This is a genomic window from Micromonospora sp. NPDC049102, from assembly GCF_043197485.1.
Taxonomy (GTDB): domain Bacteria; phylum Actinomycetota; class Actinomycetes; order Mycobacteriales; family Micromonosporaceae; genus Micromonospora.
This window is the reverse complement of the sequence record NZ_JBICTE010000006.1, coordinates 1-115343: the sequence shown is the minus strand read 5'-3', so window position 1 is coordinate 115343 and position 115343 is coordinate 1. Positions and strand designations below refer to the sequence as shown.

The 115343-nt window shown below is 72.4% G+C and carries 91 protein-coding genes and 1 pseudogene (1 of these 92 running past the window's edge); 50 read left to right on the top strand and 42 right to left on the bottom strand.

Going from position 1 to position 115343, the window contains the following annotated elements; genetic code table 11:
• A protein-coding gene (locus tag ACGFH9_RS09215) for an ATP-binding protein (RefSeq protein WP_393217179.1) crosses the window boundary here: on the top strand, positions 1-3100 show its 3' portion. 476 nt of this gene lie to the left of the window's left edge; the window shows 3100 of its 3576 coding nt (coding positions 477-3576); the start codon falls outside the window, past its left edge; it ends in the stop codon at positions 3098-3100.
• Positions 3101-3108: 8 nt separating this feature from the next.
• Here the strand turns inward: ACGFH9_RS09215 and ACGFH9_RS09210 are convergent, their stop codons facing one another.
• On the bottom strand, positions 3109-3789 hold the full coding sequence (locus ACGFH9_RS09210; RefSeq protein ID WP_393217087.1) for a lysophospholipid acyltransferase family protein: 681 nt from the start codon (positions 3787-3789) through the stop codon (positions 3109-3111).
• Positions 3790-4181: 392 nt separating this feature from the next.
• Between ACGFH9_RS09210 and ACGFH9_RS09205 the strand changes: the two genes are divergently transcribed.
• Together ACGFH9_RS09205 and ACGFH9_RS09200 are read left to right on the top strand one after the other, a co-directional pair.
• Positions 4182-5042: a DUF308 domain-containing protein gene (locus tag ACGFH9_RS09205; RefSeq protein ID WP_355236508.1), complete on the top strand. Its 861-nt coding sequence runs from the start codon at positions 4182-4184 to the stop codon at positions 5040-5042.
• Between the two features lie 158 nt (positions 5043-5200).
• Positions 5201-6682, top strand: a complete 1482-nt coding sequence (locus tag ACGFH9_RS09200) for a trehalose-6-phosphate synthase (protein ID WP_393217086.1) — start codon at positions 5201-5203, stop codon at positions 6680-6682.
• Positions 6683-6689: 7 nt separating this feature from the next.
• Here the strand turns inward: ACGFH9_RS09200 and ACGFH9_RS09195 are convergent, their stop codons facing one another.
• The 6 genes from ACGFH9_RS09195 to ACGFH9_RS09170 form a co-directional block, all read right to left on the bottom strand.
• Positions 6690-7502 (bottom strand): alpha/beta fold hydrolase, encoded by an 813-nt coding sequence (locus ACGFH9_RS09195; protein ID WP_355622586.1) that lies wholly within the window; start codon positions 7500-7502, stop codon positions 6690-6692.
• 108 nt (positions 7503-7610) lie between these two features.
• Positions 7611-9017: a flavin-containing monooxygenase gene (locus ACGFH9_RS09190; protein ID WP_393217085.1), complete on the bottom strand. Its 1407-nt coding sequence runs from the start codon at positions 9015-9017 to the stop codon at positions 7611-7613.
• Positions 9018-9129: 112 nt separating this feature from the next.
• A complete protein-coding gene (locus ACGFH9_RS09185; RefSeq protein ID WP_393217084.1) occupies positions 9130-9822 on the bottom strand; it encodes an endonuclease/exonuclease/phosphatase family protein in 693 nt (230 codons plus the stop codon).
• Between the two features lie 13 nt (positions 9823-9835).
• On the bottom strand, positions 9836-10783 hold the full coding sequence (locus tag ACGFH9_RS09180; RefSeq protein WP_393217083.1) for an ROK family glucokinase: 948 nt from the start codon (positions 10781-10783) through the stop codon (positions 9836-9838).
• Positions 10784-10862: 79 nt separating this feature from the next.
• Positions 10863-11555 carry a hypothetical protein gene (locus ACGFH9_RS09175; protein WP_393217082.1) on the bottom strand — a complete coding sequence of 231 codons (693 nt, stop codon included), beginning with the start codon at positions 11553-11555 and terminating at the stop codon, positions 10863-10865.
• Positions 11556-11586: 31 nt separating this feature from the next.
• Entirely contained in the window at positions 11587-12042 is a 456-nt protein-coding gene (locus ACGFH9_RS09170; protein ID WP_355236487.1) for an SRPBCC family protein, read from the bottom strand.
• A gap of 150 nt (positions 12043-12192) precedes the next feature.
• On the opposite strand from ACGFH9_RS09170, the gene ACGFH9_RS09165 reads away from it, so the two are divergent.
• The 7 genes from ACGFH9_RS09165 to ACGFH9_RS09135 all read left to right on the top strand — a co-directional run bounded on the left by ACGFH9_RS09165 (position 12193) and on the right by ACGFH9_RS09135 (position 20455).
• Positions 12193-14007 carry an AMP-dependent synthetase/ligase gene (locus ACGFH9_RS09165; protein ID WP_393217081.1) on the top strand — a complete coding sequence of 605 codons (1815 nt, stop codon included), beginning with the start codon at positions 12193-12195 and terminating at the stop codon, positions 14005-14007.
• Positions 14008-14021: 14 nt separating this feature from the next.
• Positions 14022-15713 carry a GAF domain-containing sensor histidine kinase gene (locus ACGFH9_RS09160; protein ID WP_393217080.1) on the top strand — a complete coding sequence of 564 codons (1692 nt, stop codon included), beginning with the start codon at positions 14022-14024 and terminating at the stop codon, positions 15711-15713.
• A gap of 7 nt (positions 15714-15720) precedes the next feature.
• Complete coding sequence (locus ACGFH9_RS09155; RefSeq protein WP_007072219.1) at positions 15721-16389, top strand: response regulator transcription factor; 669 nt, start codon at positions 15721-15723, stop codon at positions 16387-16389.
• 173 nt (positions 16390-16562) lie between these two features.
• Positions 16563-17372: an SAM-dependent methyltransferase gene (locus ACGFH9_RS09150; RefSeq protein WP_393217079.1), complete on the top strand. Its 810-nt coding sequence runs from the start codon at positions 16563-16565 to the stop codon at positions 17370-17372.
• Positions 17373-17451: 79 nt separating this feature from the next.
• On the top strand, positions 17452-19110 hold the full coding sequence (locus ACGFH9_RS09145; RefSeq protein ID WP_393217178.1) for a putative bifunctional diguanylate cyclase/phosphodiesterase: 1659 nt from the start codon (positions 17452-17454) through the stop codon (positions 19108-19110).
• Between the two features lie 95 nt (positions 19111-19205).
• A complete protein-coding gene (locus ACGFH9_RS09140) occupies positions 19206-19787 on the top strand; it encodes a TetR/AcrR family transcriptional regulator (protein ID WP_393217078.1) in 582 nt (193 codons plus the stop codon).
• An 11-nt stretch (positions 19788-19798) separates the two neighbouring features.
• Positions 19799-20455: a lysophospholipid acyltransferase family protein gene (locus tag ACGFH9_RS09135; protein WP_393217077.1), complete on the top strand. Its 657-nt coding sequence runs from the start codon at positions 19799-19801 to the stop codon at positions 20453-20455.
• 13 nt (positions 20456-20468) lie between these two features.
• On the opposite strand, the gene ACGFH9_RS09130 is transcribed toward ACGFH9_RS09135, so the two are convergent.
• The 4 genes from ACGFH9_RS09130 to ACGFH9_RS09115 form a co-directional block, all read right to left on the bottom strand.
• The gene (locus ACGFH9_RS09130; RefSeq protein WP_355236469.1) at positions 20469-21593 is read right to left on the bottom strand and encodes a glycosyltransferase family 4 protein; all 1125 of its coding nucleotides are present in this window, start codon (positions 21591-21593) and stop codon (positions 20469-20471) included.
• Complete coding sequence (locus ACGFH9_RS09125; RefSeq protein WP_393217076.1) at positions 21590-22849, bottom strand: M48 family metallopeptidase; 1260 nt, start codon at positions 22847-22849, stop codon at positions 21590-21592. The genes ACGFH9_RS09130 and ACGFH9_RS09125 overlap by 4 nt, the downstream gene beginning before the upstream one ends.
• Positions 22850-23087: 238 nt before the next feature.
• The gene (locus ACGFH9_RS09120) at positions 23088-23357 is read right to left on the bottom strand and encodes a hypothetical protein (RefSeq protein WP_393217075.1); all 270 of its coding nucleotides are present in this window, start codon (positions 23355-23357) and stop codon (positions 23088-23090) included.
• A gap of 633 nt (positions 23358-23990) precedes the next feature.
• Entirely contained in the window at positions 23991-25409 is a 1419-nt protein-coding gene (locus tag ACGFH9_RS09115; RefSeq protein WP_393217074.1) for an NYN domain-containing protein, read from the bottom strand.
• Positions 25410-25536: 127 nt separating this feature from the next.
• Here ACGFH9_RS09115 and ACGFH9_RS09110 point away from each other — a divergent pair, with 127 nt between their 5' ends.
• The 5 genes from ACGFH9_RS09110 (at position 25537) to ACGFH9_RS09090 (ending at position 31038) form a co-directional block, all read left to right on the top strand.
• Complete coding sequence (locus ACGFH9_RS09110) at positions 25537-27291, top strand: DEDD exonuclease domain-containing protein (protein ID WP_393217073.1); 1755 nt, start codon at positions 25537-25539, stop codon at positions 27289-27291.
• A gap of 128 nt (positions 27292-27419) precedes the next feature.
• Positions 27420-29213: a RelA/SpoT family protein gene (locus tag ACGFH9_RS09105; RefSeq protein WP_393217177.1), complete on the top strand. Its 1794-nt coding sequence runs from the start codon at positions 27420-27422 to the stop codon at positions 29211-29213.
• Between the two features lie 54 nt (positions 29214-29267).
• On the top strand, positions 29268-29810 hold the full coding sequence (locus tag ACGFH9_RS09100; protein ID WP_393217072.1) for an NUDIX hydrolase: 543 nt from the start codon (positions 29268-29270) through the stop codon (positions 29808-29810).
• The gene (locus tag ACGFH9_RS09095) at positions 29807-30673 is read left to right on the top strand and encodes an NDP-sugar synthase (RefSeq protein ID WP_393217071.1); all 867 of its coding nucleotides are present in this window, start codon (positions 29807-29809) and stop codon (positions 30671-30673) included. Before ACGFH9_RS09100 ends, ACGFH9_RS09095 begins: the two co-directional genes overlap by 4 nt.
• Positions 30674-30750: 77 nt before the next feature.
• Positions 30751-31038 carry an Lrp/AsnC ligand binding domain-containing protein gene (locus tag ACGFH9_RS09090; RefSeq protein WP_355236440.1) on the top strand — a complete coding sequence of 96 codons (288 nt, stop codon included), beginning with the start codon at positions 30751-30753 and terminating at the stop codon, positions 31036-31038.
• Between the two features lie 86 nt (positions 31039-31124).
• On the opposite strand, the gene ACGFH9_RS09085 is transcribed toward ACGFH9_RS09090, so the two are convergent.
• The 5 genes from ACGFH9_RS09085 to ACGFH9_RS09065 form a co-directional block, all read right to left on the bottom strand.
• Positions 31125-31805, bottom strand: a complete 681-nt coding sequence (locus ACGFH9_RS09085; RefSeq protein WP_355236438.1) for a DUF4142 domain-containing protein — start codon at positions 31803-31805, stop codon at positions 31125-31127.
• Between the two features lie 195 nt (positions 31806-32000).
• Positions 32001-33632 (bottom strand): cytochrome b N-terminal domain-containing protein, encoded by a 1632-nt coding sequence (locus ACGFH9_RS09080; RefSeq protein WP_393217070.1) that lies wholly within the window; start codon positions 33630-33632, stop codon positions 32001-32003.
• Positions 33629-34723: a ubiquinol-cytochrome c reductase iron-sulfur subunit gene (locus ACGFH9_RS09075; protein WP_393217069.1), complete on the bottom strand. Its 1095-nt coding sequence runs from the start codon at positions 34721-34723 to the stop codon at positions 33629-33631. Before ACGFH9_RS09075 ends, ACGFH9_RS09080 begins: the two co-directional genes overlap by 4 nt.
• A 64-nt stretch (positions 34724-34787) precedes the next feature.
• Positions 34788-35627, bottom strand: a complete 840-nt coding sequence (locus ACGFH9_RS09070) for a cytochrome c (RefSeq protein ID WP_355236429.1) — start codon at positions 35625-35627, stop codon at positions 34788-34790.
• A gap of 72 nt (positions 35628-35699) precedes the next feature.
• Entirely contained in the window at positions 35700-36299 is a 600-nt protein-coding gene (locus tag ACGFH9_RS09065) for a heme-copper oxidase subunit III (RefSeq protein ID WP_355236426.1), read from the bottom strand.
• 108 nt (positions 36300-36407) lie between these two features.
• Between ACGFH9_RS09065 and ACGFH9_RS09060 the strand changes: the two genes are divergently transcribed.
• The 3 genes from ACGFH9_RS09060 (at position 36408) to trpD (ending at position 39058) form a co-directional block, all read left to right on the top strand.
• A complete protein-coding gene (locus ACGFH9_RS09060; protein ID WP_393217068.1) occupies positions 36408-37397 on the top strand; it encodes a cytochrome c oxidase assembly protein in 990 nt (329 codons plus the stop codon).
• A 109-nt stretch (positions 37398-37506) separates the two neighbouring features.
• Positions 37507-37902, top strand: a complete 396-nt coding sequence (locus ACGFH9_RS09055; protein WP_355236420.1) for a hypothetical protein — start codon at positions 37507-37509, stop codon at positions 37900-37902.
• A 91-nt stretch (positions 37903-37993) separates the two neighbouring features.
• On the top strand, positions 37994-39058 hold the full coding sequence (gene trpD / locus ACGFH9_RS09050) for an anthranilate phosphoribosyltransferase (RefSeq protein WP_393217067.1): 1065 nt from the start codon (positions 37994-37996) through the stop codon (positions 39056-39058).
• Between the two features lie 216 nt (positions 39059-39274).
• Here trpD and ACGFH9_RS09045 read toward each other — a convergent pair whose 3' ends face one another.
• The 3 genes from ACGFH9_RS09045 to coxB all read right to left on the bottom strand — a co-directional run bounded on the left by ACGFH9_RS09045 (position 39275) and on the right by coxB (position 41170).
• Positions 39275-39481, bottom strand: a complete 207-nt coding sequence (locus ACGFH9_RS09045; protein ID WP_393217066.1) for a hypothetical protein — start codon at positions 39479-39481, stop codon at positions 39275-39277.
• A 282-nt stretch (positions 39482-39763) separates the two neighbouring features.
• On the bottom strand, positions 39764-40189 hold the full coding sequence (locus ACGFH9_RS09040; RefSeq protein WP_355236411.1) for a cytochrome c oxidase subunit 4: 426 nt from the start codon (positions 40187-40189) through the stop codon (positions 39764-39766).
• 9 nt (positions 40190-40198) lie between these two features.
• Positions 40199-41170 carry a cytochrome c oxidase subunit II gene (gene coxB / locus ACGFH9_RS09035; protein ID WP_393217065.1) on the bottom strand — a complete coding sequence of 324 codons (972 nt, stop codon included), beginning with the start codon at positions 41168-41170 and terminating at the stop codon, positions 40199-40201.
• A gap of 170 nt (positions 41171-41340) precedes the next feature.
• Between coxB and ACGFH9_RS09030 the strand changes: the two genes are divergently transcribed.
• Both ACGFH9_RS09030 and ACGFH9_RS09025 read left to right on the top strand, forming a co-directional pair.
• Positions 41341-42483, top strand: coding sequence for a cysteine desulfurase family protein (locus ACGFH9_RS09030; RefSeq protein WP_393217064.1), 1143 nt, complete (start codon positions 41341-41343; stop codon positions 42481-42483).
• On the top strand, positions 42480-42713 hold the full coding sequence (locus ACGFH9_RS09025; protein WP_393217063.1) for a sulfurtransferase TusA family protein: 234 nt from the start codon (positions 42480-42482) through the stop codon (positions 42711-42713). The genes ACGFH9_RS09030 and ACGFH9_RS09025 overlap by 4 nt, the downstream gene beginning before the upstream one ends.
• A 104-nt stretch (positions 42714-42817) precedes the next feature.
• Here ACGFH9_RS09025 and ACGFH9_RS09020 read toward each other — a convergent pair whose 3' ends face one another.
• From ACGFH9_RS09020 to ACGFH9_RS09000, 5 genes are all read right to left on the bottom strand, one after another.
• Positions 42818-45715: a S8 family serine peptidase gene (locus tag ACGFH9_RS09020; protein ID WP_393217062.1), complete on the bottom strand. Its 2898-nt coding sequence runs from the start codon at positions 45713-45715 to the stop codon at positions 42818-42820.
• 501 nt (positions 45716-46216) lie between these two features.
• On the bottom strand, positions 46217-53701 hold the full coding sequence (locus ACGFH9_RS09015) for a hypothetical protein (protein ID WP_393217061.1): 7485 nt from the start codon (positions 53699-53701) through the stop codon (positions 46217-46219).
• A gap of 136 nt (positions 53702-53837) precedes the next feature.
• Positions 53838-54815 carry a carbohydrate kinase family protein gene (locus ACGFH9_RS09010; protein ID WP_393217060.1) on the bottom strand — a complete coding sequence of 326 codons (978 nt, stop codon included), beginning with the start codon at positions 54813-54815 and terminating at the stop codon, positions 53838-53840.
• Positions 54816-54990: 175 nt separating this feature from the next.
• The gene (erpA, locus tag ACGFH9_RS09005; protein ID WP_007463211.1) at positions 54991-55359 is read right to left on the bottom strand and encodes an iron-sulfur cluster insertion protein ErpA; all 369 of its coding nucleotides are present in this window, start codon (positions 55357-55359) and stop codon (positions 54991-54993) included.
• A 159-nt stretch (positions 55360-55518) separates the two neighbouring features.
• The gene (locus tag ACGFH9_RS09000) at positions 55519-56658 is read right to left on the bottom strand and encodes a glycerate kinase (RefSeq protein ID WP_393217059.1); all 1140 of its coding nucleotides are present in this window, start codon (positions 56656-56658) and stop codon (positions 55519-55521) included.
• A gap of 68 nt (positions 56659-56726) precedes the next feature.
• Here ACGFH9_RS09000 and nadA point away from each other — a divergent pair, with 68 nt between their 5' ends.
• From nadA to ACGFH9_RS08970, 6 genes are all read left to right on the top strand, one after another.
• Positions 56727-57902 (top strand): quinolinate synthase NadA, encoded by a 1176-nt coding sequence (nadA, locus tag ACGFH9_RS08995; RefSeq protein WP_393217058.1) that lies wholly within the window; start codon positions 56727-56729, stop codon positions 57900-57902.
• A 212-nt stretch (positions 57903-58114) separates the two neighbouring features.
• On the top strand, positions 58115-59470 hold the full coding sequence (gene murA, locus ACGFH9_RS08990; protein WP_124820727.1) for a UDP-N-acetylglucosamine 1-carboxyvinyltransferase: 1356 nt from the start codon (positions 58115-58117) through the stop codon (positions 59468-59470).
• A 66-nt stretch (positions 59471-59536) separates the two neighbouring features.
• On the top strand, positions 59537-60181 hold the full coding sequence (locus ACGFH9_RS08985) for a DUF3043 domain-containing protein (RefSeq protein ID WP_393217057.1): 645 nt from the start codon (positions 59537-59539) through the stop codon (positions 60179-60181).
• 159 nt (positions 60182-60340) lie between these two features.
• Positions 60341-60901, top strand: coding sequence for a helix-turn-helix domain-containing protein (locus tag ACGFH9_RS08980; protein ID WP_393217056.1), 561 nt, complete (start codon positions 60341-60343; stop codon positions 60899-60901).
• A gap of 374 nt (positions 60902-61275) precedes the next feature.
• Entirely contained in the window at positions 61276-66027 is a 4752-nt protein-coding gene (locus ACGFH9_RS08975) for a WG repeat-containing protein (protein ID WP_393217055.1), read from the top strand.
• A 44-nt stretch (positions 66028-66071) separates the two neighbouring features.
• Positions 66072-67070 (top strand): aldo/keto reductase family protein, encoded by a 999-nt coding sequence (locus tag ACGFH9_RS08970; RefSeq protein WP_393217054.1) that lies wholly within the window; start codon positions 66072-66074, stop codon positions 67068-67070.
• Between the two features lie 63 nt (positions 67071-67133).
• Here the strand turns inward: ACGFH9_RS08970 and ACGFH9_RS08965 are convergent, their stop codons facing one another.
• On the bottom strand, positions 67134-67931 hold the full coding sequence (locus ACGFH9_RS08965) for a site-2 protease family protein (protein ID WP_393217053.1): 798 nt from the start codon (positions 67929-67931) through the stop codon (positions 67134-67136).
• A complete protein-coding gene (locus ACGFH9_RS08960) occupies positions 67931-68131 on the bottom strand; it encodes a hypothetical protein (RefSeq protein ID WP_196918986.1) in 201 nt (66 codons plus the stop codon). The genes ACGFH9_RS08965 and ACGFH9_RS08960 overlap by 1 nt, the downstream gene beginning before the upstream one ends.
• Positions 68132-68320: 189 nt before the next feature.
• Here ACGFH9_RS08960 and ACGFH9_RS08955 point away from each other — a divergent pair, with 189 nt between their 5' ends.
• The 3 genes from ACGFH9_RS08955 (at position 68321) to ACGFH9_RS08945 (ending at position 72402) form a co-directional block, all read left to right on the top strand.
• Positions 68321-70276, top strand: coding sequence for a bifunctional adenosylcobinamide kinase/adenosylcobinamide-phosphate guanylyltransferase (locus ACGFH9_RS08955; RefSeq protein WP_393217052.1), 1956 nt, complete (start codon positions 68321-68323; stop codon positions 70274-70276).
• Entirely contained in the window at positions 70266-71039 is a 774-nt protein-coding gene (gene cobS, locus ACGFH9_RS08950; protein ID WP_393217051.1) for an adenosylcobinamide-GDP ribazoletransferase, read from the top strand. Before ACGFH9_RS08955 ends, cobS begins: the two co-directional genes overlap by 11 nt.
• Positions 71040-71106: 67 nt before the next feature.
• Positions 71107-72402 carry a DUF2314 domain-containing protein gene (locus ACGFH9_RS08945; protein ID WP_393217050.1) on the top strand — a complete coding sequence of 432 codons (1296 nt, stop codon included), beginning with the start codon at positions 71107-71109 and terminating at the stop codon, positions 72400-72402.
• Positions 72403-72559: 157 nt separating this feature from the next.
• Here the strand turns inward: ACGFH9_RS08945 and gcvT are convergent, their stop codons facing one another.
• Complete coding sequence (gene gcvT / locus ACGFH9_RS08940; protein WP_393217049.1) at positions 72560-73702, bottom strand: glycine cleavage system aminomethyltransferase GcvT; 1143 nt, start codon at positions 73700-73702, stop codon at positions 72560-72562.
• 162 nt (positions 73703-73864) lie between these two features.
• On the opposite strand from gcvT, the gene ACGFH9_RS08935 reads away from it, so the two are divergent.
• Positions 73865-75439, top strand: a complete 1575-nt coding sequence (locus ACGFH9_RS08935) for a leucyl aminopeptidase (RefSeq protein ID WP_393217048.1) — start codon at positions 73865-73867, stop codon at positions 75437-75439.
• Between the two features lie 45 nt (positions 75440-75484).
• Here the strand turns inward: ACGFH9_RS08935 and ACGFH9_RS08930 are convergent, their stop codons facing one another.
• Positions 75485-75814: a hypothetical protein gene (locus ACGFH9_RS08930; RefSeq protein ID WP_393217047.1), complete on the bottom strand. Its 330-nt coding sequence runs from the start codon at positions 75812-75814 to the stop codon at positions 75485-75487.
• A 178-nt stretch (positions 75815-75992) separates the two neighbouring features.
• Between ACGFH9_RS08930 and lpdA the strand changes: the two genes are divergently transcribed.
• Positions 75993-77384: a dihydrolipoyl dehydrogenase gene (lpdA, locus tag ACGFH9_RS08925; RefSeq protein ID WP_393217046.1), complete on the top strand. Its 1392-nt coding sequence runs from the start codon at positions 75993-75995 to the stop codon at positions 77382-77384.
• Positions 77385-77450: 66 nt separating this feature from the next.
• Positions 77451-79283: a 2-oxoglutarate dehydrogenase, E2 component, dihydrolipoamide succinyltransferase gene (gene sucB / locus ACGFH9_RS08920; RefSeq protein WP_393217045.1), complete on the top strand. Its 1833-nt coding sequence runs from the start codon at positions 77451-77453 to the stop codon at positions 79281-79283.
• A 67-nt stretch (positions 79284-79350) separates the two neighbouring features.
• Here the strand turns inward: sucB and ACGFH9_RS08915 are convergent, their stop codons facing one another.
• Complete coding sequence (locus ACGFH9_RS08915; protein ID WP_393217044.1) at positions 79351-80286, bottom strand: SDR family NAD(P)-dependent oxidoreductase; 936 nt, start codon at positions 80284-80286, stop codon at positions 79351-79353.
• A 106-nt stretch (positions 80287-80392) separates the two neighbouring features.
• Between ACGFH9_RS08915 and ACGFH9_RS08910 the strand changes: the two genes are divergently transcribed.
• From ACGFH9_RS08910 to ACGFH9_RS08900, 3 genes are all read left to right on the top strand, one after another.
• The gene (locus ACGFH9_RS08910) at positions 80393-81001 is read left to right on the top strand and encodes a TetR/AcrR family transcriptional regulator (protein ID WP_393217043.1); all 609 of its coding nucleotides are present in this window, start codon (positions 80393-80395) and stop codon (positions 80999-81001) included.
• Between the two features lie 45 nt (positions 81002-81046).
• The gene (locus ACGFH9_RS08905; RefSeq protein ID WP_393217042.1) at positions 81047-82384 is read left to right on the top strand and encodes a low temperature requirement protein A; all 1338 of its coding nucleotides are present in this window, start codon (positions 81047-81049) and stop codon (positions 82382-82384) included.
• A gap of 84 nt (positions 82385-82468) precedes the next feature.
• Positions 82469-82954: a hemerythrin domain-containing protein gene (locus ACGFH9_RS08900; protein WP_393217041.1), complete on the top strand. Its 486-nt coding sequence runs from the start codon at positions 82469-82471 to the stop codon at positions 82952-82954.
• A 100-nt stretch (positions 82955-83054) separates the two neighbouring features.
• Here the strand turns inward: ACGFH9_RS08900 and ACGFH9_RS08895 are convergent, their stop codons facing one another.
• Complete coding sequence (locus ACGFH9_RS08895; RefSeq protein WP_355241512.1) at positions 83055-83441, bottom strand: MerR family transcriptional regulator; 387 nt, start codon at positions 83439-83441, stop codon at positions 83055-83057.
• Positions 83442-83500: 59 nt separating this feature from the next.
• Between ACGFH9_RS08895 and ACGFH9_RS08890 the strand changes: the two genes are divergently transcribed.
• The 5 genes from ACGFH9_RS08890 to lipB all read left to right on the top strand — a co-directional run bounded on the left by ACGFH9_RS08890 (position 83501) and on the right by lipB (position 89740).
• On the top strand, positions 83501-84487 hold the full coding sequence (locus tag ACGFH9_RS08890; RefSeq protein ID WP_393217040.1) for an aldo/keto reductase: 987 nt from the start codon (positions 83501-83503) through the stop codon (positions 84485-84487).
• 155 nt (positions 84488-84642) lie between these two features.
• A complete protein-coding gene (locus tag ACGFH9_RS08885; RefSeq protein WP_393217039.1) occupies positions 84643-85542 on the top strand; it encodes a TIGR01777 family oxidoreductase in 900 nt (299 codons plus the stop codon).
• A gap of 306 nt (positions 85543-85848) precedes the next feature.
• The gene (locus tag ACGFH9_RS08880) at positions 85849-87681 is read left to right on the top strand and encodes a DUF3488 domain-containing protein (protein ID WP_393217038.1); all 1833 of its coding nucleotides are present in this window, start codon (positions 85849-85851) and stop codon (positions 87679-87681) included.
• 57 nt (positions 87682-87738) lie between these two features.
• Entirely contained in the window at positions 87739-88995 is a 1257-nt protein-coding gene (locus ACGFH9_RS08875; protein ID WP_393217037.1) for a TolB family protein, read from the top strand.
• Positions 88996-89098: 103 nt separating this feature from the next.
• On the top strand, positions 89099-89740 hold the full coding sequence (gene lipB, locus ACGFH9_RS08870) for a lipoyl(octanoyl) transferase LipB (RefSeq protein WP_393217036.1): 642 nt from the start codon (positions 89099-89101) through the stop codon (positions 89738-89740).
• Between the two features lie 306 nt (positions 89741-90046).
• Here the strand turns inward: lipB and ACGFH9_RS08865 are convergent, their stop codons facing one another.
• A complete protein-coding gene (locus tag ACGFH9_RS08865; protein WP_393217176.1) occupies positions 90047-90160 on the bottom strand; it encodes a hypothetical protein in 114 nt (37 codons plus the stop codon).
• Positions 90161-90321: 161 nt separating this feature from the next.
• A pseudogene (locus tag ACGFH9_RS08860) lies at positions 90322-90915 on the bottom strand (amino acid--tRNA ligase-related protein); the annotation flags it as partial.
• Positions 90916-91068: 153 nt separating this feature from the next.
• Between ACGFH9_RS08860 and lipA the strand changes: the two are divergent.
• The 3 genes from lipA (at position 91069) to ACGFH9_RS08845 (ending at position 94501) form a co-directional block, all read left to right on the top strand.
• The gene (lipA, locus tag ACGFH9_RS08855) at positions 91069-92064 is read left to right on the top strand and encodes a lipoyl synthase (protein ID WP_393217035.1); all 996 of its coding nucleotides are present in this window, start codon (positions 91069-91071) and stop codon (positions 92062-92064) included.
• Between the two features lie 53 nt (positions 92065-92117).
• Positions 92118-93728, top strand: a complete 1611-nt coding sequence (locus tag ACGFH9_RS08850; protein ID WP_393217034.1) for a hypothetical protein — start codon at positions 92118-92120, stop codon at positions 93726-93728.
• A gap of 89 nt (positions 93729-93817) precedes the next feature.
• A complete protein-coding gene (locus tag ACGFH9_RS08845) occupies positions 93818-94501 on the top strand; it encodes a DUF4191 domain-containing protein (protein WP_393217033.1) in 684 nt (227 codons plus the stop codon).
• A gap of 61 nt (positions 94502-94562) precedes the next feature.
• On the opposite strand, the gene ACGFH9_RS08840 is transcribed toward ACGFH9_RS08845, so the two are convergent.
• Positions 94563-94961, bottom strand: a complete 399-nt coding sequence (locus tag ACGFH9_RS08840; protein WP_355624690.1) for an RDD family protein — start codon at positions 94959-94961, stop codon at positions 94563-94565.
• Between the two features lie 260 nt (positions 94962-95221).
• Here ACGFH9_RS08840 and glnA (ACGFH9_RS08835) point away from each other — a divergent pair, with 260 nt between their 5' ends.
• Positions 95222-96646, top strand: a complete 1425-nt coding sequence (gene glnA, locus ACGFH9_RS08835) for a type I glutamate--ammonia ligase (RefSeq protein WP_393217032.1) — start codon at positions 95222-95224, stop codon at positions 96644-96646.
• A 341-nt stretch (positions 96647-96987) separates the two neighbouring features.
• Here the strand turns inward: glnA (ACGFH9_RS08835) and mptB (ACGFH9_RS08830) are convergent, their stop codons facing one another.
• From mptB (ACGFH9_RS08830) to ACGFH9_RS08810, 5 genes are all read right to left on the bottom strand, one after another.
• Entirely contained in the window at positions 96988-98469 is a 1482-nt protein-coding gene (mptB, locus tag ACGFH9_RS08830; protein ID WP_393217031.1) for a polyprenol phosphomannose-dependent alpha 1,6 mannosyltransferase MptB, read from the bottom strand.
• Positions 98470-98483: 14 nt separating this feature from the next.
• Positions 98484-99884, bottom strand: a complete 1401-nt coding sequence (mptB, locus tag ACGFH9_RS08825) for a polyprenol phosphomannose-dependent alpha 1,6 mannosyltransferase MptB (protein ID WP_393217030.1) — start codon at positions 99882-99884, stop codon at positions 98484-98486.
• Between the two features lie 1074 nt (positions 99885-100958).
• A complete protein-coding gene (locus ACGFH9_RS08820) occupies positions 100959-102584 on the bottom strand; it encodes a hypothetical protein (protein WP_393217029.1) in 1626 nt (541 codons plus the stop codon).
• The gene (locus tag ACGFH9_RS08815; RefSeq protein ID WP_393217028.1) at positions 102577-105597 is read right to left on the bottom strand and encodes a bifunctional [glutamine synthetase] adenylyltransferase/[glutamine synthetase]-adenylyl-L-tyrosine phosphorylase; all 3021 of its coding nucleotides are present in this window, start codon (positions 105595-105597) and stop codon (positions 102577-102579) included. Before ACGFH9_RS08815 ends, ACGFH9_RS08820 begins: the two co-directional genes overlap by 8 nt.
• Entirely contained in the window at positions 105597-106364 is a 768-nt protein-coding gene (locus ACGFH9_RS08810; RefSeq protein ID WP_393217027.1) for a type 1 glutamine amidotransferase, read from the bottom strand. The genes ACGFH9_RS08815 and ACGFH9_RS08810 overlap by 1 nt, the downstream gene beginning before the upstream one ends.
• 102 nt (positions 106365-106466) lie before the next feature.
• Here ACGFH9_RS08810 and ACGFH9_RS08805 point away from each other — a divergent pair, with 102 nt between their 5' ends.
• From ACGFH9_RS08805 to ACGFH9_RS08795, 3 genes are all read left to right on the top strand, one after another.
• Positions 106467-107402: an LD-carboxypeptidase gene (locus tag ACGFH9_RS08805; protein ID WP_393217026.1), complete on the top strand. Its 936-nt coding sequence runs from the start codon at positions 106467-106469 to the stop codon at positions 107400-107402.
• Positions 107403-107565: 163 nt separating this feature from the next.
• Positions 107566-108033 carry a hypothetical protein gene (locus ACGFH9_RS08800; RefSeq protein ID WP_393217025.1) on the top strand — a complete coding sequence of 156 codons (468 nt, stop codon included), beginning with the start codon at positions 107566-107568 and terminating at the stop codon, positions 108031-108033.
• A 144-nt stretch (positions 108034-108177) separates the two neighbouring features.
• Positions 108178-108672: a hypothetical protein gene (locus tag ACGFH9_RS08795; RefSeq protein ID WP_393217024.1), complete on the top strand. Its 495-nt coding sequence runs from the start codon at positions 108178-108180 to the stop codon at positions 108670-108672.
• Between the two features lie 265 nt (positions 108673-108937).
• On the opposite strand, the gene ACGFH9_RS08790 is transcribed toward ACGFH9_RS08795, so the two are convergent.
• The 4 genes from ACGFH9_RS08790 to glnA (ACGFH9_RS08775) all read right to left on the bottom strand — a co-directional run bounded on the left by ACGFH9_RS08790 (position 108938) and on the right by glnA (ACGFH9_RS08775) (position 112085).
• A complete protein-coding gene (locus ACGFH9_RS08790; RefSeq protein WP_355241449.1) occupies positions 108938-109312 on the bottom strand; it encodes a VOC family protein in 375 nt (124 codons plus the stop codon).
• A 169-nt stretch (positions 109313-109481) separates the two neighbouring features.
• The gene (locus ACGFH9_RS08785; protein ID WP_355241446.1) at positions 109482-110174 is read right to left on the bottom strand and encodes a WYL domain-containing protein; all 693 of its coding nucleotides are present in this window, start codon (positions 110172-110174) and stop codon (positions 109482-109484) included.
• Between the two features lie 48 nt (positions 110175-110222).
• Positions 110223-110648, bottom strand: coding sequence for a DUF350 domain-containing protein (locus tag ACGFH9_RS08780; protein ID WP_393217023.1), 426 nt, complete (start codon positions 110646-110648; stop codon positions 110223-110225).
• Positions 110649-110735: 87 nt separating this feature from the next.
• Positions 110736-112085 (bottom strand): type I glutamate--ammonia ligase, encoded by a 1350-nt coding sequence (glnA, locus tag ACGFH9_RS08775; RefSeq protein WP_355241440.1) that lies wholly within the window; start codon positions 112083-112085, stop codon positions 110736-110738.
• A 237-nt stretch (positions 112086-112322) separates the two neighbouring features.
• Here glnA (ACGFH9_RS08775) and ACGFH9_RS08770 point away from each other — a divergent pair, with 237 nt between their 5' ends.
• The 3 genes from ACGFH9_RS08770 (at position 112323) to ACGFH9_RS08760 (ending at position 115270) form a co-directional block, all read left to right on the top strand.
• Positions 112323-114080, top strand: a complete 1758-nt coding sequence (locus ACGFH9_RS08770; RefSeq protein WP_393217022.1) for an NAD+ synthase — start codon at positions 112323-112325, stop codon at positions 114078-114080.
• Positions 114081-114197: 117 nt separating this feature from the next.
• Positions 114198-115043, top strand: coding sequence for a 3-methyl-2-oxobutanoate hydroxymethyltransferase (panB, locus tag ACGFH9_RS08765; protein ID WP_355241435.1), 846 nt, complete (start codon positions 114198-114200; stop codon positions 115041-115043).
• Positions 115044-115114: 71 nt separating this feature from the next.
• Positions 115115-115270: a hypothetical protein gene (locus ACGFH9_RS08760; RefSeq protein ID WP_393217021.1), complete on the top strand. Its 156-nt coding sequence runs from the start codon at positions 115115-115117 to the stop codon at positions 115268-115270.
• Positions 115271-115343: the final 73 nt, after the last annotated feature.

Sequence of the window (115343 nt, the reverse complement as noted above, 5' to 3'; positions counted from 1 at the left end):
TGTCCGGGCGGGGCTGGAGCTGCAACGGGTGCTCACCCGCTTCGCGCCGACCGGCAGCACCGAGATGCGGTTCCGGGTGGGCGTGGCCACCGGCGAGGCCCTCGTCGACGTGGCCGCCGCCCGCGACGGCGGGCAGGCGATCGTCGCCGGCGACGTGGTGAACACCGCCTCGCGGATGCAGTCGGTCGCGCCGCCGGGAGGCGTGCTGGTCTGCGGCACCACGCACGCCCTGACCAAGGACGCGATCCGCTACGAGGAGCAGCCCCCGGTCACCCTGCGCGGCCGGTCGACGCCGACCGAGGTGTGGCTCGCCCTGTCTCCGGTGCGCCGCCAGCCCACCGACCGGGAGCCGGACACCACGCCCCTGGTGGACCGCGAGCACGAGCTGGGCATGCTGGTCAACGCCCTGCACCGGTCTCTGCGTGACCAACTGCCCCAGGTGGTGACGATCTTCGGCCGGGCCGGGATCGGCAAGAGCCGGCTGCTGCGCGAGCTGTACCGGCACACCGGCCGGCTGGTCGACGAGCCGCTGACGTGGCGGACGGGGCGCTGTCCGCCGTTCGGGGAGAACGTCACGTTCGCCGCGCTCGCCGACATCGTCAAGTCCGAGGCCGGCATCCTCGACACCGACCCGGCCGCGAGCGCGGCCCAGCGACTGGGTGCCGCGGTCGGCGAGCTGATCGGGCCGGGCGAACGCGACCGGGTGGTCGACGCGCTGCGCCCACTGGTCGGGCTGCCCGGTACGCCGTTGCCGGCGGAGGAGGCGGAGTCGGCGTGGCGGCGTTTCCTGCTGGCGTTGGCGGCCCGCCGCCCCACCGTGCTGGTCTTCGAGGACCTGCACTGGGCCGACGACGCGATGCTGCGCTTCGTGGAGCTGCTCGGCGCGGCCGCCCGCGACGTGCCGCTGCTGCTGCTCTGCACCGCCCGCCCCGAGCTTGTCGACCGGGACCCGAGCTGGGCCGGGACGATCACGGGTTCGGTGACCATCACCCTGCCGCCGCTGCGGGACACCGGCATCGCCGCCCTGTACGCGCACCTGTTCGGCCAGGCGGCGTTCTCCGCCGACATGCTGACGCCGCTCATCGAGGTGGCCGGCGGCAACCCGCTCTACGCGCACGAGTACGTCCGGATGCTGATCGAGCAGGGCGCGTTGCGCCAGTCCGGGCGGGGCTGGTCGCTGGACAAGCAGCTCGAACTGACCATGCCGGACAGCGTGCACGCGGTGATCGCCAACCGCGTCGACCTGCTGGACGCCAAGGACCGGGCGGTGCTGCTCGCCGCCTCGGTGGTCGGGGTGCAGTTCTGGCCGGGCGCGGTGGCCGCCGCGCTGGGCCAGCCGGTCGAGTCGGTCGAGCGCGCGCTGCGCCGCCTCGAACAGCGCGACTTCGTGCACGAGCAGGCCGCGTCGACCATGGCCGGGCAGGCCGAGTTCCGGTTCCGGCACGTTCTGGTGCGCGACGTCTGCTATCAGCGGCTGCCGAGAACCGAGCGGGTGGCGCGGCACGAGCGGGCGGCGGACTGGCTCGACGCGCTGTCGCAGAGCCGCGACACCGACCTGGCCGAGGTCCTCGCCCACCACCGCTGGGCGGCCCACGAGATCGCGCGGTCCCTCGGCATGGCGATCCGGCGGTACGCGGGGCCCGCGCGGCAGGCGCTGCACCGGGCGGCCCGCCGGGCGTACGCCCTGCACGGGCTGGATGCGGCGGCGAGCCACGCGGGCCGGGCGCTGGGTCTGGCCGACGACAGCGATCCGGTGGGCCGGCTGCAACTGGAGCTGCTGAGTACGGAGATCTCGTTCTACCGGGACGGCAACGCGTTCCTCTCCGGCGGTGGGACCGAGCAGGTGCACGCGCTGGCCGACCGGCTGGCGGCGCACGGCGACGACGCGTGCGCCGCACGGGCCTGGACGCTGCTCGGCCAGGCGGCGTGGCTGCGCGCCGAGCGGGGCGAGGCGCTGGCCTGCCTGGACCGGGCGGTGCAGCTCTTCGAGCCGCTGCCGGACAGCCCGCAGAAGGCCGACGCGTACGCCGAGCTGGGCCGCCTGCACATGCTCAACTACGAGCGCGACCCGGCCGTGTCGGCGGCGGACACGGCGGCGGAGATCGCGGAGCGGCTGGGCCTGACCGAGACGCGCACCAACGCGCGGATCACCGCGGCCACCGCCCGCTACCAGGCCGGCGACCGGGTCGGCCTGGACGAGTTGCACGCGATCGTCGAGTTCAGCCGGGCCGGTCAGCTGCTCGCACTGCCCCGGGCCACCCAGAACCTGGCCTGGGCCATCCGCGAGGAGGGCGACTGGCTGCGCTCGAACGCCCTGCTCTCGGCCGCGCCGGCGCGTACGGCCAGCGGGCAGACGTTGACCACCAGCTATTCGGCCGAGGCGATGCGCGCCTGGTTCGAGGGTGACTTCGGCCGGCTGCTCGCCGCGGCGGAGGCGTTCGTGGACACGCCGACCGGCAGTTGGGACATGCAGGTGCGGGGTTTGCGCTGCTGCCTGCTCGTGCTGCGCGACGACGAGGACCCGGCCGACCTGGTCGACGCGCTGACCACCGCCCGGCGCAGCGGCTTCCACCGCCTGCGCTGGACGATGCTGGGCATGGCGGCACTGTGCCGGGCGTTGCAGGAGCGCCACGCCGAGGCGGCGGAGTTGATCGACGAGCTGGAGCGCTCCTGGTCGGAGGTGCCGGCGCTCGCCAGCGGCGAGTGGATCGCCGCGGCCGCGTACGCCGGTGCCCTGGCCGGCCGGGACGCCGCGGTGCGGGTCCGGGCGATGCTCGACCGGGTCGGACATCGGACACCGTGGTCGGAGGCGGCGCTGCGCACGGTGACGGCTGCGGTGGCGGCGGCGGACGGCGACCACCGACGGGCGGCCGAGCTGCACCTGGCCGCCGCCGAGACGTACGGACGGATCCCGGACGCGAGCGACCGCGTGCTGGCGCTGGCGCTGGCGGCCGCGGAGCTGATCCGTGCGGGCGACCCGGCCGGCGCGCGAGCGCCGCGCGCCGAGGTCCGCACCTTCGCGCTGCGCAACGACGCCCCGGGCCTGCTGGCGCTGGCCGGGAGGCCGGTCAGCCCGACCGGGCCGGCCGTCGCCTGCTGACACACGCTCTAGGCGGCCACCGGCGTCTTGAGCTTCTGCGCGTAGATGTCGACGTACTCACGGCCGGTGAGCTCCATCAACTCGTACATGATCTCGTCGGTGACCGCGCGCTCGACGAACCGGTCGCCGGCCGTTCCCGCGTAGCGGGAGAAGCCCAGGGGTACGCCGAGGCGGACCCGCACCCGGCCGATCCGCGGGATGAGCCTGCCGGGCGGCTGGAGTTCGTCGGCGTTGAGCATCGCCACCGGCACCACCACCGCGCCGCTCTCCAGGGCGAGCCGGGCCACGCCGGTCTTGCCCCGGTAGAGCCGCCCGTCCGGGGAGCGGGTGCCCTCGGGGTAGATGCCGGCCACCCCCTGAGCGCGCAGCACCCGCAACTGGGTGTCCAGAGCGGCGCGGGCGGCCTCGCCGCCGGAGCGGTCCACGGGGATCGTGCCGGTGCCGACGAAGAACATCTTCATGAACCAGCCCTTGATTCCCTTGCCGGTGAAGTACTCCGCCTTGGCAACGAAGGTGACCCGCCGCGAGACGATCAACGGAATGAAGATCGAGTCGAAGAAGGAGAGGTGGTTGCTGGCCAGGATCACCGGGCCGGTCGCCGGCACGTGGTGCAGCCCCTCCACCTGCGGCCGGAAGATCAGCTTGAGCAGCGGACCGAGGAGAACGTACTTCAACAGCCAGTAGAGCACCGGCATCCTTTCCGAGGGGGCCCACGACAGCGCCGGGCGCGTCGCCGACGAGCCTACGAAGCGAGCGCTCGCACCACAACGGACGGACGCCCACCTCGGCACGCCGCGCCTCCTGCCGACGACCAGCGGACCGGACAGGCGCGCGGAGATCCCCGCAACATCAGGGTCGTTGCTGCTCGGTCGAAGACGATCATCGAGATCGCACGTCTCGCGCAACAACGGACAAAGAGCCACCGCCGTGACCAGCGGGAGCGCCCCTGAGTTTCCAAGACGCGACACAACGCACTCCCGGAACCGGCCCCTGACGTGTCACGATTCAGAGCACGGCGTGCGGACGGGCGTCGAGGGGGCAGGGTGGCCGCGCCGCAGGGCGCGTTGAGGAGGATTGCCGGGTGTCAGCGGGTGGGGCCCGCCGGGGACGGCGGGACAACGGGCTCGACGCGAGCGAGTACGCCGTGGTCGGCGACGTCGATCCGCGCGTCGGCGAGCACCTGCTCGACGTCCTGGCCGCCGGGGGGATCGCCGCCTACCTGCAACCGTCGGCCGACCTCAACCCGGTCACCCGCACCACCACCGTCCCGGCCCGCCCGGTCGACCGGCTCTACGTCGACCGTTCGCACCTGAGGACCGCTCGCGACTACCTCACCCAGCTCGCCGACGAGAGCGCCCCGGAGCAGCCACCGGCCCGCGACGAGCCGGACATCGACGCCGAGTGGGCCCGGATCGTGGCCGGCTTCCACAGCACCTCCCCCAGCACCGACGAGCGGCCGTGGCCGGCCGCGGAGGACGTGGACGAGCGCGACGACCAGGACACCCGGGACGAGCCGACCGCCGGACCACTCGCCCGCTCCGGCGCCGACGAGGCCGGGCCGACCGCGACCGACGTCCGTCGGCTGCCGTCGGCGACGGACTTCTCCGGCATCTCGGTCGGCCGCAACACCCGGGACGACGAGCCGTCGCTGCTCGACGGTCTGGACACCTTCGGCGCCGACCTGCCGGACGACGACGAGGACACCTACCACCCGCCACCGCCGCCACCGCTACCCCGCGTCTCCAAGTACGCGGTCGTCGGCGCGCTCGCGGTGGTCGTCGGGTTCGTGCTCTTCCTCTTTCCGTCGCTGCTCCCGGTGGACCGCTCGGCCGTCACCCTGTTCGGGTTCACCGGCATCCTGGCCGGTTTCGTCACGCTCATCTGGCGGCTGCGGCCCGGCGACGAGGAAGACGACGACCCGGACAACGGCGCGGTGGTCTGACCCGGCCCGTATCGCGGGACACGACCGCCCTCACTTCGGGCGTAACAGTGGTGTAACTTACTGTCAGTAGGAATACCGCTGTACGTCACTTCCCCCGCTGACCGACCGGTTTTTCCTTGCTCGTGGCGGTCAGTCCTCTGCTGATCGGAATGCCCGAGATGCGAAAGAGCTCTCTCGTGGTGGTGGCCAACCGCCTCCCCATCGACGACAACCAGGCCCCCGACGGGGCCTGCGAGTGGCGGCGCAGCCCCGGTGGGCTGGTCAGCGCGCTACACCCGCTCCTGCGGCACACCCCGGCGATCTGGGTCGGTTGGGCCGGCGGCACCGGCCCCGCGCCCGCCCTGCCGGACGTGGACGGCGTCCACATGCACACCGTCGCCCTCAGCCAGGAGGACCTGCGCGACCACTACGAGGGGTTCGCCAACGCGACCCTCTGGCCGCTCTACCACGACGCCGTCGAGCAACCCGAGCACCACCGCCGGTGGTGGGAGGCCTACCAACGGGTCAACCAGCGGTTCGCGGAGGCGACGGCCGAGGTGGCCGAGCCGGGTGGCGTGGTCTGGGTGCAGGACTACCACCTCCAACTCGTACCCGGGCTGCTGCGCGCGCTGCGCCCCGACCTGCGTATCGGCTTCTTCCTGCACGTGCCGTTCCCGCCGCCGGAGCTGTTCATGCAGCTACCACGCCGGGCCGAGCTGCTGCGCGGCATGCTCGGCGCCGACCTGGTCGGCTTCCAGCGCGCCCAGGCGGCGCACAACTTCGCCCAACTGGTCACCCGCGTACTGGAGTTGCCGGCCACCGACCGTCGGATCGGGATCGACGACCGGGTGGTCCGCATCGGCGCGTTCCCCGTCTCGATCGACACCGCCGAGATGGCCGCCCTCGCCGCCCGCCCCGACGTGGCCGCCCGCGCCCGCCGCCTCCGCCAGGACCTCGGCGACCCTCGGCAGGTCATCCTCAGCGTGGACCGGATGGACTACACCAAGGGCATCGAGCAGCGACTCAAGGCGTACAGCGAGCTGATCGCCAGCGGCGACGTCAAGGTCCGCGACACGGTGCTCGTCCAGGTCGCCATGCCGAGCCGGGAACGTGTCGGTCAGTACCAGATCCTGCGCGAACGCATCGAGCGCGAGGTGGGCCGGATCAACGGCGAGTTCGGGCGGGTCGGCGAGCCCGCCATCCACTACCTCACCCAGCCCTTCGACCGGGCCGAGTTGGCGGCGCTCTACCGGGTCGCCGACGTGATGGCGGTGACCCCGCTGCGCGACGGGATGAACCTGGTCGCCAAGGAGTACGTCGCCGCCCGGGTGGACGACAGCGGGGCGCTGCTGCTCAGCGAGTTCGCCGGCACCGCCGCCGAGCTGTCCCAGGCGTACCTGGTGAACCCGCACGACCTGGAAGGGCTCAAGCAGGCGCTGCGGACGGCGCTGCGGGCCGACCCAGCGGACGCCACCGCCCGGATGCGGGCGATGCGCGCCCACCTGCACGAGCACGACATCCGCGCCTGGGCCCGCTCCTACCTGAGCGCGCTGGACGAGACCGGCGCGCTGGTCGGCCGCCTCACCAGCACCGACGGCACCGCCCGGGTGCCTCGTCCGGCGACCCGGGCGACAATCGCCACCCAACACACCGGCGGCTGACCGGCGCTCACCGCCCGGTGGGCTCCTTCTCCAGCCAGTCCAGGATCGCGTCGATCGGCTCGGCCCAGCGCGCGTCGAGCATCAGGTCGTGCCCCATGCCGGGGAAGAGCAGCGGCGCCGACCCGTACCGGCGGGCGATCCGCGTCAACGCCGACGCCGGCACCACCCGGTCGTCCGGGCTGCCCAGTACCAGGACCGGAGGCTCACCCACGGCAGGCTCGGCCTGCGGCTCACCCAGCAGCGCCCACTGCGCGCGCCGACCGGCCCGGCCCAGTCGCGCCACGTGCCGTCGGGCATCCTCGTCGGGCAACTCCCGGCTGAACAACTGCGCGCGGCTGAGCCGCAGCGGTCCGCCGAACACCGCCGGCAGCGTCCCGGCCGGGTTGCGGCGCACCGCCGCCCCGAGCACCCCCCAGCCGCCGAAGACCGGCGCCACCAGCACCGCGCCGCGCGCCGGGTAGCGCGCCAGCGCGTGCGCCACGACGAGCGCCCCGGCGCCGTGCCCCACCAGCACCGCCTGGCGCGGCAGGCCCGCCGCCACCTGGGTCACATCGTGCGCGTACGCCCGCAGCGTCGCCTCCGGCGCCGGCTCGCTGCCGCCGTGCCCCCGCAGGCTCAGCGCGTACGCCGGGAAGCCCCGCGACGCGGCGTGGCCCAGCCAGTGCTCCGCGAACGCCCACGCGCCATGGCCGAACCCGGGAACGAAGAGCAGCGGCGGACGCCCCTCCTCGACCTCGGGTACGGCGCTGAGCACCTCACGCCGCGCCGGCCGGACCGGACGAGCCCACTCCCGGCCCCGCATGATCCGCAGCTCGGTCATTGATCCAGCCTTTCGTTCGCGACTGCGGGGCTCGCAAGCTCACTCCTCGCGCTCACCGGGTCGACCTTTCGTTCGCGACTGCGGGGCTCGCAAGCTCACTCCTCGCGCTCACTTGCCCTCCAGGTCGACCAGGGCGCGCTGGACGGCGCGCAGGTAGTCGGCGTGCCCGACCTCGAACCAGTGCCGGCTGCTGTCCTTGACCTGCCCCGCGTACCGCTCCCCGGCCCGGTCCCGTACCCGCTGCGCGAACGCCGTGGCACGCTCGGGTCGCTCCTGTCGCGCCCGGAGCAGGCGCGCGAAGAGCACCGTCTGCCAGTGCGACAGCGCGAAGAGGCCGGAGTCCGGCTGCACCAGGCCGGCGACCGCCAGCGTGGGGTGCCCTGGCGTGAAGGCGTTGAGCCAGAGCGTGGGACGGCCGGTGCCGGCGCTGTCGCCGAACACCGACGCGTCGAGGAACTCGAATCGCGGCAGGTAGCCGGTGGCGAAGATGACCAGCTCGGGGTCGATCTCTCGGCCGTCGGCCAGCTCCACGGCGTACGGGTGGAACCGGGCGATGTCAGGCACCGGGCCGATCCCGCCGTGGCCCACGTAGTAGACGAGCTGGCTGTTGGCGATGGGATGCGTCTCGTACACCCGATGGTCGGGCTTGGGCAGCCCGAAGCGGGTGAGGTCGCCGACGGTCAGCCGCATCGTCCAGTGGTAGAGCCACTGCCGGATTCGCAGCGGCACCCGCAGCGCCAGCAGCGCGTCGTTGATCTGGTCGGCCGGACGACCGAGGACGTACTTCGGGGCGTACCAGTAGCCACGCCGGGTGGAGTGCCAGCAGCGCGACGACTGCTGGGCGGCCTCGACGGCGATGTCACAGCCGGTGTTGCCGGCACCGACCACCAGCACCCGCTTGCCGCGCAGCTGCGCCGGGTCCTTGTAGGACGACGCGTGCATGATCTCGCCGCGGAACTCCTCCAGGCCCTCGTAGCGGGGCAGCTTCGGCGACCAGTTGTGCCCGTTGGCGATCACCACTGCGGCGTACCGGGACGTGCGCTCGGGGCCGTACCCGCCAGTGGAGCGGGTGGTCACGTCCCACCGCTCCCCCGGCGCGGGCTCGACCCGGACGACCTCGGTGCCGAACCAGATGTGCGAGCGCAGGTCGAAGTGGTCGGCGTACCGCTCGAAGTACGACAGGAGCTGGCTGTGGTGCGGGTAGTCGGGCCAGGAGTCCGGCATCGGGAAGTCGGGGAACTGGGTGAACGGCTTGGACGAGATCAGGTGGGTGCTCGCGTACACGGGGCTGCGGTCGTGCCGCCAGTTCCAGGCGCCGCCGACGCCGGTCTCCCGTTCGTAGCAGTCGACCCCGAACCCGTGCTCGCGCAGGTTCTTGATGGCCGTCAGGCCGCTGGCCCCGGCCCCGATGACGCAGACCGTGTCGCCCCGGTCGGAGAGCGCGCGGCCGTCAGCGCTCTGCGCGGACGGGATCGCATCCGGGTCGGGCCGGCCCTGGTCGGTGGAGGTGGACACCGGGACATCTCCTTATGTGCGGCACGGGTGCCGGTCGCCGCGAAATCCTCTCCACATCGGAGCCGGATGTCCAGCCCTGGCGCGGACCGATCGGCGGCCTCGACGGGTGGGGTCAGGCCGTGGTGGGCAGCAGCAGGTCGACGAGGACCGGGAAGTGGTCGCTGGCCCGGCGGGTCTGCGGGGTGTCCACCACGTCGTAGTCGACCACGCTGATCCGAGGGTCGACGAAGAGGGCGTCGATCCGGCGGCGCGGGTCCGCGCACGAGTAGGTGAGCCGTTCCGCCCGGTCGGCCGCGATCGCCGTGTCGGTCAGGCCACGCGCCACCGTGGCCCACGCGGGCCCGTCCGGGCCCTCGTTCAGGTCGGCGCCGGCCACCACCGGACTGCTCGCCGCGTCCAGCCCGCGCCGGAACTCGGCGGCCTGCGCCGGCCGCTCGGCCGGGTCGGTGGACAGGTGCGAGCCGGCGAGGGTGAAGCGGGCGTCGCCGACCCGGCAGTCGGCGTACGCGGCACCGCGCAGGTGCCGGCCCGGGGTCAGCGGGAAGCGCTGGCAGCGGGTGCCGCGCACCTGCACCCGGAGGCTGGTCAACAGCAGATTGCCCAGGGCGGGCAGACCTCCGGCGGCCACCACCAGACCGAACGACTCCGCCAACGTGGCCGACTTCTGCCGCCACCGGAACCGGCGCGGCCCCTCCTGCACGATCACCACGTCCGGCTTCGCGGCCCGCACCACCTCGGCCAGCGCGGCGGTGTCGTCGCGCTGGCTGTGGATGTTGTACGACACCACGCGCAGCGGTACGCCCATCTCCTGGCCGCCCTCAGATCCGGCGGGCCAGGTCGGCGGCGCCGATCACCCCGGCGCTGTTGCCCAGCTCGGCGGGGAGCACCTCGGCCACCGGCAGGCGTCCCCGCTGGGCCAGCGCGTCGAGGTACGACCGCCGGGTCGGGCCGAGCAGCAGGTCACCTGCGTCGATCACGCCGCCGCCGACGACCAGGGTCTGCGGGTCGAGGATCTGCGCCATGTCGGCGAGGCTGGTGCCCAACCACCTGCCGATCTGCGCGAAGGCCTCGGTGGAGACCGGGTCGCCGCCCTGCGCGGCAGCGGTCACCATGTGGCCGGTGATGGCCTCGACCTCCCCACCGGCGAGTTCCAGCAGCGCGGTGGCCCGGTTCGGCTCCTGTCGCGCGCCGGCGCGGGCGAAGCGGACCAGGGCGCTGCCGCTGGCGTACTGCTCGATGCAGCCCAGCCGCCCGCACCCGCACTGGTGTCCGTCCGGCACGGCCAGCATGTGGCCCAGCTCCGCGGCGATGCCGTGTGCGCCGCGCATCAGCTCGCCGCCGAGGACGATGCCGCCGCCGACGCCGGTGCCGATGGTGAACATGATCATGGAGTCGTCGGCGGCCCGGGCGGCGCCGTAACGGAACTCGGCCCACGCGGCCACGTTGGCGTCGTTCTCCACGATCACCGGCAGGCCGACGGCGGCGCTGACGTACTCGCGCAGCGGCTCGTCGCGCCAGGCCAGGTTGGGGGCGAAGAGCACGGTCGAGCGGGTGGCGTCGATCCAGCCGGCCGCGCCGATGCCGACCCCCCCGACCGTCCGCCCGGCAGCCAACTCGTCGACCAGCTCGATGATGACGTCGCGGGTCTTGGCGACGTCGTCGGCAGGGGTGTCCCGTCGGCTCTGCACGAGGACCTTGCCGGTGTCGTCCACGACACCGCCGGCCACCTTCGTGCCACCAACGTCGACTCCGATGGTCAGCGTCACCGCCGCCGCTCCCCTCTGCTGTGCTGTCCGGCCCGCGCGTGCCACGAGGCACGCCGGTCCGGATCGCGATGTCCCGCGCTCAGGCGCCGCCGCCCGGCGCGTCCGCGCCGGAGTCGTCGGACGCCCGCGACGCGGGCACCACGGGTCGGCTGGTCGGCACCGGCGCGGCCACCGCCCCGGCGTCGTCGACGGGTGGCGCGGTGGCCGGGGCGGATGTGTCCGCCGTCCGGGTGGCGACCGACCAGACATCCCGCTCCGGCGCCGGCTGAGAATCATGCCCGGTGCGGGTGGCATCGCGCCACACGTGCTCGTCGACGGCCTCCGCCGACCGGGCGGTCCGAGCGGATTCCGGTGCCTCCTCCGCGCCGCCCGCAGCGGGCGTCGCCTGCGACGACGTGGACGCCCCCGGCGCGGTCGCGGCCGAGGAGTCCGGCGGCGCGAACGCCCGGAGCAGGCTGGCCACACCGGCGGCGAGGTCTCCCGCGCCGGTGGCGAGACGTTCGGCAAATTCCGGACTCGGATCGCGCAACGCGGCGATGCCACGACAGACCGGGCAGACGCAGCATTCGGCCGAACCGGTGGCGAAACCACCAGTTGCCCGTGCGTCACCACCCGGAGCGGCACTGTGACCGAGGACACCCGCCAGCACCCCGCCCAGCGGGCCGAACGCGCCGCCCGCCGCCCCCGCTGACGCCAGTCGCGCCCCCGCGAGCAGGGTGGCCACCAGACGCTCCGCCTCTTCCCGGGCCGAACCCGGATCCGTTCCGCCCACCCTCGGCTCCTCTACCGTGCCGCCGGACGCGTCACTGCGCCGCACCGGATGCTTCTACCCGGCGCTTGAGCTGCTTCAACGCGGTGTCCATGATCATCTTTTCGGCCTTGCGTCGGAACATGCCCAGCATCCCCACGGACAGCTCGACCTCCAGCGTGTACGTCACCGTGGTGCTCCCGTCCGGGTTACCCACCAGGTCGTACGAGCCACGCTGACTCTTCTGCATCTTCGAGGGGGCGACCAGGTGCCACTCGACGCGGGACAGGTCCTCGGCGTACTCGTAGGCGAGCACGTACTCGTCGGCCATCACGCCGGCGTCGATGGTGAAACGCACCTGGCTGGCGTAGCCGTCCTCGTACTCCTCGATCACCTCGGCGCCGCGGACCGCCTCGGTCCACTCGGGGTAACTCGGGAAGTCACAGATGACCGCCGCCACCCGCTCGGGTGACGCGCCGATGATGATCGACTGGGTGGAGGAGTCCGCCATGGGGGGAGGCTACCCGGCTGGCGCCGCCCACACGCCGCGCCGCCCCCGCCGCGCCCTGCCTACACCACCCGAACCGCCCGCCGGGTAGGTTTCGACACAGCCGACGCCCTCGGCGGCCGAACCGGCCAGTGCGAGCACGAAGGAGTGCAGGTGCGCGAGTTCTCCGTCCCGCCGATCGTCACCGTTGGCGACGCGGCCAACCTCACCGATCCAATCTGGGACAACGCCGAGGTCGCGCCGGACACCGTCCAGTTCGCCCGCGCCACCCCCTCCCCCGACGGCAACGGCACCACCTGGGCCGAGGTGACCTGCCGGCAGTTCCGCGACGAGGTGACGGCCGTGGCCCGGGGCCTGATCGCCGCCGGCATCCAGCCGGGCGACCGCGTGGCCCTGATGAGCCGGACCCGCTACGAGTGGACGCTGATCGACTACGCGATCTGGGCGGCCGGCGCGGTCACCGTACCGATCTACGAGACCTCCAGCGCCGAGCAGGCCGCCTGGGTCATCGCCGACTCCGGTGCGGTCGCCGCCGTGGTGGAGTCCGGCACCCACGCCGACCTGATCGCCGGCGTCCACAACCGTCTGCCCGAGCTGACGAACGTCTGGCAGATCGAGCAGGGCGCGGTCGACGAGCTGACCACCGCGGGCGCGGCCGTCGAGCCGACCGAGGTGCAGCAGCGCCGCAAGGCCGTCCGCGCCGATGACCTGGCCACCATCATCTACACCAGCGGCACCACCGGCCGCCCCAAGGGTTGCATGCTGACCCACCGCAACATGTACGCCGACGTCGCCAACGCGGCAAAGGCCCTACCGAACTTGTTCCACCCCGGTGCAGCGACCATGCTCTTCCTGCCGTTGGCGCACGCCTTCGCCCGATTGGTCCAGATCGGCGTAGTGCAGCTTCGAGCCACGATGGCGCACTCCACCGACCCCAAGAATCTGGTCGCCGAGTTGCAGGAGTTCCGGCCGACCTTCCTGCTCGCCGTGCCCAGGGTGTTCGAGAAGGTCTACAACGGGGCCATGCAGAAGGCCGAGAAGGACGGAAAGGGATCGATCTTCGCCCGCGCCGAGAAGGTCGCCATCGCGTACAGCGAGGCACTGGAAACCCAGCGCGGCCCCGGCCTGGCACTACGCGCCGAGCACGCGCTCTTCGAGCGGCTGGTCTACCGCAAACTGCGCGCCGCGCTCGGCGGACGCTGCCGCGATGCATTCTCGGGCGGCGGTCCGCTCGGCACGCGACTCGGTCACTTCTTCCGCGGCGTCGGCCTGACGGTGCTGGAGGGGTACGGGTTGACCGAGACGTCGCCCGCCGCCACCGCGAACCTGCCCACCGGCACCCGCATGGGCAGCGTCGGTCGGCCGCTGCCCGGCGTGGCCGTCCGGATCGAGGACGACGGCGAGATCCTGATCGCCGGCGAGCTGGTCTTCCAGGGTTACTGGCACAACGAGGCCGCCACCGCGGAGGTGCTCAGCCCCGACGGCTGGTTCCGCACCGGTGACCTGGGCCAGCTCGACGCCGACGGCTACCTGAGCATCACCGGCCGCAAGAAGGAGCTGATCGTGACCGCCGGCGGTAAGAACGTCGCCCCGGCGGTGCTGGAGGACCAGGTCCGGGCGCACCCGCTGATCAGTCAGTGCGTCGTCGTCGGGGACGCGAAGCCGTTCATCGCGGCGCTGGTCACCATCGACGAGGAGGCGCTGCCGACCTTCCTGTCGAGCGCCGGACTGCCCTCGGACACCACTGTCGAGGCGCTGCGCGACCACGAGGGCCTGCGCGCCGAGGTGCAGTCCGCCATCGACACCGCCAACCAGGCCGTGTCCAAGGCCGAGGCGATCAAGGTCTTCCGGATCCTGCCCCGGGACTTCGCCGAGGCCACCGGTGAGCTGACCCCGTCGCTCAAGGTCAAACGCCAGGTCGTGCACAAGACGTACGCGGCGGAGATCGCCGACATCTACCGCGGCTGACTACGATCCGTCACGTGCCCGCATCCACAACCGCCGCCCCACACCCGCATCCTCTCGCCGCGGCCGCCCGCCTGGTGATGCTGGCGCTGGTCGCGATCCTGACCCTGTTCGCCACCCGCGACGTCACCCAGCTGTGGTGGATCGCGCTGTTGGCGGTCGCCGGGCTGCCCTCCCTGCTCGCTCCGCAGCACCGGCTGATCGGGCCGCTGAGCCGGGTGGCCGAGGTGGTGGTGCTGGGGCTGGCCGCGAGCCAGATCGCCGCGGTCGCGTCGATCGGCGGCACCGTCGACGGGCTGGGCGCCTCCGCCGTGCTGCCCTACCTGGCGGTGCCGGTGACCGTCACCGCTCTGCGCCGCCGCTTCCGCGAGGGCACGGCGCTGCTCGCGGTGACCGCCGCCACGCTGCTGGTCAGCGGCGCGGTGACCGAGGTCGACGGCGCACGCCAACTCGGCCAGGTGGGCTACCTCGCGGTCTGCGCCCAGTGGCTGATCCTCGCCGCGCTCGGGCTCTACGCCGCCGGCACCCTACACCGGGTGATGGCCGTACGCGCCGACGGCAAGCCCCAGCCGTACGCCGAGGCCACCCGCCTGCTGACCCAACTGCGGACGGTGGCCCGGCAACTGCCCGGGGCGACCCTGGACCCGGGCGGCATCTCCGAGCACCTGATCGAGGAGCTGCGCACGGTGGCCCGGGCGGACCGGGGGGCGGTGCTGTCGGCCAGCGGCGGGGGCCGGCTCGTGGTGCTCGCCCAGGCCGGGGCGGACCGGGTCGACTGGGAGACGACGCTGGACGCGGACTCGGCGATCGCCGACGCCTGGGCCAGCCAGCAGGCCACCACCGCGGCCCGCTCGCAGGCCCGCTCGCACCGGCGGGGGGACGTGTCCGCGCTGATTGTCCCGCTGGTCGCCGGGGTCCGCACGGTGGGTCTGGTGGTGCTGGAGGCCGACGTCGCGCAGGCGTACCCGCCGCCGGTGGTGTCCCGGGTGACCGCGCTGACCCGGCCGGCGGCGCTGCGGTTGGAGGCGGCGCTGCTCTTCGACGAGGTCCGCTCGCTGGCCACCAACGAGGAGCGCCAGCGACTGGCCCGGGAGATCCACGACGGGGTGGCGCAGGAACTGGTGATGGTCGGCTACGGCATCGACAACGCCATGGCCACCGTCTTCGACGACGCGGACGAGACCGCCGAGGCGCTGCGGACGCTGCGCGCCGAGGTGACCCGGGTGATCCAGGAGCTGCGGCTGAGCCTCTTCGAGCTGCGCAGCGAGGTGGACCGGCAGGGCGGGCTGGCCGCGGCGATCGCCGAGTACGCCCGCACCGTCGGCGCGTCCGGTGGGTTGCGGGTCCACCTGTCGCTGGACGAGTCCACGGCCCGCCTGCCGGCCGCCACCGAGGCCGAGCTGTTGCGCATCGCGCAGGAGGCGGTGACCAACGCTCGAAAGCACGCCGGGGCGTCGAATTTGTGGGTCACGTGCGAGGTCGACCCCCCGTACGCGCAAATTGAAGTGTCGGATGACGGTCAGGGGATGGCTGACCAGCGCCCCGACGGGCGGTACGGTCTTGCGATCATGGCCGAGAGGGCGGAACGTATCCGGGGCCGGTTGGAGATCAGGCCGCGGCAACCCAGCGGCACGACCGTGGCGGTGGTTCTCGGCACCTCGTCCCGGCGCGATAACGTGCGTGACAGCGCAGCACCAGAAGGGAAGTAACCCGAGGATGACCACAAGTCCGACACCGGCCACCCGCACCAAGGTCCTCCTTGTCGACGATCATGACCTGATTCGTAAGGGCCTGCGGCACGCCTTCGAGCGCGACCGCCAGTTCGAGGTTGTCGGCGAGGCCGCGACCGCGGCAGAGGGGGTACGTCAGGCCGGCGCCCTCCAGCCGGACGTGGTGATCATGGATCTGCGGCTGCCCGACGGCAGCGGCCTGGAGGCCACCCGCGCGCTGCGCAAGTCCAGCGCGTCCATGGGCATCGTGGTGTTGACCATGTACGCCGGCGACGACCAGCTCTTCGGTGCCCTGGAGGCCGGCGCGAGCGCGTTCGTGCCGAAGACCGCCCCGGCCGACGAGGTCGTGGCCGCCGCACGGCACGCCGCCTCGTCGCCCAGCGCGTTCACCGCCGCCGACCTGGCCGAGGCGATGAAGCGTCGGCTCGCCCCCTCCGGCCCGCAGCTCTCCCCCCGCGAGGGGCAGGTCCTGCGGCTGCTCGCCGACGGCATGAGCGTGGCGGGCATCGCCAAGCAGCTCTTCGTCAGCGAGTCCACGGCGAAGACGCACATCTCCAAGCTCTACGAGAAGCTCGGTGCCGCCAACCGGGCACAGGCCCTGATGACCGCGCTGCGGCTCGGCCTGCTCGAAGCGCCGGACGCCCCGAAGTTCTAACCCGCGCCCGCTCGTCGAGCGGGATTCCGTGACCGAAGGTCCGCGCCGCCGCACCGCTGGCGCGGACCTTCGCGTATCGACCGACGTCGGCGGCTAGTGCGCGACACGCTATGGTCTGCCGGGTAGTACCGCGGGGGCAGAATACCCGCGTCGTGGACTCAAGGGGTGAGCGCATGCAGCGGCCGGACTGGGCACCCGACACCATCGACATCGAACGCCCGAGCGTCGCCCGGATGTACGACTACTACCTCGGCGGATCGCACAACTTCGCCGCGGACCGGGCCGCCGCGCAGGCGATCGTGGCGGCCGTACCGGAGGCGCCGCTGGCGGCGCAGGCCAACCGGGCGTTCCTGCGCCGGGCGGTCCACCACCTCGCCGAGGCCGGCATTCGCCAGTTCCTGGACATCGGCTCGGGCATTCCCACGGTCGGCAACGTCCACGAAATCGCCCAGCGGATCGACCCGGCGTCGCGGGTGGTCTACGTGGACGTCGACCCGGTCGCGGTGGCGCACAGCCGGGAGATCCTGGACGGCAACGACCGCGCGGCCATCGTCCAGGAGGACCTGCGGCACCCGGACCGGATCCTGGCGCACCCCGACATGTGCTCACTGCTCGACCTGGGTCAGCCGGTGGCCGTGATGATCGTGGCCGTCCTGCACTTCGTCCCCGACGACGACCGGCCGGCGGAGCTGCTGGCGACGTTGCGCGACGCGTTGGCGCCCGGCAGCTACCTGGTGCTGTCGCAGGCCAGCGACGACGGCCGCGCCGGGGAGGAGCGCGCCGAGGCCGAGCGGGTCTACCGGCGTACCGACAGTCCGCTCACGATTCGCAGCCAGGCCGAGCTGGCCGCGCTCTTCGACGGGTTCGAGCTGGTCGACCCGGGCGTCGTCTGGGTGCCGCAGTGGCGACCCGACAGCCCGGAGAGCGCGGAGGCCGCCGAGCGGGCGGTGTTCATGGGCGGCGTCGGGCGACTCGGTGACTGAGTCGGCCGCGGCGGCCACCCGCCCCGGCACCTTCGCCCGCGCCTGGGCCAAGGCGGTCTCCGGTACGAGCTACCTGCCGATGACACAGGCCCAGCTCGAGGCCCTGCTGCACCGGCTCACCGGCCAGCTGGCCCAGGCGCTGCTCGCCGAGCCGTTCGACCTGCGCGCCGGGCACCGGGTCGGCGCGGAGTTGGTCGCCGCGCACATCGCGTCCGCCGAAGCGCTGGGTCGTACGGTCGAGGTGATCCAGCTCCGGCTCGTGCGGGACCTGGGCCTGGTGGCCGAGGACGTCGAGGACCGGATGGCGCGACTGCTGGCCGCCGTGGCGACCGGCTACGCCCGCGCGCTGCGGGACCGCACGCTCGACGAGCAGGAGTCCATCCGCCGGGCCGCCATGATGGCCCGGACGCAGGCCGAACGGGCGCTGCGGGCCAGCGAGGCGCGGTTCCGCCACCAGGCCACCCACGACCCGCTCACCGGCCTGCCCAACCGGACGCTGTTCACCGAGCGGCTCACCGCCGCGCTCAACGAGCCGGGCCGGGGTGCCCAGCGCGTCGGGGTGTGTTTCCTCGACCTGGACCGGTTCAAGGTCGTCAACGACAGCCTGGGGCACCAGGTCGGCGACCAGTTGCTGACCACGGTGGCGGAACGGCTGCGCCATACCCTCGGCGCGCACCTGGTGGCCCGCCTCGGTGGGGACGAGTTCGTCATCCTGGTGGAGGGCACCGGCGGCACCGAGGCGGCCGTGGAGGTCGCCGAGGCCGCTCTGGTCGCGGTCCGGACACCGGTGGTGGTCGACGGGCACGAGCTCCAGGTCACCGCGAGCATCGGCATCGTGGAGCGGCAGGTGGCCGGTGCCAGCCCCAGCGATCTGATGCGGGCCGCCGACAGCACCCTGCACTGGGCGAAGTCGGCCGGTGGGGCGCGCTGGGCGCTCTACGACGCCGAGCGCAACCGCCGTGAGCTGGCCCGGTACGCCCTCTCGGCAGCCATTCCGGCCGCCCTGGAGCGGGGCGAGTTCTACCTCGACTACCAGCCCCTGACGTCGCTGCGCGACGGCCGGCTGCTCGGTGTGGAGGCGCTGGTCCGCTGGCGACACCCGGAGTTGGGCGTCCTGCGGCCGGACAGCTTCATCGCGCTGGCCGAGGAGACCGGTCTGATCGTGCAACTGGGCGGGTGGGTGCTCGCCGAGGCGTGCCGCGAGGCGGAGGCGTGGTCGACGGGCGGTGCCCACGCGCCGTTCGTGAGCGTCAACCTTGCCGTGCGGCAGGTGCACCGGCCCGGCCTGGTGCAGGAGGTCCGTACGCTGCTGAGCCAGACCGGTCTGCCGCCCGAACGACTCCAGTTGGAGATCACCGAGAGCACGATGATGAGCAGCGCCAAGGAGCCCGTTCGGGCCCTGCGGGTGCTGGCCGATCTGGGCGTACGCATCGCCATCGACGACTTCGGCACCGGCTACAGCAACCTCGCGTACCTACGGGACCTGCCGGTCACCGAGCTGAAGGTGGCCGGGGAGTTCGTGGCCGGCCTGCGTTCGCCGGCGGTGGGGCGTACCGACGAACGGATTCTCGCCTCGCTGGTGTCGCTGGCGCACGCGCTCGACCTCACGGTGACCGCCGAGGGGGTGGAGACCGCCGGGCAGGCGGAGCGACTGCGGGCGATCGGCTGCGACGCCGCACAGGGCTGGCACTTCGGCCGCCCGGCCCCCGCCGACCGCATCCTGGCCCGCATCCGCTGAGCGCCCGCGATCGTCGACACGGGGTCAAGCTGTCGAGCGGTGGTGTACGCCGCAGGGCGTAGACAACGTCTACGGCGAACTGGTAGACAGTGTCTATGAACCAGGAGGCGGGAGTTCGGGCCCGACTGGTGGCGGCCGGGGTGGACCTGGTGCTGCGGGAGGGCCAGTCCGGCGTGTCCCTGCGGGAGATCGCCCGTCGGGCGGGCGTGTCACACGGCGCGCCACGCCGCTACTTCCCCACCCACGTCGACCTGCTCTCGGCCATCGCCCGCGAGGGCTTCGCCGACCTCACCACCCGCATCGAGCAGACGATGCGCGCGGCCGACCCCCAGCCGCGTACCCGATTGGTCGCGCTGGCCCGGACGTACCTGGACTTCGCCGCGGCGCACCGCGGCATGTTCGAGCTGATGTTCCGCCACGACCTGCTGTCCAGCGGTCGTCTGCGGCTACGCGAGACGAGCCTGCCGCTGTTCACCCTCCTGACCGACCTGGTGGCACAGGCGCGCCGGCCGACCGACGCGCCCGCGGCGGTGGTCGCCGGCGCGCTCTGGGCCAACCTGCACGGCATCGCCCAGCTCTGGGCCTGGGGAAGCCTGCCGCTGGCGACCGGCGACAGCGACGACGACAGCGTGCTGCGGGCCACCCTCGACGCGCACCTCGGCCCCGCACCGAACTGAACGGAGACGACGTGCCCCTGCTCTACGACCTCAGCAAACTGACCGTCGGATCGGCCCTGCGACTGGGCTGGCGACCCCGCGTGCAGGGACTGGAACACCTGCCCCGCCAGGGTGGCGCGATTCTCGCCAGCAACCACCTGTCCGTCGCCGACCAGGTGTTCCTCGGCTGCCTGACGCCCCGACACGTCACCTTCTGGGCCAAGGCCGAGTACTTCACCGGCAGTTGGCTCAGCCGGCAGGTCGTCGCCGGCATGGGAGCCATCCGTGTCGAACGCGCCGGCGGCCGGGCCGCCCTCACGGCCCTCGACGCGGCCGTGCCGGTGCTGCGCGCCGGCGGGCTCGTCGCCATCTTCCCGGAGGGCACCCGCTCCCCCGACGGGCGGCTCTACCGGGGCCGGGTCGGCATGACCCGGCTGGCCCGCGACGCCGAGGTGCCGATCATCCCGATCGGTGTGCTCGGCACCGCCGAGGTGCTGCCGGTCGACGCGCGAGTCCCCCGTCGGCACCCGGTCACCCTGCGGTTCGGGCCGGCGATCCCGGTCGCCGGGCGTATCACCGGGCCGCGCGACGTCCGGACGGTCACCGACGAGGTGATGGCCGCGATCCAACAGCTCACCAACCAGGAGTACGTCCCCCGCTACGCCCCGCCCCGGCAGACCGGCCCCTGAGCAGGGGCGACGGTCAACCGGCCAGCAGAGACGCCATCCGCTGCGCCTGCGCCTCCCAGCGCCACTCCCGCTCCACCCACGCTCGACCGGCCGCGCCGAGCTGGCGGGCCAGGTCACGGTCGGCGAGCAGCCGCGCGACCCGGTCGGCGAGCTGCGCGACGTCCCGGCCCCGCACCACGTACCCGGTCTCGGCCTCCCGGACCGCGTCCGGCGCGCCGCCGGAGTCCCCGGCCACCACCGGCAGGCCGGTCGCGGACGCTTCCAGGTAGACGATGCCCAGCCCCTCCACGTCCAGGCCGCGGTTGCGGGTGCGGCACGGCATCGCGTAGACGTCACCCGCCGCGTAGTGCGCTGGCAGCTCGGCCGCCGGCACCGAGCCGGTGAAGACCACATCCTGCTCGACGCCCGCCTGGCGGGCCAGCTTTTCCAGGGTCGCCCGGTACGGGCCGCCGCCGACGATCAGCAGCGCCGCGTCGGGCACCCGACGGCGGATCTCCGGCAGTGCCCGGATCAGCATGTCCTGACCCTTACGCGGCACGAGCCGGGACACGCAGACCACCACCGGACGGTCGGTCAGCCCCAACCGGGCGCGGACCGGCTCGCCGTCCACCGTCGGGTGGTAGGTGTCCACGTCCACCCCCGGCGCGAGCCGACGCAGGTCGGTCACTCCGCCCAGCACCCGAGCGAGCCGGGTGCGGGTGTACTCGCCCAGGTAGGTGGTCACGTCGACACCACGCCCGATGCGCCGCAGCGCCGGCCGGGCGGCCGGCAACGCCGCCCAACCGACCTCGTGGCCGTGGGTCTGCGCCACCACCCGCCGTACGCCCGCACGCCTGCGTAGACCGGCGGCGAGCAGCCCCAGCGGGGCCGCCGCGCCGAACCACACCGTGTCGCAGTCGTACTCGCGGGCGAGCCGGGCCGCCCGACGGGCGATCAGCGGGGTGGGCAGCAGCACCCGCGTGCGTTCACGGATCACCTCGAACGGCTGGTCGGCGTCGAACTTCTCCGCGCCGCGCCAGCTCGACGCGTAGACGACCACCGACCCGGCCGGCTGACGCACGGCGAGGTTGTGCACGAAGGACTGGATGCCACCCGGGCGGGGTGGGAAGTCGTTGGTGATCAGCAACGTGCGGCTCATCGGCGGGCCTCCCGGGCGTACGCGCGGGCGGCGGCCATCCGCTCCACGGTGGACGGATGCGAGGCCGAGTAGAGGTATTCCCACCGCGGCGGGTCGGGGTCACCGAGGTTGACCGAGCCGAGGCGGCGCTGCATCGACTCGAAGGCCACCGGGTCGCCGGTGAGCGCGAGCGCGTGTGCGTCGGCCCGCGCCTCCACCCGCCGCGACACCAGCGCCTGCACGGGGGTGGCGACCAGGCCGGCCACCGTGACCAGGGCGACCAGCAGCGGAAACGCGCGCGGATGGGCGATCGAGTCGACGCCGGCCAACCGCAACAGCAGGCCCCAGGAACCGAGCAGGTAGAGGGCGACCACCGTGGCGGCGGCGCCCAGCGCCCCGGTCAGCGTGCCCACCGTCACGTCGGAGTCCTTCGCGTGGCCCAGCTCGTGCGCCACCACGGCCGCCACCTCGTCAGGGGTGGCCTCGCGCAGGAGGGTGTCGTAGACGACCACCCGGCGGGTCGGGCCGAGGCCGGAGACGTACGCGTTGACCGCCCTGGTGCGCCGCGAGGCGTCGGCGACGAGCACGTCGCGCACCGGCACCCCGTCACGGGCCGCCATGCTCATCAACTCGGTGCGCAACGGGCCCTGCTCCATCGGGGTGAACTTGTTGAAGACCGGCTCGACGAGCACGGGCAGCACGAACGACAGCAGCACCACCAGCAGGGCCGCGCCCGCCGCGCCGAGAGCCCACCACCAGCGCGGCGCGAGCCGGATGACCAGATAGAACCCGAGAAGCGCCACCGCACCGATCACGGCGCTCACCGCGTACGACTTGAGCAGGTCGACGGCCCAGCCGCTCCACCCGTTGGTGCTCAGCCCGTAGCGGGTCAGCACGCTCTGCCGCCAGGCGGCGATCGGGAGGGTGAGCAGGTCGGCGACGAGCACCACGGCGAGGCCGCCGAGCACCGCCTGGGCGATCCAGTGCCCACCGAACGGCCGGCCCACCAGCTCGACCAGGCGACTGCCCAGCGGGGTGAGGCCGAGCGCGACGGCGATCAGCAGCCCCACGGCCAGCGCGGCGTAGCTTCCGGGGCGCAGGGCAGCACGGAACTCACGTCCCGTGGCCACCTGGTCGGCCGGGAGATCCCGTAGCGCGGCGAGCTGGTCGGCACGGGGCGCCGGGGGCCGGTGCCAGGGGATGAACACCGCGACGGTCACCAGCAGGGCCACCGTCAACGCGGCCAACGTCAGCACCGCCCAGCCGCGCGGGCTCACCGGGACACCGCCTGCCGCGGGTCGTCGGCGTGTGTCGCACCGACGGGCGCGCCGCGCTCGCGTCGTACCCCACTCATGCCGTCGCTCCTCCCGCCGTGACCGCCCATCCTATGGCCCGCGAAAAGTCCGCTTCGGGCGCGGTGTCGCGCTCCGTAGCCCCGGACGGCGGGCGGCCGGGCGAGGGCCCGTGCCACCGGGCGCGGGTGGCCCGTACCGGCGGCTCAGGCCACGCGACGGCTCAGGCCACCCGGCGGACGCGGCGCACGGGGGCACCGGACCGGGCGGGAACGTCGGGTCGGACGGGAGCGTCGGGCCGGACGGGCACGTCGGGCCGGACGGGCACGGCCAGCACCTCGACGTCGAAGCCGGCCCGGGCGAGCACCTCGATCGCCTCGACCTCGGCGGCGACCAGCCCGGCCGCCGGGGACGTCTCGTCGAACAGGGCGGTCAGCGGGCAACCGGAACAGCCGTCGGCCCGCTTCGCGCACCCGTCGCAGTCGATGAGCATCACGCCTCCTGATCGCTCGCGGTGCGCGGTCGACACGCTGTCGTCGCCACCCGAGCACCGTCGGTCACATCGACGCTATCCACCCGGTACGACAGAACCGCCCGTTGAGGGCTAGATCGACTCCAGATCAGCGAAATCGGGGTATCCCTACCGGCCGGCCACCACGACATCACCGCACCTCGTGTCGATCGAGCGCGCCCCGTCGGGCGCACCCGCCGCGCCCGGTCGAATCGCCGGTCAACTGCCGGTCAAGCGCCTGTTCCGTCGACAGTGGCCGCTGCGATCGTTGCCCTACGGCCGATCCACCGCCGCCCGAAGGTCCAACGACGCCCCGCCGGGCCGAGTGCAACCGGCCGTCCCACCCTGACCCACGGAGGTTGTCGAATGCGCGGACCATCCTCGACCACACGCTCCCGTCTCTCGGCCGTCGCGCTCCTCGCGGCCGCCGCGACCGCCTCGGGCGGACTCGTCGCCACGCCGGCGCAGGCCACCTCGGCGCTCGGCTGCAACTACCCCCGCGTCTGCTTCTGGGGTACACCGGCCACGACCCGAACCCGTCGGTCTCCCGCTGCGTCTGACGGCGTCCGAGCAGCCGACACGCGAGCTGCGCCGATCCGACCCCGGGCGCGCCCTTCAGGAGCGGGCGAGGCGGCGCAGCAGCGAGTCGGCCCCCAGGGGGTACGCGCCGTGCCGGCGTACGCCGTCGGCGACCTCGCGGTCGGACGAGACCACGACGACCGGGCGGCCCGCCGGCTCGGCGCGGACCAGGCGTCGGATCAGCTCGTCGGCCGTCTCGCCCTTACGCGAGAAGAGCACCCGTACGCCGCGCGGCGCGGGGGGCAGCCCGTGCATCCGCTCGGCCCCGTCGAACACCACGGTGACCTCGTCGCCGGTCTGCGCGGCGATCCCGCCCAGCCCGGTGATGAGGCGCTTGCGCTGCTGCTCCAGGGACATCTCGCCGAAGCCGCGCTTGGTGACGTTGTAGCCGTCCACCACGAGGTGCGCCCGGGGCAGGGCGAGCAACTGGTCGAGCCGGGCGGGGTCGTCGGTGTCGCGGGCACGGGCGGCCGGGCCGGCCGGAGCGCTCCCCGGCTGCTCGGCGAACGCGTCCGCGACGAAGTCGGCGGGGAGCTTGTCGACCGGGTCGAGCGCCAACTCCCGGCGCAGCCCGACGGCGGCCTGGCCGATGGTCTCCAGCAGCAGCCAGAGGCGGGCGTCGTCGACCGAGCGGGCCTCCTTGGCGCTGGCGCGGGCCACCCCGGCCGCGGCCTCCGCCTCGGCGAGCCGGGCGCGGGCGCGGCGCAGCTCGGCGTCCACGTCGGCGCTGGCCCGGGCCGCGCGACCCCGCTCGGTGGCGAGAACCTCGGTGGCCTTGCGCTCGCGGATCTGCGTCTCCCGCAGGGTACGGGCCAGCTGACGGGACTCCTCGCGGAGCTGACCCAGCTCCTCCCGGACCCGTGCCAGCTCGTCGCGGAGCTTGTCGGCCTCGACCCGGGCCACCGCGCGGTCGTGTTCGGCGCGGGTGGCCCGCTGCTCGGCCTCGCGGACCAGTTCGGCGACGACGGCGCTGTCCGCCTCGGCGCGCACCGCGGCGCCGCTGGCGTCGATCAGCTCCCGCCAGCCGCGCGGTCGGGCCAGGTACGCCAGCGCGGCCACCTCGACCGGGTCGGCGGCGGCCGGCGCGGTGCCCTCGACAACGGCCGCACCGAGGTCACCGGCGTCGGCCAGCACCCGGGCGGTGACTCGCTGCCGGAACAGCGGGTCACCGGTGAGCTGGGCGGCGATGGCCGGAGCGCCGAGGCGGGCCCGACGGTTGGGGGCGAACTTGGCCACCCGCCGCAGCGGCACCGGCACCTCGTCGCCGGGAAGGGCGGGCAGCACGGCGGCGGTCAGCGCCACGATCCGCTGCCGGACCGGCTCGGGCAGTGTCGGCTCCGGCTCGATCGCCGATTCGCCGGGAGTGTCGCCGGTGTCCGGATCGCCCACGGCACCGTCACGCGCGACCGGATCCTCCTGCGGGAGGTGGTCGTCGTGCGGCTCGGTGAGGGGCATGTGGCAAGTCTCCCACCGCTGGCGGGCCCACCGCCCGGTGAGTGAGCCGATCTCTCATCCTAGCCCCATGAAGACTGGTGGGGCGGCTGTGACGGGAGTGTCGGACCGGGGCGCTAACGTGCCGCCGATGGCACAGGCGGAGTACGTCCAGGAGTCACTGGCCGGTCTCGACCCGGCGGTGGGCGGGGTGGACCCGGCCCTGCCGCTGTACGCCACGACCTTCGTGGTGGTCGACCTCGAGACCACCGGCGGCGCGCCGGACGGCGGCGGCATCACCGAGATCGGCGCGGTCAAGGTACGCGGCGGCGAGGAGCTGGGAGTGCTGGCCACCCTGGTCAACCCGGGGCAGCCGATCCCGCCGTTCATCACCGTGCTGACCGGGATCACCCAGGCCATGCTGCTGCCGGCCCCGCCGATCGAGCAGGTGCTGCCCAGCTTCCTGGAATTCATCGCCGACGCGGTGCTGGTGGCCCACAACGCCCCGTACGACGTGGGCTTCCTCAAGGCCGCCTGCGCCAAGCACGGGTACCGGTGGCCCAACCCCCGCGTGCTGGACACGGCGGCGCTGGCCCGGCGGGTGCTGACCCGCGACGAGGTGCCCAACCGCAAGCTGGGCACCCTGGCGGCATACTTCCGGACCGCCACCCAGCCCTCCCACCGGGCCTTGGACGACGCGAAGGCCACCGTCGACGTGCTGCACGGCCTGATCGGCCGTCTCGGCGGGCACCGCGTCGACACCGTCGGCGACGCCATCGAGTTCGCCCGCGCGGTCACCCCGACGCAGCGCCGCAAGCGGCACCTGGCCGAGGGGTTGCCCAAGGTCCCGGGTGTCTACATCTTCCGGGCCGCCGACGGCCGGCCGCTCTACGTCGGCACCTCGGGCGACATCGCCACCCGGGTGCGCAGCTACTTCACCGCCGGCGAGAAGCGCGCCCGGATCTCCGAGATGTTGGCCGCGGCCGAACGGGTCGAGGCCGTGGAGTGCGCGCACTCGTTGGAGGCGGAGGTCCGTGAGCTGCGGTTGATCGCCGCGCACGCGCCTCCGTACAACAGGCGGTCGAAATACCCGGAGCGGATGGTCTGGCTCAAGCTGACCGACGGCCCGTACCCCCGGTTGTCGATCGTGCGCGACATCTCCCCCACCGACACCGCCTACCTCGGACCGTTCACCTCCCGGCGCGCCGCCGAGCTGGCCGCCGCCGGCTTCCACGACGCCGTCCCACTACGCCAGTGCACGCACCGGCTCTCGCTGCGCACCGTCACGCCGGCCTGCGCGCTGGCCGAGCTGGGTCGCTGCCCGGCGCCCTGCGAGCACCGGATCACCCCCGAGGAGTACGACGACGCGGCGGTCGGGCCGTTCCGCACCGCCACCACCAGTGACCCGCAACCGGTGGTGGACGCGTTACTGGCCCGGATCGACGTGCTCGCGGCCGATCAGCGCTACGAGGAGGCCGCCGTGGTGCGGTCCCGGCTGGCCGCGGTGCTGCGCGCCACCGTGCGGATGCAGCGGCTGGCGGCGCTGACCGGGATCGTCGAGTTGGCCGCGGCCCGGCCGGCCCCCAGAGGCGGCTGGGAGCTGGCCCTGATCCGGCACGGACGGCTGGCCGGAGCGGGCGTGTCCCCGCCGGGCGTCCACCCGCGACCCACGTTGAACACCATCCGCGCCACGGCCGAGACGGTGTCCGGCGGACACGGGCCGGTGCCGTCGGCCACCGCCGAGGAGTCCGAGCGGATCCTGTCCTGGTTGGAGCGGCCGGAGACCCGGCTGGTCGAGATGTCGTCCGGTTGGTCGTCACCGGCAGCCAGCGCGGGCCGCTTCCGTGACCTGCTGACGAAGGCCGAGAGCGGAGCGTCGCACCAACTCTCGACCGAACGCTCATGACCAACTGACCGATCGGACTACGTCGACTCGCTTAGGCTGTTAGAGAAGTGCAGTCCTGCCCGTTTCGTGGGCCTGCTCCCGATCGCCCGGTCCGGCGGTCGTGGAGCCGGGGTGAGGAGGTGTCCCTCGTGGACGTCGACGCCGGACACGGCGCCGCCCTGGGGGGCGCCCTGCCAACCCAGTCGGGTGAGCTGCCACTGACCCGCCGACTGCGGTCGTTGCTCACCTGGCCGACCAACGACTCCGACCCGGTCACGCACCTGGTCCGCACCCACCGGGGCATCCACGCCGGCACCGATCCGGCGGTGTTGCGGCGGGCGTACACGATCGCGGAGAACATGCACCGCGGGCAGTTCCGCAAGAGCGGCGAGCCGTACATCACCCATCCACTCGCGGTGGCGCAGATCTGCGCCGAACTGGGCATGGACACCACCACGCTGGTCGCGGCGCTGCTGCACGACACCGTCGAGGACACCCGCTACACACTTCAGGCACTGTCCGAGGACTTCGGCCACGAGGTGGCCCACCTGGTCGACGGGGTGACCAAGTTCGACAAGGCGTTCTATGGCAAGGCCGCCGAGGCGGAGACGGTCCGCAAGATGATCGTCGCGGCCGCCAAGGACGTCCGGGTGCTGATCATCAAGCTGGCCGACCGGCTGCACAACATGCGCACCCTCGGTGTGCGCTCGGCGGCCTCCCGCGAACGGATCGCCCGCAAGACGCAGGAGGTCCTGGTCCCCCTCTGCGACCGGTTGGGCATCCAGACCCTCAAGCGTGAGCTGGACGACGTGGTGCTGCTGCACCTGGAGCCCGACGAGCACGCCCGGCTGGCCCGCCACGTGCACGACCGGCCGGGCTGGGACGCGTACCTCGACGCGGTGGTCAGCCGCGCCCGGATGGCGCTGAAGCGCAGCCGGGTCGACGCCGAGGTCAGCCCCCGACCGCGGCACCTCTACTCGATCTGGAAGGACACCATCGCCGGCGGCCACACCGCGCCGTACGACCTGCCCCGCATCTCGGTGGTGGTCGACGGCCCGGCCACCGACTGCTACGCGGCGCTGGGCGCGATCCACGGCACCTGGCGGCCGGTCCCGGGCCGTTTCAAGGACTTCATCGCCTCGCCCAAGAACAACCTCTACCGCTCGCTGCACACGAGCGTCTGCGGCCCGCAGGACCGCACGGTGGAGGTGCTGATCCGCACGGAGGAGATGCACCGCTCGGCCGAGTACGGCATCGCCGCCGACTTCCGCTTCCCCCGCTCGGGCGGCGGCGGCACGGCGGCCCGCGCCGAGCAGTTGGACTGGCTGCGCCGCGTGCTCGACTGGGAGCCGGAGGCCGCCGACCCGGCACAGTTCTACGAGTCGCTGCGCTGCGACCTCGCCGAGGGCCAGATCCAGGTCTTCGCCGACGGCCGTCAGGTGGTGCTGCCGGCCGGCGCCACACCCGTCGACGTGGCGTACGAGCTGGGCAGTCACCGGGGCGACCACTGCCTCGCCGCCCGCATCAACGGCCGACTCGCCCCGCTGAGCTCGGAGCTGGACGAGGGCGACGTGGTGGAGATCTTCACCGAGAACGACGCCGACAACGGCTTCGAGGCCGCAGCCGCGCCACGCGGCCCGCGCAAGGAGTGGCTGGGCTTCGTCAAGTCGCCGCACGCACAGATGCAGATCAACAGGTGGTTCTCCGAGCACACCGAGCCGGGCATCACGATCAGCGACAAGGTCCGCCTCGGTCGGGCCACCATCGGTCTCGCCCTGCGCCAACACAACCGTGGCCTCGCCAGCGACCTGCCCCTGCTGCGGCTCTCCGAGGAGTTGGGCTACCCCGACCTGGAGACCCTGCTCGTGGCGGTCTTCGACCGGGTGATCGAACCGGACACCGTGGTACGCCAGCTCATCGACCTCGTCGACCATCGACAGTGACTCCGGCAGGCCCCAGCGCGTCCGAACGACATTCGTGACCACTAGCCTGGGGTCATGATCCCCCGCTCCCGTGCCACCGGTCGGGCCCTGTTCTACCAGGCCTTCTACCGGCTGCCGTTGCCGGTGCGCCGTCGCCTGGTCCGGCTCGCCGTGCCGAAGTACATCGTCGGCGCGGTCACCCTGGTCCGCGACGCCGAGGCGACGGGCGCGGGTCGGCTGCTGATGCTGCGTCAACCCCCGGGCAAGGGCTGGTCGCTCCCCGCCGGCCTGCTCAACCGGGGTGAGCCACCGGTCGTGGGCGCGGCCCGTGAGTTGTTCGAGGAGTCCGGCGTCCGGCTGCCGCCGTCCCGGCTACGCCCGGCCGTGCCGAACGCGATCGTGCACGCCAAGGGCTGGGTGGACATGGTCTTCGAGACGGAGGTGCCGGCGTCCAGCACCAAACTGGTGGTGGACGGCGGCGAGGTCTTCGAGGCCGCCTGGCATCCGCTGGACGACCTACCCAAGCTGACCTGGCCGACGGCCCGGCTGCTCGCCTACTACGACATCGGGCCGCTGGCCGGGCAGTTCCCGCCGCCGGTGCCCGACACCGCGCCATGACCAGGGCGGGCTGGCCGGAGGACCTCTGCGCGGTCGTGCTCGCCGCCGGCGAGGGCACCCGGTTGCGCCCGCTCACCGAACGGGTGCCCAAGGCGCTGTGCCCGGTCGGCAACGTACCCCTGCTGGACCGGGCGCTGGACCGGCTGGCCGGTCTCGGCCTGACCGGTCCCGCACGGGTCGCGGTGAACGCCTGCTACCTCGCCGACCAGGTGGTCGCACACGTCGGCGACCGCGCCCACCTGTCGGTGGAGCCCGGCGACCCGCTCGGCACGGCCGGCGGGGTGGCCAACCTGCGGGACTGGATCGACGGTCGGCCGGTCCTGGTCGGCAACGCCGACGCGTACCTGGCCGATCCGGCCACCGCCCCAGGCCCCGACGTGGCCGCGCTGCTGGACGGCTGGGACCAGGATTCCGTACGCCTGCTCGGGCAGCCCGCCGCCGATCCGGCCGCGCCGGGCACCTTCGCCGGGCACTGCTTCACCGGTTTCTCGCTGTTGCCGTGGCGACTGGTACGCGACCTGCCGGTGGTCTTCTCCGACCTGGTACGCGCGGTGTGGCGCCCGGCGGAGGCAGCCGGGACGCTCGACGTGGTGCCGTACGCGGGCACCTTCTACGACACCGGCACCCCCGCCGACTACCTGGCGGCCAACCTGCACGCGGCGGCCGGCGGCGTGCTGGTCGACGGGTCCGCCACGGTGACCGGGAGCTGTGTCGAGTCGGTCGTCGGCGCCGATGCCACGGTGGGCGGCGACGTGCGACGCAGCGTGATCTGGCCGGGCGCGTCAGTGCGGCACGGCGAGCGTCTGCGGGATGTGATCCGCTTCGGCGACGACGGTACGGTGCACGCCGCCGCCCACCGCTGACCCGGGCACACCCGTCCTGGACTTCCGTCGGGAACATCTAGCATGGGCAGCGACGCCGACGAACGGAGAAATGCCCCGTGATCACCGCGATCGTGCTGATCGACTGCGCCACCGACGCGATCCCCGAGGTGGCGGAGGCCCTGGCCAACGTCGCCGGTGTCAGCGAGGTCTACTCGGTGGCCGGGCACGTCGACCTCATCGCCATCGTCCGGGTCCGCGAGTTCGACCAGATCGCGCAGGTCATCGCGGGCAGCATCTCCAAGGTGCCGGGTGTGCTGAACACGGAGTCGCACATCGCGTTCCGGGCGTACTCGAAGCTCGACCTTGAGGAGACGTTCGCGATCGGCCTCGCGGACGCCGACTGACCCGCGGGCCGCGTGCGCGGCCGGCCCGCAAGACGGCGCGGCCGGTCCACCCCTGCGGGTGGACCGGCCGTCGCGCTACCGCGAGGTCAGCTCTCGCTGGGAGCGGGCCGCTCGGTGGTGCCGAGGCCCGGTTCCGGCGACTCGGTGATGCCACCACTCGGAGACGGCGACTCGGTGACGCCACCCGGCGCCGGCGACGAGGTGCCCGGGCTGGGCGTGCCGCTGGCGCTGGTCTGCGGGACCGGGATGCCCAACTGGTTGGCGAGTTGGACCAGCTCGTCGTAGTGCGCCTGCAACGTCGGCAGGGCGGTCTGGGCCAGTTGGACGACCGACTGCTCGGAGCCCTGCGAGATCTCCGTCTGGGTGGCCTGGATGGCCTGGACGTGACCGGCCAGCTCACTCGTCACCCAGAGCCGGTCGAAGTCCGCGCCGCTGGCGTTGTTCAGCTTGTCGATGACCGCCTGCTGATCGGCCGTGGGCTCGTTCGGCAGTTCGACGTTGAGCTGCGACGCGGTCTGCTGCACCGTCTGGTCCAGCTGGGTGTGGTCGGTCTTGAACATCGCACCCAGGTCCTTGACCCCCTGGTTCTGGCCCTTCTGCTGAGCCAGGTCACCGGCGGTGATCTCGAACAGGTTCACCTGGTGCACCGCCTGCAGATACTGGGTGTCCTGCGTCGACGGCTGTGCCGCTGCCTGGGCGGCCGCGGCCGGTGCGAGGCCGACCAGCACCAGCGCGGCCAACAGGCCGAGGCGTTTGAGACCCAACATGCTTCCCCCCCTTGAGACGTTGGATCGCACGGATACCCGGCTCACGGGGGTTATTCCTGCGATCGCCCGGCGCGCGGGGTCGACCGGTCCCGCCGTGCCCGTCCGACTTCTCCTCGGTTGGGCGGCGGAGCACCGACAACGACGTGACGCCCGCCGGAAGTCCGGCGGGCGTCACGTGACGGTGCTGTCGCGAGGTCAGTGGCGGCTCTCGCCGCTGCCGATCTCCGCGCGGTCTCCCCGGGGCTCGACCGGCGGGTGACCCGGCGAGACCGGTGCCTCGACCGGCTTCTCGATCGGGTAGAAGAAGCCCCGGACCGCCGGGCCGAGAGCCCCGAGCCGGTTCATCTTCTTCGGCACCACCCAGCCGACGTAGTCCAGCTCGCCGTGGCCGTCCGCGTGCCCGTTCGCCGCGCTGAGCGGCTGGTGGACCTCGACGAACCGGCCGTCCGGCAGACGCCGGATGATGCCGGTCTCCACGCCGTGCGCGAGCACCTCCCGGTCGTGCTGCTGCAGACCGAGGCAGAGCCGGTAGGTGACGTAGTACGCCAGCGGCGGGACCACGAGCAGACCGACCCGGCCCGCCCAGGTCATCGCGTTCAGGCTGATCTGGAACTTGTCCGCGATCACGTCGTTGGCGCCCGAGAGCGTCAGCACGATGTAGAAGGCGACGGCCATGGCACCGACGGCCGTACGGGCCGGAACGTCACGGGGCCGCTGGAGCAGGTTGTGGCTCTTGCGGTCCTTGAGGTGCCGCGCCTCGAGGAACGGGTACATCGTCGACAGGCCGACCAGGATGCCGGGCAGGACGACAGTCGGCCAGAACAACGGCGGGATGACGTACCCGTCGCCGATCGGGATGTTGAGCTCCCAGGCAGGCATGAGTCGGGTCGAGCCGTCGAGGAACATGACGTACCAGTCGGGCTGGCTGGCGGCCGAGACCACCCACGCCTCGTACGGGCCGAACAGCCAGATCGGGTTGATCTGGAACAGACCGCCCAGCAGCGCGATGACGCCGAAGACGACCATGAAGAAGCCGCCCTGCTTCAACGCGTAGCGGGGGAACATCCGCTCGCCGACCACGTTGTTGTTGGTCCGGCCGGGGCCGGGCCACTGGGTGTGCTTCTGCTTGAAGACCAGACCCAGGTGGACGCTGATCAGCGCGAGCAGCAGACCCGGGATCAGCAGGACGTGGGCGATGAAGAACCGGCTGATGATGATCGTCCCGGGGAACTCGCCACCGAAGATCGACGACGTGAGCCAGGAGCCCACCACCGGGATGGACAGCATGATCGCGGAGGCGATCCGCAGGCCGGTGCCGGACAGGCCGTCGTCCGGCAGCGAGTAACCGGTGAAGCCGGCCAGGAAGCCGACCCAGAACAGCAGCGAGCCGATGATCCAGTTGGTCTCGCGCGGCTTGCGGAAGGCGCCGGTGAAGAACACCCGCAGCATGTGCACGACGATCGCGGCCATGAACAGCAGCGCCGCCCAGTGGTGCATCTGCCGCATCACCAGGCCACCACGGACGTCGAACGAGAGGTCCAGGCTCGACGCGTACGCGGCGGACATCGGCGTGCCCTGCAACGGCGCGTAGCTGCCGTCGTAGACCACCTCGGTCATCGCCGGCTCGTAGAAGAGGGTGAGGAACACACCGGTCAGGAGCAGCACGATGAACGAGAACAGCGCGATCTCGCCCAGCAGGAACGACCAGTGGTCCGGGAAGACCTTGTTCAGCAGCTTGCGCAGCGGAGTGGCCACCGCGAAGCGGTCGTCCACCCCCACCGCGGCCTTGCCCGGCGTGGCCGCCAGGTCGAACTTTCGACGCTTCATGGCCGCTCCCAGAAATCAGGCCCGACGGTCTCGGTGTAGTCGGACTTCGCCACGAAGAAGCCCTCGGAGTCCACCTCGATCGGCAGCTGCGGCAGCCGCCGGCTGGCGGGGCCGAAGACGGGCCGGGCGTTGTCGGTGATCAGGAACTGGGACTGGTGGCACGGGCAGAGCAGCCGGTTGGTCTGCTGCTCGTAGAGGCTGGCGGGGCAGCCGGCGTGCGTACAGACCTTGGAGAACGCCGCGTAGTTGCCCCACATGTAGTCGCCGTGGCCCACGTCGGGACGCGAGTTGGCCTCACGGGACTTCTGGGCGTCCGAGTCGCGCAGGTGGATCAGCAGCGTCGGCGAGTCGGCGTGCCGGTTGCTCACACCGTGCTCGATGCCCGGGAAGACCGTGAGCTGACCACCGGCGCTGACGTCCGCCGGGCGTACCGGACGGCCGTCCTCGCGGACCAGGCGGATCCTCTGCCCACCCTCGGCCGGGGCGAACCCGGTGGTGAACATCTGGTTGTTCTTGTGCGGCTGCGAGATCAACCCGCCGACCAGCGGCGCCGCCGCGACCGCGGCGACCGGCGCGAGACCGGCCAGCAGCGAGATGCCGAGCAGCGGACGACGCTTCACACCCAGCTCGTCGGCCATGTAGAGCATGGTCTGGCCGGTGATGGTGCGGCCCTCGGAGTCGACCTGACCCTCGTGCCGGTCCTGGATCGAGACCTCCTTGGGCAGCAACTTCTTGCCCCAGGTCAGGATGCCGAAGCCGACGGCGAGCAGGGCCACGCCGAGCGTGGCGCCCAGCAACGGCGTGTAGAACTTGTCGCCGCCGCGGCCCGGCGCGTACTGCCACGGCCACCAGATGTAGATGGCCAGGAAGGCGGTCGCCGCCAGGCCGGTGATCAGGAAGAATCCGGCGACCACGCGGGTCAGCCGACGCTCCGCCTTGGTGCCCGGCAGCACCTGCGGCTCGTAGTGGACGATCTCGATGTCGTCTCGACGCGCGCCCTCACGGACGATGTCGAACCGGCTCAGCCGGGGGTCGTTCACGTCGAGCGGCTCCCGGCCCTGGGGGGCCTGGTGCTCGGTGTGCGTGCTCATGCCGTCACCTCGCTACGGGTGGCGCCGAGCGGCACCACGGCACTGAAACTGACGATCCGCTCGGTCACGACTTACCCGCAATCCACAGGCTAGCGAATACGAGCGCCACGATGCCAACCAGGAAGATCGCCAGGCCCTCGGTCGACGGCCCATACCGACCGAGGTTGAACCCGCCCGGGTCCTGGTCGGTCTTCAGCGTCTCCTGGATGTAGGCGATGATGTCGGCCTTCTGCTCCGGAGTGATCTGGTTGTCGCCGAACACCGGCATGTTCTGCGGGCCGCTCAGCATCGCCGCGTAGATCTGCCGGTCGGTCGCCGGGTGCAGGCTCGGGGCGAACTTGCCCGAGGAGAGCGCACCGCCGCCACCGCCGAAGGCGTGGCACTGCGAGCAGTTGATCCGGAACAGCTCGCCGCCGGCCGCGACGTTGCCGTTCTCGTGCAGGTCCTCGTCGGTGCCCGGCACGACCGGACCGCCGCCGAGCTCCTGGACGTACTGGGCGAGCTGACGAACCTGCTCGTCGGTGAAGACCGGGGGCTTGCGGTGCGCCTGGGCCTCCTGGCGGGCCAGCGGCATACGGCCCGAGCTGACCTGGAACTCGACCGAGGCCGCGCCGACGCCGATCAGGCTCGGCCCGCGACCCTCGACGCCCTGGGCGTTGCGTCCGTGGCAGGTCACACAGCTCACGTCGAACAGCGCCTTGCCCTCGGCTGCGGCGCCGGTGAGCGGCGGATTGTCCTGCGCCTGCGCACCGGGGGCGAAGACGGTGTAGGCGCCGCCGGCGAGCATCAGCGCCGCGATCAGCCGGACCGCGGCGCCCAGCCGGCGGCGGCCCCTGCTGCGCACGGCGGGCCGCCCGCGCAACCGCGCGAGCAGGCCGCGTCGGCGGTCGTTGTCAGAAGTCATGAGCTGTGTCCTTAACCGGTTGGACCTTGTCTCAGGGGACGGAGCAGCGGCGCGGTTCGTGACGCGCCAAGATCACTGAAGCCAGTAGATCATGGCGTACAGGCCGATCCACACGACGTCGACGAAGTGCCAGTAGTACGACACGACGATCGCCGAGGTCGCCTGCGCCGGCGTGAACCGGCCCATGGTCGTGCGGACCATGAAGATGATGAAGGCGATGAGACCGCCGGTCACGTGCAGGCCGTGGAAGCCGGTCGTCAGGTAGAACATCGAGCCGTAGCCGTCGGCGTTGATCTTGACGCCGTCCTCCACCAGGTGGCGGTACTCGTTCACCTGGCCGAGCACGAAGATCAGGCCCATCACGAAGGTGACGGTGAACCAGCGACGCAGCGCGTGCACGTCACCCTTCTCCGCCGCGAAGACGCCGAGCTGGCAGGTCACCGAGGACAGCACCAGGATCACCGTGAAGGTGGTCGCGTACGGGATGTTCAGCGACTCGGTGTGCTTCTCCCACTGCTCCGGCGCAGCCGCGCGGATCGAGAAGTACATCGCGAAGAGCGCCGCGAAGAACATGAGTTCGCTGGAGAGCCACACGATCGTCCCCACGCTGACCATGTTGGGTCGCGTCAGAGAGTGGATCCGGCTCTTGTCAATGGCTGGGGCCGCAGTCACGCCGTCATTATTGCCCCTGACCGGGGCAGGCGATCAGCGGGGTGGCAAACCTGCGCCTTCCGTGGCCCGAGCGTCAGGGTCCGGTTCGCCTGGCCTAGCCTGAAAAGCGTGCTGCACGTCGATCCCATCCTCGCCGCCACCCCGGCCGTCCCGGCCAGTGTGCTCGCGGCCACGCCGGCGAGTCCGTCGGCACTGGCCGCCGGGGCCGAGGTGACCCCACCACCGTTCACCATCGGCGCAGTGCTGACCGAGACCCGGCTGGACAGCTGGCTGGCCCTCGGCCTGGTGCTCGCCGCCGGGCTCTACCTCTACGGCGTGTACCGGCTGCGCATCCGCGGCGACCGCTGGCCGATCGCCCGTACCGTCTTCTTCCTCGGGCCCGGCCTCGGCGGCATCGCGCTGGTCACGGTCAGCGGACTGCACGCCTACGACACCGCGCTGCTGTCGGTGCACATGGTCCAGCACATGGTGCTCTCCATGGTCTCGCCGATCTTCCTGGCGCTGGGCGCGCCGATGACGCTGGCCCTGCGGACCCTGCCGGTCGGACCACGCAAGCGCCTCCTGGCGATCGTGCACAGTCGCATCGCCCGGGTCTACAGCTTCCCGCTGGTGGCGTTCGCCATCTTCGTGGTCAACCCGTTCGCGCTGTACTTCAGCGACCTGTACCGCTTCACCCTGGAACACGCCTGGGCGCACGAGCTGGTGCACGCGCACTTCATCATGACCGGCTGCGTGTTCTTCTGGCCGCTGCTCGGTCTCGATCCGCTGCCGGGCCGCTGGCCGTACCCGGCGCGGGCGCTGCTCATGCTGCTCTCCGTGCCGTTCCACACCGTGCTCGGTCTCACCATCATGCAGAGCACCACGCTCTTCGGCGGCGACTGGTACCCGTCGCTCAACCTGAGCTGGTCCGACCCCAAGGCCGACCAGGTGGTCGCCGGCGGCATCCTCTGGGCCGGCGGTGAGTTCGTCAGCGTGACCATGCTCGCGGTGCTGGTCGTGCAGTGGGTGAAGCAGTCCGAGCGGGAGGCCCGCCGCGTCGACCGCGAGCTGGACCGCCAGGAGGCCCGCGACCGCGCCGCCGGCGCCACGACGGCCTGAGCTGCGCAGACGGTACGCCGGACGCGCGGAGAGCGGGCGGCGTGTCAGGTACGTCACGTCGGCCGGTACGATCGGCGGGCAGCTACGAGGTTGGAAGCGGAGTGTCGGCATGAGTGAGCGTCTGTGCACCGTCCTGCTCTACAGCGACGACCCGCAGGTCCGTGACCGGATGCGGCTCGCCGTGGGCACCCGGCCAGCGCCCGGGCTGCAGATCGAGTTCGTCGACGCGTCGACCTACGCCGAGACCATCCGGCTCGTCGACGACTACGAGATCGACCTGCTGCTGCTCGACGGCGAGGCCAGCCCCGGCGGCGGCATCGGCATCGCCCGGCAGATCAAGGACGATCGGGACGACGCGCCCCCCACCTGCCTCGTGATCGCCCGCGCCGCGGACCGATGGCTCGCCGCGTACGCCGAGGTCGACGCGACGCTGGTGCACCCGCTCGACCCGGTGACCACCGGCAGCACGGTGGCCGAGCTGCTGCGGACGCACGCACCCGCCTGACGTCCCAGCGCCACCCGGCACCGACACGGCGCCGGCCGAGCCCGCGCCGATTCCAGCCCACCCGCACTTTCGTACGCTCGGGAGGCCCGCCATGGGCGATCGGACCTGGCCGCACCTGCTCAACTCGCTGCTGCGCGGCGAGGAGCTGTCCACCGGCGACACCGCCTGGGCCATGGGCGAGATCATGGCCGGCTCGGCGGGCGCCGCCCAGGTGGCCGGCTTCGCGGTGGCGCTCCGGGCCAAGGGTGAGACCTCGGCCGAGCTGGCCGGCCTGGTGGAGACGATGTTGAGCCGGGCCGTCCCGGTCGACCTCCCCGACGAGCTGCGCTCCACCGCGCTGGACGTGGTCGGCACCGGCGGTGACCTCGCCCACACGGTCAACATCTCCACCATGGCCGCGCTGGTCGTCGCGGGCGCGGGCGTACGGGTGGTCAAGCACGGCAACCGCGCCGCGTCCTCCTCCTGCGGCACCGCGGACCTGCTGGAGTTCCTCGGCGTCCCGCTCGACCTCGACCCCGACGCCATCGTGCGCTGCGTCACCGAGGCCGGCATCGGCTTCTGCTTCGCCGCCCGGTTCCACCCGGGAATGCGGCACACCGGGCCGGTCCGCCGGGAGCTGGGCGTCCCGACCGTGTTCAACTTCCTCGGCCCGCTGACCAACCCCGCCCGTCCCCGCGCCGGCGCGGTCGGCTGCTTCGACGCACGGATGGCGTCGGTGATGGCCGGCGTGTTCGCCGCCCGGGGCGACTCGGTGCTGGTGATGCGCGGCGAGGACGGGCTGGACGAGTTCACCACCGCCGCGCCGACCCGCGTCTGGGCGGCGCAGAACGGCACCGTACGCGAGGCCGTGCTGGACGCGAAGGACCTCGGCGTACCCCGGGCCACCCTCGCCGACCTGCGCGGCGGTGACGCGGCGTACAACGCCGGCGTGGCCCGTCGTCTGCTGGCCGGCGAGACCGGCCCGGTGCGCGACGCGGTCCTGGTCAACGCGGCGGCGGCCCTCGCGACGCAGGGTCCGCTCGACGGCGACCTGACCGAGGCGCTGCGCGCCGGCCTGGACCGCGCCGCCGAGTCGATCGACTCGGGCGCGGCGGCGGGCGTCCTGGAGCGCTGGATCGAGACCGCCACCACCGCCGAGGCCGCGACCACCGCCTGATCGGCGCGCCCGTCCCACCGGATCAACCGGCATGCGCGACCGTGTCTGACCAGGTCCGCGAGGTAGGGCGCGACGGTCCGGCGAGATACCGCCACATCGGCAAGGTGGGGGTGTCGGCGCGACGGGATACCCCCACATCGGCGAGGTGGGCACGGCGGCGTGTCGGGTGCAACGATGTGCGGCCGGCCGAGGGCGTAACCAGTCAGGCGGTGCGCGTCAGGCGGCGTGGCGGCGGGTGGGCTGGCGGCGTCGGCGCTCGGCCAACCGGGTGACGGGGGCGACCAACGTGGCGATCACCACGGCCGCGCCGCAACCGGTGCAGACCAGCTCGGGACAGTCGCTGCCGTGGCCGTCGACGCAGGGCGGCGCCTCGAACGGCGCCACGCCCTCGCAGACGTCGCAGTAGAGATCGCGGTGCGACATCGGGCGTCTCCTTCTCACTCCGGGCGAGCCGCTCCGGAATGCGACAACGACGCACAACGGAAGCGGAGAACTACTCGCCTGTAGTTTCCCACGCGGGTCCGACAAATCTCCGCGCACGCCCCTCGGACCGAACCGGCCGTCCGTGATCCACTCGACATCACGGAAGGCGGGGTGTCCGGACCACTCGGACACCCCGAATTCCAGGAAACCGAGTCGATCACGACGAAGGCCCGCTCCCCCGGTCGGGGTGCGGGCCTTCGTGGGCGGTACGCGAACGGTCGATCAGTGCTCGGCGGTGCGCCGGGTGCCGGTGTAGTACTCGAACAGCAGGCCGCAGGCACCGAAGATGACCGCGACCAGGCCGAGGCCGATCAGCCAGAACTGCCAGAACACCATGCCCAGCGCGGCGGTCGCGGCGGCCAGCGCCAGACCGAACGGCCAGTAGCTGCCCGGGCTGAAGAAGCCGACCTCGCCGGCGCCGTCGGAGATCTCGGCGTCGGCCCGGTCCTCCGGGCGCAGGTCGATACGGCGGGAGACGAACCAGAAGAAGCCACCGCACATCGAGCACAGCAGGAACGACAGCGCCAGGGCGACGGTGCCCACCCACTCGATGTTGCCGGACTCACCGTGCGTCCAGGCGCCGTAGAGGATGGTGGCGCCGAAAAGGAACCCGGCGATGATCAGGAAGATACGCCACTCGGTCTTCATGCCGCTGCCTCAGCTTCCCGTGCCGGCCGGAGCGTTGTCCGGGTTGAAGTTGCTCTGCGTCCGGCGGGTGTCGAACGGCTGGGTGGTCTGCGCGTACGGCTCCTCGCCGATCTGGGCCAGCGCCTCCTGGGTGGACTTGCCGCCCTGCTTGGCCGCGAGGAACTGGTCGTACTTCTCCGGCGAGACGACCCGCAGCTCGAAGTTCATGAACGCGTGGTAGCTGCCGCACAGCTCGGCGCAGCGACCGACGTACGCGCCCTCGGCGTCGAGGCTGGAGACCTCGAAGACGTTGCGGATCTTGCCGGGCATGACATCCCGCTTGAACAGCAGCTCCGGCACCCAGAAGGAGTGGATGACGTCGCGGCTGGTCTCCTCGAACCGGATGGACCGGTTGGTCGGCAGCACGAGCACCGGGATGACCTCACTGGTGCCCAGCGTCGACGCGGTGGTCTTGGCTTCCGTGCCCTGACCGTCGCGGTAGTTGAACTGCCAGTTCCACTTGAACGCGACGACCTCGACCGTGACGTCCGGGTTCTTCGACAGCTTGTCGACGTCGGTCTGCACGATCGCCGTGTAGTAGAAGAGCACGGAGACGATCAGGATCGGCGCGATGGTGTAGAGGAACTCCATCGGCAGGTTGTAGCGGGTCTGCACCGGCAGCGCGTTGCCACGCTTGCGGTAGCGCACGACACACCAGAAGATCAGGCCCCACACGAAGACGCCGACCGCGAGCGCGGCGACGCAGGAGGCGATCCACAGGTCGTACATCCGGTGCGACTCGGGGGTGATGCCGCCCTGCGGCCAGCCGAAGCCGTCGAACGTCTTGCCGACGTCACAGCCCGTGAGCAGAACCAGTAGAGCCACGCCCCCGAGACCGAGCCCGGCCAGCCGACCGGCACCGCGTCCCCGGCGTCCACCGACCCGTGGGGCAGCACCGTGCCGTACGGCCGACGGCCGTACCTCCGAACTCCTTGCGACCACCTGGTCCTGCCTCCCTAGCGCGCCGCGGTGCGTCGTTCGTCAGCACCGGCGGCAAAGGCGTCACCGACGGTCGCAGATTACTCGACCATGACGGACTCGACCGTGGTGGGGTCACTGTCCGCCCCCATCGGGGGGATCCTGGGCATAACGTCGCGATAGCGTGGGGACCTGTGAGCGTCTACCTGGACGCGGCGACGGCCGCGCCGCTGCATCCGGTCGCCCGGCAGGCGCTGTTGGCCGCGCTGGAGGACGGCTGGGCCGACCCGGGGAAGCTCTACAGCCAGGCGCGCCGCGCCCGGCAACTGCTCGACGCCGCCCGCGAGGCCGCCGCGCAGACGCTCGGCGTCCGCGCCGACGAGCTGTCCCTCACCAGCAGCGGTACGACGGCAGCCCACGGCGCGGTGCTCGGCGGCCTGGCGGGACGGCACCGGGCCGGTGCGACGCTCGTGCACTCGGCGATCGAGCATTCCGCAGTCCTGCACGCCGCCGAGCGGCACGTCGCGGTCGGCGGCGTCGCCCACTCGGTGCCTGTCGACCGGGTGGGCCGGCTGGATCTGGCCGCCTGGTCGACGGCCGTCCGCGCGCCCGGCGTGGCGCTGGCCGCGTTGATCACCGCCAGTCACGAGGTGGGCACCGTGCAGCCGGTCGCCCAGGCGGCGGCCGTCTGCGCGGATGTCGGGGTGCCGCTGTACGTCGACGCGGCGCAGTCGGTCGGGCGGGTGCCCCTGCCGGCCGGCTGGTCGGTGCTCAGCGCCAGCGCCCACAAGTGGGGCGGGCCACCCGGGGTGGGGCTGCTGGCGGTGCGCAAGGGCACCCGCTGGGAGTCGCCGTGGCCGGCCGACGAGCGGGAGGGTGGACGTACTCCCGGGGTGGTGAACCTGCCCGCGGTGGTGGCGGCGGCGGCGAGCCTGCGCGCGGCGGCGGCCGACGCGGCTGCCGAGCAGGCCCGGCTCTCCCCGCTGGTGGATCGGATCCGGGAGCGGGTGGCGGCGGAGGTGCCCGACGTGGAGGTGGTCGGCGACCCGGTGCTGCGCCTGCCGCACCTGGTGACGTTCTCCTGCCTGTACGTCGACGGCGAGGCGCTGCTGCACGCGCTCGACCGGCGGGGTTTCGCGGTGTCGTCCGGCTCGTCCTGCACGTCGTCGACGCTGCGGCCGTCGCACGTGTTGGAGGCGATGGGGGTGCTCTCGCACGGCAACGTCCGGGTCAGTCTGCACCGGGACACGACCGAGGAGGACGTCGAGCGGTTCCTCGCCGAACTGCCCGGGATCGTCGCCGGGCTGCGGGCCGACGCCGGGGTGGTCGGGCTGTGACGATGCCGGACGAGGTGCTCGACTGCCGGGGCCAACGCTGCCCGCTGCCGGTGATCGCGGCGGCCCGGCGGATGCCGCAGGTGCCGGTCGGCACGGTCGTCCGGGTGCTGGCCGACGACCCGGCGGCGGCGGTGGACCTCCCGGCGTGGTGCCGTATGCGCGGCCATGAGTTCCTGGCCGCGATCAGCGGCCCGGGGGGCCCCGCGTACGACATCCGCCGGACCCGTTAGGGCTTCTTCCACCTCGACGGCGGGCGCGTAGGGACGGCCCGCAAGCGCGACCGCCGACGGTCCGGCACCATGCGGTGCCGGACCGTCGGATCAGTCGGCCAGCATCAGCTGACCGGGATCAGCTGCGCCTCGTTGCGGCTGGCATTGTCGTGGCTCAAGACCAGCCAGCCCTTGGCCGGAGTGCGGCCGAACTCGGCCTGGTTCAGGCTGACCGTCTGGGTGGCGATTGCGTTCGGGGCGACCCTGTTGCTCAGGCCCGTGGTCAGAGCCGGGGTGAAGGCGTTGAAGGAAGCCTTCGCCTCGACGGTGTCGACCGCAGCGTCCCACTGGCTGGAGCTGGACACGTGGTAGGTCAGTCGCGGATTCGATGACGACAGACACGGCGAGCCGGCCGCGCAGAGTTGGTCGAGCTGCACCGGGAGGACGAACGTGCTGCCATCGAACGGCGCGTCGGCGGGTAACGTCTGCGAGCTGGTGCCGGTGCGCAGGTCGGTCACCGCCACGCCGACCGAACCGTTGACCACCCCGTTGGCGAGTAACCCCTGGTCGGTGCCGACGACCTGGTAGTCGTCGGTGCCGTCCGCGTTGACATCCACGTAGACGGTGAACTCGTACCGAGCCGCGGTGGACAACCGGTTATAGGTGTTGACCGCGAACGCGATGGTGTTGTCGGCACCCACGCCTCGTACGCCCACGGCCCGCAGATCGGCCGTACCGGGGGCGTCCTGCGGATCGGACAGGCCCCAGGCGTACCAGTCGGCGGCGCCGGGCACGACACCGGAGCGGTTGGTCACCCTTGCGGTAGCCGACCCGTTCTGGCGCAGCTCGTTGGTGTCGACCGACGTGCTGATCGTGGAAACCGCCTGCGGCACGAGGTAGTACGGCACCCGCAGGGTGGCACCTCCGCTCTTCGCCGTCGGCGTGAGCGTGACCAGACCGGCCACATCGTGGAACGCGGCCGAGTCACCCGCGGTCGCAGCCGGCACGTCCAGGATGACCTCGAGCGACTTCTCGCCGTTGCCAGGCACGGTGACCTTGGTCGTCGAAACCGTGGTGCGGTGCGGGCTGCCGGCCGCCTGACCGATCGACACGTCGAACGTCCGAGCCGTCGGACCAAGGTTCTTCAACGTGATGACCTTGGCCTTACGGAAGTTCTTGTCGAGCTCGGCGAAGCCATAGTTGAGCGCGGTGGTATCCGCGTCGCCGAGCGCGATGACCTCGGTCTCAACCGCTCCCGGCGCCTGGATCAGACCGACACCGTTCACCCTGGTGCGGTAGTCCGCCACCCCGGCGGGGACAGCGGTGTTGACGACCGCGGCCCGCCAGTAGCTGACCTCGCGCCAATCGGGATGCGCCTGCTTGACCAGGGCGGCCACTCCGGCGGTGTGTGGCGCAGCCATTGAGGTTCCGGTGAAGGCGAACCCGTTGGTTCCGGTGCCGACACCGGCCGACATGATCCCCACGCCGGGCGCGGTCACGTCCGGCTTGAGCCAGCTGTCTCCTCCACGCGGGCCCCCCGAGGAGATGGGCGAGGTCTGGGTGTAGGTGGGGTTGTCCAGCGCCTTGTTGGTCAACGTCGTGGTCTGGCCATCAGCGGCGAGGAGTGCCGCCGTCGCACTCTTCGGCACGCCGAGGAACGGGATCGAAACGCTCGCCGGCTCATTGTTCGCCGGGTCGACGGAGATCACGCCCTCGTAGGGCGGATAGTTGGCGGTGCCGATCATCAGCACCGCTGCGGCTCCCGCCGCCTGTCCGTAGATCGCCTTGGACACCCGGGGGCAGGTGCCCTGGCTCACCACGGCGAGCGCGCCTCTCACCCCGGCAGCCGTGAAGTCGTCGACGCTACATCCGAGGCCTATCCCACCAGCACCGTCACGGACCACCTTGATCGGCAGCGCGGTGCCGTCGACGAACACGGCGTTGTTGGCGTTGATGGCGTCGACACCCAGAGCGAGATGGGCGCCGGGGAAACGCGACCTCGAGTCGTTGGCGGCGACGCTGATCGCGGAGTTGGCGTTGGACGGGCTGTTCACCACGTAGGGTGCCGGGCCCGCGTTGCCGGCCGAGACTGCCGCGATCACTCCAGCCTTGGCCGCGTTGTCCAACGCGACCGTCACGGGATCGTCGGTGGTGCCGAACCGTGAGCCCAGTGACATGTTGATGACGTCCATGTCATTGGCGACGGACCACTCGATTGCTTCCAGAATTGACTGGGAGGATTCGGCCGAGCAGCCGAAAATCTTAACGGCATACAGGTCGGCTTTCGGCGCCACGCCGGGGCCGACGAGCCAGGAATTGGCGCTGACCGTGTCCTTGTCGTACGGACCCTGATACGTCTTGCCGTCGGCCAGCACACCGAAGCCAGCAGCCGTTCCGGCAACATGGGTGCCATGGCCTTCGCCGCAGTCCACCGGGTTCGGGTCGGGTTGTGGAACAGGCTGGTAGTTCGGGCTCGCGGGGTCGGGCTGGTAGGTATCGCCGACCAGGTCGATGCCACCCTTGACCTTCGGGGCGTTCGGCCCGACGACGCTGGGGTCCGGCGCGGCCGCCTGCTGAGCGTGAGCCGCCTGGTACGCGGCGGGCGTGCCGGAGCCCCCGAAGTCGGCATGGGTGTAGTCGATGCCGGTGTCGACGATGGCGATCTTCATGCCCTCGCCACGTACGTCAAGTGGCGGGTTCCAGACGGCGGGGGCCCCGACAAACGGCACGCCCTGGGTGTTCTCCAACTGCACGCTCCGCACTGGATGCACGGCTACCACATTGGGCATGCCGGCGAGCGCGCCCAGCTCGCTCGCCTTCACCCGCACCTTGATGCCGTTGTACGCGTGCTGGTAGGTGGCGAGCACGGTGGCACCGAGCTGACGGGCCTCCTGCTCGACGGGGGCCTGCTGCTGTCGAATCTCGGCCCGACGCTGATCCTTGCCCGCGTTGGACGGCCGCTGTCCCGCCGATCCCCCCGCGAGCGCCACCGGTTCCCCACTGAGCTGTACGACCACGGTCACCAGCTGGTCACGGGCGCCAGTCGGTGCGATCCCGGGTCCCGCCTGGGCGGACGTGACATTCGAACGGAGGCCGGCGTCGGCGGCCGCGCCCGACGGTGTGACACCGACAGCCATCGCCGCCGACAGAATTCCTATTCCAACCCGCGCCGTGAAATGCCTGCTGGAACCTTCTTTTCCCACTCGGACAGTCTCCTCCGGAAAAGTTATCCATATTGAACAGTTCCACAACGAGTCTGCCCGAGAAGCGTCCGATACGCCACCCCTCGACGCTTCGATTAATCGCGATTCCAAAATCAACTATCGTTCCAGCATTTGTTCAGAGAGCCCTCCTAGCATCTTTTTCGACTCGGCATTACCGTCTATGCATTCCGACGGTTGGCCTCAAGGCGAGGTGGGCGAGCTCCGGGACCATTGCCGGCCAGCGCGACCCGGCTACCCCCGCTGGCGGGCGAATCGGGGCACGGCGGCCCCACACGGGTGGGCGGCGGATCGCCGGACCACTCAGCACGTCAGCACCGCCTGCGACAGCCGTTCGAGCTGCTCGGCGCGGCCCGGCATGCTGGCGGACAGGCCGGCGATCGCATCGACCCACCGTCCCTTCTCCTCCGGGGAGAATCGGCCCCGGTTGGTCTCGATGAAGGTCTGGGCGTCCGCGAACCTCCCGGCCCTGATCACGGCAAGCACCTCGAGCACCGACACCGCGACGGCGGGCATCGACGTGTCGCCGCCGACGGCGCTCACCATCGACACGAGGGCGCCGGTGGTCAGCCCGACCCCCATCGGTACGTCGAGCTGCCCCGCCAGGTCTAGGCGGCCCACCGAGTCGAGCAGCACCCGGGGTCGTCGCGCCTCGTCGGCGATCGCGTAGTCGAAGACGACATCGGCCTGACCAGCAGCGCCGAACTCCAGCACCGGCGCGAGGATGCCCAGCTCGCGCCGACCGGGCACCCGCTCGATCATTTTCTTGACCCGGTTGAGGTGGGACTTCATCCCGTCTGTCGACCATCGCTGCGCCAGAGTGCGGAAGACCGTACGGCCGGCCGCCGGTTCGGCCGCCAGGTCGACCGACCAGATCAACTCGCCGAGCGCGTCGTCGACGCGGGACACCGCCTCGGTGGGGCGCGCCAGTCGAGCCGCCGCGTCGAGCACCGCCGGGGTGATGTGGTCCCATGCCGCACTGTCCGGGAGGTCCCGGGCGCCTGACCCCGTCCGCGACGCGGTCACCCTCCACCGGTGGCCCACCTGGAGGCTGCTCAATCCGGCGCTGACGGGTTTGTCCAGGGTCGGATGCAGGACGGCGGCACCGTACTTCGCCGCCACGTCGAGCACGTCGGCGCTCACCCTGCCCCGGGTGACGACCACCGGTAGCTGATCACGCTGGGCGAACTGCTCGAGCAGGTAGTTCATCGCGGCAAGATCAGCGCCGAGCACGGCGTGGCCGATCCTCGGGGCGTCCAGCAGGATGACCGGTTGCGCGGCCCGGGCCGCCGCCGGGATCAGTTGGTCGATGAGCTGGCGTGGGCGCGGCCCGTCGTGCGACGAGATCACGTGCAGGTTGGGATGCGCGGCGATGGCGGGGCTGAGCCGAAGCGGCCACGTCGGTGGGCCGAACGGATTGAGCTGTCGACGCAGGACCGGGTACCTGTCCTCGGTGCGGAAGACGTGCTGGACCAGATTCCACGACCGCGTGCCGAGGTCGGGCCGATTGATCCTGATGTGCTCGACGGTCCCGTCCAGCAGACGGCCCAGGGCGGCCGGATCGTGCAGGGTCGCGCTGTCGCGGACGACCAGTTCGTAGGTCGGCGCCGACCAGTGCCGCAGCCGCAGCACTACTTCGGCGGGCGCGTCGAGCTCCGTGTCGACCCGGAGGTTCAGCTCGGCGCTCTTCAGGTCACCAACCGCGATCTGCAGCTTCGTCGGCGAGATCACAGACGCCCAGGGACGCGGTCGCGCCCCGGTCGACGACATCCTGGCGACGCCGGCCCACAGGTGGTTCGTCCGCTCCCGCTCCCGCTCGACGGCCACCCGATACGGCGACAGCGGATCCGATTCGGCGCGCCGGAGCGCCGCCATCGACTCGACGGACTCGACGCCGCCCGGTCCGCTCTGCCCGAGGGGGTCGATCCGGCCGTGTCGGGATCGCAGAGCCGCGGCGATCGCCGTCCAGCGCGCCTGGCTCCAGGACCAGTCCGCTCCCGCCGCACCCTGCCAGAGGCCGATCTTGTCGAGGTGCAGAGCGAGGTCGGTACGGAGCAGCTCGCGGTCGGTGTCGTCGCCGACGGCCCAGCTCTTGAGCGTGTCGAGGTCGGTGAGGATCTCGTGCAGTGCGTCCACTTCGGCGCGGTCGGCGGCGGTCAGGTGCAGCGGTCCGGCCGCCCGGAGCGGTTGCCGGGCGAGGTGTCGCGGTGGTTGACCGGCGCGGGCCTGGTCCTGCGCCCACACGACGGCCCGTCGGACGCGCCGCCTTCCGCTGACCCACACGTCGCTGAACCCGTCGCGTTGCCAGCGCCCGAACCGCTTGAGTACCCCCGCCTTGGGCGGCAGGTCGATCGGCGTGACCAACTCGTTCGCCACCGCCGCCTCGCGCAGGTTGTCCCGCAGAACCTGTACGAACTGCTCGCTGGAGCGGGGCTGGCTGCTCACCTCGGCGACGGCGCCGGCGAACCGCGCCGCCTGGCGGTGCCGGGGTTCGTGGGTCCGGAGGTAGGTCTCGCCGACGCCGGTGGCCGTGAGGACGCCGACGACAGTGAGGATCAGGGGCAGCGCCACCGGAGCGGCGATCATCCCAGCACCCGCCGCGATGCCGTAACCCAGCGCTCCGGCGGCGGTGGACGGCACATGCTTGTAGATCATCTGGGTGCGTTTGGAGATCTCCGTGGGCCGGCCGACGAGCTGGTTGATCCTGCGCTGATCCAGGACGCGCGCGGTGTCCTGACTGAACTTCGCCAACCACTGGTAGCGCCCCGGATCGGCGGCGCGGGGCAGCACGCCATCGGCCACGGCCTCGCCCCTGGCGATCGCGTCGAGCAGGGTCCTGACCACACCCAGCCGGAACCTGGCGTCCCAGGCCGCCACCGCCACCGCGTCGCGGAACTCGTGGTTCTTCAACGCGCTGAACCCGGCGCCGTAGGCCAGGCCTCGTCCCGCGCCAGACAGGACACCGGCGTCCGCGAGTCCGGCCGCGCTGCCGGCGAGGTGACCGATTACCTGGGACGGCACCTGCGCGGCGGAGTACTGGATGCCGACGCGCAGCATGTGGTGCCAGATGTTCGGCCTTCCGTTGGGCAGTCCGCGATCGACCAGGTCGTAACTCTGCCGCCCCTGCTGCCGACCGAACATGCCACCGAAGCGCTTGACCAGCCGACGGCGGTGCCGCAGGTCGGCGACCTTGTTGTCCACCTCCCTCCCGACCTCCTGCGCCAGCCCGTCCACCTGTCCGACGAGGTCGGCGAGGTCGGCCTTCAGGTGCTCCGGGACGGGCGCGCCCGAGTTGAGGGACTCGGCCCACCGCCCGTACAGCTCCAGCGCGTGGTGGAACGCGACCTCCACGTACTGGTTGCGGCGGTGGTCCGGGCTGCCGCTCAACGCGCGCTCGAAGGCGCCCTTCGCCCGCCCCTCCCAGAGGTCGAACACCCAGTCCGAGCCGGCGCCGGTCAGCAGACCCTGCCCACCCTGCAGCGCGGTCGAGAGGCCAGCCAGATCCCACCGGTGCGCCTGGTGCGCCTCGGCGAGAACCTGCCCGTTCGCGTCCAGCACCGCCGGAACGTCGAGGCCCACCAGACCGGTCACCAGACCTGAGGCAGCCGCCAGCGCCAACGCGGAGGGCGCACGCTTGGTCACCTGAGCGGTGGGCAGTCCGAGCACGGTCTTCACCGGCCGCCCCCGTTCGCCCCACCGTTTGGGGGCCGTCAGTACCGCCTTGGACGCGGCGCTGCCGCTCACGCTGGCCGCCGCCGCGTCGGACGCCGCCTGGACGATGCTCTGTGCTCCCGTCCCGGCGACCGATGCTCCCATCAGCGCCATCGCACGCGGTGGGTCGTTGGTCAGCCCACCGGCGAACGTGGTCGCTACCGACGATGCGGCGACCGTCCGCCGCGCGAGGTGGTCGGCGAAGGACGCCCTGCCACCCAGGTGGGCGGGCTGGTCCACACCCCAGACCGCGGTGTCGGAGTGGCCGGGGTCCGCCACCGCGAGTTCATCGTCGATGGCGCGGAGCTCCGCCCGCAGCACCTCGGTGGTGTGCGGCATCGAAAGGTGCTTGTTCAGCCATCGCTTCGGTCGGGTCGTGCCCCACGTGCTGCCGCCGAAGTGCATCCGCCGCAGGATCGTCCGTTTGGCGTGCAGGGCCTCCGCGCTGTCGGCCAGCAGGGTCCGGGTGAGACCGGCGGCCCCCTCGGTGGCGAGTTGGGCGAACAGCCCGGCGAAGCCGAGCACGAGGGACCTGTCGCTCGCGTCCGAGCGGATCTTCAGTCGACCGTCGACGAGCAGCGCGGAGTCGGTCAACGCGTGCGGCCAGCGGTCCACGGGAACGACGTCGACGGGCACGGTGTGCTGTTCGGCGGAGAGCACCGGCCTGGTGCCGCCGGGAGCGGCGAACTCGACGGTCAGCGTCGCGGTGTCCAGGTCGATCGTCGCTGCGGGCAGGGCACTGCCGTGAGCGAGCGCCAGGCGCACCGCCGCCGCCGCGTACCCGAGGATCTCCCGACCGCTCCCGAGGTCGGTGCGGTGGTGCAGCATCATCCGACGGACCCGGGAGGGATCGGCGCGCCCGTCCCGGGTGAACCGACGCTGCATCGAGGCCAGCAGGTGCTCGCCCCGACGCGCCGCGCCGTGGTGATCCCGGAGCACGTGCAGCGAACGCAGCGCGTCGACCACCGCCAGCTCTCCCGCCCGCCCTGGGCCGGTCGTCGAGTCGACCCGGTGCACCGCCTCGACGACCGCGTCGACCATGGCCTGGTCCTGGTGGGTGAGCGCGTTCTGCCAGCGGGACCGGTTGGCCCTGGCGAAGCGCGGTCGCGGTTCGGAACGCCAGGAGGCGATGTGCGGGGCGGTGGCGTTCGACGAGGATGTCCGTCCGGTGGGCTCCGCCCTGAGGCCGTGGTCGAGATGCTGCTCGACGAGGTGACGGGTCGGCCGGACACGTAGATAGTGGGCCTGTTCGGGATGGTCGACCGCCCGGCCGTGCTCGTCCAGCCAAACCGATCCGCTCGGCGGCTGGGTCAGATACCGCGGCGGGGCGTCCGCTCTCGCCACGTCCACCGGAAGGCCGAACGCATCGGCCCGCGCCTGGGCGTCGAAGCCGTCCGTCAGGTCGGCGACCGCCGGCCGGTGCACCGCGACGTCGACCACATCCACCGGCTGGCGGAGAAGAGCCAACCGCGCCAGCCCGATGTCTCCCAGGTCTGGATTCGCTCGGAAACGCACCTCCACGATCCGCTCCGAGCCCGGGCGTCGGACCGCGTCGCCCGCTTCGTCGGGAACCTGCGCGGCACCTACCCACAGCCCCGACGGCACCTCCACGACGGGGAGAGGGAAGAAATATCCCGGATCCGGGAGTATCCGAGGGGCCGACGATCCCACGGCCGACGTCACCTGCGAGAGCGCCGTCCGATATGCCGCGACGGCCCTGGCCGCGGCGCCGACGGTGGAGCCCCCGGTGTCCGTCACGGCGTCCCGGAACGCCGTCCACGCCCTGGTCGCCTCGGTCTTCGCCGCTGTGGCCGGCAGGCGATCCAGTGCCGCCGCGACTCGGGCGTCCAGGTGGTCGGCGGCCTCGCGGAGCCGCCCGACGGCCCGCCGGTCCGACAGTCCCGCTTTGACGATGGCGACCTTGGCGAGCGCTTCCGGATCGCGGGGACTCGACTTGAGCGCCGCCTTCGCGGTCTGTTTGGAGAGGCCGATCTCGAACTTCAGCCCCGTCTGGGCGCTCACCATCCGGGCGACGTGCGTCACCCAGGTGTCGGATTCCTTCGTGGTGAGCGTCGGTCGAACCTTGGGGCTCATCGTCCGGCCCGACTGGTCGTTGAAGATCAGGCTGTCATCGTCGGGATCGTAGTGAACCTCCCCACCACCACGGTTGTCGCCGACCACGAACGCGCCATCGGGTCCGAAGCGTGCACCGATGGTGGGATGCCCGAGCCCGTCGACCTGCTTGCGCAGCACCTCTGGCGCGACAAGCGCCCCTCGGACCTCGCGGGCAGTCAGCATCTGTCGCAGCCGCTCCGGTGTCGGCGTGGGCACGCCGAGCTCCGCTATCAGGGCCGGCAGGTCCAGCACGGCGGTGAGGCGCTCGACTTCCCCGTCGGCAAGCGGCGGTGGGACATCCTCGTCCGGGGTCTGGTCCACCGACCGCGATTCGCCCCGCAACGCTGCGGCCACCGCCCGACGGGCGGTAGCGAGCCGGAACTCCTGCAACCGCGCCCACTCGCGCTCGGGCACGACCTGCGAGACGTTCTCACTGCCGAACCACGGCAGTCCATCGCGCGTCACGGAGAACTGCCATGCGAGACCCGGCGCATCGGTGAAGTGGGCGGCGGTCAGCGCGGCGAGCGGTGTCCACAGCGGGTTGACGCGGATCGCCAGGCCATCCGCGTTCCTCCCCGACACCTTGTCGGGCCGCGGCGGCCCCAACTCGCGTCCCTTGATCGACTCGGGCACCACCGTCGTCCCCAAGGCCCAGTCCAGATCCACCGAACGGCGCAGCAAGCCGTAGATCTCCACCGGGGCCAGCTGAAACAGCTGCGAAAGGTCGAAGTCCGGATGGTCCCGGAACTCGTTCCACCACTCACTCGTGGCCTGCGGGCTCTCATCGAGTGCGGCAAGTCCCGACATCAGGTGAGCCTCGATATCACCGGCCAGACGAAGCCGCAACGCCAACACCTCGTCGACGCGACCCTGCACCTCCCGTACCTGATGAATTCCCCCCCGATAGCTCACCACCGACGACAGCCAGTCGTTCAGCGCGGCGCGCACCGCCCCGGTCGACTCCGGTAGACCACCCACCACCGCGCTGAGCGCGTCACGCCTCGCCGGCCAGTCGATCGGCAGTACGAAGCGTTGCGACTGGGCCGGCCCGTCACCGACCGGATCTTCGGGGCGTACCTGTCCGCCGAGCCACAGCGTCCGCAGGTCCGAGTCACCCGGTATCTCGGCGATATCGTCGGTGGCGCCGATCAGTGTGGCGCCCACGGCGGCCAGTTCGGCCAGCAGAACGCCACGGCCCGCGGCGTCCAGGTGCCCGTGTCCCGCCTCCTGGAGCGCGTCCAGCAACCCGAAAGACTGCGGATACTCCTCACGCAGCAGCCCACCCGGGTTCGGACCGACCAACTGGATCGACGATTCGCGGTACTGCTGTCCGAACCGCTCGACGAGCTGATGCACCACGGCGGAATGCACAGTGGGCACGTCCCGGTCGGCGAAGGAACCGCTGCTGGCCGTCGAGAGCACGAACATGGGCAGGCGCGGCTCCGTCCGCTGTCCGGCGCCGGCTCGGACGGCCGCGCGTACCGCCACGGTCAGATCGGGGAAAACCTGCTCCGACCTCTGCGTCCGCACCGGCGTCGCGGCGTCCTCGAGCAGGTGACTGGCCGGCAGGACAAGGACGTATCGGGCGCCGTCGTCAGCCGGACCGATCGGCACCACGCGACTGGTGTCCCCGCCGGTCACCACGTCACGGGGCACCCGCACCGGCATGCGCAGCCGATCGGCCCGGGCGGTGGCCCGCTCGAAATCGATCTCAGCGAGGACGGACGCGGGCGGAGCGTCCACCATCCGCTCGACCACGGCCCTCGGCTGGGCTCTCAGGATGTCGAACGCCAGCGCCGAGCCGGCCGTGTCCTCGGCCCAGTGGACGAGGTGCAGACCGGGCACCGGCGGGGCCAGCAGCACCTCCGACTGCACCGGGCCCGGCCCGAGGCTCAGATGCATACCCGACGGCACCCAGCTCACGAGGAACTCGGGACAACCGACGTCCAGGGCGCCCTTCATGACCACCTCCCGTTCGCCACTCGCGCCCGCAACAACGGGCTGTCGAGTTACCGGGAGGTGGCCGCGAGGTTCCCGCGAGCCGTCTGCGCGAGGAAGTCCCCGCGCGCGTCAGACCGATCCCTGTCGGGATCCGGGGTTACGGGAGGAGGTGCGGGCGGACCTCGTCTGCCGCCGCGTCGCCGTACGACTCGGCGAGGCGCTTGACGAACAGGTCGCGGCGGACGTCGTACTCCTGGGTGCCGACGGTCTCCAGGACGAGCGTGGCCAGCAGCGAGCCGACCTGGGCGGCCCGCTCCAGGCCGAGGCCCCAGGAGAGTGCGGTGAAGAAACCGGCCCGGAAGCCGTCGCCGACACCGGTGGGGTCGACGGCCCGGATCTCGCGCGCGATGGGTACGTGGATGGGGTCGATGCCCCGGCCCGCGATCTCCACGCCGTCCTTGCCCAGCGTGGTGACCCGCACCTTGACCAGGTCCAGAAGCTGATCGTCGCTGAGCTTCGCCTTGCTCTGCAGCAGCGACTTCTCGTAGTCGTTGGTCATCAGGTACTCGGCGCCCTCGATCAGCGCGACCACGTCCTCGCCGGGCATCCGGGCGAGCTGCTGGGAGGGGTCGGCGGCGAAGGCGTACCCACGGGTGCGGCACTCGGCCGAGTGCCGCAGCATCGCCTCGGGGTCGTTGGCGCTGACCAGCACCAGGTCCAGGCCGCCGATCCGGTCGGCGACCGGGGCGAGCTCGATGTTGCGGGCCTCGCTCATCGCGCCGGCGTAGAACGACGCGATCTGGCACATGTCGGTGTCGGTGGTGCAGACGAACCGAGAGGTGTGCGCCACCTCGCTGACGTGCACGGAGTCGCAGTCCACGCCGTGCCGCTCCAGCCAGGAGCGGTAGTCGGCGAAGTCGGCCCCGACCGCCCCGAGCAGCACCGGGCGCAGCCCGAGCTGGCCCATGCCGAAGGAGATGTTCGCCGCCACCCCGCCACGGCGGAGCACCAGGTCGTCCACCAGGAAGGAGAGCGAAACCTTGTGCAGCTGATCGGCGATGAGCTGGTCGGCGAAGCGACCCGGGAAGCTCATCAGGTGATCGGTGGCGATCGAGCCGGTCACGGCGATCTTCATGTCAACCCTCAGGGTCGGGAGCAGGGCGCGGTCAGCCTACCGGCCCGGCAACCGTGACGTGACCGGTCGGGCGGGCAACGGCAACCGGCTGGTCACCAGCGTTGCGGGGGGCGGGCACGACGACGGGGCAGTCCCGTGGGACTGCCCCGTCGTCGATGGTGCGTGGTGCGCGACCTTAGTTGAACGAGTCGCCGCAGGCGCAGGAGTTGCCCGCGTTGGGATTGTCGATGGTGAAGCCCTGGGCGTCGATCCGGTCGGCGAAGTCGATCGTCGCGCCGGACAGGTAGGGGGCGCTCATCCGGTCGACGACGACCTCGACGCCACCGAAGTCGGTGACGACGTCACCGTCGAGCGAACGCTCGTCGAAGAAGAGCTGGTACCGCAGGCCGGAGCAGCCACCCGGCTGCACCGCGACGCGGAGCCGCAGGTCGTCGCGGCCCTCCTGCTCGATCAGGGCCTTGACCTTCTGCGCCGCGACGTCGGTGAGGACGACGGAAGTAGGGGCCTGGGCCTCGGTCGACTCGGTCTGCGCTGGCGTGGTCACGTGGAAGTCTCCCTGCGCGGTCTTGGGTCCGGACGCACTGGCCAACGTCGCACGCCGTCCAGTGATTCCCGGTTGTGGTCCAGCTCCGATCGTACGCCGCCCCGGCCGGACGTACCCGCGTGGCGGGACCCTCGCCCCAGGTGGGGCGGTGACGAGCGCTCAGCGGCTCCACTGCCGGGCCAGTCGCGCGCCCAGCTCGCGCAGCCCGTCCGCGGGACGGCTCAGCGCGGCGTCGAGCCCGCCGGCCGCCTCGCCGCCGAAGTGCTCCACCAGGCTGTACGCGTCGGTCACACCGGCCGAGGCAGCCTCCCGCCGGCCGGTGCTGACCTGGCCGGCGACCACCACGCAGGGCACCCCACGGTCCCGGGCGGCCCCGGCCACCCCGGCGACGACCTTGCCGCGCAGCGACTGGTGGTCGAAGGACCCCTCCCCGGTGATCACCAGATCGGCGGCGTCCAGGGCGGCGTCCAGCCGGACGGCACGGGTGACCAGACCGATGCCCGACTCAGAGGTGCCACCGAGCGCGAGGATGGCCGCGCCGAGTCCACCCGCCGCCCCGCCGCCCGGCAGCGCGCCCAGCCCCTGCGGGCAGCCGGGCAGGTCCCGTTCCAGCACCGCCGCGAAGCGCTCCAGGGCGGCGTCGAGCAGCAGCACGTCGGCCCGGTCGGCGCCCTTCTGCGGGCCGAAGACGTTGCTCGCGCCGTGCAGGCCGAGCAGCGGGTTGTCCACGTCGGTGGCGGCGACCAGCCGGGCGCCGCGCAGTCGGGGTACGCCGTCGAGGGCGTCGACCACTGCCAACGCCGCCCCGCCGTACGGCAGCGCCGCGCCCGTGGCGTCGAGCGCTGTCACGCCCAGCGCGGCGAGCATGCCGGCACCGCCGTCGTTGGTGGCGGAGCCGCCCAGCCCGATCACCACCGTCCGGGCCCCGCTCTCCACGGCGGCTGCCACCAGCAGACCCAGGCCGTACGACGTGGTGGCCTTCGGGTCGCGCTCGGCGTCGGCGAGCAGGTGCAGTCCGCACGCCTGGGCGCTCTCCAGGTAGGCGGTCGCGCCGTCGGCCGTGAGCAGGATCTCACCGGCGGCCCGCCGGCCCAGCGGGTCGACGGTCGACACCGGCACCCGCCGGCCGCCGAGCGCGTCGGCGAGCACGTCCACGAAGCCCGGCCCGCCGTCGGCGAGGGGCCGGATCAGCAGGTCGTCACCGTCGGCGACGCTGCGCCATCCGTCCGCCACCGCGGCGGCGACCTCCGGTGCGGGCAGGGTGCCGGCGAACTTGTCCGGGCAGAGCAGCACGCGCATGCCGAGCAGTGTGGCAGCCCACACCGAGCGGAGCTGCGGCGCGCTCGCGCTGTGGGACCATGGGCTACGTGACTTCGACCTGGGTGGAACCCTCCAACACGGCGACGGCTCTGCTGCTGCTCGGTCGGGGCAGCGACCCCGACACCGAGCGCGGCGTCGAGTGTCCGGGCGACCTTCCGGCGCCCAGCGATCCCGACCTGGTGGCCCGCGCCGCGGCGGCGAAGGCGAAGCTGGGCAGCACGGTCTTCGTGCTGGGGCATCACTACCAGCGCGACGAGGTGATCCAGTTCGCCGACGTGACGGGTGACTCGTTCAAGCTCGCCCGCGAGGCGGCGGCCCGTCCGGAGGCGGAGTACATCGTCTTCTGCGGCGTGCACTTCATGGCCGAGAGCGCCGACATCCTCACCACTGACGCCCAGCGGGTGATCCTGCCCGACCTGGCGGCCGGCTGTTCGATGGCGGACATGGCCGTCCTGGGTCAGGTCGAGGCCGCCTGGGACACGCTCACCGACCTGGGCATCGCCGGCGAGACCGTGCCGGTGACGTACATGAACTCCTCGGCCGACATCAAGGGCTTCGTGGGCCGCAACGGCGGCGTGGTCTGTACGTCGTCGAACGCCAAGCGTGCCCTGGACTGGGCGTTCGAGCAGGGCTCGAAGGTGCTGTTCCTGCCGGATCAGCACCTGGGCCGCAACACGGCGGTGTTGGAGATGGGCCTGTCGTTGGACGACTGCGTGCTCTACGACCCGCACAAGCCCGGTGGCGGGCTCACGCCGGAGCAGCTGCGCGACGCCAAGATGATCCTGTGGCGTGGGCACTGTTCGGTGCACGGCCGGTTCACCCTGGAGAGCGTCAACGACGTACGGGAGCGGGTGCCCGGGGTCAACGTGCTGGTCCACCCGGAGTGCCGGCACGAGGTGGTCACGGCCTCCGACCACGTCGGCTCGACCGAGTACATCATCAAGACGATCGAGGCCGCTCCGGCCGGCTCGGCGTGGGCGCTGGGCACCGAGCTGAACCTGGTCCGCCGGCTGGCCCTGGCGCACCCGGACAAGCAGATCATGTTCCTCGACAAGGCGGTCTGCTACTGCTCGACGATGAACCGGATCGACCTGCCGCACCTGGTATGGGCGCTGGAGGAGCTGGTCGCGGGCCGGGTGGCCAACCAGATCACGGTGGACGCCGACACGGCGCACCACGCGCGGGTGGCGCTGGACCAGATGCTCGCCCTCCCCGGAGCGTGATCACGATGAGTGACGTCTCTGGTACACAAAAGTGCCGGATCACCGATTAATGCCACACACGCCGGTCTGACCGAGTCCTTTTTCGTCACCGAGGGCTATGCTGCCGGAGCGACGACGCGAGCGGGCCGTTTCGATATGGCCGCATCCGGGGTAGCGACAAGGTTCACGCTCCCCACCATCAACACAGCAGCACCGAAGCGCTGGAGGTTGCGTTGACCGACGACGTCCTGGTCGTGCACGGAGGTACTCCGCTCGAAGGGCGGATCCGCGTGCGCGGCGCGAAGAACCTGGTTTCGAAGGCGATGGTCGCCGCACTGCTGGGCGACAGCCCGAGCCGGCTGTTCGACGTGCCGAAGATCCGAGACGTCGAGGTGGTCCGGGGTCTGCTCGGTCTGCACGGTGTCAAGGTGACGGACGGTGCCGAGGACGGCGAGCTCGTCTTCGACCCGGCGAACGTGGAGAGCGCCAGCACGGACCAGATCAACGTGCACGCCGGTTCGAGCCGCATCCCGATCCTGTTCTGCGGGCCGCTGCTGCACCGGCTGGGGCACGCGTTCATCCCGGACCTGGGCGGCTGCCACATCGGCCCGCGTCCGATCGACTTCCACCTGCAGGCACTGCGGGAGTTCGGCGCGACGGTCGAGAAGCGGCCCGAGGGTCTGCACCTGTCCGCGCCGAACGGGCTGCACGGCACCAAGTTCGCCCTGCCGTACCCGAGTGTCGGTGCCACCGAGCAGGTGCTGCTGACCGCGGTCATGGCCGAGGGCGTCACCGAGCTGCGCAACGCCGCCGTGGAGCCGGAGATCATCGACCTGATCTGCATCCTGCAGAAGATGGGCGCGATCATCAAGGTCCACACGGACCGGGTGATCGAGATCCAGGGCGTACCGAAGCTGCACGGCTACACCCACCGGCCGATCCCGGACCGGATCGAGGCCGCGAGCTGGGCCGCCGCCGCGCTGGCCACCCGTGGTCACGTCGAGGTGCTCGGCGCGCAGCAGGCCGACATGATGACCTTCCTGAACATCTTCCGGTCCGTCGGCGGCGAGTACGAGGTCACCGACGCCCGCGCGCCGAAGTTGGGCGACCCGGGTCAGGAGGGTGGTATCCGCTTCTGGCACCCCGGCGGCGAGCTGAACGCCGTCGCGCTGGAGACCGACGTACACCCGGGCTTCATGACCGACTGGCAGCAGCCGCTGGTCGTGGCCCTGACCCAGGCCCGCGGCCTGTCGATCGTGCACGAGACGGTCTACGAGCAGCGGCTCGGCTACACCGAGGCGCTGAACTCGATGGGCGCCAACATCCAGGTCTACCGGGACTGCCTGGGCGGCACCCCGTGCCGCTTCGGCCGGCGCAACTTCAAGCACTCGGCAGTCATCGCCGGGCCGAGCAAGCTGCACGCCGCCGACCTGGTCATCCCGGACCTGCGGGCCGGTTTCAGCCACCTGATCGCGGCGCTCGCGGCCGAGGGCACCTCCCGGGTGTACGGCGTCGACCTGATCAACCGGGGCTACGAGGACTTCGAGGCGAAGCTCGCCGACCTGGGCGCGCACGCCGAGCGCCCGTAACCTCTCGCACCAATCGTTCGGCCCCGACGGCTCCAGGTCCGCGTTGCGGCCTGGAGCCGTCGCCCGATGCACCGCGATGTGCACCGGGCGCGGACCGTTGGCTACCCTTGCCGCGTGCCGTCGCTCTTTCGCCGCAAGTCCACCGACCTCGTCGACGAGGCCGTCTCCTCGGTGACCCCCGAGGAGACCGCCGCCGATCGTTCCCGGGGCTACACCCCGGCCAAGGGTCGGGAGACGCCGAAGCGGCCCACGGTCGGTCGACGACCGGCCGGCCCGAGCCGTCCCCTCACCAAGGAGGAGGAACGGGAGCGGCGTCGCCAACTGCGGGCGGAAGCCGCGGCGGATTTCCGCCGCGAGGGTGGCCCCCGCGACCGCGGCCCGGAGCGGCTGCTGGCGCGCAACGTGGTCGACTCCCGTCGTACCGTCGGCACCTGGTTCTTCGGCGGCGCGCTGATCGTGCTGATCGGCTCGAACGCGGCGATGCCGCCGGTGGTCCGGTTGATCTCCAACGTGCTGTGGGGCGCTCTCGCCCTGGGTGTGGTCGTCGACTCGCTGCTGATCTGTCGCAAGATCGGCAAGCTGGTCCGGGAGCGCTTCCCGAAGACCGACCAGCGGATGGGCTCGCTCTACCTGTACGCCGTGATGCGGTCGATCACCTTCCGGCGGATGCGCACTCCGGCGCCCGCGGTGAAGCTCGGCGACAAGGTCTGATCGCGGCGCGCCGGCGCGGCCCTGGCCGCGTTGGGGGCACAGGACGTCGGGAAACGTCCGGGCAGCGGCCGCTCGTTGTACCGTGCGCGTAGTCCAGCACTGTGCACAGGTTGCCCGCTGTTCGTGACCGCGAACGATGATCCAGTGGAGCGAACACGCATGCCCGGAGAACCGGCTGCCCCGTTGACCAGCATCGCCGCCGCCCTGCGCCGCGAACGCGAGCGGAGCGGTGTCCCGCTGACCGAGTTGGCCGCTCGGGCGGGGGTCGCCGAGTCCACGCTCCTCGAACTGGAGGCGGGTTCCGGCAACCCGAGCGTGGAGACGCTGTGGGCGATCGGCGTGGCGCTGGGCGTACCGTTCAGCCGGCTCGTCGAGCCGACGGCCGACGACTTCCGGGTGATCCGTGCCGGCCAGGGGCCCCGGGTCGGCTCCGAGCAGGCCGACTTCACCGGAACGCTACTCAGCGCCGGAACGTCGCAGGCTCGCCGGGACATCTACCTGATCGAGTTGGAGCCGGGCGCGGTCCGGGAGGCGGACGGACACACTCCGCACAGCGTCGAGCACGTGGTGGTGGCCGCCGGGCGGCTCCGGGTGGGACCCGAGACCGGCGTGGTCGACCTCGGTCCGGGTGACTACGCGACGTTCGCCGGCGACACCCCGCACCGGTACGAGGCGCTGGTCCCCGGGACCTTCGCCGTCCTCGTCATGGAGCATCCCTGACCCGATGCCCTGGTCCGTCCCGTCGGTGGGTGGGGTATCGTCGTAGCTCAGATTCGGTTATCGACCTAAATGTCCGGAACCATCGGATAACGTTTGCGCCCGTGGCCGGTGCCACAGTGGCGGTGAGCGAGTCCGCGCCGTTACCCTCCATCCGCAGCCACGCCCTGCCGGAACGGGCGACCCGACCGGCACGCGAGGCCCCAGCGCGACAATGTGCAACGAGGTGACAACGCCGTGAGCGAGCGGACGCGAGCCGGCCACCGGAGCGTGGCAGGCGGCGACCGGACGCCCAGGCGACAGCGGGGCGCGAGCGCGGACACCTCACCGTCGACGGGGAGCGGCCGAGCGGTCGGGTGTGGCGACGGGCTCGCCGGATGAACGGCCGTTACACCGACCGGTGGCGGGACCCGAACGAGCCGTCCTGGGTGGTCGAACCGACCACCGAATGGCAACCCCAGTTCCCCGGCCAGCGCTATCCCGGTGACATCGGCGCCACCCACCAGCCCCCACCGCCGCGCGGACGGGCGAGCGCGATCGGTCGTGCCGAGGTGCCGCCGCTCGCACCCACTCGTCCGGACGGCACCTACCTCGGCCGATCCTGGGCCGACGAGCCTCCGGCCGAGCCCGACGGCCGCTGGCGGGCGGACGACGAGCCGGGCGAGTCCCACGGCTGGCCACGTGGCGACGAGCGGACGACCGACGGCTCCCGCAACGGCCGCTCCGAGACCGCGTACTACGACCACGAGCCGTACCGCCGGCCGCTGCCCGAGCCGCCCCGTCGGGAGGAGCGCCGCTCCTCCGAGTCGGACCGGCGTACCGCCTGGTCCGACCGACGCGCCGCCGACGACCGGGTGCCCGGCCGCGAGGCCGCCTGGCACCGCGAACAGCCCGCTTCCGAGGGGTACGACAGCCGCCGGCACCGACCCGAGCCGGCCGACCGGGACCAGGCTTACCCGATGGCGCCACCGGTCTCCCCCGGGCCGTACTCCCCGGCGGCGCGCAACGATCCTGGCTGGGTGACCGAGCCGGACGAGCCACCGCGCCGACGGGGCACGCCGGAACGGCCGCCCGTGGGCCACGAGCGACAGCCGGGCGACGGGTACGGCTCCCGACCGGCCCGGAGCCACGACGGCCGCCCCACCGACGGCCGCCCCACCGACGGCTGGGCCGCCGAGGGTGCCGGCCAGTGGGCGCCCATCGACAGCCGCTCCCGCTCCCGCTCCGACGGTCAGCCCGACCGCCGCTCCGACGACCTCCGCCGCTCGGAGCGCCGCTCCGACGACACCCGACAGCCGGAGCGGGTCGTCGCCGACGACGCCCGCCGCGCGGGACGCTGGGCCGACGAGACTCGCCGGTCGGAGCGGGGCATCGCCGATGACCGGTCGCGTGTGGAGAGTGGTCCCGGTGCGCCCACCGACCGGCAGCGCCGGCCGGAGGACGGATTCGGGCCGCCCCAGACCTCCGAGGGCGGGCGGCGACGCCGCCCCGAACCGGATCCGCCGGAGCAGTCCCGCCGCGACGACGAGCGCCGTCGCCCCGACGTCGACCCGCACCGCCAGCAACCCCGCGAGGCGGCGGCCCGCGCCGAGACGTACCCGGACCGTCGCCCGCGCGAGACCACGAGGCCGGAGCAGTACCGCGACGAGGCGTACCGCGAGGGCCGGCCGCAGCCCGACTCCCGCTCGGGTGGCGGTCTGCCCTGGCCACCGCCCGGCCCGGTGCATCCCGACCGCACCCGGGAGCCGGGCTACCGGCCCGAGCCACACCGCGACCCCGAGCCGCGCGTCGGCTCGCGGCCCCCGGCCGGCCCCGCGCGGCCACCGGCGGAACCGCCCCGGTACGACGAACGGCAGACGCGCCCCGCCGCGAGCGCATCGCCCACCTACAGTCGGGCCACACCGGTCCCGCCCACACCTGTCTCCCCCGCCACGCCGGGCACCGGCCGGACGGCTCCGGTTCGCCCGGTGCCGCCGGAGCGCCCGGTGTCCCCCGCCGCTCCCGGCCGGGACCGGCCCGTCCCGCCCGCCACTGCTGGGCGGGACCGGCCGCTGTCGGCGATGCCCGTCTCGCCCGCCCCCGCCGACCACGAGCGGCGACCCTCGACGTCGTCCACGCGCTCCGAGCACGACTGGCCGGTGTCGGCCACACCGGTGTCCCCGGCGGCGGACGTTCCGGTCTCCGGGCCGCCCGCCGCCCGGCTGCGGGTGGAGTTCCTGCCCGCCCCGGTGGATCCCCCGTCGTCCGACGAACAGCAGGCGCCGCCGACCCGGCCCGAGCCTCGCAGGACGACCGAAGCAGCGTCGACGACGGACGCTCGGCCCACCACGCCACCGCGCTATCCCGGCCCGGACAGCCGTCCACCTGTCGCGCCGCCGCCCACGTGGCAGCGGCCGGACGAGCCCGCCGCGCGTCAGCCGCCTACGTCGGCCGTACCCGACGTCGAGCCGGTACTCCCGATCGCCCCGGGCGTACCGCGTCGCTACGTGCCTCCGACGCCCTCCGAAGCGTCCGCGCCCACCGCACCGGAGCCGACGGAGACGCCGGTCCGGGGGCCCGACGCCTGGTTCAGTTCCGCCGCGCAGCCGGTCGAGTCCGATCAGGACGCGACGTCGACGGACGACGCGACGGTTCCCGGGTCGACGGGGGACCGCACGCCGCTCGAGCGGCCGGCCGGGGCATCGCCGCAGACCGAGGACGCGCACGACGGTTCGGCCGAGCCACCGGTCGACGGCCCTTCGGCCGGACAGCGGCCCGATGTCACCGTCGAGGCTGCCGCGACGTCGGTCTCCGCGCCGCCGGCCGACACGTCCTCCCCACCGTCGAACGGGCCGGTGTCCGCACCGCCAACCGACCAGACCGCCACACGGCCCGTCTCGGCACCACCGGTCTCGGCCCGGCCCGTCTCGGCACCGCCCGTCGACGCAGCGCCCGCCTCCGGACCGCCAGCGGCTCCGACCCCGGTCGCGCCGCACGCCTGGTCGGACGACCTGTTCGACGACGTGGACCACGAACGGACGACTACCACTCCGGCATCCGACGAGGATGAGCGTCCGGGCTCCGGCGAGACGTCGGGGTGGCAGCGCGAGTCCACTGCGGACGACGTGTACGAGGTGGCCGGCCCGCCGGACGCACCGTCGACCGCCGCCGCCACCAGCTCGGATTCGTCGGACCGGTCGGCGTCGGCGGTGCCCGGGCCGAGCGGCGCGTACCCGTCGAGCGGCACACCCGACACCGACTCCGAGCCCGAGCCGGTCACCGGGACGACCCACACGACACCCGGGCCCTCGACGGAGCTGTCCGCCGGGGCAGAGCCCGTGGCGACACCCACGCCGCCCCCGCCCACCCCGTCGACGGCGCTCACACCGCCGACCGCGCCCGTGTCGGCACCGCCGGCCGAACCCGCGCCCGCCCTCGCGCCGTCCGCCACAGCCGACTCCGCGCCGGATGCACCGGCGGAGACCGCTGCCGCGCCAACCGCCACACCCACGCCAACCGCCGCCGAACCGACCTCCCCGTCGACCACGGCCGCCGAACCGCCCGCCGCCCCCGAACCCCCCGCCGCGGCGGAACCCGTCTCCGCGCCACCGGCCCAGGCCGGAGCTGTCTCCGCCCCAGCGGCCGAGGCCGTCGACTCGCCACCCGACGAGACCGAACCCGTCTCCGCGCCACCCGCCGCGGCGGAACCCGCCGCCGAACCCGTCGCCGGACCGCCAGCAACACCCACGCCCGTACCCGCCGCCGTCATCCCCGGGCCGCGCGAGGCGCCGTCCGAGACGGACGCGCCCGTGTCGGCGCCTCCGAGCACGCCTACGAAGCCGGCGCGGCCCTCGCTCGCCGACGAGGGCGACCCGGAGCAGGTCCTGGCCGCGTATCGCTGGCGGCTGGACCCGGTGACCCTGCGCGAGGAGCTGACCGAGCCAGACGGCATGCGCGCCATCCGCCGGCGGTTGACCGGGAAGTTGGGCACGGCCGTCGACAACCGGGCCCGGGCGCGCCTGCTCAGCCTGCGTGCGGTGGCCTCGCGGATCCTCGGCGACCTCGACGACGCGTTGGCCGACGGACGCCTCGCGCTCACGTACGCGGAGGCCACCGGTGAGCTGCGCCGAACCGCGCTGGCACAGGCGCGACTGGCTCACGTCCTACGGTGGCGAGGTGACTTCGCCGAGGCCGACCAGCTCTTCGCGGAGGCCAACTCGAACGAGCTGCCCGACCGGTTGCGCGCCGCCCTGCACGAGCACGCCGGGCGGTGCTGCTACGACCAGGGCCGGCTGATGGAGGCCTGCCACCACTTCGAGCGGGCGCTCGACCTGCGCGGCGCCGCCGACGCCGAGCTGCTGGACCGGGTGCGGGTGGCCCTCGACGCGGTCACCGTGCGGGCATCGGCGGACGGCTTCGGGCCGTACCTCCGGAGCCGGGACGAGGTGCTCGACCGTGACCGTCCCCCGCAGCCGGACCGCGACGGACAGCTGTGGGGCTACACCGACCAGGCCGGCGAGGTGGTCGTCCCCGCCCGGTACGCGGAGGCGCAGCCGTTCCACGACGGGCTGGCCTGGGTCCGGCGGCCGGACACCGACCGGTGGTCGCTGATCAACATGTTGGGTACGACGGTGATCCCGCCGTCGTTCCGGGCGGTGCGCCCGTTCAGCGACGGCCTGGCCTGGGTGGTCACCGACGGCGGCTGGACGGCGATCGACCCGACCGGCGCGGTGCAGGTCCCGCCGAACTTCGCCGACGTACGGCCGTTCCGCCGCGGCCTGGCCGCGGTGAAGCGCGAGGGCTGGGGGGCTGTCGACCGGACCGGACGGATCGTGGTGCCGACCCGCTACCACGCCTTCGTCACCGAGTTGACCGACGCGGGGCCGGTCGACGGTTTCACCGACGAGGGTCTCGCGGTCGTCGACGTGGCCGGCCGGCGCGGTGTGGTGGATCGCACGGGCACGGTGCTGGTGCCACCGTCGTACCCGGTGGTGGTCATCCACCCGGTGGCGTTCCTCGTCAGCGGCGGCGGTCGGTGGGGCGCTCTCGACCGTCGGGGCGCGTCACTGATCGACCTGGTGCACCCCGATCGCGGGGCGGTGCTGGAGGAGATCGACCGGCTGCTGACCGACGCCAATCCCGTGCTCTGAGTCGCCGCTCGGCGATCGTGATCCACCGGAGTTAGGGTCGGGACATGGAATTCCGACACCTGGGCCGTTCCGGCCTGCTCGTCAGTGAGATCTCGTACGGCAACTGGATCACCCACGGTTCCCAGGTCGAGGAGGACGCGGCGTTCGCATGTGTGCGGGCCGCCCTCGACGCGGGGATCACCACCTTCGACACCGCCGACGTGTACGCCGGCACCCGGGCCGAGGACGTGCTCGGCCGGGCGCTGGAGAGCGAACGTCGCGAGGGCCTGGAGATCTTCACCAAGGTCTACTGGCCGACCGGGCCGGGTCGCAACGACCGTGGCCTGTCCCGCAAGCACATCATGGAGTCGATCAACGGCTCGCTGCGCCGGCTGCGTACCGACTATGTGGACCTCTACCAGGCCCACCGGTACGACTACAGCACGCCGCTGGAGGAGACGATGGAGGCGTTCGCCGACGTCGTGCACTCCGGCAAGGCGCACTACATCGGCGTCTCCGAGTGGACCGCCGAGCAGCTGCGCGCCGCCCACCCGCTCGCCCGCGAGCTGCACGTCCCGCTGGTCTCCAACCAACCTCAGTATTCGTTGCTGTGGCGGGTCATCGAGGCCGAGGTCGTACCGGCCAGCGAGGAGCTGGGCATCGGGCAGATCGTCTGGTCGCCGATGGCGCAGGGCGTGCTCTCCGGCAAGTACCTGCCGGGGCAGCCGCCGCCGGCCGGTTCCCGCGCCACCGACGAGAAGTCCGGCGCGAACTTCATCGCCCGGTACATGGGCGACGACGTGCTCACCCGGGTGCAGCGGCTCAAGCCGCTCGCCGAGCAGGCCGGGCTGAGCATGCCCCAGCTGGCCGTGGCGTGGGTCCTGCAGAATTCGAACGTGTCGTCGGCGATCATCGGCGCGTCCCGCCCCGAGCAGGTGCACGACAACGTCAAGGCGGCCGGGGTCACGCTCGACGCCGAGCTGCTCAAGGCCATCGACGAGATCATCGAGCCGGTCGTCGAGCGGAACCCGGCCAAGACCGAGTCTCCCGCGCAGCGACCCTGACCAAGGACCGGTCCGGTCGGCGCGCCCGCGCCGGCCGGACCGGACACCTCAGGTCAGCTCGACTCAGCTCTGCCAGAAGCGGATCAGGTCCAGGCCGGCGGCGTACAGCCAGGACGGCAGACCGAGCAGGTCACCGACCGCGAAGACCGCGTCGAAGAACCAGCCGCCGATACGCGGGTTCCACAACAGTGCGAAGAGCAGGAGGAAGCCGTACGGGGCGAACAGGTCGTACATCCTGCGCCACTGCGCGTTGAGCCACGGCTGGATCATGTTGCCGCCGTCGAGACCGGGCACCGGCAGCAGGTTGAGCACGCTCGCGGTGAGTTGCAGGAACGCCAGCAGCGCCACACCGGCCCAGAACTCGACCGGTCCTCCCGAGGTGGTACCGATTCGTACCGCGAGCACGAGCAGCAACGTGAACAACACGTTGGTCGCCGGACCGGCCAGGCTCACCAGGGTGTGCCGCAGCCGTCCCGGGATGGCGTGCCGGTCCACCCACACCGCGCCGCCGGGCAGGCCGATGCCGCCGAGCAGCACGACCACCACCGGCAGCACGATCGACAGCAGCGGGTGGGTGTACTTGAACGGGTTGAGCGTCAGGTAGCCACGGTGGGCGATGTCCCGGTCGCCGGCGCGGTAGGCGACGACCGCGTGGGCGTACTCGTGCAGGCAGAGCGACACCAGCCAGCCGGAGACGACGAACAGGAACACGTCGAAGCGGACGCTGCCGTAGCCGTTCCAGGCCAGCACTCCGCTGACCGCGAAGAGCGCGACCAGGCCGAGGAAGACCGGACTGGGCCGGAACGCCGCCCTCGGCACGCCGAGCACCAGCTTGTCGGCGCCCGGCCGGTCGTACGCCATCACTCGGCCGTGGGCAGCAGGCTCATCCGGTACTCCACCCGGTCGTCCTCCACGAGCGCGACCGAGGTGACGCCGGACGCCGCGAGTTCACGCCAGGTCTGACCGATCCAGGATTCGGCGTCGGCCTGGCTGCTGAACGACTCCGCCGGTCCCTCGACCGTCTGGCCGTCCGTGCCCTCGTACCGCCAGCTCCACGCCATGCCGCGTCTCCCCTCGCCGCTGAAGTCCCGGTGGGACGAACCCCCGCCAGCGTAGTCGGCCCGGCGCGCAACGGCCTCTCGCCCACCTTCGGGGCCGTCGGAGTCCGCCGAGCGTCGGGATCGGGACGGCCTTCGCGCGAGCGCCGGGCCGGCAGGCAGAGCGACCCCGGGCGGCCTTAAGGTACGGGCATGTCCGTTGACGGGTGGAACACGGTCCTGGTGCTCGGCGGTATCCGGTCCGGCAAGTCCGAGTTCGCCGAGTCCCTGGTCGCCGACGCGCCGGTGGTGCGCTACGTCGCCACCGCGCCGCAGGGCGACCCGGAGGACACCGAGTGGGCGACCCGACTGGCGACGCACCGCGCCCGCCGGCCGGGTAGCTGGACCACCGAGGAGACCGCCGGGGAGCCCCGCCGGCTGGCGGACGTGCTCGCGTCCGCCGAGCCCAACGAGACGCTTCTCGTGGACGACCTGGGTGGCTGGGTGACAGTGCTGCTCGACCCGGAGTACCAGCCCGCCGACGACGTGGCGACGATCGCCGAGTTGGCCGAGGCGATCCGCTCCTGCGCGGCGCGGGTGGTGCTGGTCAGCCCCGAGGTGGGGCTGTCGCTGGTGCCGACCACCCCGCTGGGGCGGGCGTTCACCGACGCGCTCGGCGCGGCCAACCGCGCGGTCGCGGACGCCTGCGACGCCGTGGTGCTGGTGGTCGCCGGCCAACCCGCCTGGTTGAAGCCGGCCGCCGCGACCGCCGCGACCGTCGCGCCGACCGGGTCCGCCTCGGTCGGCTCGGTGCGTACGGCCGCGCGGCACGCCGCCCCGAGCCAGGGCGCCCCGGGTCGGGCTGACGCGGCCCTCGGCGACGCGGAGCCCACGCCCGAGGTACAGCTTCCCGAGGTCCTGACCCACACCCCGCCGGTCGCGCCGAACCAGGAGCCGGGCAACCCCTGGGCCGCGCCGACGATGGCGCTGCCGATGGTGGCCACCGGGCTGGTCATCCAGCCGGGCATGGAGCTGCCGATGCCCGACGAGTACGCGGGCCCGCAGGCGGTGGACCGGCTGGCGACGCTGGACGTGCCGGGTGCGGGGCTGGGCGTCCTGGACCGGGTGGTCGGCTTCGCCGCCGCCACCCAGGGCACCTCGTCGCCGGTCGCCTGGGGTTCGGTGCGGGTGCTGCTGCTCAACGGCGACCACGCGGGCGGCGCTTCCGCCGGCACCGTCGCCGGCGAGTCGGCTCGGCGCGCCGCGCAGGCCCGCGCCGGCCGGGGCGCACTGGCCCGGCTGGCCGCCGAGGCCGGCGCGAGCCTCCAGGTCGTGGACACTCCCGCCGCCGCCCCGATGGAGACCCGGCCCGCGCTCGCCGGCGAGCAGGTCGAGTCGGCGCTGCGCTACGGCTGGCGGCTGGCCGAGCAGGCGGCCGACGCGGGCGTACAACTGCTGGTCCTGGGTGCGTGCGGGGCCGGCACCGAGGCGGCGGCGGCGGCCGTGCTGGCGGCCACCGCCGGCGCGGAACCGCCCTCCGTGCTGGGTCGGGTGATCACCGAGTCCGGTGAGATCGACGACGCGGCCTGGATGGTCCGCTGCGCGGCCGTGCGGGACGCCCTGCATCGCACCCGCCGCTCGCCACGCAGTGCCAAGGACGTGCTGGCCGAGCTGGGTGGCGGCGACGTGGCCGTGGCGACCGGCGTGCTGCTGGGCGCGACCGCCCGCCGGGTGCCGGTGCTGCTGGACGGGCCGGTCGGGTTGGCGGCCGGGATGGTCAGTCGTGACCTCGCCGGGCAGGCGCGGCACTGGTGCCTGCTGGCCGACCACGGCCAGCACCCCGCGGTGCGGTTGGCCGCCGACGTGCTCGGCCTCACGCCCCTGCTCGACCTTCGGCTGGACCTCGGCGAAGGTGCGAACGCCCTGGTCGCGCTGCCGATGTTGCGCTCGGTGCTGGCGCTGGCCGCCGCACTGCCGGTCCACCCGTCGCTCACCGGCGACGCCGACCCAAACGGCCCCGACGAGCCGGAACGCGAGTACGCCGACGACGAGCCCGCGTACACCGGGCCCGACTACACCGACCCGGAGTTCGTCGAGCCGGAGCCGGCTGGGCCGGGCCCCACCCGCACCGGGGCCGACGAGCCGGCGTCGGGCTGGCGTGCCGGCTGAGTCGCGGTTCGTCGCGGGCGTCCGGCTCGCCGTCACCACCTTCAGCACGCTGCCGGTACACGCCGGGCGGATCGACCGCCCGGTGGCGGGTACGGCGATGGCGCTCGCCCCGGCCGTCGGCGCGCTGCTCGGCGTACTCCTGGGTGGTGTCCTGCTCCTGACCGGTCTGCTCGCGCCCCCGCTGGTGGCCGCCGGCGTCACGGTGGGCATCGCCGCCCTGCTGACGCGGGGGCTGCACCTGGACGGGCTGGCCGACACGGTGGACGCGCTCGGCTCGTACCGCCGGGGCGCCGCCGCCCTGGAGATCATGAAGAAGCCGGACGTCGGGCCGTTCGGCGTCGTGGCGCTGGTGGTCGTACTCCTGGTGCAGGCCGCCGCACTCGCCGACCTGGCCGGACGGTCGTGGCCGGCGTGCCTCGCGGCGGTGGTCGCGGCGACGGCCGCCGGCCGCCTCGGCGTCACGATGGCGTGTCGGCGCGGCGTGCCCGCGGCCCGGCCGGACGGCCTGGGCGCCATGGTGGCCGGCACGGTCGGCCCGGCGGCCCTGACCGTCGGCGCGGTCGCCGTCGTGCTGCTGGCGGTGCCCGCGGTGCCGGGCCGCCCGTGGCAGGGGCCACTCGCCGTCGTGGCCGCGCTGGCCGTCGCGGTGGCGCTGCTGAACCACGTGGTACGCCGGCTCGGCGGCATCACCGGCGACGTGCTCGGGGCGACCGTCGAGGTGGTCACCACGCTGGTCTACCTGGGTGTGGTGCTGTCCGGCTGAAGCCGGCACGCGCGGCCGGGTAGCGTTCGGCTCGACAACACCGGCGCGGCCACCGGGGGAAACGAACATGCTCATCACGGACGACTTCCTGCCCGTCCCGGTGCCGGAGTCGCTCAGCGCGACCTACCTGGTGCCGATGGCGGGGCTACCGAAGGTCAGCGCGAAGACGGCGGTGGCGGCGCTGACCGGCCGGCTGGCCGAGCCTGTGCACGGGCTCGCCCGGCAGATGCTGGACAGCCCGCTGATGAGCGTGGACACCCGGCCGATCGCCGAGTTCCCGGCGCTGCCGCCGGACCTGCTCACCGCATTTGGCGCCACCGAGGAGCAGTTGGCCCGGCTGGCGGCGGCGACACACCTGGTGGTGGTGCAGGCCGAGTACCGGCCCGGTTGGCCGCCGGCACACGAGTGGGCGGCACGGGCGGTAGCGGCGGCGGTCGCCGAGTCCGTCGACAGCGACGTGGTGGACGTCTTCGGCCTCCAGTTCCTCGACCCGGCGACCGCGCTGCGCTCGCTCCCCGACGAGCAGGGCCGCATCCGACTGGTCGACTGGGTGCTGGTGCCGTACTCGTCCGACGCCGAGGGGCTGTGGTTCACCACGAAGGGGCTGCGTCGCTTCGGGCTGCTGGAGTTGCAGACCCAGGGTGTGCCCGACCACCTCACCCGCGCCTGGGGTGCGGTGATGACCGGGGCGGCCCGTCGGCTGCTGCGGGACTGGACCGACGGCCTCAACGGCGAGGAGGTGCCGGCCTTCGTGCAGCTTCCGGTGCTCGCCACCGTCACCGGGCACGACATCGCCGTGGCGTACGGCAACCCGGAGCAGCACGGCGCGACGGCCCCGGTGCTGCTGCGCCTGGAACTGGACCCGGCGACCGACCCGGAGGCCGACTCGTTCCTGAGCCTGCGCCCGCCGGCCGGGCACCCCGGCCCGGACGGGCGCTACTACGCCGCCGCCTGCGCGACCCTGTTCTCCGGCATCCAGCCGGACGTGCGCTACGCCCGCTCGGGTGACGCGATGAGCCGTGCGGTAGCTACCGCCCGCGCCGCGCTGGGCGACGCCCGGGCCCGCTTCGTCGCCGGCCACCTACCGGCCGAGTCGCAACTGGTGGTCAAGTACGGCCTGCCGGGTGACGACGGCCCGGAGTACGTCTGGGCGGGCGTCACGTCGTGGGAGACCCCGGAGCGGATCGTCGGCGTCAGCGCCAGCGACGCGGCGACCGACGAGAGCGTCCGGATCGGCGCCCCGGTGGTGGTCGAGTCGTCCGACGTCGTCGACTGGGCGGTCCTGGACGCGACCGGAGTCATCGAAGGCGGCTGGACCCAAGCAGTCCTAGATTCCGGCGAACCCCCCACCCCAACCCCCTAACCCCCACCCCCGGCCCCCACCCCACCCCACCCACCCCACCCGCCCCGAGCGCGTTGATCATGAAGTTATTGCCACCGCTGTCGGCGTGTCCTGGCAATAACTTCATGATCAACCGGGTGGAGGGTGGGGGTGGGGGTGGGAGTGCCCCGGGGAGGGGTTAGTGGGTTGAGGGGGTTACGAAGGGGGGTTTTGTCAGGGTTACTGGGGCTCGGCGGCCTCGGATGTCGAGCTCGACCTCGGTGCCGTCGGTCAGGTTGGCCTCCGTGTCCACCAGGGCGAGGGCGATGCCCTGCTTCCTCGTGGGGCTGAAGGTGCCGCTCGTCACCACGCCGACCTGCTCGTCGCCCACGTGCACGGTCATGCCGGGGCGCGGGATGGCGCGGTCGACGGCCACCAGGCCTCGCAGCGTACGACGGGGGCCGGCGGCCTTCTCGGCGAGCAGCGCGTCGCGGCCCCAGAACGCCGGCTTGTCCCAGCCGACCGCCCAGCCGGAACGGGCCTGCACCGGGGTGATGTCCAGCGAGAGATCCTGCCCGTGCAGCGGGTAGCCCATCTCGGTGCGCAGCGTGTCCCGGGCGGCCAGGCCGCAGGCGCGCAGCTCGAACGCCGCACCGGCGGCGAAGAGCGCGTCCCACACGGTCACCGCTTGCTCCGCCGGCACCACCAGCTCGTAGCCCAGCTCGCCGGTGTAGCCGGTACGGCAGACGGTCAATTCCACCTCGGCGAGGCCGTCGGTGAGGCCGGCGGCGTCGAAGCTCATGTAGCCGTGCTCGGTGGGCAGGTCGAGGGCGGCGAGCAGGTCGCCCGAGCGGGGGCCCTGCACGGCCAGCACCGCGTACGCCTCGTGCTCGTCGGTGACCGTGATCCGCTCCGGTGCGGCGGCGCGCAACCGGCGTACGACCTCGGCGGTGTTCGCCGCGTTCGGGATGAGGAAGACGTGGTCCTCGGCGTACAGGTAGGCGATGATGTCGTCCACCACACCGCCGGTGGCGTCGTCGCAGCACAGCGTGTACTGCGCGCGGCCGGGCCCGATCCGGCCCAGGTCGTTGCTGAGGCAGGAGTTGACGAAGTCGGCCGCGCCGGGGCCGGTCACCCGGACCTTGCCCAGGTGCGACACGTCGAAGACGCCCACCGCCGTACGCACCGCCGTGTGCTCCTTGAGCACCCCGCCGCCGGCGTACTCCAGCGGCATTTCCCAGCCCCCGAAGGGGGCGAACTTGGCGCCGGCGGCGGTGTGCCGCTCGTGCAGCGGGGAACGGCGCAGCCGGGTCGCGGCGGAGGAGGAGGTCACGTCGGTCATGGGTGGCAACTTACCGGGGGTTACGCCGCTGGTTAGCATCGGCGGGACCCCGTTGGTGTGATCGACGGGACAGCCCTGACGTCCGGCGGGTAGGTTCCGCCGGAGACCTTCACCGCTGGTACGCGACGACGCGACCGGCCCGGCCCGCCCGGAGTAGCTTCAGTGACATCCCCCCGCACAACCACCCTGAGCCTGGTCGACACCGACCCGGCGGAGCTCGCCGTCGACGCGATCGTGATCGGCGTGCACAGCCAGACCGGAGAGCAGGACGCCACCAGCGGCCTCGCCGGCACCCTGCTGCTCGGCAGCGGTGCGGAGAGCATCGCCGTGGCGTTCGACGGCAAGCTGACCGAGACGCTGGCGCTGCTCGGCGCGACCGGTGGCCCCGGCGAGGTGATCAAGCTGGCCACGCTGGGTACCATCACGGCTCCGCTGGTCGTCGCGGTCGGGCTCGGCCCGGAGCCGACGGGTGCCGCTCCGGCGCCGGAGACGCTGCGTCGCGCGGCTGGCGCGGCCGTGCGAGCCCTGGCGGGCGCGCCGAAGGTGGCGCTCAACCTGCCACTGCCCGACGACGCCGACGCGCCGGCTGCGCTGCGGGCGGTCGCCGAGGGCGCGCTGCTCGGCGGCTACCGCTTCGCCGGCTACAAGACCCGGCCGCAGCCGACCCGCCGGGAGCCGGTGGCCGAGGTGCTGATCGCCGTGCCGGACGCCGCCGACGCGGGCGCCCAGGCGGAGATCACCCGCGCGCAGGCCGTCGCCGGCGCGGTCCGGCTCAGCCGGGACTGGGTGAACACCGCCCCGAACGAGCTGCGTCCGCCGTCGTTCGCCGACGCCGTGGCCGCCGCCGCCCGGAACGCCGGCCTCGGCGTCGAGGTGCTGGACGAGGCGGAGCTGGCCGCCGGCGGGTACGGCGGCATCATCGCGGTCGGGCAGGGTTCGGAGGCCCCGCCGCGGTTGGTGAAGCTTACCTACACCCCGCAGGACGCCGGCAACGGCAAGCGGGTCGCGCTGGTCGGCAAGGGCATCACCTTCGACACCGGCGGCATCTCGATCAAGCCGGCGCAGGGCATGTGGGAGATGAAGTCCGACATGGCGGGCGCTGCGGCGGTGGGCGCGGCGATGCTGGCGATCGCCGCGCTGAAGCCGGCCGTGGCGGTCAACGCGTACCTGCCGATGGCCGAGAACATGCCGTCGGGCACCAGCTACCGGCCGGGCGACGTGATCAGTATGTTCAGCGGCAAGAAGGTGGAGGTGCTCAACACCGACGCCGAGGGCCGGATGGTCCTGGCCGACGCGATCGCCCGGGCCTGCGCCGACGGCACGGACTACCTGTTCGAGACGTCCACCCTGACCGGCGGTCAGGTGATCGCGCTGGGCAAGCGGGTCGCCGGTGTGATGGGTACGCCCGAGCTGTGCGACCGGGTCAAGGTGGCCGGTGACACGGTCGGCGAGCCGGCCTGGCCGATGCCGCTGCCGGACGACGTGCGCAAGGGCATGGACTCCGACGTGGCGGACATCTCGCAGGTCAACGCCGGCATGGACCGGGCCGGGCACATGCTCCAGGGCGGCGTGTTCCTGCGTGAGTTCGTGGCGGACGACGTGTCGTGGGCGCACATCGACATCGCCGGCCCGGGCTACCACTCGGGCGAGCCGACCGGCTACTGGACCAAGGGCGGCACCGGCGTGCCGGTCCGTACCCTCGTGCAACTGGTCGAGGACGTCGCGGCCAACGGCTGACAGCGTGCGAAAAGAGGGGCTCCCGGCTACCGGGAGCCCCTCTTTTCAGTACTGGTCGGGGCGGCGCTTGCGACGCTCGTTGAAGTCGCGCATCCGCTGCGGGTATCCCATCAGCCGGACGTCGTACACCGGGATGCCCATCCGGTACGCGAAGCGGCGCGCGCCGTCCGGGCCGTCGATCCGGCGGCGGGTCCACTCTCCGTCGTCGGCGATCAGGATGACGGTGGTCTCGGTGACCGTCGTCCGGGGCTCGATGAACGCCTCGACGCCCCGCCGGCTCTGGATGAAGTTCTCCAGATGGGTCAGATCGCCACGATCGGCCGCGCGGTCGTGGCTCAGCACACGCGCCTGCTTCCGGCGCCGGAACAACCCCACCGAACCTCTCCCCCACCTGACGTCATCGACAACGGTGCCAAGGGTACGTGTCGATGACGTGTCGTTGGGCACCTCACTACGCACCCTGTGCCCGGTGGTGACAAGATGACCGAGGTGGGGTGTGTCCGTGTTACCCCTCTGTGACCCCCGATGCAGTGACGCGACCTGGGAGTTGAGCGTGAGCGAGCCGAACGACGCAACCTTCGACATCGTCATCCTCGGAGGTGGCAGCGGCGGCTACGCGGCGGCGCTGCGCGCCGCCCAGCTCGACCTTTCGGTCGCGCTCATCGAGAAGGGCAAGCTCGGCGGCACCTGCCTGCACAACGGCTGCATTCCGACGAAGGCGCTGCTGCACGCGGCCGAGATCGCCGACCAGACCCGCGAGTCGGAGCAGTTCGGCGTGAAGGCCGAGCTGGTCGGCGTCGACATGGCCGGGGTCAACTCGTACAAGGACGGGGTCATCTCCCGCCTGTACAAGGGTCTGCAGGGCCTGGTGGGCGGCTCGAAGAACATCACCTTCGTGGCGGGCGCCGGCAAGCTGGTCGGCAAGAACGTCGTCGAGGTGGACGGCAAGCGCTACACCGGCCGCAACATCATCCTGGCCTCCGGCTCGTACGCCAAGAGCCTGCCCGGCCTGGAGGTCGACGGCGAGCGGATCATCACGAGCGACCACGCGCTGACCCTGGACCGGGTTCCGTCGTCGGTGATCGTGCTCGGTGGCGGCGTGATCGGCGTCGAGTTCGCCAGCGTGTGGAAGTCCTTCGGTGCGGACGTGACGATCGTCGAGGCGCTGCCCCGGCTGGTCGCCGCCGAGGACGAGGAGTCGTCGAAGGCACTGGAGCGGGCGTTCCGCAAGCGGAAGATCAACTTCAAGGTCGGCAAGCCGTTCGAGAAGGTCGAGAAGACCGAGAACGGCGTCAAGCTGACCATTCAGGGTGGCGAGACCGTCGAGGCCGAGCTGCTGCTGGTCGCCGTCGGTCGCGGCCCGAACACCGCCAACCTCGGGTACGAGGAGCAGGGCGTCACGATGGACCGCGGCTACGTGGTGACCGACGAGCGGCTGCGCACCAGCGTGCCGAACGTCTACGCGGTCGGCGACATCGTGCCCGGCCTCCAGCTCGCGCACCGCGGCTTCCAGCAGGGCATCTTCGTCGCCGAGGAGATCGCCGGGCAGACCCCGGCCGTCATCGACGAGGTGGGCATCCCGCGCGTCACCTACTGCGACCCGGAGTTGGCGTCGGTGGGCCTGACCGAGGCGAAGGCCAAGGAGCAGTACGGCGCCGACAAGGTCAAGACCTTCAACTTCAACCTGGGTGGCAACGGCAAGAGCCAGATCCTCAAGACCACCGGCTTCGTGAAGCTGGTCCGGGTGGAGGACGGCCCGGTGGTCGGTGTCCACATGATCGGCGCCCGGGTGGGTGAGCTGATCGGTGAGGCGCAGCTCATCTACAACTGGGAGGCCTACCCGGCGGAGGTCGCCCAGCTCGTGCACGCCCACCCGACCCAGAACGAGGCATTGGGCGAGGCGCACCTGGCCCTCGCCGGTAAGCCGCTGCACGTACACGCCTGATCACCCAAACCGCGGCGTCCGGCGACGGGCGAAGATCCCCCAGGGGAATGAAGGAGTCTGGAGAACATGCCGGTATCGGTCACCATGCCCCGGCTCGGTGAGAGCGTCACCGAGGGCACCGTCACGCGCTGGCTCAAGCAGGAGGGCGACACGGTCGAGGTCGACGAGCCCCTGCTCGAGGTCTCGACCGACAAGGTCGACACCGAGATCCCGTCGCCTGCGGCGGGCGTGCTGAGCCGCATCGTGGTCGGCGAGGACGAGACCGCCGAGGTCGGCAGCGAGCTGGCCGTCATCGCCGGTGAGGGCGAGTCGACCGGCGGCGGCGAGGCCGCGCCGCCGGAGCAGCAGGCCCCGGCCGAGTCGGTCGAGCCGGCCGCCGAGCCGACCGCCGCCGCCGAGGGCACCGCCGACGAGGTGGCGCAGGACGAGGCCCCGGCCGAGACGCCGGCTCCGGCCGCCGCGTCGTCGGGCGAGGGCACCGCGGTCAAGATGCCGGCCCTGGGCGAGAGCGTCACCGAGGGTACGGTCACCCGCTGGCTCAAGCAGGTCGGCGACACCGTCGAGGTGGACGAGGCGCTGCTGGAGGTCTCCACCGACAAGGTGGACACCGAGATTCCGTCGCCGGTCGCCGGTACCGTGCTGGAGATCAAGGTCGCCGAGGACGAGACCGCCGCGGTCGGCGCCGACCTCGTGGTCATCGGCGTTGCCGGCGGTGCCCCTGCCCAGGCCAAGCCCGAGCCCAAGGCGGAGGCCGCGCCGGCGCCAAAGGCCGAGCCGAAGCCGGAGCCCAAGGTCGAGGAGCCGACCCCGGGCATGTCGTACAACGAGCCGTCCGCCGAGGCGGAGACCTCGGCGCAACCGGCGAAGGCCGAGCAGGCGGCCCAGCCGTCCGCGCCCACGGCCGCGCCGCAGCGCCCGTCCGCCCCCGCGCAGGGCGGCGGCGAGGAGGCAGCCGGGTACGTCACGCCGCTGGTGCGCAAGCTGGCCAGCGAGCACGGCGTGGACCTGGCCGCGCTCAACGGCACCGGTGTGGGTGGCCGGATCCGCAAGCAGGACGTCCTCGACGCGGCCGAGAAGGCCAAGGCCGCCAAGGCCGCGCCGGCTCCGGCGGCACAGCCGGCGGCTAGCGCGGCGACCCCGGCCAAGCCGGCCGCGAAGCCGCAGCCGAGCGGCAAGCGGGGCACCACCGAGAAGCTCCCCCGGATCCGCAAGGCGATCGCCAACCGGATGCAGGAGTCGCTGCACGAGATGGCGCAGCTCACCACGGTGGTCGAGGTGGACGTCACCCGGGTCGCGAAGTTGCGGGCGCAGGCGAAGGACTCGTTCGTGCAGCGGCACGGCGTCAAGCTGTCCTTCCTGCCGTTCTTCGCTCTCGCCGCGGTCGAGGCGCTGCAGACGTACCCGATCGTCAACGCCCAGTTGGACCTGGACGGCGGCACGATCACCTACCCGGCTGCGGAGCACCTCGGCATCGCCGTGGACACCGAGCGGGGCCTCGTGGTGCCGGTCATCCACAACGCCGGTGACCTCAACCTCGGTGGCATCGCGAAGCGGGTCGCCGACCTGGCCGAGCGGACCCGGACCAACAAGATCAGCCCGGACGAGATCGCCGGCGCGACCTTCACGCTCACCAACACGGGCAGCCGGGGCGCGCTCTTCGACACCCCGATCGTGCCGAAGCCGCAGTCGGCGATGCTCGGCACGGGTGCTGTGGTCAAGCGGCCGGTCGTGGTCAACGACCCGGACCTGGGCGAGGTCGTCGCGGTACGGTCGATGGTCTACCTGGCCATGTCGTACGACCACCGGCTGATCGACGGCGCCGACGCGGCCCGCTTCCTGAGCGCGGTCAAGGAGCGGCTGGAGGCCGGCAACTTCGAGTCGGAGCTGGGCCTGGCCTGATCCACCTCGCAGCACGAACAGGGCGCCCCGGTCATCTCGACCGGGGCGCCCTTTTCGTCGTGACGGGTCAGCCCTTGAGCAGGTCGGTCGAGACCTTCCAGAGCCGCTCGGCCGCCTCCGGGTCCAGCGCGTAGTCCGCCACGCCCGTGCGCGTGCCGGGTCGGGCGGGCGCGGCCTGCTGGCAGTCCTCGAAGTAGCGTCCGCCGACACCGTCGAGCAGCGGGGACGCGGCCACCAGCACCGACGTGGCAGCGCCCTGCTCGACGGTCTTCCACGCCGCGGCATTGCCGGAACGCAGGCGGTTCAGCTCCTCCTCGCTGACGTAGCGCTGGAGGTTGGTGCGGATCGCGCCGGGCATCAGCGAGTTGGTGAAGATGCCGTCGTCGGCCCAGCGGCGGCTCGCCTCCACGGCGAAGAGCACGTTGGCCGTCTTCGACTGCCCGTACGCCTGCCACGGCTCGTACTCGCGGCGGTCGTACTGGATGTCCTCGAAGACCACCGGCGAGCGCAGGTGGGCGGCGGAGCTGACCGAGACGATCCGGGCCCCGTCGGCGGCGGCGAGCGCCGGGCGCAGCCCGGTGGCGAGCGCGAAGTGCCCGAGGTGGTTGGTGGCGAACTGCATCTCCCAGCCCTGCGGGGTGCGGCTCAGGGGCGCGGCCATGATGCCGGCGTTGTTGACCAGGATGTGCAGTGGGCCGTCCCAGTTGGCGACGAAGTCGGCGACCGAACCCTGGTCGGCGAGGTCGAGCGGGGCGACCAGGACGTGGTCGTTGCCGGTGGTGCCGGTGATGTCGTCGGCGGCCTTCTGGCCGGCGTCCGGGTTGCGGACGGCCAGGGTGATCTCCGCGCCGGCGCTGGCCAGGGCACGGGCGGTCTCCACGCCGATGCCGGACGACCCGCCGGTGACGATCGCCCGCCGGCCGACCAGGTCCACGCCCCGGATCACGTCCATCGCTGTCGAGTCGTGGGCGAACGACGTGGTGATCGGGTTGCTCGTCGTCATGATCCATCCTTGTCCAGGCTGGGGCGGGCCGGTCGGCCCGCCGGTACGATGGAAGCGGAGGATCCTCCGCTGCGGTCGAGACTAACCGGAGTTCCCTCCGCTTGCCATGTCCTGTCCGTGCCACCTGCCCGGCGAGGAGGAGATGTTGCCGGAGACCAACCCCCGCCCACTGCGGGCGGACGCGCTGCGCAACCGCGAACGGCTGCTGCAGACCGCGGTCCAGGCGTTTTCCCGCCCCGGGCCGGAGGTAACGCTCGACGCCATCGCCCGCGCGGCAGGGGTCGGTATCGGCACCCTCTACCGCCACTTCCCCACCCGCGAGGCGCTGGTCGAGGCGGCGTACCGCAACGAGTTGGCTCGGCTCTGCGACGCCGCGCCGCAACTGCTGGACCGGTTGCCGCCCGAGCGGGCGCTACGGGAGTGGATGTCGCGTTTCACGGACTACCTCGCCACCAAAAGGGGCATGGCGGACGCGCTGCGCCTCGTCATCGCATCCGGCGCCAACCCGTACGCCCAGAGCCGGGACCTGCTGCTGGCCGCGCTCGGCCGGTTGCTGGGCGCGGGCGCGGCGGCGGGCAGCGTCCGGGGCGACGTCGCCGCCGGTGACGTCCTGGCCGGCCTCAGCGGGATCTCGCTGGCCGCCGGCGAGCGCGCCCAGGCCGACCGGCTGCTCGACCTGCTGATGGACGGCCTGCGGCCACCGGACGCGGGCTGACCCGTTCCGTCCTCCCACCAGGCCACACGCTGCCAGAGTGGGACCGTGGGCGGCTACCGGGGGCGTGGACAACTGGGACCGGCCGTCCCCATCGCGCCCGGTGCCCGGGTGGACAAGTTCGAGGTCTTCTTCGACCTGGTCTTCGTCTTCTCCTTCTTCATCATCACCCGCGCGACCGCCTCGAACATCTCCGGCCGCCAACTGCTGCACGCCGCCCTGGTGCTCGCCGTGCTCTGGTGGATCTGGGTGGTGCACAGCCTGGTCGCCACCCGGGTACGGCTCGGCGAGGGCTACGTACCGGCACTGATGGTGATCTCGATGGTCGCGCTGTTCGCGTTCGCGCTGGGGCTGCCGCAGGCGTTCAGCGACCCGATGGGCAGCGCCGCCGGCCCGATGCTGGTGGCCATCAGCTACGTCGTGGTCCGGGCCGTGCACATGTTCCTGTACCAGCACGTGGTGCGGGACAGCCCGCAGGAGCGACGCCAACTCCGACGGTTCGCCCCGGAGCTGGCGTTGAGCATCGTGTTGCTGCTGGCCGCCGCGCTGATCCCGCCGCAGATCACCGATCCCGACCGAGGCGCCCTGGTCCGCGACGGGCTGTGGATCGCCGTGGTGGTGGTGCAGTACGCCACCGGCTTCATCGTCGGCACCTGGGGCTGGGGGGTGACCAGCGCGGAGCACTGGACCGAGCGCTACGACCTCATCCTGATCATCGCGCTCGGCGAGTCGATCATCTCCACCGGAGTGGGCGGCAACCTGCTCGGCAAGCCTGTCACCTCGCCGGCGGTGGCCGCCGCCGCGCTCGGCATCGTGATCACCGCCGCCCTCTGGTGGGCGCACTTCGACTTCGTCGGGCCGGCCGCCCGGATCGCGCTGCACGCAGCGGAGGGCGCTCCCCGGGTGGCGATGGCCCGCGACGCGTACGCGTACCTCTACCTGCCGATGATCGCCGGGGTGATCCTCTTCTCCATCGGCAACGAGGAGATCCTGCACAAGATCACCGACCCGGCCGGCGGTATCGCGGAGAAGATCCAGGGGCCGGCGGTGCCGATGCTCTTCGGGGGTCTGATCACCTACTTCGCCGTCAACATGCTGTTCCAGTTGCGGACCCTGCACACCGTCACCTGGACCCGCGTGGGCGTCATCCTGACGCTCACGGTGGCCCTGCCGATCGGCCTGCACCTGCCGGCGCTGGGAGTTCTCACCCTGGCCACCGCGATCTGCGTCGGGCTGGTGGCCGTCGAGGTGCTGACGATGTCAGGCTCCCGGCACGCGTTGCGGGCCGCGGTCTTTGAGGAACGGACGACGCACGAGGCACACGAGGCAGCGTGGCGTGCCCGCTGGCACGACGTCCGGGAGCCCGACGAGCCGACCACGCCCTGACGACGTCGATCTAGACTGCGGACAGCGTCGCGGTGTACCCGGCACGATGGCCGCCGAGGGCATGGAGGCGCGGGACAGCATGGGATGTACGTGCACCCGACGAATTCACCGGCCGACCGGCTCGCCGCCGTCGGCAATCAGATGATCGAGATCCACCTCTGGCTCCGCGCGGAACTGGCCCGCCTCCGGGCCGACCTCGACACCCCCTCGCGGGACCTACGGGCCCACTGCCTGAGCTTCTGCGCCGCGCTCGGCCGCCACCACACCGGTGAGGACGCGGGCGCGTTCCGGGTCCTCGCCGACGAGGTGCCCGAGCTACGCCCGGTCCTGGCCAACCTGATCGTCGACCACGAGGTGGTGGCGGGGATCCTCGCGCGGGTCGAGGAGTTGCTCGGCGACGACCGACCGCTGCCGACCGATCAGGTACGCGCCGAGCTGGACGGGTTGGCCGCCCTGCTGGAGACACACTTCCGCTACGAGGAGAAGCGGCTGGTCAGCGCGTTGAACGCGCTCGCCGGCCGGCCCGGGACAGCCGAGCAGCTGCTCGGCCTGACCGCGCCGGCCGACTGAACCGGGATGCCTCCCGGTCGCCGATGTGGCGGCGTCGCCCGCCGGGGAGACCCCCACATCGGCGCAACGGAGCGAATCCCGCGCCGGGTCGGCCCCGCGATCACCGGCCCTCGTCGGGAGCGGGCGCGCCGGGCAACCGCTCGTAGAAGCGGATCTTCTCCCGCAGATGGTCGTACTGGCGCTGGAGCAGGCGCATCTGCTCCTCGACCTGCGCCGCGTGCAGTTGCAGCAGCTCGCGCCGCTCGTCGACGGTGTGCTCACCGGCGCGGGCCAGCGACGCGTACCGGCACATCTGGGCGATCGGCATGCCGGTGTCCCGCAGGCAGCGGAACAGCAGCAGCCAGCTCAGGTCGTCGTCGGTGAAGACCCGCCGGCCGCCCGACGTGCGACCCACGTCGGCCAGCAGGCCGATCTTCTCGTAGTACCGCAGCGTGTCCAGACTGAAGCCGCTGCGCCGGGCGGCCTCGGCGGGGGCGTAACCGGTCATGCCCCGGATGTTAGCCAGCCCTTGACCTGGAGCGCACTCCAGATTGGAGGCTGGTCCGCATGACGACGACACGCACGCTGGGACGCAGCGGCATCGAGGTGGGCGCGATCGGGATGGGATGCTGGGCGATCGGCGGTCCGCTCTGGGGTGACGGCGGGCAGCCGTTCGGTTGGGGCGAGGTCGACGACGACGAGTCGATCCGGACGATCCACCGGGCTCTCGATCTTGGGGTGACCCTGTTCGACACGGCCAGCAACTACGGCGCCGGGCACAGCGAGCGCGTCCTCGGCCGGGCCCTCGCGGGCCGACGGTCCGCGGCGGTGATCGCCACCAAGTTCGGCAACGTCAGCGACGAGGCCACCCGGCGGTGGCTCGGCACCGACGCCAGCCCGGCCGCCGCCGTCCGCAGCCTGGAGGACTCGCTGCGCCGGCTCGACACCGACCACGTCGACCTCTACCAACTGCACATCAACGAACTCCCGGCGCCCGCCGCGCTCGACCTGATCGACACCCTGGAGGGCCTCGTCGACCAGGGCAAGATCCGGGCGTACGGCTGGAGCACCGACGACCCTGCCTCGGCGGACGCGTTCGCAGCTGCCGGCAGGGGCTGTGCCGCCATCCAGCACGACGAGTCGGTATTGAACGACAACGCGGCGGTCCTCGACGTCTGCGACCGGCACGACCTGGCGAGCCTCAACCGGGGGCCGCTGGCGATGGGGCTGCTCACCGGTGCGACACGCTCCCTCGGCGCGGACGACGTCCGCGGCCGGGCACCCGAGTGGTTGCGGTGGTACACCGACGGCCGTCCGACGCCGGAGTGGGCGGGGCGGGTCGAGCAGGTCCGGGCGGCGCTGACCTCCGACGGCCGAACCCTGGCGCAGGGCGCGCTGGGCTGGCTGCTCGCCCGCAGTCCGCGTACGGTGCCGATCCCCGGCCTACGCACCGTGGCCCAGGCCGAGGAGAACCTAACCACCCTGGAGCAAGGCCCCCTCCCCGCCGACGCGTACGCCGAGGTGGAGCGCTTCCTCAAGGACCTGCGCCCCTGACCTCGAAGGACCCATGCCCCTGACCTCGCCGATCCTGCACTTACTGTCGCGGCGAAACGGGCCATACCCGGCATAACGGCGACACAAAGTGCAAGATCGGCGGGGAGTGGAGCCGGGGCGCGTCCACGGGTGGGGTTTTCGGCGAAGATGAGGGCATGCGGATCCTCATGGCCGGCGCGTCCGGCTTCCTCGGCACCCGGCTGGGCGACCGGCTCACCGCCGACGGGCACCAGGTCACCCGGCTCGTGCGCCGCGCGCCGCGCGACCCCCGGGAGCGGCAGTGGGACCCGACGGCCAGCCAGCTCGACCCGGCCGTGGTCGCCGAGGCGGACACGGTGATCAACCTGGCCGGCGCGGGCGTCGGCGACAAGCGCTGGAACGACGACTACCGCCGGTTGATCCGCACCAGCCGGGTGGACAGCACGACCACGCTCGCGACGACCATCGCCGGGCTGGCCGCCGGCGACCGGCCCCGGACGCTGCTCAACTCGTCGGCGGTCGGCTGGTACGGCAACACGGGCGACCGGGTGGTCGAGGAGGACGCGCCCGCCGGCGAGGGCTTCCTGGCCGACGTCTGCCGGGTGTGGGAGGCCGCGACCCGGCCGGCGGAGGACGCCGGGGTACGCGTGGTACGCCTGCGCACCGGCCTGCCCCTGCACCGCGACGGTGGACTGCTCAAGCCGCAGCTACTGCCGTTCAAGCTGGGCATCGCCGGGCGCCTGGGCAGTGGCCGGCAGTGGCTGCCGTGGATCTCGATGCGGGACTGGCTGGACGCCGTCGACTTCCTGCTGACCCACGACGAGATCGCCGGCCCGGTCAACGTGGTGAGCCCGAACCCGGTGACGAACGCCGAGTTCACCCGCGAGTTGGCCCGGCAGTTGCACCGACCGGCGATCATCCCGATCCCCGCCCTGGCCCTCAAGGTAGCGCTCGGCGGCTTCTCCCACGAGGCCCTGACCAGCACCCGAGTGCTCCCCGGCGTGCTGTCGAACGCCGGCTACCCCTACCACCACCCCACCCTCCCCGAGGCCCTGAAAGCAGCCCTCCAGGACTGAAACGGCGCGTTGATCATGAAGTTATTGCCCGCCTCGTCGGCGTGTCGCGGCAATAACTTCATGATCAACGGGGGCAGCGCCGGGGAGCGGCGCACGGTGGCCTCCTGACGGGGCAGACTGTGAACTGGGTCACGGTCAAGTTGCCGAGACGTTACGACGATGTGTCACCGCCTCGACATGGGGCACACCAACACATTCACGACAGTCGTTGTGTACGTCGAACTGCCCCCGCCACGGCGGCACGGGAACCGACGACTACCGCCGGTCTGACCGGCTCGTCCAGGTCCGATTGGTAACGTCCGCTGCGTGCCCTCCTCCCCGTCGCTGGCCACCGGGCCCGCACCCGCGTCGTCGCCGCGTACCCTCCGGGGCCGCCGGGCCGACCTGATCGTCGCGCTGGTGGCGCTCGCGCTCGCCGTCTGGGTGACCAGTGGGCTGTGGCGGGACCCGAACGTCCGCACGATCACCGTCAACTCCAGCGACCAGGCGCTCTTCGAGTGGCTGCTGGCCTTCGGCGGGCACGCGGTCACCCACGGCGAGAACCCCTTCTTCACCTATCTGATCAACGTCCCGGACGGCGTGAACCTCGCGGTCAACACCTCGATCACGGTGTACGCGGTGGTCTTCGCCCCGCTCACGTACCTCGTCGGACCGCCGGCGACGTTTCTCGTGATCCTCACCCTGAACCTGTTCGCCACAGCGCTGGCCTGGTACTGGCTGCTCTCGCGGCACCTGGTGCGCAGCCGCCTCGCGGCCGGCGTGGGTGGCCTCTTCATCGCCTACTCCCCCGGCATGGTCTCGCACGCCAACGCCCACCTGAACTGGACCGCCGGGTGGTTGGTGCCGCTGCTGATCTGGCGGCTGTTCGCGCTGCGCCGCCCCGGGCACTGGCTGCGCGACGGGGTGATCCTCGGCGTGCTCGTCGCGGTGGCCTTCTCGATCGCCGCCGAGGGGCTGTTCTTCGCCGCCCTGGCGCTCGGCGTGTTCGTCGCCGTCTGGGCGCTGCACCCCGCCCACCGCGCCGAGGCACGCGCCGCGCTGCCCACCTTCCTGCGCGGGCTCGGCGTGACCGCCGTGGTGGCCGGCGTGCTGCTGTCGTACCCGCTGTGGTTGCACTTCGCGGGACCGCAGCGGTTCCACGGCACCGGCTTCGACCCGGTGATCCACTCCGAGGACATCGCCGCCTTCGCCGCGTTCCCGCGCCGCTCGCTGGCCGGGGAGGCCGGGCTCGGCACCGCGCTGGCGCCGAACCCCACCGAGGAGAACTCGTTCTTCGGCGTCCCCCTGCTCGTACTCACCGTGGTCTGCCTCGTCGCGCTCTGGCGACGCGCCGACCCCGGCCGCCGGGCCGTGCTCTGGGCGCTGGGCATCGTCGCGGTGATCTTCACGGTGCTGTCCTTCGGGCCGGTGGCGAAGGTCGACGGACGGCGCACCGACCTGCCCATGCCGTTCGACGTCCTCGGCCAGTTGCCGGTGGTGAACGCCGCGCTGCCCGCCCGGCTGGCCCTGGTGGTGGCGCCGGTGATCGGGGTGCTGCTGGCGTACACCGTCGAGCAGTTGCGCACCTCCCCACCCCGGCACCGCTCGACGGAGCTGGCCTGGGCGATCGGGTTCGCGGTGGCCCTGCTGCCGCTGCTGCCCACCCCGCTGCTGACCGACGAGCGGGAGCCGATCCCCCGGTTCATCACCTCCGGCACCTGGCGCGACTACGTCTCCGACGGCAACACGTTGACCCCGGCGCCGCTGACCGTCGACATCTACCCCGACGGTCAGCGCTGGCAGGCGTACGCCCTGTCACACCGGCAGGGCGAGTTCGCCATCCCCGGCGGCTTCTTCTTGGGCCCGGGCGGCCCCGACGGTCGGGGCCGGATCGGTCCGGTGCCCCGCACCCTGAGCGCGCTGATGGACCAGGCCGGCCGCACCGGGCTGGTGCCGATCATCACCGACGGCACCCGGACGGAGGTCCGCTCCGACCTGCGGCACTGGCGGATCGAGACGGTCGTCCTCGCCGACGCGGTGCACGGCGCGAAGTTCGAGGTCGACGAGGCGGCGGTCCGACGTACCGCCACCGCCCTGTTCGGCGAGCCGCAACGGGTCGACGACGTCTGGCTCTGGCGGATCCCACCGACCGATCGGTAGCCGCGGCGCGACCGGCGGGGGGCATCCTGACCGGCCTTCATCGGGTCTAATGGACCGATGGGAGCGACGGGCCGTCACGTGCGGCGCGGGGCCACCGCCGCTGTCGCGCTGGTACTCGTGGCGCTCGGCGCGCCCGCCGCCACGGCTGCGACAGGCGCTGTCGCCGACCGCACGGCCGGCGTGGTTCCGGGCCGGGTGCACAATCCGTGGCTGTGGCAGGCCACCGTGCGGCAACGCCCGGCCGGTCCGGCCGCGCTCGTGTTCTTCACCGACCGGACTCGCTACTTCGAGTCGACCGGGGTGCTTGTCGCCCGGGACGGCGGATACCGGCTGATCCCGATCGGCATCGCCGAGGGGCACGGGCTGCTTTCCCAGGACGGGCGGCACTACCTGCGGCCGCAGTCCGGCGAGTTGCTCGACCTCACCACCGGCCGGCAGAGCCGCACCATGACCACCGGGGTGGACCCGCTGGCCTGGTCACCTGACGGGCAACACGTGCTGGGCAGCCGCAGCAACGACGATGGCGTCATCACCTACGGGCCGGACAACCAGCAGCTCAACGACCCGGAGAAACCCGACGACCTGCTCGTCGTCGACCCGTTCCGGGGCACCGAACAGGTGGTGGCCGCCGGCACCTTCGCCGCCCACCACGCGGCGGTCTGGTCGCCCGGCGGTGACCTGCTGGCGGTGGCTGGTCCTCCCGACCCGGCGGCGTCGCTCGCCAGCCGACAGCGGCTGGTGGTCGTCGACCCGGCCGGCGGCGCCCCCCGGTGGCAGGTCGACCTGGGCGATCGGCGGGTGTTGGCCGGTCCGGCCGCCTGGCACCCGGACGGTCGCCGGATCGCCCTGCTCGCCTTCGACGGCTGTGCCGGGCTGACGTGCACGGCGGAGCAGACGGCGACGCGCACCCTGCGGATCGAGTTCCTGGACGCCGCCACCGGCCAGGCGGTCGGCCAGCCGCTGCCGGTCGCCGCCCCGACCAGCGAGATCGTCGGTTGGCGCGGCGACGACCCGGTGGTGCGGCAGGTGAGCGGAACGGAACAGGACACCGACCGGAAGGCCGTGCTCGCCGTGCTGTCGCCCGGCGGCGGCCGGGAGGTGCTGGTGACCGCACCGGTCGGCTCGACCGGCCTGCTGGTGCCCGGCGACCTGCTGACCCCTGACGCGTTCGGTGGGCCGGAACGCCGGCCGTCGCCGTTCGCCGCCCCGCTCGGGCTGTACCTCGCGCTTGCCGTGCCACCACTGCTCGCCCTCGCCCTCGTCGTACGCCGGGTTCGTCGCCGCCGCGCCACGGCCCGGACCGCGTCGGCGTGACGCCGGGCGAGGATCGTCCACCACGACCGGCAGCCGGCGTGATCTTCGCTGGTGAGGCGGCTCACCAGGGAAGATCGCCGCGAGCGGGACTAGGCTGGACACCGTGACAACAACGATCTCCGGCCTCACCGCCGTCCGCGCCGGCCTGCTCGACTACCAGGCCGCCTGGGACGAGCAGCGGCGCCTGCACGAGTCGGTGGTGGCGGACGAGCGCGGCGACACCGTGCTGTTGCTGGAGCACCCGAGCGTCTACACGGCGGGCAAGCGCACCGAGCCGTGGGACCGGCCGACGGACGGCACTCCGGTCGTCGACGTGGACCGGGGCGGCAAGATCACCTGGCATGGGCCGGGGCAGCTCGTCGGCTATCCGATCGTGCGGCTGCCCGACCCGGTGGACGTGGTCGCCTACGTTCGCCGCACCGAACAGCTGCTCATCGACGTGTGCGCCGAGTTCGGGCTGACCGCCGGCCGGGTCGAGGGGCGTAGCGGGGTCTGGGTGCCCGAAGACGACCGGGGGCCGGCCCGCAAGGTGGCAGCCATCGGCATCCGGGTCGCCCGGGGCGTCACGCTGCACGGCTTCTCGATCAACTGCGACTGCGACCTGACCTACTTCGACCGGATCGTGCCGTGTGGCATCCGCGACGCGGGCGTCACCTCGCTCACCGCCGAGCTGGGCCGTCCGGTCACCGTCGCCGACGTGCTCCCGGTGGTGGAGCGCCGACTCGCCACCCTCGTCGAGGTCTGAGCACCACTCGCCGGCCACCGCCTAGGTGGCCCGCGCCTTTAGGCCGTGTGTCAAAGCCCCTGGCCGGCCTGCGGAGGCCGAGAGGACCGGCCGTTTCGGCCGCTGGTGAACCGTCGCTCGCGTGCCCGTGGTCCGGCCGGATCGGAGCCGCCCCCTCCATTGAACGTGATGCCTGTGGGTCATCAAGATGACTCACAGGCATCACCCTCATCGTGGTGTCCGCCGTCCGCCCCTCGGCTCGACCGAGGACCTTGACACACGGCCTAGAGCCCGCCCACTCCGCACATGGGTTGTCGCTGATCGAGGCTATTCCGCTACGTAGACGCCGGAGCCGGACACGCCCACGACCAGACCGCGCGCCTTGAGCGTGTCGACTGCTCGGGCGACCGTCCGCCTCGCCGACCCGTACTCCTCGGCCAACGCATCGTAGGTTGGCAAGCGCGACCCGCGCGGGAACTCCCGGCACCGATGCGGCGGGCCAGGTCGTCCGTGATCTCTCGCGCAGAGTGCGGGATGGGCACGGACGCCATGGTGCCGCCTACCCAAACGGGCACCACTGACACGCCTGGCACCGGTTGCCTTGCTGGCACTGCTGGCACCTGCGGCGGCGTGACACCGAGCGCGGCCAGCGCGCCGCCGGCCCGCTCGCCCGTCGTGCCCAACATCTGCGCCACGGTGTCACGCAGTACGCGCATCACGTCCCGGTGGTCGGTCACGAAGCCCAACTCCGCGTCGAGCGACGTGTACTGCGCGAGATGCCGGACGGTGTCGTGCGGTTCGGCCCGGAAGACCGGCCCCACCTCGTAGACGCGTTCGAAGACGCCGACCATCAGCTGCTTGTAGAACTGCGGCGACTGGGCCAGGTACGCGGGCCGGCCGAACCAGTCCAGCGCGAACACGTTCGCCCCGCTCTCCGTGCTGGAGCTGACCACCTTCGGAGTGTGGATCTCCACGAAGTCGCGCGCGTCGAGCGCGGCCCGGAACCCGGCCACCGCCGCCGCCGAGATCCGCAGCGCGGCCGACCGGGTCGGGTGCCGCAGCGCCGTGGGCGCGTTGTCCAGCTGGGTGGGCAGACTCGCGGTGAGCGCCGGCCGGTACAGGTCGAACGGCGGTGGCACGGCGGGCGGCCCGAGGGGACGTACCGTCGGGTCGGTCAGCTCGACCCCGGCGGGCGCCGTGCGTCGCTGTTGCCGGCGACGCTAACACCCCGACCGCCGGCGTGTGACGCCTTTTTTCGGCTCGCCGGTGTTCGGCGTCACAACATCAGCGGCGTGACGCCGGTCGCCTGACGTACATAGACGGCCACCATCCGGCGTAGGCTCGTTTTCGTGACGATCGAGCACTCCGCGCCGACGACCGGCCAGGCAGCGCGTACCGCAACGGCCGCCCCCGAGGGGCGTCGCCTGCTGCGTATCGAGGCGCGCAACGCCGAGACGCCGATCGAGCGCAAACCCCCGTGGATCAAGGTCAAGGCCAAGATGGGCCCGGAGTACACCCAGCTGCGCGGGCTCGTGTCGCGCGAAGGGCTGCACACCGTCTGCCAGGAGGCCGGCTGCCCCAACATCTACGAGTGCTGGGAGGACCGGGAGGCCACCTTCCTCATCGGCGGCGACCAGTGCACCCGGCGCTGCGACTTCTGCCAGATCGACACCGGCAAGCCGGCCGAGTTCGACGCCGACGAGCCGCGTCGCGTCGCCGAGTCGGTGGTCTCGATGGGTCTGCGGTACGCCACCATCACCGGTGTCGCCCGCGACGACCTGCCCGACGGTGGGGCCTGGCTGTACGCCGAGACGGTCCGGCAGATCCACGCCCTCCAGCCCGGCTGCGGCGTCGAGCTGCTGATTCCCGACTTCAACGCGGTCCCCGAGCAGTTGGCCGAGGTCTTCGGCTCCCGTCCCGAGGTGCTGGCGCACAACGTGGAGACCGTGCCGCGCATCTTCAAGCGCATCCGGCCGGCGTTCCGCTACGACCGTTCGCTGGACGTGATCCGCCAGGCCCGCGCCGACGGCCTGGTCACCAAGAGCAACCTCATCCTGGGCATGGGCGAGGAGCGGGCCGAGATCTCGCAGGCGCTGCGCGACCTGCACGAGGCGGGCTGCGAGCTGATCACCATCACGCAGTACCTGCGGCCCTCCCCCCGGCACCACCCGGTGACCCGCTGGGTCAAGCCGGAGGAGTTCGTGGAGCTGCGCGAGGAGGCCGAGGAGATCGGCTTCGCCGGGGTGATGAGCGGTCCGCTGGTGCGCTCGTCGTACCGTGCCGGCCGGCTCTACCAGCAGGCGCTCGACGCCCGCGCCGCCACCACGGTGACCACCGCCGGCTGACCCGCCGACAGCGCCGCACGGACCGTGCGGCGCCCGGGTGTCATGATCGTGCGATGACCGCCGGGGTACGCGACCAGCCGCGCGGCGCGGACCGACCGCGTCCGCGGCCCGGCGTCCGCCTCGGACTCCTCGGCTGGCTCACCGCCCTGGCCCTGCTCGCCGGCATCGGCTACCGGCTCTGGCTGGTGGCACACGCGACTCCCCCGACGAACAGCGACGAGGCGACCATGGGCCTTGCCGCGCTGCACATCGCCCGGGGCGAGGGGTTCCCGGTCTGGTTCTACGGCCAGCAGTACATGGGCACCCTGGAGGCGTACCTGGCCGCGCCGGTGGTCGCGCTCGCCGGCCCGTCCCTGTTCGGACTGCGACTGCCGACGCTGGCGCTGTACGCGCTGTTCCTGCTGCTGGCCTGGCGGCTGACGCTACGGCTGACCGGGGACCGCTGGTTCGGCCTGCTGGTGGTCGTCCTGCTCGCCCTCGGCGCCGACCGGGTCGTCAAGAACCAGCTCATCGCCGGCGGGGGCTACCCCGAGATGAACGCCGTCGGGGTCGCGCTCGCCCTGCTCGCCGTCGACCTGGCCGCCGGACGACCCGGATGGCGACTCGCACGCTGGGCCGCCTGGGGGTTCCTGGCCGGCTTGATGCTGTGGGTGGACCCGCTGGTGCTGCCGTACGTCGTGGCGACCGGCGCGGTGCTTGTCGGGTTCCGCCACCGGGAGCTGCGCGGGCGGACCGGCCCGTTCGTCGGCGCGGCAGTCCTGCTAGGGGCCGCCCCGCTGCTGGCGCACAGCCTGTTGACCGGCCGGAACCCGGTGAGCGCGGTGCTCGCCGCCGGCGGTGCCGACGACTCCGCCGGCTGGACGGACCGGCTGCACGGCGGGTTGCTGGTCGGGCCGCCGCTGGGCATGGGGTTCTGCGGCCCCGGTTCCTGCGCCACCTGGCAACTGTGGTGGGCGTACGCGCTGCCGGTGTTGCTGGTCGTCGCGGCCGGCACCGCCTGGCGGACCCTGCGCCGCCCACCCGCCCCGGCCGGCTCGGACGAGGTGTCGCCCCGGGTCACGGGAGCGGTGCGGCTGGCCCTCGTGCTGGCCGCGGTGGCGACCCTCGTCGCGTACACCGTGAGCAGTTCCTCCGGCCTGACCCCGGCGGAGAGTTCGCGGTACCTGTCGACGCTGCTCATCGCCGTGCCGGCGCTGCTCTGGCCGGTCTGGGCGCTGGCCCGGTCCCGGCCGGGGGCAACCGCGGCCCGGCCGATCGCGCTGGTCGTCCTGGCCGCCACGCTGCTCACCGCCGCCTACGCGACGACGCAGGCGGCGCGGACGACGTCGGCGAACCGGTCCGACGAGGCCCGGCACGCCGAACTGGTGGCCGCGCTGCGTCACCTCGGGGTACGACAGGTGCGCGCCGGCTACTGGACCTGCAACCGCCTCACCTTCGCCACCGCGGAGGAGGTGGTCTGCGCGGTCGTGGACGACGACCTGCGCCCCGGCTTCGACCGCTACCCCGCGTACCGCCGCGAGGTGGAGGCCGCCGCTGCGCCGGCCTGGGTCGCGCCGGCCGGCTCACCGCTGGCTGCTCGGCTCGACGGGCGACTCGGCGCGGGACCGGACGCCCTCGACCTGGTCACCGTCGACGGCTGGCGGATCTACCTGCCGCGCGTCTGAGCGCGGCCCGCCGTCACGCCTGGACGGCGGGCTCGGCGGCACCCGGACGCGGATCAACCCGGGCGACGGCGACCACTAGACTCTCCGGCATGGCAAAGCCCCAGGAGAAGGTCTCGTTCGGCCAACGGCTGAAGCAGATCGGGATGGTGTTCCAGTTCACCGCCAAGCAGGACCGGTGGTTCGCGCCGCTGGTCGCCGCGGCGGTGCTCATCCCGCTCGCGCTCACCGTGGTCGCGGTGATCCTCTGGAGCTGGATCTGGCTGCCGCTGGGCATCCTGTTCGCCCTGCTCGCGGTCCTGATCGTGCTCAACCTGCGGTCCAACGCGGCGATGATGAACGCCGCCGAGGGGCAGCCCGGGGCGGCGGCGCAGATCATGGACAACATGCGCGGCGACTGGCGGGTCACCCCGGCCGTCAGCTCCACCACGCAGATGGACATGGTCCACCTGGTGATCGGCCGGCCGGGCGTGATCCTGCTGGCCGAGGGCAACCCCCAGCGCGTACGCGGTCTGCTCGGGCAGGAGAAGCGCCGACTCGCCAAGGTCATCGGCTCCGCCCCGCTGCACGACTACGTGATCGGCCAGCAGGAGGGCGAGCTGCCGATCCGCAAGCTGCGCACGACGCTGCTGCGGCTGCCCCGCGCGCTCAGCGGCAAGGACGTCAACTCGCTGGACAAGCGCCTCAAGGCGCTCACCGCCCGTCCGCAGATGCCCAAGGGCACGATCCCGAAGAACATGCGGCCCCCGGGCGGCGCCCGTCAGCCGCGACGCTGACGCGTACACCGTAGAAGAGCCGGACCCCCGCGGGTCCGGCTCTTTTCGGTGAAGCCTGGCTTCAGGCGCGGGGGGCGTCGACGACGACCGAGTCGACGAGGCGGTCGTGCACCCCACGGCGGTGCTCGTCCATGATCAGCGCGGGTACGACGAGCGCCAGCAGCACGCCCCGGGCCAGCGCGCGGAGCAGGCCGATCCGGCCACCGTCGTGCCAGTTCACGCAGCGGACCTTGGTGATGTACATGCCCGGGGTCTGCGCGAACAGGCCGAGGAAGATGCCGTACTCCAGGATCAACACGAGCACCGGCGCCCAGCCGTCGCGTACCGGGTCGGCGAAGATGTTGGCCACCAGCAGGCAGAGCACCCAGTCGATGATCAGCGCTCCGAAGCGCCGCCCCAGGCTCGGCGGGGTGAAGGTGGGGTCGCTGGCCGGCGCTGCCGGGACGTGCGGGTTGGTCACAGCGATCAAGGGTATCCGCGTCCCGATCGGCCCCTCGGAGTGCCGTCACCACTGCGTGCCGATTCGGGCCAATGACCTCAAGTGTCACTACACTGACCCAGCCGGTACGCCGTTCCCGCAGGTTGAGCGCCCGGACAGGAGCATCCTGACGCTCCGCGAGGGACGTAACACGGCAGAAACACTGAAGACATGGCCGGGCAACTCCCCGGCCCTAGCGTCGCCAGAAGCCTAGCCACCCCGTGGACGTGCCAGGAGGATGTGTGTTCGCCAATCCCGAGGAACTCCTGCGATACCTCAAGAACGAGGACGTGAAGTTCGTCGACGTTCGTTTCTGTGACCTGCCCGGCGTGATGCAGCACTTCAACCTGCCGGTCGAGTCCGTCAACGACGGCCTCTTCACCGACGGCCTCGCGTTCGACGGCTCGTCGATCCGCGGTTTCCAGGCGATCCACGAGTCGGACATGCTCCTGCTCCCGGACGTCGCGACCGCGTTCATCGACCCGTTCCGCGCGCAGAAGACGCTCGCGCTGAACTTCTTCATCCACGACCCGTTCACCCGTGAGGCCTACAGCCGCGACCCGCGCAACGTCGCGAAGAAGGCCGAGGCGTACCTGGCGGCCAGCGGCATCGCCGACACCGCCTACTTCGGCGCCGAGGCGGAGTTCTACATCTTCGACTCGATCCGCCACGAGACCTCGGCGCACCAGTCGTTCTACTACATCGACTCGATCGAGGGCGCCTGGAACACCGGCCGCGACGAGTCGGGCGGCAACCTCGGCTACAAGACCGCCTACAAGGGCGGCTACTTCCCGGTGCCGCCCGTGGACCACTACGCCGACCTGCGTGACTCGATCGTGCGCCGCCTGGTCGACACCGGCTTCACCGTGGAGCGCTCGCACCACGAGGTGGGCACCGCCGGCCAGTCCGAGATCAACTACAAGTTCTCGACGCTGCTGCACGCCGGTGACCAGCTCCAGCTCTTCAAGTACATCGTGAAGAACGAGGCCTGGGCCAACGGCAAGACCGCCACGTTCATGCCCAAGCCGCTCTTCGGTGACAACGGCTCCGGCATGCACACCCACCAGAGCCTCTGGCTCAACGGGGAGCCGCTGTTCTACGACGAGACCGGCTACGCCGGCCTGTCCGACATGGCCCGCTGGTACATCGGCGGTCTGCTGCACCACGCGCCGTCGCTGCTGGCGTTCACCAACCCGACGGTCAACTCGTACCGTCGCCTGGTCCCCGGCTACGAGGCCCCGGTCAACCTGGTCTACTCGCAGCGCAACCGCTCCGCCTGCACCCGCATCCCGGTGACCGGCAGCAACCCGAAGGCCAAGCGCGTCGAGTTCCGCGTGCCGGACCCGTCGGCGAACGTCTACCTGGCCTTCTCGGCCATGATGATGGCCGGCCTGGACGGCATCAAGAGCAAGATCGAGCCGCCGACGCCGATCGACAAGGACCTCTACGACCTCCCGCCGGAGGAGTGGGGCGACGTCAAGCAGGTCCCGGGCTCGCTGCCGGCCGTGCTCGACTCGCTCGAGGCCGACCACGACTACCTGCTCGAGGGCGGCGTCTTCACCCCCGACCTGATCTCCACCTGGGTCGACTGGAAGCGCGCCAACGAGGTCGACCCGGTGCGTCTGCGCCCGACCCCGCACGAGTTCGCCATGTACTACGACTGCTGAGCAGTCACACGCACCACCGTCTGGGCCGGCCCCGCGATTCGCGGAGCCGGCCCAGACGCATTGGCACGCTCGCGCTTCGCCAGGTCGGGTCGGGTCGGGTTCGGTCTGGTCGCGCTCGGCACGTCCAGCGAGCGGCGTGCCCCGGCCTGCCCCTCCGAGGAGGGACGGCATGTGTCCCACTCATCCTTTGCTCTGCTTCAGTAGAGGAAACACCTGACGTCCGATAATCGGACACCGGGTGTTGCCTCCGCTGAAGCAGAGCAAAGGATGAGCCTCGACGGGTGCCTCCTCCCCAACGGGGTGGGGGACAGCACCCGGGCGTCGACAAATCCGGCCCCGCCCTAACGCCGCTGCGTCGACACCCGTCTTCGTGGGGTGCCGTCGTCACTACGGCGCAGCAGCAGGGCCAGCGGCAGAGCCAGGACCACCACGGTCATGACCACCGCGCCGGGGGCCTTGGTGAAGCGGGCGAGGTTGGTGCCGTCGGGCAGCGCCAGGAATGCCGCCAGCGCCGCCGGCAGCGCGAACCACGCCGTCCGACTGGCGGTCAACGCGAGCAGCGCCAGCGGCCAGGTCGCGTACCAGGGGTGGAAGACCGGGGACAGGACGACCGTGGCGACCAGTGCCAGGCCCGCACCGTGCAGCGCCACCCGGCAGCGGTCCGAGACCGGTTCACCCGAGGCCCGCAGCCTCCTCCAGGTCCGCCACCAGAGCGCCACCAGCACGACCGCGAGCAGCAGCAACGCCACCGTCCGGGCCACTGGAACCGCCTGCGGGTCGCGCCCGGCCAGCGCACCCGCGTAGTCCACCACCATGCCGACGGCGGTGGGCGGCGACGTCCACTGCTCGGAGTCCCCACTGCGGGTCAGTCCGCCCACCCAGCCGAATCCGAGTCCGGACAGCGCCGAGGCGACCAGCAGCGCGGCGACAAGGCCGCCGCCCAGCCACACGCCGCTCCGAAACACCGTGCGGCCCGACGCTCCCGCCAGCACAGCGAACGGCACCACCACGACCGCGCTGGCCTTCACGGTCACCGCCAGTCCGAGTAGCACTCCGGCGAGCAGCAGCGCCGCGGGGCCGCCCGGCCGACGGACCACCACCAGCAGCCCGCAGAGCAGCAGCCCGAGCATCACGGCGTCGTTGTGGGCCCCGGCCACCAGGTGCACGCCGACCAGCGGCGCGGCCAGCGCCAACCAGGCCGCCCGTCGGATCGGCACGCCGGCCGCCCGCGCCAGGGACGGCAGGCAGTACGCCGCCAGCACCAGCCCGGCCACCGCGATCACCCGCAGCGCCACGACCGTGCCCGTGAGCCCGCCGCCGACGCCCACCGCGAGCGCGGCGAGCAGGACGAACACCGGCCCGTACGGAGCGGGTGTGTCCCGCCAGATCGGTGCCACCGTCTCCACCCACGGGCAACCTGCTGCGGCCACCCCCACCGTGTATGGGTCGGCACCGTGCGTGTACGTCCAGCCCTGGCAGGCGTACGAGTAGACGTCCCGGCTGCCCAGCGGCGGCGCGATCAGCAGCGGCAGGACCCAGAGACCGGCGGTGACGTACGCCCAGCGGCCCGACGGCGCACCGGCGCGCAGCGACCACCACGCGCCGACGAGCAGCGCGCTGCCGACGAACCAGCAGGTCAGTGTCGCCGGTCCGCCCGGCGCCTGCCAGATCGACGCCGGGGTCGCGCCGAGCGGGGCGTCGGGCAGCGCCCCGCCGAGGAACCCGGCGACGGCGAGCAGGAGCGCGCCGACCAGGCCGACGTACCGGACAAGCCGGGCGGACGGGGGGCCGGGAATCGGCGGTGGTACGCCGGGAGTGGTCACCGGCACACCTTCCCTCAGTCGGCGGCGACCGGTTGGCGGGCCGCCCGAGCCGACCGTACCAACCGGACGACCAGCACGATCACCAACAGCGTCATCAGCGGCGCCCCGACCGTCTTGGTGTACCGGGGCAGTCCGGTGCCGTCCGGCAGCACCAGGAACGACGCGACCAGCGCGACGACGATGAACCATCCGGTACGCCGGGCGGTGGCCGCCAGAACCGCGAGGGGCCAGACCCAGTACCAGGGATGAAAGAGTGGCGCGAGGGCGACCGTGGCGGTCAGCGCCACGGCGGCGTACCACAGCGGCTCCCGCGTGCGGGCCCGCCACCACAGCCACAGCAGCAGCACCGCCAGCACCGCGACGCCGATCCCCCGGGTGACTGCGAGCGCGTCGACGTGCCCACCGAAGGGCACCGCCAGGTAGCCGATGCTCTGCCCGAACGCCGTGGACGGTGAGGTCCAGGCGATCGCGTCACCGCCGCGGGCCAGCCCGCCGACCCAGCCGAAGTCCAGTCCGGCGGCGAAGGTCACCCCGACCACGACGGCGCCCGCGCCGCCGACCACCCAACAGCCGTAACGGATCAACGCGCGGATCGAGTACCCGCCGACGATCGCGGCCAGCGCGGCGAACGGCACCACGACCAGCGCCGTCACCTTGATGCCGGCGGCGAGACCGAGCAGCGCGCCACCGGCGAGCAGCGGGCCGGGCCGTCCGGGGCGGGAGGCGATCACGGCCAGCCCGGCGACCAGCAGGCCGACCATCAGGGCGTCGTTGTGCGCGCCGGAGACCAGGTGCACGGCGACCAGCGGGCAGGCGAGGGTCAGCCAGACCGCCCGCGAGGCCGGTACGCCCACCCGCCGGGCCAGCACCGGCAGGCTGACCGCGATCAGCGCGACCCCCGCCACGGCGATCAGCCGGAACACCACGATCGCGCCGGTCAGCGAGCCGGTGGCCTTGACCACCGCGCCGGACAGCACGACGAACAGCGGCCCGTACGGCGCCGGGGTGTCCCGCCAGATGTACGAGATGCTGTCCAGCCAGGGGCAGGGCAGCGCGGAGACACCCTGCTCGTACGGGTTGATCCCGGCGGCGTAGCTGGCGCCCTGGCAGGCGTACGCGTAGACGTCGCGGCTGGCCAGCGGCGGCGCGATCAGCACCGGCAGCAGCCAGAGCCCGACGGTGACCAGCGCCCAGCGGGTCGACGGCACGTTGTCGCGCAGCGACCACCAGGCGTAGGACAGCAGCGCGGTGCCGACCAGCCAGGCGACGATGACCAGCGGCCCGTTCGGCCCCTGCCAGATGCTGACCGGGTTGCTGCGCAGGGGCGAGTCGGGCAGGGCGCCGCCGAGGAACGCGGCGACGGCGAGCAACGCCGATCCCGCCAGTCCGGTCCAGCGCGCGAGGTGGTGAGGCACGCCGGACATGCTGCCAGTACGTCGGCGGGAAGCCAACGGCAGGCATCCGGCCGGGAATCGCCCTCAAGCCTGACCCAGGGGCGCTGATGAGGCATCGGACGCGGGCCGCCAGTTGGCAAGTGCCCCCGGACGAGGCATCGGATCGCAACCGAAGGCCACTATCTCCCCCGGCAGCACCTGAGCCCCGTCTCCCAGGTTTGGCCGCATGCGCCATGGCCGCTTCCTTCCACAGCGCCGTCAGTAGGACTCCGTCGCCTCCACAGACGGCACTCAGTTGCTCCACCGCCTGTCGAGGCGGCAACAGTTTACCGTTGAGCCATCATTCCCAGGATGACCTACTGTAACTAGTTCGCTGACCCAGACGGGTCAGGCTCAATGAAGCGCTGTCCTTGAGGAATCGCAGCTCAATCACCAAACGCTCCGCCGCTTCGGAAAGACCAGCGGGCAGTCTACTCCACGGCATTCCAGTCCCCCGTATCACATTCCGTACAGGCCTTAGTCCGGACCCGGTGTCTCTTGATGTCCCGGAACGTTTCGCAAGGCTAGCGGGACGACCGCTAGCCCGCCAAACTGTGCAACGTCAGCGCATACGGCAGTTTTCCATATTCGCGGCCTGCCTGGAGTTGACCGGCCGGGGAGCTGGTTGCGTAAGCAGCAGCCACACCAGCGTTTCCGCGTGTGACGGAGCGGCGGAGGCTGCGGCTCTGAATCCCCCTTGGGGGGCGGCACTATCACCTCGTTCCGAGTGTGCGCAGGTCCGGACAACACCGACCGCGAATGCACCGGATGGGCGACCGCCTAGCGCATTTACCGGCCGGACCCTGCCCGGCAAAAATATTGAGTAGTCGCTTGAGCGTCCGATAAACTGCGGGAAATCGCGATCAATCATCTGGCAAAGGAGGCTGGCCCGGCTAGGGACCGTAGCAGAAGTCGTGCGCCGGGAGGCCGGTAGCTCCGCAAGTCGCCAGACCGATGTCGCCACGACCATGCCGTGCCCGAACTGGCCCGCACAAACGGACTACGCTATGACGCTTCGGCAGCGTCATAGCGTAGTCCGAAAATCAAATCCGACGGTCAGCAGTGGTTAACCGGTAAGAGTGCGCTGGAGATCGAGTATTCGCCGGCAGCATCGGCGCGCACCTCGGTCCACCCGTCCGCGCCGGGTCGCAGGCAGCCATCCAGGCCGCTCAACGACAGCCAACGTGACCAGCGCACCCGGACCGGCACGTCGCCGGGCGTGGCGGTCAGCCGGACCGAGCCGCGATCGGCGGCGACGAGTTTGCCCGGGGCGCCGACCAGCGGCGTCGGATCGACCACGGCGTACATACTCCAGGTCTTCTCACTCCAGACCTTCCGCAGGTACGGCAGGCCGGCGCGGATCAGCGCGGCCTCATCGCGGCCCCACTTGTCGGCGGGCGCGTCCGGGGCGAGCACCACGTAGGTCACCGCCTCGTGGCGTAACCACCGCTCGTACGTCTGCGCGCTCAGGCTGCCGTCGTAGAACAGCGCGTTACGATCGCTGTCGACCTGGCGTTCCCAGCCCCGCGCCAGTGGCACGGTCGGCGGCAGGTACGCGGACTCCCAGTGGTCCCGCAACGGCACCACCTCGACCCGCCCGGCAGGCTGCCGCCTATCGAGTTCGGCGACGAGCGGTTGATAGAAGCTCGCGGCGCTCTCCGGGGCACCTGCGTGGGTCACGTCGCTCAGCATCACCGGGGACTGCCACCACACGGTCGCGGCGAGCAGCCCGGCCAGCCACGGCCCCCGCAACGCGAGGTGCCCGGCCAGCACGGGCAGTGCGAAGAGCATCGGGAGTCGTAGGGCGTTGGACCCGATCGGGCTGGGCACGTAGTACGCCCCAACCAGGAGCAGCACGGTGAGCAACGCGCCGATGCGCACCACCCGGCGGCGACGTGGCAGCACGACCGCCACCAGCACCGCGAGCGCGACGTTGATCCGCATCGATTCGGCCGAATATGGCTGGGTGCCGCCGTTGCCGAAGACGAATGCGATCGGGGCGAGCGTGACGGCAGGCGCCGCAGCCAGGACGAGTCCCTCGGCCAGCGGTCGCTCGGCTCGCCAGCCTCCGGGCAGCGGGCGACCCGGCCCGTCACCGGTACGCAGGGCGGCAAGTAGCAGCGCCGAGCCGGCCAGCCCGGTGAACAGGCCGGCGACCGGGCTGGCCGCCGTCGCGAGGGTGGCGCAGGCGACGGCGAGCATCAACCGGAGCCAACGCGGTGGGCGTTCCGCGCTGACCGCGCAGAGCGCCAGCAGCCCGAACGCCAGCCCGACCGCGAAGGTGATCCGACCGCTCGCCAGGTTGCCGACCAGCACCACAGCGCCGAGAACTCCGGCCAGCAGCGGTCGACGCGCCCGGTTGCGGATGAACAGCCATCCCAGCGCGCCCGCGCCGACCACTGCGGCGACTGCCCCGAGCGGACGCACCCCCATCAGCGCGCCCAACCGCGCCGTAAAGAGGCTGTAGCCGTACTGGTTGACGCCGCCGTACCAGCCGAAGTCCACAGGTGCAGCCCCGTACCGCTCGGTGAACCCGGCGCGGGCGACCTGGGCGGCGAGGTCGGTGCCCATCGGCGGCGCGAGGAGGAACGCGACAGCCAGCACCACGGCGGCCCCGGTCGCCGCCGCCCAGCTGGTGCCCGCCATGCGCTGCCCGGTGGGGCGCGACGACGTGTCAGCCATTGAGGACCCGTTCGGCGGCGGCGCGGGCCCGGCGGCCGGTGCGCAGGTACTCGTCGAGGAACCTCCCCGGATCGTCGCGGCCGAGCAGCCGGACCACCCCCGCCAGCTCCACCCCGTGCCGGGGCAACTGGTCGCCAGCCCGACCCCGGACCAGCATCAGCGCGTTGCGGACCTGCGCGGCCAGGGACCAGCCGGCCGCCATCTCCGCGGCGTCCGCCGGGTCGACCAGGCCGGCCCGCTCGGCCGCCGCGAGGGCATCGAGGGTACGCGTGCCGCGCAGTTCCGGGACGGCGCCCGCGTGCCGGAGCTGGACGAGCTGGACCGCCCACTCCACGTCGGCCAGCCCGCCCCGACCCAGCTTCGTGTGGGTCGCCGGGTCGGCCCCGCGCGGCAGCCGCTCGGTCTCCACCCGGGCCTTGATCCGGCGGATCTCGACGACCTGCTCGCGGGTCAGCCCGCCGGGCGGGTAACGCACCGGCTCGATCATCGCCTCGAACTCGGCGCCCAGGTCGGCGTCGCCGCAGACGAACCGGGCGCGCAGCAGCGCCTGGGCCTCCCACACCCGCGACCAGCGGGCGTAGTACTGGGCGTACGCGGCGAGGCTGCGCACCAGCGGACCCTGGCGGCCCTCGGGGCGCAGGTCGGCGTCGACGCCGAGCGGCGGGTCGGGGGCGGGCACGCCGAGCAGTCGCCGCAGTTCCTCCGCGATGGCGTGCGCGGCGGCGCTGGCCGCGCTCTCGCTGGTGCCGGCGGGCGGGTCGTAGACGAAGAGCACGTCGGCGTCGGAGAGGTAGTTCGACTCGTACCCGCCGAGCCGGCCCATCCCGATCACCGCGAACCGCAGCCCTTCCGGGGCCGGTTGGCTGGCCCGGGCGGCCCGCAGCGCGGCGGCGAGGGTCGCGTCGGTGACGTCGGCGAGGGCCGTACCGACCTCGGTGATGTCGGCCAGCCCCGGCGACGGCCGCGTGCCGCCGTCCGCCCGGGTCGGGGTGGGTGCCAGTGCGCCGGCCCGACAGAGCACGTCGGCGCAGGCCACCCGGACCAGCTCCCGGCGGCGCGACGCGCGCACGGCGCGGGTCGCCTCGACCGGATCGGTGTGCCGGGCCGCCGCCGCCAGGAAACCCTCCCGCAGCACCGGACGCGGACGCGGTGCCAGCTCGTTCTCCTCGGCGAGCAGCCGCAGCGCCTCGGGGTCGCGGGCGAGCAGGTCGGCGACGTACCGCGACAGGGCCAGGACCCGGGCCAGCCGACGGGCGACGGGACCGCCGTCGCGCAACAGTCGCAGGTACCAGGGGGTGCTGCCCAGCTTGTCGGACACCTTGCGGTAGTTGAGCAGCCCCCGGTCCGGCTCCGGCGCGTCGGCGAACTCGCTCAGCAGCACCGGCAGCAGGGTCCGCTGGATGGCCGCCGTGCGACTCACCCCGCCGGTCAGCGCCTGGAGGTGACGCAGCGCCCCGGCCGGGTCGGCGAAACCGAGGATCTCCAGCCGGTGCCGGGCCGCCTCCGGGGTGAGCCGGAGCCCGTCGGCGGGCACCCGGGCCACCGACTCCAGCAGCGGCCGGTAGAGGAGTTTGGCGTGCAGCCGGCGTACCTCGGTGGCGTGGGTGACCCAGTCGGCCCGGAAGCTCTCGACGGCGCTGCGGCCCGGTACGGCCGTGAAACCCAGCGCGGCGGCCAACCAGCGCAGCGCGCCCGGCTCGGTGGGCACGGTGTGCGTGCGGCGCAGGGCCTGGAGTTGGAGCCGGTGCTCGACGGCGCGCAGGAAGCGGTAGCCGCGCAGCAGCGACTCGCCGTCGGCGCGGCCGACGTAGCCGCCGGCGACCAGCGCGCGCAGCGCCGGGATGGTGCCGGGCGTGCGCAGCGTCTCGTCGCCACGGCCGTGTACGAGTTGCAGGAGCTGGACGGCGAACTCGATGTCGCGCAGCCCGCCGGGACCACGCTTGATCTCGCGTTCCAGCTCCTTCGGCGGGACGTTGTCGATGATCCGGCGGCGCATGGCGCGGACGTCCTCGACCGCTTCGGGTCGTTCGGCGGCCCGCCACACCAGCGGCGCGAGCTGGTCGACCCACTCCTTCGCCAGTGGCAGGTCACCGGCGGCCGGGCGGGCCTTGAGCAGCGCCTGGAACTCCCAGGTACGCGCCCACCGGCGGTAGTAGGCGAGGTGGCTGGCGAGGGTACGCACCAGCGGGCCACGGCTGCCCTCGGGTCGCAGGGCGGCGTCCACCGGCCAGGCGACCATTCCGCAGACGGAGATCAGTCGGGTCGCCACCTGGGTCGCGGCGGGCAGGTCGGCGTCCTCGGCGGCCACGAAGATCACGTCCACGTCGGAGACGTAGTTCAGCTCGCCGCCGCCGCACTTGCCCATGGCCACCACGGCCAGCCGGGGCCGCTCGGTGCCGGCCGCCAACTCGTCGACGGCGATCTCGTACGCGGCGGCCAGGGTCGCGTCGGCCAGCGCGGACAGCGCGGCCATGGTCTGCTCCAGGGCACGGCCGCCGGTGAGGTCGGCCGCCGCGATCCGCAGCAGGGCCAGCCGGTACGCGCTGCGCAGCACCGCCACCGGATTGCCGTCACCGACCAGTTCGAGTCGACCCTCGGCGATCGGCGCGAGCCCGTCCGGCGCGGTGCGCAGCGCCAGGCAGTGCTCGGGGTTCGCCACCAGATGGTCGCCGAGCGCCGACGACGCGCCGAGGACGGCGATCAGTCGACGCCGCAGCCCGGGGTCGGCGTGCAGCTCCGCGAGCAGTGGCGAGCCGGTGCCGGCGGCGCTGATCCGGCTCTCGGCCTCGACGATGCGGTGCAGTTGGCGCAGCGCGAGGTCCGGGTCGGCGGCGCGGGACAGCGCGGCGAGCAACTCCCCGGCCGTGTCGTCGACCGGCTCCTGCTCCTGGAGCTGCCAGAGGCCCAGCCCGTCCGGGCCGAGCAGGTCCGCCGCGCGGGCGCCACCGTCGTCCTCGGCGGTGCCGAAGCCGTAGCGGGCGAGCCGGCCCGGCGCCCTCGTCGGCCGGCTCATCAGTGCCCGAGCAGGGGCAGGCCGCGCCGGATCGTGCTGTCGTCCAACTCGCCCAGGGCCAGCGCGGCGAACCGGGCGGCGAACGGCTGCCAGACCTCCTCGACGTCCACCATCACCGAGTCGCAGGCCGCGACCACCAGCTCCGGGTCGTAGCCCAACTCGGCGAGCAGGGTCGAGTCGGTGGCCCAGTCGGCGATCATCGCGGTGTCGCACTCGATGTGGAACTGCAAACCCCAGGCCCGGTCACCGAGCCGGAACGCCTGGTGCGGGTAGCGGGTGGAGGCCGCCAGCAGGGTCGCGCCCCGGGGCAGCTCGGTGATCTCGTCGGAGTGCCACTGGAGCACGTCCGGGATCAGCGGCACGTACCGGAACAGGGGGTCCTGCTCGGCGGCGTCACGCCGGCCGATGACGCCGGGGCCGATCTCCGGCCCGGACGGACTCCGCTCGACCAGCCCGGCGTGCGCGGTGGCGAGCAACTGCGCGCCCAGGCAGACGGCCAGGGTGGGCACGCGGTACCGGACCGCTTTGCGCAGCAGGCCCTCCACGGCCGGAAACCAGGGCGCGCCGGGCGCGCCGTCCGACAGCGGGTACGCCTGCTGGTCGCCACCCAGCACCACCAGCGCCACGTACCCCTCAAGGTCCGCTGGGAGCTCGTCACCGGCGTGCGGGCGGAGCACCCGCAGCTCCAGCCCTGCCTCGGTCAGCCATTCACCCAACCGGCGCGCGTCGTCCGTCGGGTCGTTCTCGATCACCAGCGCGGTTGCCACCAGTCGAGGCTAGCGGGTGCCGAGCGCTCCGCCACGTCCCGGCACGGTCCGTGCCACCGGCCGGCGGCCTCCGTGCCGCGACGGTGGTTAGGCTCTGCGGTTGTGATCAACGAGGACACCGCCGCCGTCCGCCCTCCCGTGCTGCGCCCGGGTGACGCGGTGCTGCTCGTTTCGCCGTCCGGGCCGACCTCGCCGGAGCGGGTGGCCCGGGGCGTCGAGCTGCTCACCGGATGGGGTCTGCGCCCCATACCGGCCCCGAACGTGTACGCCCGCCACGGCTACCTCGCCGGCACCGACGACCTACGGGCCGCCGACCTGAACGCGGCGTTCGCCGACCCGGAGATCCGTGGGGTGATCTGCACCCGGGGCGGCTACGGCGCCCAGCGGATCGTCGACGCCATCGACATGGCCGCCATCCGCCGTGACCCGAAGGTGGTGGCCGGCTTCTCGGACATCACCGCGTTGCAGCTCGCCCTGTGGCGGGGCGCCCGACTGGCCGGGGTGCACGGCCCCGGGGCGGCCTGGCGGGACGAGCGGACGCCGCTGCGCTCCGCCGAGTCCCTGCACGCGGCGCTGATGACCACCGAGCCGGTGACCGTCGAGGCCGTGCCCACCGAGGAGACCTTCGGCGTACGCGTCCCGGGCCGCGCCACCGGCACCCTGCTCGGCGGCAACCTCTGCCTGATCGCCGCGTCGATCGGCACACCGGACCTGCCCGACCTGACCGGCGCGGTGCTGTTGATCGAGGACGTGCAGGAGCCCCCGTACAAGGTCGACCGGATGCTCACCCACCTGCGCCGGGCCGGCGCGCTGGACGGGCTGGCCGGCGTGGCGGTCGGGCAGTTCACCGGCTGCGGCGACGGCTGGGACACCACGATCGTCGACGTGCTCACCGAACGCCTCGGCGACCTGGGCGTACCGGTCCTCGGCGGCCTCCCCATCGGCCACGGCCCCAACCAGCTGACCGTCCCGGTAGGCACCGAAGCACAACTGGACACCGAAACCCAAACCCTGACGGTCTCCCCCGCAGTCCAGTAACCCCGCCCCGCCCCGCCCCCACCCCCACCCCCACCCCCGCCCCGCCCCGCCCCGCCCCGCCCCGCCCCGCCCCGCCCCGCCCCGCCCCGCCCCGCCCCCGGCGATCATGAAGTTGTTGTCACTCGCTACGGCGTGTCGCGGCAATAACTTCATGATCAGCGCGATGCCGACCGGCCCGGCGTCCGCGGTGGGCAACGGGTACAGCGTCACCGTGCCGTCGGTGGTTACCCGGCCGATCGTGTCGGAGGTCATCCCCGCGTACCAGCGTGCCCCGTCGGGTCCGACCGCGATGCCACCCGGCCCGGTACCGGGCGGCAGGGCGACCGTGCGCTGCGCGCCCTCGACGGTGATCCGACCGATCCGGTCATCACCGGAGCGGGTGAACCAGAGCGCACCGTCCGGACCCGTCGTGATGATCAACGGGCGGCCGCCGGCCGGCTCCAGCGGGTGGGTTCGGACCGAGCCGTCGGGGTCCAGGCGGGCGATGCCGCCGCCGTGGACCAACGTCAGCCACAGCGCGCCGTCGGGCCCGACCGTGATGCCGTACGGGCCGGCGTCCGGCTCGACGAGTGCGATCTCCCGGATCTCGACTCTCAACTGGGCGTACGTCCCTTCGTTGGCGGTGGACTGACCCTGACCGCCCGACAAGCGACAACACAACCGATTTCCGCCTTCGATTGTCAGCCCGCTGACAGGTTCGCCACGGGTCGCACCCAGGCTCACCCGTCACTGTCGGTGACGACATCGCGTACCACCTAGCCTTCTGGAGGAGAGCATGTCCCGCACCATCAGTAGGAAGCACATGCTGGCCGGTCTTGCCGCCGCCGGCGTCCTCGGCGTCGGGATCGCGGCCCCGACGATCGCCTTCGCCGCCGACACCCGGACGCCGAGCGCCAGCACCGCCCCGGCGCCCGGGGCCAAGGCCGACCGGCAGGGCCAGTTCGCCGAAGAGTTGGCCAAGGAACTGGGCGTGCCCACCGACAAGGTGACCGACGCGCTGGAGAAGATCCGCGAGCAGCACCGGCCGGCCGACCGGCCGCAGCGCCACTCCCCCGAGGAGCGCAAGGCCGCGCTCAAGGAGCGGCTGGACCAGGCCGTCAAGGACGGCAAGCTCACCCAGGAGCAGGCCGACGCCATCACCAAGGCCGTCGAGGCCGGCGTCTTCCCCGGCCCGGCCGGCCGCCCCGGCCCGTTCGGCCAGGGCGGCCCGGCCGGACAGGGCGGCCCGGCCGGACAGGGCGGCCCGGCCGGACAGGGCGGCCCGGCCTGATCCACTCGACCTTCGTGAATTCGGGGTGTCCGGCGGTCCCGGATACTTCGAATTCCACGATCTTGAGTTGATCAGCGCCGCAAGCCTGGGCCGCGCTCCGGGCGGCCCCGCCCGCGACCAGCACCGGGTCCGGCGGGTGATCAACCCAGGTTGATCGACTCTGTTTCGCCGATGTGGCGGTGTCCATCGCACTCGGACACCGCCACATCGGCGACCTGGAGTCGACCTTGCGCCTGGCAGGCCGCCGGGCACCCGCTCACCGGCGTCAGCCCTGCGCGGGTGGGGACGCGAACACGCCCAGGTGGTTGCCGGTCGGGTCGGTCAGCCGGGCCAGCGTGAGCCCGGTCGGCGTGGTCCGGGGCGGCATGAGCACCTGACCACCGGCCGCCTCGGCCCGCCGGCAGGTCTCCGCCACGTCGGTGACCTCGGCATAGAAGATCGTGTAGTTCGGCGCCGAGCCGTCGGTCGCCCGGATCGCTCCACCGATCCCGGTGTCGCCACCAGCACCGGTCGTCCGGTAGGAGCCGGCGGCCCCGCCCTCCTCCGTGAAGGCCCAGCCGAACAGGTCGCCGTAAAAGCGCTCCGCCTCCTCCGGCCGGTCGGTGCCGATCTCGAACCACGTGATGGGCGTCGCGGACATGCTGCCTCCAGGTCTTCCCGAGCCGGCCGTTCGGCCGGCTTCCGGTGCAGTCTCGAGGCCGCTCGCGACACCGTCCTGTCGGTGTTTCCGGATCACCCGGCCCGGTGGGACGCCCGGGACCGCGCGCTCACACGCCCGGACCGCGCGCTCACACGCCCGGACCGCGCGCTCACACCAGACTCAGCGCACGGACGCGCCCGTGCGGGATGTCCAGGTCCTCCAGGCGGAGGTCCCGGACCACCACCTCTGGCCGGGCCTCGACCGACCGGATGCGGTCGGTGCGGAAGCACCGCAGCTCGGCCCGGAGGCGGCACCAGGCCACCAGGTACCAGTGGTGGGTGTTGCCGAGGTAGCCCAGCGGCTCGACGTCGCGGAGCGAGTCGGTGCCGGCGCGGTCGGCGTACCGGATGCGCAGCACCCGCCGCGCGGCGACCGCGTGGGCGACGGTGGCCGGGACGGGCGTGGCCGGCCCGTCACCGACCAGGTGCACCCGGCCGGCGAGCCGGTGCGCCTCGGCGGCGTCGGCGGCCGGCAGCACCGCCAGCAGTTTGCGCAGCGCGGTGGCGCCCGGTGCGGCGAACGGCGAGCCGGCGAGCCGGTGCAGCGCCACGGCCATCGCGACCGCCTCGGCAGCGGTCAGGTTGACCGGCGGCAGCGTGTGGGCGCGGTCCAGGACGTAGCCGCCGGTACGGCCGGGCTCGGCCCAGATCGGTACGCCGGCCTGCTGGAGCGCGCCGATGTCCCGTTCGATGGTCCGGCTGCTCACTTCGAAGCGCACGGCGAGCCAGCGGGCGCTGCGCGGCCGTGGCGACACGGCCCGCAGCTCCTCGACCAGGGCGTAGAGCCGGTCCGTACGGTTCATGCCCGGCACGCTACGACCGGGGTACGACTGCGCTCGGGCGAAGCAGGCTCAGGCGATGCAGGCGCAGACGATAAGCGCGGCGCCGAAGTGCGTGGCGGCGCTGACCCGGGCCGCCGGGTGCGGCTCGGACGAGCAGATGACCTCACCGAGCTTGCCCGGGGTCAGCAGGTCCAGGACGAAGAACGCCAGCGCCATGATGGCCAGCCCGAGCAGCCCGAACACCACGGTGGAGGCGAGCCCCTTGGCGAAGTCGCTGTAGCTGGTCAGGATCGCCGTGAAGACGATGCCGGCGATGCCGAGCTGGTTGGCGGCGAGCAGCAGCCCCGCGTTGGCGTTGCGCTCGACCCAGATCAGCTCCCGCAACCGCCCCGGTGTCAGCAGGTCGACGAGCCCGAACCCGGCAGCCATGAGCCCGACGCCCACGACCCCGAACACGACGCTCTGCCAGGCACCGCTGAGCAGGTCCTCCAGCACCGACTGCCTCCCGAATCTCCGCCCGGAAGGGGTACCGGCGCGGTGATCGAGACGATAGCGGCAGCGGGCGACCGCGTCAGCCCGCGCCTACAGCGCCAGGTAACGCTGCCGCTCGTACGGGGTGACCTCGCGGCGGTACTGCTCCCACTCGGCCCGCTTGTTGCGCAGGAAGAAGTCGAAGACGTGCTCGCCCAGCACCTCGGCGACCAGTTCGGATTCGGCCATCACGTCGATCGCCTCGGCGAGGTTCTCCGGCAGGGCCTCGTACCCCATGGCGCGGCGCTCGGCGCTGCTGAGCGACCAGACGTCGTCCTCGGCCCCCGGCGGCAGCTCGTAGCCCTCCTCGATGCCTTTGAGGCCCGCGCCGAGCAGCACCGCGAAGGCGAGGTACGGGTTGGTCGCCGAGTCCAGCGAGCGGACCTCGACCCGGGCGGAGTTCGGCTTGCCGTACGCCGGAACCCGCACCAGCGCGGACCGGTTCAGGTGACCCCAGCAGACGTACGCCGGGCTCTCGGTGATCCGGTCGGGCAGGTGCTGCGGGAAGAGCCGCTTGTACGAGTTGACCCACTGGTTGGTGACCGCCGTGTACTCCCGGGCGTGCACCAGCAGGCCGGCGATGAAGGACTTCGCCACCTTGGAGAGCTTCATCGGGTCGCCACCGTCGTGGAAGGCGTTGCGCTCGCCCTCGAACAGCGACAGGTGGGTGTGCATGCCGCTGCCGGGCTGGTCGGTGAACGGCTTCGGCATGAAGCTGGCCTGCACGCCGGTGGAGAGGGCGACCTCCTTGACCACGTGACGGAAGGTCATGATGTTGTCGGCGGTGGTCAGCGCGTCGGCGTACCGCAGGTCGATCTCCTGCTGGCCGGGCGCGACCTCGTGGTGGCTGAACTCCACCGAGATGCCGATCCGCTCCAGCGCCAGCACGCCCTGGCGGCGGAAGTCGCGGGCCACGGCGTGGGTGGTGTGCTCGAAGTAGCCGCCGGTGTCGACGGGCGTGGGCACCGAGCCGTCCTGCGGACCGTTCTCCAGCAGGAAGAACTCGATCTCGGGGTGGGTGTAGAAGGTGAAGCCCTTCTCGGCCGCCTTGGACAGCGCGCGGCGCAGCACGTGGCGCGGGTCGGCCCAGGACGGACCGCCGTCGGGCAGCAGGATGTCGCAGAACATCCGGGCGCTCTCGCCGCTGACCCCGCCCTCGAACGGGAAGACCTGGAAGGTGGTGGGGTCGGGCATCGCCACCATGTCCGATTCGAAGACGCGCGCGAAGCCCTCGATCGCCGAGCCGTCGAAGCCGATGCCCTCCTCGAAGGCCGCTTCCAACTCCGCGGGCGCCACCGAGACGCTCTTGAGCGTGCCCAGCACGTCCGTGAACCACAGCCGGACGAACCGGATGTCCCGCTCTTCCAGCGTACGGAGGACGAACTCCTGCTGACGGTCCACTTCCCCAACCCCTCGCGACACTCTTTGTCCGCCTTGGCCGGGCTGCGCCCGACCTGACCGCCCAGTGTTCCCGGGCCTGGTTACGCAGACGTTACGCGAACCGCCGCCGCCCGTCCCCTCGTGTCCCGCCCGCCGAGCGGTACCGATGCGGCACGACGGCCGCGCGGTGCCCGCACGTGGCCGCCGTCTCGTCCGAGGGTACGGATTGCCCCGGCGAAGCTGAGGCAAGATGAGGACATGCCCACCCTGCGTCTCGCCCTGTCCCAGGTCAACCCGAGCGTCGGCGATCTCGTCGGCAACGCCGACCTGGTCCGCAGCTGGACCCGCCAGGCCGCCGGCGCCGGTGCCCAGCTGGTGCTCTTCCCGGAGATGATGCTGACCGGCTACCCGGTCGAGGACCTGGTCTTCCGGCGCTCCTTCGTCGCCGCGTCCCAGGCCGCCGTGCGGCAGCTCGCGGCCGACCTCGCCGACGACGGCCTCGGTGACCTGCCGGTCGTGGTCGGCTACCTGGACGCCGACGGTCCGCCGCAGGTCAGCGGGGACGCCGAGCCGGGGCGGGGCGCCCGCAACGCCGCCGCGCTGCTGCACCGGGGCGAGGTGGTCGCCCGCTACTTCAAGCACCACCTGCCCAACTACGGCGTCTTCGACGAGGACCGCTACTTCGTCTCCGGCGCGGAGCTGACCGTCGTGCGGATCGGCGGGGTGGACGTCGCGCTGACCATCTGCGAGGACCTGTGGCAGGCCGGTGGGCCGTTCACCGCCGCCCGGCAGGCCGGCGTCGGCCTCGTGGTCAACATCAACGGCTCGCCGTACGAGTTGAACAAGGACGACATCCGCCTGCCGCTGGTCCGCCGCCGGGCCGCCGAGGCGAACGCCACCATCGCGTACATCAACATGATCGGCGGCCAGGACGAGCTGGTCTTCGAGGGCGACTCGATGATCGTCGCCCCCGACGGCGAACTGCTCACCCGTGCCCCGCAGTTCGTCGAACACCTGCTCGTGCACGACGTCGAGCTGCCGGCCGCGACCACGGCCCCCGGCAGCGACAGCGTCGCGGACGGCATGCGGATCAGTTACCACATGGTGGAGGCGATCCCGCCCGCGCCGTCCGGCCCGGCCGTCACCGGCGGGCTGATCGAGCCGGTCGCCGACGAGGCCGAGGTCTGGCACGCGCTGGTGCTGGGCCTGCGCGACTACGTCAACAAGAACCGGTTCGCCTCGGTGGTGCTCGGCCTCTCCGGTGGCATCGACTCGGCGGTGGTGGCCGCCCTCGCCGTCGACGCGCTCGGCCCGGACCGGGTGGTCGGTGTGTCGCTGCCCAGTCAGCACTCCTCCGAGCACTCCCGTGAGGACGCCGCCGACCTGGCCAAGCGCACCGGGCTCGACTACCGCGTCGAGCCGATCCAGCCGATGGTGGACGCCTTCCTGGCCAATCTGTCGCTGTCCGGGATCGCCGTGGAGAACCTTCAGGCCCGGGTACGCGGTGTCATCCTGATGGCGCTGTCGAACCAGGAGGGCCACCTGGTCCTGACCACCGGCAACAAGAGCGAGCTGGCGGTCGGCTACTCCACCCTGTACGGCGACTCGGTGGGCGGCTTCAACCCGATCAAGGACGTCTGGAAGACGCTCGTGTGGCGTCTGGCGAAGTGGCGCAACGCGGACGCGGCCCGCCGCGGCGAGACCGCCCCGATCCCGGAGAACTCGATCGGCAAGCCGCCGAGCGCCGAGCTGAGCCCGGGCCAGCTCGACAGCGACTCCCTGCCCGACTACGACGTACTGGACCCGATCCTCATCGGGTACGTCGACGGCGACCTGGGCCGCGACGGGCTGGTCGAGTCGGGCCACGAACCGGCCGTCGTCGACAGGGTGCTGCGACTGGTGGATACCGCCGAGTACAAGCGACGCCAGTCCGCGCCGGGCACGAAGATCTCCATGAAGGCGTTCGGCCGGGACCGTCGACTGCCGATCACGAACCGGTGGCGCGAGCACGGCTGACGTCGTACGGCTCCCGAGTGACATCTTCCACTGGGCCCTGCCGCCAGGCTGTCGCGCGGTGCGACGATCGGCGGAGCCCGGGGACCGCGCAGGCGGCCTCGAGGAAGGGAGACAGTCATGATCGAGTCCACTCCGCACGAGGTGACCGCGCTGTATGGCGGCCCGGTCACCCGGCGGGTCCGCACCCGCGACCTGATCGCCGCCAAGGAGCGCGGCGAACGGTGGCCGATGCTCACCTCGTACGACCAGTACACGGCGGGCATCTTCGACCGGGCCGGCGTACCGGTGCTGCTGGTCGGCGATTCCGCGGCGAACAACGTGTTCGGCTACGAGACGACCCTGCCGGTCACCGCCGACGACCTGTTGCCGCTGGTACGGGCCGTGGTGCGCTCGACCCGGCAGGCCCTCGTCGTCGGTGACCTGCCGTTCGGCTCGTACGAGGAGGGCCCGGCCCAGGCGCTGCGCACCGCCGTACGGTTCATGAAGGAGGGCGGCTGCCACGCGGTGAAGCTGGAGGGCGGCCGACGGTGCGCCGCGCAGATCGCCGCGATCGTCGGCGCCGGCATCCCGGTGATGGCGCACATCGGTTTCACTCCGCAGAGCGAGCACACGCTGGGCGGCTACCGGGTGCAGGGGCGGGGTGACACGGCCGACGAGGTGCTGGCCGACGCGCGGGCGGTGACCGAGGCCGGCGCGTTCGCGGTGGTGTTGGAAATGGTGCCGGGCGTGGTGGCCAAGCAGATCACCCACGAGCTGCCCATTCCCACGGTCGGCATCGGCGCCGGCCCGGACACCGACGCCCAGGTGCTGGTCTGGCAGGACATGGCCGGCCTGCGCACCGGCAAGGCGCCGCGCTTCGTGAAGCGGTACGCCGACCTCGCGGACGTCCTCACCGACGCCACCCGCCGCTTCGCCGACGAGGTCCGCGGCGGCGATTTCCCGGCCGCCGAGCACACCTTCTAGCGCGGACCGCCACGCGGCCGTCATTGATCATGACCACTGGAACTGTCGTACACCTGCTCTAGCCTCGGACGGTGATCGACGAGTTGGCGCAGGCGCGGGGCGCGGTGGCGGCATCCGCCGCCGCGCCCGTCTGGGCTCTCGCGGAGCATGACCTGGTGGCTGCGCTCGACGCCGCTGTGACCGCCCGCCGCGCTGGTGCGACGCCCACGTGCGCCGTGAGGCGCTGATTGATCGAGTGGAGGTGAGAGACCGCCACCGCCGTCCTGTCGCGGCAGGAGGGTGAAGCTGAGGGGCAGTCGG

Coding starts and splice junctions, on each gene's coding strand:
- ACGFH9_RS08960 (WP_196918986.1), bottom strand. CDS start 68,131: ATGGCGTGGAGCTGGCGGTACGAGGGCACGGACGGCCAGACGGTCGAG.
- ACGFH9_RS08790 (WP_355241449.1), bottom strand. CDS start 109,312: ATGTCCGCGACGCCCATCACGTGGTTCGAGATCGGCACCGACCGGCCG.
- ACGFH9_RS08945 (WP_393217050.1), top strand. CDS start 71,107: ATGCTCATCACGGACGACTTCCTGCCCGTCCCGGTGCCGGAGTCGCTC.
- ACGFH9_RS08895 (WP_355241512.1), bottom strand. CDS start 83,441: ATGACCGGTTACGCCCCCGCCGAGGCCGCCCGGCGCAGCGGCTTCAGT.
- ACGFH9_RS08915 (WP_393217044.1), bottom strand. CDS start 80,286: ATGACGACGAGCAACCCGATCACCACGTCGTTCGCCCACGACTCGACA.
- panB (WP_355241435.1), top strand. CDS start 114,198: ATGATCGAGTCCACTCCGCACGAGGTGACCGCGCTGTATGGCGGCCCG.
- ACGFH9_RS09095 (WP_393217071.1), top strand. CDS start 29,807: ATGACCAGGGCGGGCTGGCCGGAGGACCTCTGCGCGGTCGTGCTCGCC.
- ACGFH9_RS09055 (WP_355236420.1), top strand. CDS start 37,507: ATGAGTGAGCGTCTGTGCACCGTCCTGCTCTACAGCGACGACCCGCAG.
- ACGFH9_RS08910 (WP_393217043.1), top strand. CDS start 80,393: ATGTCCTGTCCGTGCCACCTGCCCGGCGAGGAGGAGATGTTGCCGGAG.
- ACGFH9_RS08785 (WP_355241446.1), bottom strand. CDS start 110,174: ATGAACCGTACGGACCGGCTCTACGCCCTGGTCGAGGAGCTGCGGGCC.
- ACGFH9_RS08795 (WP_393217024.1), top strand. CDS start 108,178: ATGTCCCGCACCATCAGTAGGAAGCACATGCTGGCCGGTCTTGCCGCC.
- ACGFH9_RS09185 (WP_393217084.1), bottom strand. CDS start 9,822: ATGGGCGTACCGCTGCGCGTGGTGTCGTACAACATCCACAGCCAGCGC.
- ACGFH9_RS09115 (WP_393217074.1), bottom strand. CDS start 25,409: ATGCCCCTCACCGAGCCGCACGACGACCACCTCCCGCAGGAGGATCCG.
- ACGFH9_RS09195 (WP_355622586.1), bottom strand. CDS start 7,502: ATGACCGAGCTGCGGATCATGCGGGGCCGGGAGTGGGCTCGTCCGGTC.
- ACGFH9_RS09120 (WP_393217075.1), bottom strand. CDS start 23,357: ATGCTCATCGACTGCGACGGGTGCGCGAAGCGGGCCGACGGCTGTTCC.
- ACGFH9_RS08900 (WP_393217041.1), top strand. CDS start 82,469: ATGTACGTGCACCCGACGAATTCACCGGCCGACCGGCTCGCCGCCGTC.
- ACGFH9_RS08845 (WP_393217033.1), top strand. CDS start 93,818: ATGGCAAAGCCCCAGGAGAAGGTCTCGTTCGGCCAACGGCTGAAGCAG.
- ACGFH9_RS09100 (WP_393217072.1), top strand. CDS start 29,268: ATGATCCCCCGCTCCCGTGCCACCGGTCGGGCCCTGTTCTACCAGGCC.
- ACGFH9_RS08800 (WP_393217025.1), top strand. CDS start 107,566: ATGCCGACCGGCCCGGCGTCCGCGGTGGGCAACGGGTACAGCGTCACC.
- ACGFH9_RS09110 (WP_393217073.1), top strand. CDS start 25,537: ATGGCACAGGCGGAGTACGTCCAGGAGTCACTGGCCGGTCTCGACCCG.
- ACGFH9_RS09010 (WP_393217060.1), bottom strand. CDS start 54,815: ATGAAGATCGCCGTGACCGGCTCGATCGCCACCGATCACCTGATGAGC.
- ACGFH9_RS09085 (WP_355236438.1), bottom strand. CDS start 31,805: ATGTTGGGTCTCAAACGCCTCGGCCTGTTGGCCGCGCTGGTGCTGGTC.
- ACGFH9_RS09140 (WP_393217078.1), top strand. CDS start 19,206: ATGAACCAGGAGGCGGGAGTTCGGGCCCGACTGGTGGCGGCCGGGGTG.
- sucB (WP_393217045.1), top strand. CDS start 77,451: ATGCCGGTATCGGTCACCATGCCCCGGCTCGGTGAGAGCGTCACCGAG.
- ACGFH9_RS09130 (WP_355236469.1), bottom strand. CDS start 21,593: ATGAGCCGCACGTTGCTGATCACCAACGACTTCCCACCCCGCCCGGGT.
- ACGFH9_RS09155 (WP_007072219.1), top strand. CDS start 15,721: ATGACCACAAGTCCGACACCGGCCACCCGCACCAAGGTCCTCCTTGTC.
- ACGFH9_RS09015 (WP_393217061.1), bottom strand. CDS start 53,701: ATGAAGGGCGCCCTGGACGTCGGTTGTCCCGAGTTCCTCGTGAGCTGG.
- ACGFH9_RS08890 (WP_393217040.1), top strand. CDS start 83,501: ATGACGACGACACGCACGCTGGGACGCAGCGGCATCGAGGTGGGCGCG.
- ACGFH9_RS09170 (WP_355236487.1), bottom strand. CDS start 12,042: ATGGCGGACTCCTCCACCCAGTCGATCATCATCGGCGCGTCACCCGAG.
- ACGFH9_RS09000 (WP_393217059.1), bottom strand. CDS start 56,658: ATGCGCGTGCTGCTCTGCCCGGACAAGTTCGCCGGCACCCTGCCCGCA.
- ACGFH9_RS08965 (WP_393217053.1), bottom strand. CDS start 67,931: ATGGCGTACGACCGGCCGGGCGCCGACAAGCTGGTGCTCGGCGTGCCG.
- ACGFH9_RS08770 (WP_393217022.1), top strand. CDS start 112,323: ATGCCCACCCTGCGTCTCGCCCTGTCCCAGGTCAACCCGAGCGTCGGC.
- ACGFH9_RS09070 (WP_355236429.1), bottom strand. CDS start 35,627: ATGACTTCTGACAACGACCGCCGACGCGGCCTGCTCGCGCGGTTGCGC.
- ACGFH9_RS08885 (WP_393217039.1), top strand. CDS start 84,643: ATGCGGATCCTCATGGCCGGCGCGTCCGGCTTCCTCGGCACCCGGCTG.
- ACGFH9_RS08850 (WP_393217034.1), top strand. CDS start 92,118: ATGACCGCCGGGGTACGCGACCAGCCGCGCGGCGCGGACCGACCGCGT.
- ACGFH9_RS08970 (WP_393217054.1), top strand. CDS start 66,072: ATGGAATTCCGACACCTGGGCCGTTCCGGCCTGCTCGTCAGTGAGATC.
- ACGFH9_RS08875 (WP_393217037.1), top strand. CDS start 87,739: ATGGGAGCGACGGGCCGTCACGTGCGGCGCGGGGCCACCGCCGCTGTC.
- ACGFH9_RS09200 (WP_393217086.1), top strand. CDS start 5,201: ATGCGAAAGAGCTCTCTCGTGGTGGTGGCCAACCGCCTCCCCATCGAC.
- ACGFH9_RS08820 (WP_393217029.1), bottom strand. CDS start 102,584: ATGGCTGACACGTCGTCGCGCCCCACCGGGCAGCGCATGGCGGGCACC.
- ACGFH9_RS08815 (WP_393217028.1), bottom strand. CDS start 105,597: ATGAGCCGGCCGACGAGGGCGCCGGGCCGGCTCGCCCGCTACGGCTTC.
- ACGFH9_RS09150 (WP_393217079.1), top strand. CDS start 16,563: ATGCAGCGGCCGGACTGGGCACCCGACACCATCGACATCGAACGCCCG.
- ACGFH9_RS08955 (WP_393217052.1), top strand. CDS start 68,321: ATGTCCGTTGACGGGTGGAACACGGTCCTGGTGCTCGGCGGTATCCGG.
- ACGFH9_RS08980 (WP_393217056.1), top strand. CDS start 60,341: ATGCCCGGAGAACCGGCTGCCCCGTTGACCAGCATCGCCGCCGCCCTG.
- ACGFH9_RS09080 (WP_393217070.1), bottom strand. CDS start 33,632: ATGAAGCGTCGAAAGTTCGACCTGGCGGCCACGCCGGGCAAGGCCGCG.
- gcvT (WP_393217049.1), bottom strand. CDS start 73,702: ATGACCGACGTGACCTCCTCCTCCGCCGCGACCCGGCTGCGCCGTTCC.
- ACGFH9_RS09040 (WP_355236411.1), bottom strand. CDS start 40,189: ATGAAGACCGAGTGGCGTATCTTCCTGATCATCGCCGGGTTCCTTTTC.
- ACGFH9_RS08975 (WP_393217055.1), top strand. CDS start 61,276: ATGAACGGCCGTTACACCGACCGGTGGCGGGACCCGAACGAGCCGTCC.
- ACGFH9_RS09075 (WP_393217069.1), bottom strand. CDS start 34,723: ATGAGCACGCACACCGAGCACCAGGCCCCCCAGGGCCGGGAGCCGCTC.
- ACGFH9_RS08985 (WP_393217057.1), top strand. CDS start 59,537: ATGCACCGCGATGTGCACCGGGCGCGGACCGTTGGCTACCCTTGCCGC.
- ACGFH9_RS09145 (WP_393217178.1), top strand. CDS start 17,452: ATGACACAGGCCCAGCTCGAGGCCCTGCTGCACCGGCTCACCGGCCAG.
- trpD (WP_393217067.1), top strand. CDS start 37,994: ATGGGCGATCGGACCTGGCCGCACCTGCTCAACTCGCTGCTGCGCGGC.
- ACGFH9_RS09045 (WP_393217066.1), bottom strand. CDS start 39,481: ATGTCGCACCGCGATCTCTACTGCGACGTCTGCGAGGGCGTGGCGCCG.